Below are 115,343 nucleotides of genomic sequence, written 5' to 3' on the forward strand. Positions count from 1 at the left end.
TACGTTAAACTTGTCCATGGTCTCCTCCTGCTTCTGTCGATAGAGAACGAATTGTTCACCCTCTATTCAGGCACATTGCGATGCCGCTGGGAAGAGGAGGAGACCATCTCATCATCCATGGAGGCTCCACGACAGCATCCCTGCTGTCGAGGGTCTTGAAAGCAAGCCCCCGAAGCCAAACCTAACATAGTGCCGGCTGCACGACGCTTAGCTTAGGTGGTAATTAGGTAGGTCGTTGGACGCTTGAAATGCAACAGAAGTCGAATATCTCGGCTCCAAACCAACCGCTCCGCCTTGCCGAAACAGCAACTCCCTCTCGGCACCACGGCGACTTCCTCAAATCCACTCCTGACTGGCAGTGCTGATCGCAATGGCCTTAATGCGGTCAAGGCGACGCACCAAAGCGCCGAACTCCCTGGCCATTGCCTTGCGCTTTTCGAGCATTTCCGGGCCGCCAGCAGCGGTTAATTGGCGCTGCTCCATTAAGGTAAATGCGTTACTGAACAGGAGCTTGCCAATGGAAGCCTTGCTGCTGATCCAGCGCTGTAAGTAGGCCTGGTGACCGTGCTTGAGGGCCATCTCTATGCAGGCCTTTTGTTCCAGTGACTCAGCGGCCGGCAGTTTGGTAAGCATGCTGGCAACCACGCTATAGGCTTCAACGTAGTTCAGCAAGGTGGCGTGCGCCAGAACGGGTTGCATGCTCTTCAGCAGCGCCAATATAGCGTCTGGCCCGCGCGTCAGCTGTGTCTCCCAGCTCGGCTCGAACTGCGCCAACTCGTCCATAATCTCCTGTTTGAACTCGCCACTGGGCGGGTAGAAAAATTCAAACTTGAACAGGTCGCGCAAGGCTTCAACTTCCTGCCAGAATACCTCAGTGGCATCCCCGTTGCGCAGATCACTGGCCTTGAGCAGAGCCAGCTCGATAATAGCCTTGTTAAGAAAAAAATGAATGATGGTGTTGCGATAATAGCTGGCCACCGGATGTTGCTCCGGGGCTATCCCGTACAAGACGTCATAGCCCTCGTCGAAGCGGCTGACAACACCCTCGGCAATCATGTTTTCCAGCAGGCTGTCTATGTCCTCGACGTAATTGCGGTCAAAGTCTGGCGATATTCTCAACTCACGCCGCTCGGCATAGCCCAGCAGCACTTGCAGGCCTTGAACCAACTGCTGTTGAGTGAGGGCACGAGGGGCCGCGCCCAGCAGGCAGGTTGTCACCAGGGAAGGAAACGTAATCGGCGTAACACGGTTCGCTTCTACCGCCACCTGAAAGGCTATTTTTGCCAGCGCCAGCTTGTCATTCGGTTCGGGTGCGGTGCCCAGCACTACCGGCTCACCAATATCCATGTACACCTTACCCATGGGTTTGGCCAGGCTGCGGATATAGCCGATAAACCAGCTCAGGGACTCCGGACTTTTCTGGCGCCCGGTTTGCTCACCTGCGTATTCTTCTACGTCGCGGATCAAATCGTAGGAGATGGTCAGCGGTACGATGTGTATATTGCGCGCGTCGCTGGCATAGCAGGCTTCCAGCACGTACTTAAGTAGCCCGTATCGAGGTGGCATCAGCTTGCCCAGCCGCGAGCGAGTACCCTCAAACGACCAATTCAGGGGAAAGCCTTTCTCCATCAGCAAGCCGATATAATGGCGCAAGGTGAGCTTGTACAGCTCATTGTCCTGGAAACTGCGCCGAATAAAAATACCGCCCGCGCGCCGCAACAGGAAACCCAGCCCGGCAAAACTCATATTGGCACCGCCAAACATGTGCGGCGCAGGAAAGTCATTGTCGTACATGACCTTGGGCACCACCGCGCCGTCCAGATAGGTTTTATGGGTCCACAGCAATAGGGTCGGATTATCCCGTACGACGGTTCGCAGCGCTTCAATGGCCTTGGGATCTACCACCACTTGGTCTTCATAACCAAGCCTCAGTACGAAGGCGTTAAGCTTGGCGTACAGGTCCAGCCAAAAGGTACTTGGCAGGCTGATCATTTCTTGCATGTAGTCATCGGCTTCTTCGAGCAACTGCTGCTTGGGCTTGCCGCTGTGCCGGGACAGTTGCTCCACGTCTTGCAGAAATGCCGGGCTATTGCGCAGTATCGCCGCAACATGGCGGGGCACCTTGTAGCGACTGCCTTGCAAGTGGCGTTCGGCATTGCCCAAAACCAGTGCCGCCTGGCGGGCGATAAAGGCCGCCAGCGCCGGTTCAGCGGCATTTTGTGGCTGTATATGTTGCGCCAGAAATCGGGCACGCAACTCTGCCAGCGTCGCGGAGCGTCCCACCAGCAAGTGCACGCGGTCCGGCTCGGTGGCTAGCAGGCGACGCGCCTTGCGCGGTCTGGGCCTGCGCGGGTCACCCATCAGTAAATCACGCAGCCGGGGCCCGGACTCGAGGGCTTCCGCCGCAGGCCGCCATGCCACCCGCAGTGGCACAAGCCTTGTTTCCCCGGGGAGATTCAGGACATCGAGCAGGGCGCTGGCGTCTATAGCCCGCCTGCTATTGCTCAACTTGAGATAAACCATGGGCGCTGGAGGTCGCATTTGCGGCTGGTAGTGATTCACCCACCCGCTCAATAGTTCCCGCTCAACCCTATTCCTCGCGTCGAGAATAAACACGCACTCTTGCCCAGTAGCCTGCGGCCACGGCGATGCCCGTTGAAACAATTTGCTATTCATGGACCCGTCCGCTGGTCTCTGTGGTTTATTCCAGCCTCGACGGCTGCCTGGGTACGGACTGCAGAAAGACGCCCGATACTACGCCAACTGCATTGGCTCAAAGCAATACAACAGGCAGCAGCAAGCTGCCAGAGTGCGTTACAACAGTTCGTTACAACAGTTCGTTACAACAGTGAACCAAGAGGTGCCCTCGCCGCCCTGGCCAATATTATTTTTTCAACTCGGCCTTTATTTTCTTGCGCTGCTCTACCGCTGCCTCAAAAGCTGCAAACGCCTCCTTGCGATTGGCAAATTCAAATATATCGCTGATGTAGCAGCTCTCTTCCCGGGTAATCACCTTATCCATTCTCTTGCCACAGAGCTCGGAGGACGCGCTCTTAAATATTGCTTGCATCGACAGCTCCAGGTCGTTGCACCGGGGCACCACGGTCGCGAGATAATAGCGGCGCCCCGCATCAATACTGATCACATCATCATCCAGAATGCCGTAACCATTGATTTGACTCTGTCGAATGCAAGCGCGCCCGGATTGCCCGGTTGATTCACTGAGTAGTTTTGGAACGCTTGGGATCGGCCTGTCCGTTGATGCACAGGACGACAGAATAGCAGCAAACCCAACAACCCATACGCGCCTCAATAAATATCTCATAAGTCTCTTCTCTTTCCCTGCCAGGTTTTTGACTTCCTATTTACTTTACTCCAGCCAGAGGCGAAAACTCCAGCCCCGGCGCCGCAATATCGCCCTTGCGCTCAAATTATATTTCCATTAATCTCGACATATGGAATTAAAAACAGCAGTTACAGCACTGGCCGCCCTGGCACAAGAAACCCGGCTCACGGCCTTCCGGCTACTTATACGCCATGGCAGCGTCGGCTTGCCTGCGGGCGACATCGCCAGGGCACTGCAGACACCGCACAACACCATGTCCTCGCACCTGTCGATACTCAGCAACGCGGGGCTTATCAGTTCGCAGCGCTCTGGCCGATCGATCATCTACAAGGCCGACCAGGAGGGTATTCGCAACCTGGTGTCGTTTTTGGTGGAAGATTGCTGCCAAGGGCAAGCGGAGCTGTGCGCACCGCTACTCGACTCGCTGCTGCCCGCCTGCTGTGAGCCGGCAGACCAGCACTGATCACGGACCGATACTGAAGGATTACTGCCATGCCTGCACAACCACACACCTACAACGTGCTATTCCTGTGCACGGGGAATTCCGCCCGCAGCATTCTCGCCGAGTGCCTGCTCAACCGCCTCGGTACCGGCAAATTCAAAGCCTACAGCGCGGGCAGCTTCCCCAAGGGTGAAGTGCACCCGCTGGCCCTGCACGAACTGAGCGTCAACGGCTATCCGGTGGCAGGCTTGCGCAGCAAGAGTTGGGAGGAATTCAGCGGCAGCGACGCGCCGAGGATGGATTTTGTCTTCACCGTCTGTGACAACGCTGCCAACGAGGTTTGCCCGATTTGGCCCGGCCAACCCATGACCGCTCACTGGGGCATCGCCGACCCGGCAGCGGTCGAAGGCGAGGAAATCCGCAGAAAGACTGCGTTCGCCACCGCCTTTCGTGAACTGCAGAGTCGCATCTCCATTTTCGCCAACCTGCCGATAGCGTCGTTGGACTCACTCAAGTTGCAGCAGGAACTGGACAGGATTGGCAGCTCCACAGCGCAACTGCCCGCCTCCGAAAAGGCCTCGTCCTGACATGGGCCTGTTCGAACGCTACCTCAGTGTCTGGGTCGCCCTGGGTATTGTCGGCGGGATAATACTCGGCCAGGCAGTTACGGGCTTTTTGCAAATACCTGCCTGTTCAAATCTAAACTACAGCGTAGGCACCAAGGCAGCGCCACGGTTGTTAAGGATTAACAGTTGTGTCTTTTGCAGAAGCTATCAAATTCTTTCTCGGCTTCTTCTTTCGATTTTCCATAGAGACTTTGCACCTTGCCGGCGAATTTCGCTCGCTGACCCGCGATCTTATCAAAATCATCATCCGTTAATTTGCCCCACTGCTTTTGGGCTTCGCCTTTCAATTGCTTCCATTTACCTTCGACAATATCCTTGTTCATTTTGAGCTCCAGAATTGTGAATGCTATGCGATAGCCACCATAAAGCAGCCACAGGGTGATGGTGCAAACATTCAGGAAAAGTTGGCGTATTACTAATCACCCTGGCAACGACTATAGAGTCAAATAGACAGCGTGTCTGTGCGCTACGAAACATTGGACAACGCAAAAAAGGTAACCAGAGCAGGTCGAAGCCTCTGCCGAGCTGTAACTCTAATAGCAGTTACGATTCCCCAGCAGGCGAAGGCTAAATCCCTTGGTTGTCGCTTGCGCTGGCGCCACCACGCAGCGAGCTCTGTACACCTTGATAAAACTACCAATCCATGGTGCTGGAAACTTCAGAGATATTTTTATGCGCCCTGGAAAGACGTTCACCCACTGCACCAACTTTCTGTGCATCCAGTATTTGGCCGAGCCGAGTACACTCTCGCAAATCAGCATTAATATCCCTACTGAGTGCCGTCACAATCTCCACGGAGATGGACACCACATCCACCAGCGACCGATGCTCACCCTGGTAGTCACCGTTATCGTAATTTGACATCACATCCGCCAGCGCTGCCGGCAGGCGCCATTTATGCGCTAAAAACCCGCCTATATCGGTAATACCGATACCGAGCTCCTGCTTGCACAGGGCGTTTAGTGTCAGCTCACTATCACTGCTCATGCGCAGTACGCGGCTGGTTTGTGCGGGCAATAAATCGACCAGGAAAAGCAGGCCCAGGTTGTGCAGCAGCCCCGCCGTCCGCGCTGTCGGCAGGTCGATTCTCGCCGAGCCATCGAGTAGCGGTGCCAATACTGCCGCGCTCTCCGCCACCAACAGGGAGCCAGACCAGAAGTGCTCCGGGGAAAATGCCTGGCACTCTGAGGTATCGAATGAGCCCGAAACGGCCAGCGCTGTGCTGACACTTTTCACTACATTCACGCCGAGGCGCGAGCAGGCTGCCTCAAGGGAAGTGATTGGGTTGATTGGGGCAGACCAGGCCGAGTTGACCAGGGCGATCAGCTTGGCAGCAATACCGGGGAAGCGCTCGAGGATTAAGGTGAGATCGCGCCAGGTTTGATTGTCGGCGGCGAGGGCGCTCACCAGACTCAGCGAACCGGGTGCCAACACCGGTATGCGACAATCTTCGATCGACGCAAAGAACTGCTCTTTGGAAGTGATTTTCGTTCCTGGCGCTACTTGATGCACGGCCAAACCTTTCCCATATCTTGCCTCTGTCCTGCTTTATCTTTGCCTGTACCTGCGCCAATACCTGCATAGGCTTAGGGGCAGGCTAGCCACCCGTCAGCACTTTCTCCTTGTCGAACTCCAAAAAGTTTTTCCGCGCCAGCGCCGGGATAGATTCCGCTAACACAGGACGGCTGAAGAAATAGCCCTGAATCATATCGCAATCGATGCCATCGAGCACGGTTACCTGGTCGTATTCTTCAACCCCTTCCGCCACCACGCTGTAACCCAGCGCGTGCGCGATGCCGACGATACCGCCGAGCAATATGGAAGATGGATGATCGGACAGCATATCGACAATAAACACCCGGTCTATCTTCAGGCAATCGATGGGTAATTTTTTCAGCGACCCCAGCGACGAATAGCCAGTGCCAAAATCGTCGATGGATATTTTGATGCCGAGACTGCGCAGGGCGTCAAAAACCGGCAGGTTATCGCCAGCGGTCTGCATCACACTTTCAGTGACCTCAAGCTCAAGCTCAGCCGCCGGCAGGCCAGTGCTGTGCAGCACCTCCACCACGCTGTCCACCAGCCCCGGGTCACTGAAGTGCAGGGGAGAGATATTGACCGCCACGTGGAAGTCCGGCAGCCCCATTTTTTTCCAGGCCATGGCCTGTTCGCAGGCCATTTGCAACACCTGGTTGCCCAGCTGCTTGATCAGCCCGATTCTCTCTGCCACCGCAATAAACTGGTCCGGGAACACCAGGCCTTTTTCCGGGTGATTCCACCGCACCAGGGCTTCAACGCCGTTCATGCGGCCGGTTTTCAAATCGATTTTGGGCTGGTATTGCAGCACCAGCTGCTGAAACTCCAGCGCCAGGCGCAGATCGCGCTCCACTTGCAAGCGAAGCTCCGCCTGGCGGGTAAACTCAGCCTGGTAAAATGAATAGCGGTGCCGGCCAGCATCCTTGGCAGCGTACATTGCGCTATCCGCCGCCTTCAGCAGTGTCGGAACATCATTGCCATCGTCTGGAAAAATTGAGATGCCTATACTGCAGCGCGGGCGGATCTGTTGCAGCCCAAGGTCGACCGGCATATTGATGCTGTTCAGGCAGCGACTGGCGGTTTCGGCGGCATCGAGCCTGTCGACCAGGTTCTCCATAACGATACAAAATTCGTCGCCACTCAAACGGGCGACAAAGTCGGTTTCCCTGATCACACTTTCCAGACGCTCGGCGACCACTTTTAACAACCGGTCTCCCTGGTCGTGGCCAAGGGTATCGTTTACATCCTTAAAGCCGTCCAGATCCAGGTACAGCAGCGAAAAGGCTTCTTTACGTCGTGTCGAAGATTTAATGATCTCGTCAACGTGCTTGTAAAAGTATGCCCGGCTGGCCATACCGGTAAGCGCGTCGGTGTAGGCAAGCTGGCGAATCCGCTGATCCGCGGATCTCTGCTCCGTCACGTCCTGGACAGTGCCAATAATGACAAACTCGTCCTCCGGGAGCCGGCCAATATCCTGGCGCACGATCACATTGCGCTCCCGGGAAACCTGCAGACGATAATCCACGGATTGGGCATCTTCACCTCGAGCAACAACCTGGATACTTTCATAAACAAACTGTCGATCTTCCGGGTGCACATAATGCAAAAAGTCGTCCAGGGTTTGCACCGTCAGACCAGTCTTCTCCCCCAACATATCGGAGAGCTGGTCTGAGATAGCAAGCCGGTCGGCTCTCGCATCCCAACGCCAATAACCGAGACCGGCGATGCGCTGCACACTCAATAGGCGAGCCCGATTCTCGTGCAGCTCCCTCTCGCTGGAGGAGCAGCGAATCTGGAAACGAATGCGATGATACAAGTCAGGGAAATTGATCGGCTTGGTGGTAAAGCTGGACGCGCCACAATCAAACGCTTTATTGATGCTATCCTGGTCGTCCAGTCCGGTGACCATAATGACCGGGATATTTTGGGTCTTGGCATTTTTCTTGATGCGCCGGCACAGATCGAAGCCGTCCATTCCTGGCATCAAACCGTCCACCAGGATCAAATCCGGAACACTGTCCTCGAGTATTTGCAGGGCTTGCCGGCCGCCGTTTGCCTGCACCACGGTAAAGCCACCGCCCTGCAGGGAGTCCCGCATGATATCCAGGTACTTGTCATCATCATCGACCACCAGCAGGGTATATTGCTGGTCCGGCTTGCTCCAGACAATGTCATTTGCCTGCCGGGTAACATCACTGCCTGTATCGCTGTCATTGAGTACCCGGGACAATTCCGCAATAACGCCGGGAAGTGCCGCGGACAGCAAGCGCAAGTTTCGTTCAATACTCCCTGCGTCTTGCTCCAGCGAGGCCTTCTCTATTGCAGCCGCGTAGCCTGATAATTCAAACGCCCCGATGCTGGCACTGGCGGATTTAATACGGTGGGAGACAAAGTGGATGGTCTCATAATTACCGGCGCGCAACGCGCCCGGAAGCGACTCCACCGCGGCAGGCGTATCGTCCATATAGTAGGCCAGGGTCTTGCCGAGAATATCCTTGCCCGTGGCGGCAGACAATTCCCTCAGTTCGGCAATGACCGCCAGATCCAGGCTGCCGCCATTCTTGCCGTCGCCCCCCGCCCCATCATTGGCGGCATCGAGTTCTGCACTGAGCCCAAAGCGTCCTTCGGGTAACCATTTTTGCAGGGCGTCCGTCAACCTGTCGAGGTTAAACGGCTTGCTCAAGTAATCGTCCATACCGGCCGCCTTGCAGCGCTCGACAATTCCCTTTTGCACATCCGCAGTCAATGCGACTACGGGCAGGCGTGCCCGCTTGTGTTCAGTTTCGTATTGCCTCAGCGCCGTTGCCGCGGAGAAGCCATCCATTACCGGCATATGGCAATCCATGAGGATCAGGTCATAGCTACCTGCGACGGCCATTTCCAGCGCTTGTTTTCCGTCTTCGGCAAGATCCACCTTGCAACCTAGTTTCATCAGCAAGCCCGTCGCCACTTCCTGGTTCACCGGATGATCTTCGGCAAGCAATATGTGTGCATTACACTGCAGGGATTGCGCAACCGAAGTGGTGGATGGATCCGACACACAGTTGATCGCATCACAGAGGCTATCGAGTAAATTTTTCTGCCGGATGGGCTTGGTTAAATGACGGAATATCCTGGCACCGGAATTACGCTCCTGGTCGTCGGCACCGGTTGAGCTGAGCATAATCATCTTCGGGGTAAGAATCGATCGGTCGGCCTCTATAGCCCGAGCCAATTGCATGCCATCCATCTTCGGCATGTGCCAATCGAGCAGAACCAGTTGAAACGGATCGCCCTCTGCCGTGGCCAGGCGCAACCTTATCAGTGCATCCTCGCCACTGTAGGCCTCGCTGTCGCGCATACCCCAGACTGACACCTGGTTGTGAACAATCTCACGGTTTACCTGGTGATCATCGACAATCAGTACCCTGACGTCTTGCAGGGCGTCCAATTGCCTGACTGACGCCTCACCATCTTCAGCCAGCTCGAAATCCACCGCAAACGAAAAGCACGAACCCTCATTGAGCTGGCTTTGCAACTCTATATCGCCGCCCATAAGCTCGACCAGGCTTTTTGAAATCGCCAGGCCCAGGCCTGTGCCGCCGTATTTCCTTGTGGTGGTACCGTCCGCCTGGCTAAAGGCGCTGAAGATGCGACGCTGCTCCTGCTCTGAAATACCGATGCCGGTATCCGCAACGGCGAAATGCAAGCTCACCCTGTCGCCGACCCTGTAATCGACGTTGACAGACAACATGACTTCGCCGTCTTCAGTAAACTTGACCGCATTGCCCATCAGGTTAACCAGCACCTGCCGCAGGCGAATAGAGTCGCCCTTGACCTTTGCCGGCAGTGTTGGCGAAAAGTCAGGTATCAGCTCAAGTTTTTTGCGATGCGCCTGGCTGGCCACCAGCTCCATCGCATCCTCCAACACCAGGCGCAAGTCAAATTCATCGTCAGCCAGCTTTAAACGACCCGCTTCAATTTTGGAAAAATCGAGAATGTCATTGATGATATCCAGCAGTGATTCTGCCGAGCGGTAAGCGGTTCTGGCCAAACGCTCGGCCCGTATGTCAAGACCGGTATCGAGCAGCAATTCCGTCATTCCGAGCACGCCATTCATCGGTGTCCGGATCTCATGGCTCATTGTCGCCAGAAATTCACTCTTCGCCTTGCTCGCCGCTTCCGCGGCCTCCTTGGCCTCTTGCAAACTGGCGGTGCGCTCCTCTACCTTGCGCTCCAGATCGTTGCGATAGTCTTGCAGCTTATTGTCGCGCTCCTCAATCTGACTGAGCATGCCGTTAAAGCGCTGGGTCAGCACGCCAATTTCATCGTCTTCAACAACCGACAAGCGGAGGGAGAAATTTTTCTGGTCAGAAACCTGCTGCATTGCGTCGACCAGATTGCGGATGGGGCCGGTAAAACGCCGCTGCAACACATTGGCGATAAAGTACACAAGCACCAAAATGCCAAGCATCAATACCACGGCAATCAGTGCATAGTTTAATATTTTCGCGTACAGCTCAGACAGGCCAACCTCGACATAGAAGTAGCCAAGATCCTGGTCATTGAGGGTTATCTTCTTGAGCAAAACCAGCTCGTTAAGTTCAAACCTGTAACCGTAGCTGGCAGCGCTGCTAATGTGCGTCTGCAACTGAGAAAAGTTGTCGACCGCTGGTGTACCGTAAGCCGAGAAGATGGCACCACTATTCTGCAGCAGCGCAGCACTGCGAATGGAGCTCTCGGCGTTTAAGGCCTGCAACAGCTTGGCCGCGGTCGCTTTATCGCCAAATGTCAGGGACGCGCTGGAATTGGTAGCGACAAAATCCGATAGAACGACAATGCGGTGTAAAAGTGCATCCCGATAGGAAAAATATTCCAGCGTGACAAAGCCAATGGAAGCTACACACAAAGTCACTGCGCAAATCTGCAACATCACGCTGCGAAGCTTCCTGGCAATATTGCCCTGCTTTATGCCTGCCATGCGCTAGCCCCCCGAATGGCCAATTACATTAGCCATCTGTAGTAACGGCGCGGCAATCGTCAGCCCGGTGCGCCGGGCCTGCTCCAGGTTGATACTGAACCCTATGGAGTCTTTCTCCTGCCTGAATTCGATCATCCCGCCCTGGCTGGCAAAATCGTTGATATCACTGATGGTTAGCACCGCTGTGCCCGCTACGCTATTGAGAATGTCTTTGAGAAACGCCCGCTTGGATTGACTGATAAACAGGAGATTGCAAGTCTGGCTGACTTCGTTGGATTGCAGGTAATAATCTACCTTGATGGCCATGCCTTTTAGTCGGCGCCCCCGCAGCGGCTCGAGTATATCGCCGAACACGTTTTCCCCCAGCACACAAATACCAAACTCTTTGGTGGTGGTAGCCGGAGAACTTTCTGGCCACTCCACAAAGTGCGTCAACTTGTAGAGCAGCGCGGCCTTTACCTTGTATTCTGACGCCACGGCATCCGCTGCACCACTACTTTGGGTGCACATCAGATTACCCAGTAACATAAAGACGAGCGGCCACAACCTGCGCAATACCGGGCCGCAGGCCGGTTGCCAATAGCTCTGTATTGAAACAGCCAGGTTCATCGGGTGACCAGTCACAGGTCAGTCGTTGGCATATGCATCTAGAATGTCAACCGAACCTGGCCATAGATGGAGCGTTCCACCTCGGTGTGAGTGATGTAGGTTTCGCCGACAAACTCCGGATGCCGACCATCAGTCAAATTGTGCCCGACCACGGAGAACTCCAGTGCCTCAGTGGGCCTCCAGTTAAGCCGTAAATTGAGGCTGGTGTAATCACTGATTGAGCCGGTATTAGACAGCGAGGTCACCTTCAGCTCATCGTAATAGTGAACCCATAGGTCAAAAGAAAACCGCTCCGAAAAATCATAGATCGAGCGGATGGTCACTTGATGCTCCGGCGAAGAATTCTCCGCCACAGCATCGGCAAAATTATCGCTGCTACTGCTGTCTTTATCCGCATCAATGGACAACCAGGAATAGGATGACTGCAGGCGCCAGCCTTTTTGCACATACCAGTCAAAGACCAGCTCGACCCCCTGGCTGGTGGCGTCCATTTTATTGTCGAAGTTCAGCTTCGTGGGTACCAATAACGGCGCCCCAAATGGGTCGGCGGGGTTGGGAAAGCTGATTAAATCCACTATTTCGTAGGTTGCCACGTTGCTGTACTGGTTGCTGAACAGGGCAATATCGAGGGAGGTAGCTTCGCTGGGCTGGACCCGGTAACCCACTTCAAACGCGGTCAGGTCCTCTGACTCAAAACCGTCGTTGCCGTTCACCGTCACCTGCAGCGGAATAGTGGGAATAATGGCCGTGGTAATAACCCCGCGGCGCTCCATGGTGGAAGGGGTGCGCGCTGCACGAGAGATCGAAGCCCACAGCGTCGTGCCCGGTTTTGGCAACCACAACATCTTGATATTGGGCTGAAACTCGGTCTCGGAGTAAGCGGTGCGCTCCAGTTTTGCCCCCAAAGTGAGGCGTAACTTGTTCTCCAGCAAGGCGATCTCGTCCTGCAGGAACAGATTGTACAGCTCGCTATCCTGGTCCGGAATAGCGCCGGATGGTGTGCCGCGGTAACTTTCGTCCAGGCTGCGATAACCGGCGCCCCATATGATCTGGTGACCGGCAATACCTGTATAAGCGTGCTGAATATCGAGGTCCACGGTATTCTGCTTTTGCCCCAACAAAAATTCGTCGCGCTCCGTGTGGTCCAGATAGAGCTGGGTGGTCAGTACCGACCGGGCGGACAGGTTCGTCTCCCAGCGCCCCAACAGATTGTGCCCCTCGCTGTCGACGCGGTCAGGGATGTTGAGGTCGACGTAGGGCGACAGGGGGTTGGGCGGGTTATTGGCCGGGTCAAACGGATCCAGGAACTGATTTCGAATTATCTGATTCTTGTCATTGTCGTAAATATCACCTTGTAACGTCCAGTTGCCCGTACCGAGCTTGCCGTCGATACGAAAGCCGGCCTGCATGGTTTTCCAGTCATCGCCGGCGCCCCCTCCCAGCTCGGTTCCATAACTGGAGCCGCGCTCGGCAAACGACAGATAGCCGCGGGCAGCGATGGAGCCTGTCAGCCGTCCGCCATAACGCAAGTCAACCATCGCCTCGTCTTCATTACCTGCGGTAATCTGGGCGTAGCTGCCCTGGGTTTGGGCGGCTGACTTGGTGATGATATTGATAACGCCATTGACCGCATTGGCCCCCCACAGGGCCGCTCCCGGCCCGCGGATTACCTCGATCCGGTCGATATCCTGCATAACCGTGTGCTGGCTCTCCCAGTAGACACCGGAAAACGAGGGCGTGTAAATGCTGCGCCCGTCCATCAGCACCAGTAGTTTATTGGCAAACTGGCCGTTGAAACCACGGCTGGAGACCGCCCATTTATTGCTATCCATCTTGGCGACCTGCACCCCTGGCGCGATCCGCAGCGCCTCGGCAATGCTGGTGGCGCCAATGCGCTGGATGTCCTCGCTGGTAATGACAAAAATAGCCGCTGCGGATTCATCCAGTCGCTGCTGCTTTTTCGAGACCGAGGTGACCTTCATGGAAAGCAGTTCTTCCATATTCAGGTCGAGAAACTGGTCCAGGTCATCATCCCCCATGACCGGCAGCGGCGCGCCGGCCAGCAGCGCCAGTAACAGCACGGGAAGTTGGAATCTTTTTGTCATAACAAGCCCTTGGGGAACATATATTGCACCAATACACGTTCAAGTTTAGATCCAATCGGGCATTTGTACAGAAGGGCCACTAAATTCCCCCGGCACAGCAGCAAAGCCGGGTGTCGGGCCGCTGGCATTGGGGTTGGCCTGGCTTCGGGGGCTCGATTCCGAGACCGGGGGGGGGGTTGGGCGATACGCGGCGGGGGCCAAGGTGCTATTGAGCGTGTTGTTGCAGTTGCGGGGCTGAAGGGCTGTAGCCAAAATTCATCAGCTCAAGCTCTGGCAAAATTAAAAAAACCGGGCTGCTGACGCTCAAAAAGAAGCCCCGGAAAACGGCAAGCCGGTGACCAGTCGATCTGCGGTCACGTCGATCAAAAAGGGGCCCTCACTGGCCACCGCTGTGCCCAGCGCGGTCTCCAGCTGCTCCAGACTATCAGCGCGAGTCGCCTGGCAGCCACAGGCCTGGGCCAGCTTAACGTAATCCGGCGTATGGATATTGACACCCACCGGCGCGATGCCGGCGGCGTCCATATAGCGGCGTATTTCACCGTGACCACTGTTATTCCACACCAGGAAAATAACTTTTAAATGGGCTTCCACCGCACTGGACAACTCGTTCAGGGTGAACTGGCCGCCGCCGTCGCCGATCAGGCACAGCACCTCATTGTCCGGCTTTGCCAGCCTGGCGCCCTGGGCCGCCGGAATGGCGTAGCCGAGGGTGCCAAAGCCGGTGGCGGAGTGAAAATACTGGCGCGGCGCTTGCCGTTCCAGATACATCTGGGCGTAGTAGGTGAGCTGGCACGAATCACCCACCATCAGGCAATCGGGCAGAACCCGGTCGATCACCGCAAATACCGCCCGATACTCGGCCGGGCAGCTGCGCTCCCGCTCAGCGCGCAAGGCGGCGGCGCGGTCACAACCCAGCTGGTACCGCTGTGGCTGGTCACTGACACCGCTCTGCTTGATGAGAGCCAGCAGCTGCTGGGCACACTGCGCCGCGTCTGCGAGGATCGGAACCTCAGGCTTGACTGCCCGGTATAACTGCTGCGCATCGATATCGACCCGAATCAGCTTGCCCTGGATGTTTATATCGCCATAGCCAAAGAAGTCATAGTCCGTCTCCCCCAGCTCCGTGCCCAGCGCCAGGACCACATCGGCGTTCTGCTCAATTTCATTTTTTAACCAGCCGCAGCTGGGCGAGCCGCCAACAGCCAGCGGGTGCGAAGGCGGCACGACCCCCTTGCCGTTGGTGGTGTTCAGTACTGGCATGCCGACCAGCTCCGCCAGTTGCACAAGAGGCTCCCCTGCCGCCACGGCCCCGCCGCCAACAATCAGCAGCGGGCGTTGCGCTTGCCGCAGCAGCCGGTCGGCCTGGTCAAGCGCGGCTGGCGCGGCCATCGGCTTTACCAGCGCCGGCCAGGCAGCCAGATCGATGCCGGAGGCATCCGCGCGCAACAGGTCGACGGGAATCTCGATGTGCACCGGCCCGGGACGCTGGCCGCTGAATACGGCAAAGGCGCGGGCCAATACCCGGGGCAAATTCTGCACATCCAGCAGGGTATGGCTGAATACCGATACCCCGCTCAGCAGCGCCCGCTGGTCCGGCAGCTCGTGCAGGCGACCTTCGCCCATGCCCAAGTGGGCGCGCTGACTCACCGACGAAATCACCAGCATGGGCACCGAATCCTGCAGCGCCTGCCCCATGGCCGTGGCAATATTGGTCATGCCCGGGCCGGTGATAATAAAACACACCCCGGGCTTGCCGCAGGCGCGGGCGTAGCCATCGGCCATAAAGCCGGCGCCCTGTTCGTGACGGGGGGTGATGTGACGTATGCTGCTGGCGGACAGTCCACGGTAGAGCTCAATGCTGTGCACCCCGGGAATACCCATGACGGTATCGACGCCGTAGCTTTCCAGCAGCTTTACAATGGCCTGGCCACAGGTCAATGCTGGCATAGATCCTCTTGCTTGAAGCGCTTGATCAGGGATCGTTACTCAAACCGATTGTACCGGTGGCAAACTCAGGCCGTCCAGCTTGGGCAGCCAACCCTCATCACAGTAGAAAACACTGTCAATGCCGTGCTTTACACACAAAGCCTCCAGGTCCGACAGCGAACGCACCTCGCCACTGAGCATTTTATTGCGATAGTTCCAGGGGTTTTCATCAATGAAAAACAGAACCTTACAGGCAGCGTCGGATTCCAGCGCTTGCGCCAGTTGATATTCCTGGTACCCAACTCCTAACACGGCGGCCTTCTTGCAGCGCCCGAAGGAAAACAGGCGCCGCAGCAGATTTTTCGATGACATACTTCATTTACGCCCAGAAGGGCCTGATCAAGTGGTTCGGCAATCGCGCCCGGTGGCGCCAGCTGTGACGGCTAAATAGCCGATCACTGGTAGGGCGCGTACTCGCTCGGAATAAACGGCTTTAACTGGTACTGGGCCTGCAGGAAGGTGACCAAGTCGGCCAGTTGTGTCACCGTCATGACATCATTGTAGACCCTCATTTTGGAACGGCCAGCTACCGCCACCATGGTTTCCGGGTACCCTTTAGCGAGCTTGTGCGAGGGATTGATGATGGAGGTTACCAGCTTGCCATAGGTCTGGATGGTGCTGACCTGGCCTCCCAGGGCGATGGTCATCTGCGGGTTTTGCGGTTGTGTAATCGCCTTGTTGCCGCTGATACTGTGGCAAGCGGTGCATTCGAGAGCGACAAAGGTTTTGGCGCCGGCCTCGGCATCGCCTTGCGGCAGAGTAAAGCCGTAACCTGACTTCGGGCCCCGATCGCAACCGCCCAGTAATAATACAATAGACAGTGCAGCCAGCACTCCGCTGGCCAACCTCCGGGTCGGCAATAGCTTAAACAATTTCATAATACACCTCGCGTCATTGATTTTGTTGTTGCCGCAGCCAGGCGCAGCCCAATCCGACCAGCGTATTCACCCTCTTGCTTCAATGGCCGGCAACCAACTTGCTGCTACTGCCCGCCATTTTTTCAATTAAGCCACTGTGAGCGCTATTTGTTATTGACCCGTATCAAGCACAATCCGCAGATCAGGCGGTAATTCGGCCTTTTTGTGCCACCTGCCAAATCGAGGCACAGGACAAGGTTGTTTTGTGGAAAAGACCCACTTATGGTAGCGGCTGTATTCTCAACCCGGTAGCCACTATGCAAACAACCCATCAATTGATCGACCTCGCCACCCCGACCGGCACCATGCAGACCCAGGTCTTCCGCCCCAACGCCGGCGGGCAGTTTCCGGCGATTATTTTCTACTCCGAAATTTTCCAGATCACGGCCCCCATCGCCCGCAGTGCCAATATTCTCGCCGGGCTCGGCTTCGTGGTACTGGTACCGGAGGTGTTCCACGAATTGAATCCGCTCGGCACGGTGCTCGGTTACGATGACGAGGGCAAGGACAAGGGCAACAGCGACAAGGCCAACAAACCCCTGGAACAGCACGACAGCGACACCCGGGCGCTGGTGGAATTCTGCCAGCAAGCCGAATACTGCAACGGCCACGTGGGCGCCATGGGCGTCTGCATCGGCGGCCACCTGGCCTTTCGCGCGGCCCTGAACCCGGCCATCCAAAGTGCCTTCTGCCTCTACGCCACCGATATTCACAGCAACACCCTGCCCTGCCAACCGGGCAACGACAGCCTCAGTCGCTGCGGCGATATCCGCGGCGAGGTGTTTATGGTGTTCGGCAAACAGGATCCGCACGTGCCGGCGGAAGGCCGACTGCAGTTGTACCAGCAGTTCCAGGCCTCCGGCCTGAACTACAACTGGCTGGAAGTGAACGCCGTGCACGCGTTTATGCGCGACGAAGGCGACCGCTACGACTCGGCCCTGGCGCTGGAGATGTACGAGCGGGCGCGGCAGTTTTTTGTGCGCACCCTGCGTTAGGGCAGCCAGTTAAAAGGGCAGGGATAGCGAAGAAGGTAAGCCAGGCGCGTCAACTAAGAGTGCTGGCCAGCAACTTTCATCGCGGCTAAGACCTCGGTTATCTGGGCGCTGGAGGACGCCGACAAAACGTCCGCCGCCAGCGCCTGTAATTGCGCCAGGGTTAGCTGGCGCAACCGTTGTTTCACCGCCGCGCCCAGTTTCGGGCTCATGCTCAGGCGTCGCACCCCCATGCCCACGAACAATCCCGCCAGTTGCGGCTGGCTGGCGGCCTCGCCACAAATGGAAACCGGCTTGGCTTTACGGTTGGCCGCCACAATCACCGCATTAATCGCGCGCAAGACACTGGGGTGCAGCACCGAGTAATCCTCCGCCGTGGTCTGGGCGTTGCGATCCGCAGCCAGCATAAACTGGGTCAGGTCATTGCTGCCGATGCCGACAAAATCGATGTGATCGAGAATGTCGTCAATCATCAGCACTGCAGCCGGGGTCTCAATCAAGGCGCCCACCGGCGGCAGCGACTGCAACTCCATAGCCTCCGCCATTTCCAGTACCATGGCTTTCGCCGTGCGCACATCATCCACGCCAACCACCATAGGAAACATAATGGCGATGGAGTGCTCGGCAGCAACACGCAGTATGGCGCGCACCTGATTGCGAAACAGCGACTCCCCGGCCGTCAGGGAGAAGCGCAAGCCGCGCACCCCCAAATTGGGATTGGACTCCAGGTCCCGCTCCAAAAACAGGGGGAACTTGTCACCGCCCAGGTCCAGGGTCCGGATCACGGTGGTCCCGTGGCAGCGGGCAGCAATATCCCCGTAAACCCTGGCCTGCAAGTCCTCGGACGGGGGTTCACCGTGTTCGAGAAAAAGAAACTCTGTACGCAATAAGCCGACCCCGTCCAGGCTGGCCAGCGCCAGCAACTCCTCCTCGCTGGGCCGCCCCAGGTTGGCCAGCAGGCTAATCGCCGTGCCATCCGCCAACTGGCAAGGCAGTTGAGCATCGACCCGAGCTGCTTGCTCCCGCGCCCGTCGCCGTGACTGCTGTTGACGGAACCCCTGGATCGAACTGAAGCTGGGCTCGACCACCACTGCACCGCTATCGCCATCCAGCAACAGGTACTGCCCACTGCTCACCAGCGCCGGTAAATGCGCGATGCCACTGACGGCGGGAATGCCCAGGGCGCGAGCCAGGATTGCGATGTGACTGGTGGCACCGCAGTGCTCCACTACAAACCCGGACAGGCAGCGGTAGTCGAGCTCGACCAGGTCCGAGGGCATCAGCTCAGTGGCGACAATAATGCTATTGGCTGCAAGGGTAGAAAGGCGGGCGGAGGAGTAGCCACCCGCATGGCGCAGCAGGCGCTGGCCGATATCGCGAATATCCTGCTCCCGCTCGCGCAAATAGGGGTCGTCGAGCTCACTCAGGCGCCGGGTAAATTCATCCACGGACTGGGCGATGGCCGCCTCGACATTGATGCGGTCGCGCTTGATACGCTGGACGATATCCTCGATCAGGTAGGGGTCATCGAGCATGCTGTAATGGGTGGCAAAAATCTCGGCTTCACCACTGCCGAATTCACCGTGCAGGCGTTTCTGCAAGGCCTGCAAGTCACTCTTGGCACCTTTCAGGGCACGGGTCAGGCGCACAACTTCCCGGTCGACATTGTCAACGGGATAAGTTTCAACCGGAACCTCTTGTGCATTGACGACGACTGCGTGACCTGCTGCGAGCCCGGCTGAAATTGGGCTGCCAATTATTCTTCTCATCATATGGCGCTGGCTTATTGTATGGGTTGGTGGTGCCGTCCCTGGCGCCACTGTTCGATGCTCGCTGCAGACCGGCTGCCAAGCCCTTTCTGGCAACGGGCGCCAGCGAATTATTTCCCGGCGCACTCTAGCGCGACGAAATGGCGATGCGCCTCACCTCTTCCTGCTCGCCCTCGAAACGCGGGATTTGCAGGGTCAACACACCGTCCTTGAGGTTGGCCTTGATCGCATCGGCGTTGGCATCCGCCGGCAGCGACAGGGTGCGCTGGAAGGCACCATAGCTGCGCTCGACGCGGTAAAAGTGCTTGTCCTTGTGTTCGTTCTTCTCCTCCTTCTGGCCGTTGATCATCAACACATCACCCTTCACTTCGATCGACAGGTCGTCTTCGCCAAGGCCCGGTACATCCAGCGTAATTTCATACTGTCTGTCGTCCCCGGAGACATCGATTTGGGGGCGGTAGCTGCCGACCAGACCGGTACCAGACCAGGGCTGGCGTGCCACCGACGCCCCCAGTGATGGCATACCAAAAGCGTTGCAAACGTCCTCAAACAGTCGATCAAATTGTTGATGCAATTGCTGTACAGGAAGCTGGTCACCCTGCCACAGGGAGGGCATGGCACGCGTGGCTTCTTCACGCCGCACCGGTATCTGGGCGCTTTGTTCCACCGCCCTGTCCTCGTGCTTGAACCAGTTCCACGGATTTAACTTTTTCAGGTTCATAACATAGCCTCCAATTAATACATTTTTGCAAACTGATTGTTGCTAATACATCGTTGCCAAGTTAAATAACAACCACGAATTAATGTACTTAACCAGATCGGTCAATGACCCGAAACACTACTTTTACACCCGCTTTCCGGGCCACGCTGGCAAGCTATGCTGCCAAAATCAGGTACCGGTACACGCCCTGGCAGGCGCTTCCCGGTACCCAATTAGATTGGTTTTTCCCTGTTTTTTTCAAGCTGGGTATAAAAATATTTATTTATAAAAAAGCCGCTTTTTAAAAATAGTACGATCAGGATTTCCCCTCACCTTCGCCAGCCTCGTCGGTCGCCGGCCGCTCCGTTACTTCGTCCGCCCCGGTTGCCTGCAGGGTTTTGTCCAGCCAGTTGTCGGCACTGGTGGGGAAATCGAAGCTGTTCAGGGGCAGGGCATAGACCTCGGTATCGGCGGCCCTGCGGCCGTGCACTTTTTTGAAACCCGGCGAAGTGCCGAGATACAAGTCCACCACCAGCTGCCCATCCCGAAACAACCGAATGCGGCGCTGATGGGTATCTTCACTGACTTCAAAGCGCTGGTGACTGCTGGCGCTGGTGGCCACCGGCCAACCGCTTTGCAGCCCGTGCAATTGTTCGAGCAGGGGCTGCAGCTTGCCGCTATCCACCGGCAGGTCACTCTGCCCCGGCAGCCGCCACTGCCCGTCCTGGCGCTGCAGAGTGACCTCCTCCTCCCCGGCGCCGATAACAACCTTGTCGATTTGCGCTTGCTCGAACCCCAGTAATGGCTGGCCGATCGCCTCCGACTGGCCGGCGCCGTCGCCCCAAAACAGGCCCGCGGCCAGCACCAGTTGCAGCGCCAGCAGACCACCCAGCCAGCTCGTTAATTTATTCATTGCAGACCTCCTTATTGAGCGAAGAGTTCGAAGTAACGACGCTGCCTGACTCGGCGCCGGCGGCGCTCCCACAGGGCAATGGCCGCCAGTGCAACGATGGCAAGGCCGTAGTTGAGGTATTCCCAGAACAGCTGGCGACCGTGCTCCAGTGGCGGCAGGGTGCGATTGAAGTGGCCGCGGGAGCGAATGCTGAGCAGCCCCGCATCCTCCAGCGACCAGTCCACGGCATTGGCCGCCAGTTGCAGGGTGTTGAGGTATTCGCTCTGCTGGGCACTGCCCGCCAGTCGAATCACCTGATCGCGGAGGAAGTCGTTGGAGCTGAACAGGATAATGCGGGCCGAATCCGGCGACCGCTCTATCACCCGGTCGAGCTGCAGCCCAGCCGCACTCTCCCCGTCTGCGCCGGCATCCGCTTCACTGTTGTTCCCGGCGCTGCTGTCAGCGCCAGCGTCCGCCGCGGCGGCCACCAGCGGCGATGACTGGCCGGCAAAATACGAGTCGAAGCGCCCCTGGCTGATCACCCCCAGCAGGTGCGCGCCGCGCTCCCCCTCGGGCTCAAAGGCACTGACGCCCTGGGGCGTTACCCTGGGCATAATATCCAGTGACGAGGACAGCCAGGCCCCGGCGGAGCTGCGCAACAACTCGGTCACCTGGCGCGACGCCTGCTGGTCGGCATCGACGCTGATGGGTGACGCCCAGGCCAGGGTCGCCTGGGGCAGCTCCGAGGTCACCAGGTTGTCGCGGTTCAGCCCGGCGCCACGGATATCGACAAAATAGGGGTAGTCCAGCATGCGCATTTCCTGCAGCTGGAAACCGCCTACATTGCGGCTCACCGGAATCGGGAAAGCCGCGTTCTGCGGGTCGAGCACCAGCTGCTCGTCGATGGCGAGGCCGTGATGCTGCAACCATTTTTCCAGGCCGCTGCTGTGGCGTTGCAGACTCAAACTGCGGCTGGACAGGTCGGCGCGGTAGGGCGAGGTGGCGGCGATAACGGTGCCCCCTTGCATCAGGAACTGGTCGACAGCAAACAACTGCTTGTCATCCAGGTTCTCGGGCGCGGCCAATAGCAGAATGTCGGCCTCACCGGAGACGCTGCCATCGCTCAAGTCCTCGCGGCTGATATTCAGCTCGGCGCCGAGGAAGGCTTCCAGCTGGCTGAACGAGGGGCCCGACTGGGCGTAGGGGCCATAGGGCGACGGGCCCGCAACCGGGGTGACCAGGGCCACGGTCTTGGTAAAACCGCTGGCAAAGCGCTTAATGCCCGCTTCCAGGTTGCGCTTGAAAGCATCCGCGCTGGCATCGTCCAGCGGTATCTGCACCAGTTGCTCGCCGTTATCCAGGGTCATGTAGAAGTAGAACTGCTGCTCGCTGAACAGGCTGGTGGCCATGGGCATAAAGCCGTACTCCGCGGCAATGCGTTGCGCCACTTCGCCGTTACCACTGGCAGGATCCACCAGGTTGATTTTGAAACGCCCGCCAGCCTGGTCTGCAGTCTCTTGCAACAGGGGCTGCAGCTCCTGTTTGAAGGCCAGCAGTTGCTCCGGCAGTAAGTCGTCGGCGGAGACATAGGCGTTAAACACCAGCTCGCCTTTGACGGTATCGAACAGGTTGCCCCCGGCCTGGTAGGTATGCAGCACCTTCTTGATGGCCCGGGTCAGGTCGTGCTCGGGATTGCGCAACTGCACGTCGATATCCCCCTCGTTGCGCGCCTGGATTTCAATCAGGTCGCGAAAACCCAGCACCTGGTATTCGTCACCGTACTGCACCAGCACATTGAAGTAGGAGCTGACGATGGACGACTGGTAGCGATCCGCCACCTGGAACGGCACCGGCTGGATGGCGTATTTGCGGTTCGCCTCCTCCTCCAACTCCGGCTCTGTGGGCGGGTCGACAAACTCAACCCGCACCTTGCCGCGGCCGGCGATTTCGTACTCCTTGATCAGGTCGCGCAGTTGCGGCACCAGCGGCGCCAGCAAGGGGTGGGTTTTACTGCTGAAATAGCCGCGCAGCAGCAGTGGCTCCTGCAGTTGCTGCAGATAGCCGCGGGTGGCGGCGGAGATGGAGTACTGGTTGCCCGCGGTGACATCGGCGCGCAGGCTGCTGAGCTGGCCCAGCCACAGGTTGGCGCCCAGGGCATTGGCGATCACCAGCGCCGTCAGTGCCTGCCATTGGCGGTGCCGGGGTCGGCCCCCGCCGGCCCAGCGCTCCTTCTCCAGCACCAGGGTATTCAGGCTTAAGAAGACCAGCACCATACTCAGGTAGTAGTACAGGTCGCGGAAATCGATGACACCGCGAGTGATGGACTCAAAGCGCGAACCGGTACCCAGCAGCCGCAGCCACTCCCCGGCCCGGTTGCCAAAGAAGTCGGTGATGGTGGTGGTACCCAACAGGTAGAACAGCGCGCACAGGAGACTGGCGCTGATCAGGCTGACGATCTGGTTGTCGCTGCGCGCCGACACGAACAAACCGATACTGAGGTAGGTGGCGCCCAGCAGGATTGCCGCCAGGTAGCCCGCGGCGACGGGCCCCCAGTCGAGATCGCCGATGATGGCGACGGTGATGGGCAACGGCAGGGTGATGGCCAGCGCCAGCGCCAGCAGGAACATGCAGGCCAGGAATTTGCCCAGTACAAACTGCCACAGGGGCACCGCCTGGGTGTGCACATATTCCAGCGTACCGCTGCGACGCTCTTCGCTCCACAGGCGCATGGTCAGGGTGGCGCTTAAAAAGATCAGCAGCACCGGCATCCATTCGAACAGCGGGCGGACGTCGGCAATATTACGGGCAAAGAAGGCCTCACCCCAGAAGAAGACGAACAGGGTGACCGCCGCAAAGGTGCCGAGAAACAGGTAGGCGACCGGCGAGGCGAAGAACAGGGTGACCTCCTTGCGCGCCACCCGGCCGACAACGCCTTGCCGGGCGAACGGATTGACAGGGTAATCAGGCTGCATGGTTCAGGCCCTCCTCGGCATCACTTTCCTCAGCATCACCATCCTCAACTACCTCCCGGAACAGGGTTTCCAGATCGCGATACTCCGGTTGCAGCAGGTAGAGTGCATAGCCCGCCTTGACCAGGTGTTCTGCCAGTGCGGCGCAGACCTCTCGCTGCTGCGCCTCCGCCGCCAGTTCGATGCGGTAGCTGTGGCCGGTCGGTGGATTGGTTGAGGTATTGGTTGAGGTATTGGTTGAGACACTGGTTGCGGCATTGCTCGCGTCATTCAGGCTACTCACCCTGGCGATGCCGGCGATGCTGTGCAAATCCCCCGCTTTGGCCGGCGGCATGGCAGTCTCCAGGCGCAAGTGATTGGTGCGGCGCACCTCCTCCAGCCGGGCGTCCACCACCAGTTGCCCGGCCCGCAGGATCAGCACCCGGGAGCAGAGCGCGTCCACTTCCTGCATGATGTGGGTGGACAGGATCACCGTGGCGTCCTTGGCGATCTCCCGGATCAACTGGCGCATATGCCGGGTCTGCTCCGGGTCGAGGCCGTTGGTGGGTTCGTCCAGGATCAGCAACTTGGGGGCACCGAGAATGGCCTGGGCCACACCGACACGCTGCTTGTAACCCCGCGACAGGGTAGAGATGGGAGCCAGCAACTTGGCGGCCAGGTCCGTGGCGACAATCACCCGCTTGATCTCTGCCTGCTTGGTGGCACCAGTGAGCCCCTTCAGGTCAGCGGCGTAATCCAGGTAGTCGGCGACGCTCATTTCCGGGTACACCGGCAGGTTTTCCGGCAGGTAGCCCAACAGCCGCTGCACCCGCAGCGGTTCCTGCGCCAGGTTGAGACCGGCCACTTGTACCGTTCCCCGGTTGGGCTCAAGGTAACCGCAGAGCATTTTCATAATGGTGGTCTTGCCGGCGCCGTTGTGGCCGAGCAGGCCGACGATCTCACCCTTGTCGATGGTGAAACTGACGTTATTGACGGCGGTATAACTGTCATACTGGCGCGTCAGCTGGTTCACTTCCAGCATGCTGTCCTCCTGTTAGAATTGACGTTTGAATCAAGCAGGCACAGCCCTTCGCCGCCGGGGCAAAAGGCTGGGAAAAGAAACTGGGGAGCCCCCTCAGGGAGGCGGGCGGGCGGCCAGGCAGTTGCTATAAATAAAAAAGCGGCTACTGGCAGTTAAGGCGTTTATGTCTATAGAGCAGCGCATCTTCACGGTCTCCCCGGTGTGCGGGAATACCCCCAAACAAAAAAGACGCTGCTATAGATGGGGACGGTGGGGAAAAGTTCAAGGCCTCGATGAGGCCGGCGCAATAGCGGGCAGTAGCGCCTTCGCGCCACTGGCATCAGCCTTGCCTGTCTTTTAAACCTGATGTCATATAGCGGCACAATGTCGCGCAGGGAAGCTGGTAGAAAGGTTGAAAACTGAAGATCAGCGAGCGGGGCTTGAAGGGCGCTGAATAAATAGAGTTTAGATGCTGCAGCCGTCTTCACTGCACTGGCCGCCCGGAGTTTGAGGCGTTGCAGCGGGTTCCGTCCCCGAGGGGGACGACGGTGATAGCGAAGCGGGCTCCATCAGCAACTGGCCAATCATGTTCCCCACCTGCAGGTCACTCAAACGGCCAAAATGATGGGTTCGAATAAAGCCCTGCTTATCGATCAGCAACAGGGACGGCGTGCCTTCCAGATCCAGTTTTTGCATGGTGTGCGGAATGGCAGAACTGGCCGAGGGTCGGTCCACGGCGATGGGAAAGCGCAGGCGGTATTCGTGCACAAACGCCTGCAGGGCGTCGAGGGTCATCACCGAGTGATGCTCAAATACGGTGTGCAAGCCGATTACCTGCACCTCGTCCACGGGATACAACTGGTGAATCGCCGCCGCTTGGGGCAGGCCGTGGGAGACGCAGCCTGGGCACAGCATTTGGAACGCGTGCAACACTACCACCTTGCCCCGCAGTCCGGCGAGGGTGAGCGGCTGGGTTGTATTGAGCCAGCTCACCACGTCCAATTCTGGCGCTTTGACACCCTTGCCCGACATATCCGCCTCCCGCAAACCGCTGCAGCGGTTTGCTTATCCTTTCCTGATTATCACTAAAGCTAAGCGTCGTCCAGCTGGCACTATGGTAGGTCTGGCTCCTGGAGCCAGGCCGGGAGAAAAGCTGATGCCCCAAGGTTTACGAGGTATATGTCTGCTATCGCCGAGTTCTGGCCTATTCATAGAGGTAATTAGGTATCTTTTTACCAGTACTATACAACCAGAATAAAAGTTTCGCGACGGGGGCTGCAGGGTCAGGCTACGGGGTTGGCCAGCGTGATCAGCCCCTGCTGGTCACGGTTGTTTCTGCATAAAAATAGTGACCTCAGCCATCACCAGGCCGAATTTGCGGATATAGGAACGATTGATCAGGGTGTCGCTGTCAAACGCCCACATCCAGTCGTCGAAGCTGACCCGGTAGGTGCCGCTGTCCAGCACCAGGTCCATCTCATATTGCCACTGCAATGCATTGCCGTACAACGCGCCCTGCGCCGCACCGGCGATATCGTCCGCGACGCCACTCAGCGAACCGTTGGCGCCCTCCTCGATCCGCCACTGTCGCTGTCGAACCCCATCCCCGAGGCTGTAGCTGAAGGTTTCATCCAGGATCAGGGTGGTCCCTGCCACGCTGCCCACTATATCCACCTGAAAGCGTTGCACCAGATTTCCGGAGCGGTCCTGGACGATGCCCCAGGCCTTGACCTCGCCGGTAAAAAAATTGCGCAGATCAAACGCCGGCTGCAGCGCTTGATAGCGGGCACCGTCGATGGATACCGAGCAGGCCGCCAGCCACAAGACCAGCGGCAGCAGTAATAGATACCTCATAAGCCATTCTCCCCTTACGTCTCCTCCTGAGTACGCAGCGGGCGGCGTTACAGATTGAATTATTGCTGCCAGACAGGCAGCTAAACACCGGTATAAGCTGCTAACGCGGGAGGCATTCTGCTCATGAGGTCGCCCGCCGTTGCGGACGGGTTTCCAGCGCCGTGTCCTATTTTAGATGGCAGGATCGTCAGCGCCGGGTGCTGAGCTCATTGATCCTGCGGGCTATTCACCTGGGCATAGACTGCGCTGCTGCCGTCGGCGTTTAACAGCAGTACCTTGTAGGGAGAGAACCGGTCGCCAACTTCCATACCCGGGCTGCCCACTGGCATGCCGGGCACCGCCAGGCCGATGGCGCCGGCGGGCGGGTTTTGCAAAAACTGCTGTACATAGCGGGCGGGAACATGGCCTTCAAACACATAGCCGTCTTTGGATACGGCGGTGTGGCAGGACTGATAGCGCGGCGCGATACCGTGGCCGGCCTTCACCTGATTCAAGTCGGCCGGATGATGCACCGGCGCGGAAAACCCCGCCTGCTCGATGTGCTCGACCCAGGCTCCGCAGCAGCCGCAAGTTTCGCTCTTGTACACTTCCAGCACCGTGGCCACAGGTGCAGCGACCAAACTGGCGCCGCCGTCCTTTGCCTCCTCTGCGCAGGCAACCGGCCCCAACAGCATCAGGCCCAACAGGATACCTCTGCCAAGTCGAATAAATGAGCTCATACCTACTCCCGCTGAATGATAAGTCTGCCGGCATGGTAACCAATGCCGATGAATCTTGTAAATTAACCACCGCGCTGGGGCCCACTCGGGGACGAAGACTGACGGACATTCGGTCAATCCTGCCAAACCCAGGCTGCTTTCCAGTACATTCTGCGGTCTGCCACCATTTCCGTTTGAGTGCGGTTGCAACTTGGGTCGAACGCCGGCATCCTCTGCAATGTTCGAGCGCAACTGTATGCAACTGTACGCCGTTACTGGATAAACAGACCTTATGATCCGCACCTGGTTGACCTGTATTTTGGTAGCCCTGATTGCCCTGCAGTCAGCACTGGCCAGTGCGGACATACACGAGCCCCATCAAACCGGCACCGAACACCAGGTCTTTAACCACGACCACGCCGCGCAGGCTGAAAGTGACAATAGCGCCACGATCGACCCGCACAGCACAACGGCCGGCTCGGCCTTCGATTGTCACCACTGTTGCCACTGCCACGGCATAGCCCAGTTATACCTGAACCCGAAGCACCACTGGCTCGACCTCGCAACCACCTTCAGCAAGGTGCAAGAGCGGCGGCTGAGCTTTATCTCCTATCAATTCCCGCCCGACATTCGTCCTCCAATCGCCTGAATCAAAGCTGATTTTGCGGTGCTATTGACGGCCAAGCGGCTGTGCACCCCGATAATTTGATTTTGATAAAAAGGACGATTTTAAATGCAATCCATGCTTACCGTTGTCGGCTGCCTGCTGCTGGCGACCTGCTGCTGGGCGAGCGCTAATCCGCCGCCTATCTCTTCCCCGGAAAGCTCTTCCCTGGATAACTTTTCCTCGGAAAACTACCCGCCGCTTGAAACAAGAGTAAAGCCGCTGACCCTGGAGGGCGCCATAACCCAGACCCTGGCCAACCATCCGCAGCTGCACCAATACCGGTTGCGCCAACAAGGCCAGGCAGCGTTGCGCAGTGCCAGTTCACTGCCGCCGGCCCTGACGATTGGGCTGGAGGTAGAAAACTTCGCCGGCAGCGACGCTTTCCGCGGCCTGGACGGTGCCGAGACCACCCTGGCCCTGTCTTCGGTTATTGAGCTGGGTGACAAGGCTCGCTCCAGGGTTGCGGTGGTGGATGCCAAAACCGAGCGACTGCAGTTGCAGCGCCAGGTCGAAACCCTCGACCTGCTGGGCGAGCTTACCGCACACTACATTCGCGCCCTGGCGACACAACAAAGTATCCTGCTGGCCGAGGAAGCCCTGTCACTGTCCCGGCAAATGCTGGTCACAGTGGAGCGAAGGGCCAAACAGGGTGCCGCACCGGAAGCCGAGGTGATGCGAGCCAGGGCCGGGTTGAGTCGCGCCAGCATTACACTCGATGCCCTGCGCAGTCGCTTTGAACGCCAAAAAGTCCTGCTGAGTACCTTCTGGAACGAGACCAGTCCCGGCTTTGAAAAGCTCAGTGGCAACTTGTCCCGCTTCGACCAGGCCGATGGTTTTACCCAGCTGTACCGGCGCGCCCAGCGCTCACCGGCCATCGCTCTGCTGGCCAGCGAAGCGCGCCTGCAAGACGCCGGCATCAAACTGGCCGAGGCCCAGGGCAAAATGGACATTGGCTGGCAGGTGGGCATCCGGCATTTTGCCGAGTCCGACGCCACCGCCCTCACCGCCGGCATTTCCCTGCCCCTGTTCAGCGACAAGCGCAACCGCGGTGCCGTGGCCGCGGCGCTAGCGCAGCGCAATGAAGTGGACTTTCAGCGGGCCGCGGCCACGCTGGATCTATACCAGCGCCTGTATGCCGCCTTCTCCCTGCGCCAGCAAAACATCGCCGCCTATGAGCAGATCACTACCGAGGTGTTGCCGGCGCTGGAAAACGCCTTGCAATTGACCCGCCAGGCCTATGAGAACGGCCGCTATCGTTACCAGGACTGGCTTGCGGCCCAGGCAGAGCTGCTGGCGGCGAAACAACAGCAGATCGAAGTCGCCACGGCAGCGCAACTGAACCAGGCCCTGATCGAACAACTGGCGGCAGAGCCCCTGCCGCTGGCGCTTCAGTAACCGCGTGATAAGCGTGCAATTCGGATTCAAGAGAAGCCCGGAATGAAGAAAAGCCACGGCTGCCCGACGGCTACCGCTCTCAACAAGACACAGCCCTTGACCGGCAAAACACCGGCAAGCGCCAACAGGATTGAATGATGAAAATACCACTACCCACTCTGTTATTGACACTCGCGATCGCTAACCCTGTTTACGCCCAGACCGGGCACGAGCATCACCACGATCACGCCGATTCCTCCAGCACAGCCGATTCATCCAGCACAGCCCATACCCAGCTTGAGGATGGCGATGCGCATGAGCAACACGATCACGATCAGCACGATGACCACGACCGTGAGGGCGAGCACGAGAGCAATCACGACCACGGCAATGAACACGACGGTGAACACGACGGTAAACACCAAGATGAACACGGCCACAGTGATGCTGACCACGGTGAAGACGAACATCATCACGACGAGGCGGAAAACAGCAGCCGTATCGACCGCGACCTGGCCGCCCAGGTGGGCATCGGCACCGCCCTGGCCGCACCGCAAACACTGCTGCAGACCATCACCAGCTACGGTGTACTGAGCACCGGACCGGAGCAACTCAGCCATATGCGGGCGCGCTTTTCCGGCTTGATTTCCAGTGTCAAGGCGACCATCGGCGACCAGGTCAAGGCGGGGGATTTGCTGGCCGAAGTGGAGTCCGATGAGAGCCTGAAAACATACAGCGTGCGCGCGCCCATCTCCGGCGTTATCGTCCAGCGCCACGCCAACACCGGTGAAGTGACCCAGGACCAGGTGCTGTTTTCCATCGCCAACTTCGACCAACTGTGGGCCGAGTTCCGTGTCTATCCCGCCCAGCGCCGCAACGTCAAAGCCGGGCAGAGCGTACATATCGGCTCGGCAGCGGAGTCGATCAGTGGCCGCATCAGCCATATCATTCCGGCGCTGGACAAGCCCTACCAGCTGGCGCGAGTGCCACTGGACAACACCCGTCTCGGGCTGGCTCCCGGCATGCTGGTGGAAGGCCGCATTGTCACCGCTGAGTTCAGGACTGCCCTGGCCGTGGAAAAAAACAGCGTGCAACAACTGGGCGGGCGCAGCGGTGTGTTCCTGCAGGACGGTGAGACCTATCGCTTCACCCCGCTGTTGCTGGGGCGCAGTGACGATCACTATATTGAAGTGCTGCGCGGGCTCGAACCGGGTCAGCGCTACGTCAATAAAAACAGCTTTTTAATCAAGGCTGACATCGAAAAGTCTGAAGCCGAACACCAACACTAAGGGGCGTACCGTGATTGATTCAATACTGCGCCTGGCCATCGAGCGGCGCTATTTATTTCTCAGTTTTATCCTGGTTATTGTCGGCATTGGGGTCTGGAGTTACCAAAAGCTGCCCATTGATGCAGTGCCAGACATTACCAACGTCCAGGTACAAATCAATACCGCGGCCCCGGGTTACTCGCCGCTGGAAGCCGAACAGCGCATTACCTATCCGGTGGAAAACGCCCTCTATGGTTTGCCCCGGCTGTCCTATACCCGCTCCCTGTCGCGCTACGGGCTGTCCCAGGTCACCGCGGTGTTCGAGGAGGGCACGGACATCTACTTTGCCCGCAACCTGATCAATACCCGGCTGGGTGCCATCAAAAGTGTGTTACCCCCGGCAATCGAGCCGGAGATGGGCCCCATCTCCACCGGCCTTGGCGAGATTTTTATGTACACCGTACAGGCCGCACCCGGCGCCACTATGGCCAACGGCCAGGCCTACGACACCACGGCGCTGCGCGAGATCCAGGACTGGATCATCAAACCCCAACTGGCACAGGTCAAAGGGGTGATCGAAATCAACAGCATCGGCGGTTTCAACAAGCAGTACCACGTCACCCCGGACCCGAAAAAGCTGCTCTACTACCGCATCGGCGTCGAGGACCTGGTCGCCGCCCTGCAAGCCAACAACGCCAACCGCGGTGCGGGTTATATCGAGCGCAACGGCCAACAGCTACTGGTGCGTTCACCGGGGCAACTGGCCAGCATCGAGGACATTGGCAAGGTCATCATTACCGAGCACGGCAGTGTGCCAATCATGATCGAGGACGTGGCCAGCATTGCCATTGGCAAGGAGCTGCGCTCCGGTGCCGCCACCCGGGACGGCCGGGAGACCGTGCTGGGCACCGCCATGATGCTGATCGGCGAAAACTCCCGCAGCGTCGCCCGGGATGTGGCCGCCAAACTGCAGGCGATACAGGCCTCGCTGCCCGACGGCGTCAGCGCCGAGGCGGTCTACGACCGCACCAGCCTGGTGGATAAAGCCATCGCCACGGTGGCGAAAAACCTGCTCGAAGGTGCCCTGCTGGTGATCGTGGTGCTGTTTGCCCTGCTCGGTAACTTGCGCGCGGCGCTGATTACCGCGGCGGTGATTCCGCTGTCCATGCTCGCGACCATGACCGGCATGGTGCGCACCGGAGTCTCGGCGAATTTGATGAGCCTGGGGGCGCTGGATTTCGGCCTGATTGTGGACGGCGCGGTCATTATCGTCGAGAACTCCGTGCGCCGCCTGGCGCAGGCCCAGCACAACGGCCAGTTGCCCGACTTGCGGGAACGACTCAACACGGTATTTGAGGCCACTGCGGAAGTGATTCGCCCGAGCCTGTTCGGCGTGGCCATTATCACCGTGGTGTACATCCCGATATTTTCCCTCACCGGTGTCGAGGGCAAGATGTTTCACCCCATGGCGGCGACCGTGGTGATGGCGCTGCTGGCGGCCATGGTGTTGTCCCTGACCATCGTCCCCGCCGCTGTCGCGGTCTTTTTGCGCGGCAAGATCAGCGAACAGGAAAGCGTTGTTATCAGCGCCACCAAAACCCTGTACCGGCCCCTGCTAATGCTGGCGATCAGGTTGCGCTGGGCACTGCTCAGCCTGGCCAGCCTGCTGGTGGTGGGCTCTGTCTGGCTGGCCACCACCCTCGGCTCCGAGTTTATCCCGCAATTAAACGAAGGCGACATCGCCCTGCACGCGATGCGCATACCCGGCACCGGCCTGGAACAGGCGGTTGGCATGCAGGAAATTCTCGAGCAGCGCATCAAAACCTTTGCCGAAGTGGATAAGGTCTTCGCCCGCATCGGCACCGCCGAGGTGGCGACGGACCCCATGCCACCCAACGTTGCCGACAATTTCGTGATTCTCAAGCCCCGCAGTGAATGGCCGGACCCAAGCAAAACCAAGGCCGCGCTGGTGGCCGAAATGGAGGCTTCGCTGCAACAGTTGCCGGGCAACAACTACGAGTTCACCCAGCCAATCCAGATGCGCTTTAACGAGTTGATCTCGGGGGTGCGCGCCGACCTGGGCATCAAGCTGTTCGGCGATGACCTGGAGCAACTGGTGCTCACCGCCAACGACATTCTCAGGGCGGTCAACCAGGTGCCCGGAGCAGCGGATGCGCGGGTCGAGCAGGTCACCGGTTTGCCGACCCTGTCGGTGATTCCCCGGCGCACCGCACTGGGCCGCTATGGACTCAACGTGGCCGATCTGCAGGAGTGGGTAGCGGCCGCTCTAGGCGGAGAAAGCGCCGGCCTGATCTACGAGGGCGACCGCCGCTTCGAACTGGTCGTGCGCCTGCCCGAGACCCTGCGCCTGGACATCGACCGGCTGGCCTACCTGCCGGTCCCTCTCGCCAACGGCGACTATATTCCGCTGGAGGAAGTGGCTGAGCTGGATATTTCACCCGGGCCGGCCCAGATCAGTCGCGAAAACGGCAAGCGTCGGGTGGTGGTCACCGCCAATGTGCGCGGCCGCGACCTGGGCAGTTTTGTCAGCGAGGTAAAAACCCGCATCGCCAGTGAGGTGGACATCCCCGCCGGTTACTGGCTGGATTACGGCGGCACCTTCGAGCAACTGGAATCTGCTAGCAAGCGGCTTGCCATCGTGGTGCCGCTCACCCTGTTGATCATTATCGGCCTGCTGGTCATGGCCTTCGGTTCACTCAAGGACGCGCTGATTATATTTACCGGTGTGCCCCTGGCCCTGACCGGTGGCGTACTGGCCCTGTGGCTGCGCGATATGCCCCTGTCCATTTCGGCGGGGGTGGGATTTATCGCCCTCTCCGGGGTGGCGGTTTTGAACGGGCTGGTGATGCTGGCCTTTATCCGCGACCTCTGGCACCAAACCGGTGAGTTGCTGCACGCGGTTATCGAGGGCGCCCTGATCCGCCTGCGCCCGGTGCTAATGACCGCGCTGGTGGCCAGCCTCGGTTTCGTGCCCATGGCGCTGAATACCGGCACCGGTGCCGAAGTGCAGCGACCGCTGGCAACGGTGGTGATCGGCGGCATCATCTCCTCCACCCTGCTCACCTTGCTGGTGTTGCCGGTGCTGTATCACTGGCTGCATCGCCACACGACGCTAAAGGTCCCCTCCCAATAAGGTCCCCTCCCAATAAGAGCCCCGCCCCAATAATCGCCACGCCGGGCGCTGCCAGTCCACCAAGTGGTGCCCGGCATTCAAACCGGGCCGCAATCCAGTTCAAATCGCCCTTGCAAATGATAATAGTTATCATTAGTATTTGTTGCGGGTCGCTCGCCAGCCCCTCTAACTCAGCCTGGTTGGCTGCGGCACTAGCCGTTTAATGACAGCTAACGCCTTTCTGCGCGCGCCCCCAAAACAGCGGTATCACCAACAGCGATGAGGTCACCCGTCTATGAATTTTCTTTGCAGTAAACACCGGCTCTGGCTCAGCAACCAGCCACTAATCGCCAAACAGCTGTGGCACAGGTCCATGCTGAGCGCACGAGACGCCGTGCGTGCCGAGGATTGGCAGTTGGCCGTCAAGCACTACGGCAGCGCCTTTGAGCTCGCCAACTTGCTCCTCGACAGCGATGATTTCGCCACCCAGGCGCAAAAGCGCTACGCCCATACCGCGGTGGAACTGGCTTACACCCTGGCCGCCAACAATGGTGATTTCACCTGGCTGCTGCGCTCGGTGCGACAGCGCCTTGAGTATTGCCTGTTTTGCGCACCGGCCGCAGACTTGCTGGCCATGTTGTTTAAACTGAGACAGAGCCCGGCTCCCGCGCAGCCCCCGCAACAGAATCCCGTACAGACTCACAGGCAGAATGTGGCATGGCCAAACCTGGCCAGCCCCCGATTAACCTCGCTGCACTCCAGTCAACTGCATTGATGCCGTTACCCACCCGGTTGCACTGGCGCCGCCGTGTCACCGGGTCGATTGAAGTGCAGCCATCCATGCATGCAAACCATTGCCACTGGCCAGGCGAGACGCAACCGAGGCTGATACAAGCCACACTGTTCTGGCTGCAGGTATCGGCCCTCCCCGCTCTTGTGCTGGCCGCGATGCTCTACTACCCCAGCCTGGCGGGTGCGCTGGGAAGCTAATGCCGGCGGAACTCAGCCACTAGCCTTCGCCGGGAAGGAGTTATTCGATAAGGAACTTCGCGACCGGCTCTTGCAAATACCCATGCAGAACTATTTGCAGAGGGCGCTACAGCTACCGCTGGACGGATAGCGGTTGGAGAGGGAAAAGTGTGTCTGTATTAATTACCCAGCGCCCAGGAATCCATACATTTCAATGAAGTAATGGATCCCCGCCTGCGCGGATGACAAAAAACAACCTAATTACGCCTATGAATAAGCCAGTTATCGGCGATAGTAAACATATACCCTGTAGCCCTTGGGACAGCAGCTTTGCTCCCGGCCTGGCTCCAGGGGCTTGCTTTCAAGACTCGCCGTGCCCAAAGCACTCGCTGCGCTCGCGGGGCAGGCTCAGGTTCCATCCATGCACCCAAAGCACTCGCTCCGCTCGCGGGGCGGGCTCGAGGCTCCACGACAGCATCCCTGCTGTCGAGGGTCTTGAAAGCAAGCCCCCGAAGCCAGACCTAACATAGTGCCGGCTGCACGAAAGCTTAGCTTAGGTGGTAATTAGGAAAAACAATGTTACAAAACAGACGCCAGGCAAGTACGGGATCACTGCACTAATATTGTCAGATCGCGCTTATAGCGGATGAGAGTAACTAATAATCACCTGCTGCAGGTCATCGCCCTGGCTGGAATAGTTGTAGTTCAGGCTGACATGACCGCTGCCCAGGTCCAGCGTACCGCCCAGGTTAGCCGTCCAAAAGTTTTTATCGCCAATCTGGTAGGCCGGCAAGGTGTGCATGGTAAAACCAAGGCTGTTGTTGGTCACCTCCAGGCTGTGCAATGAGTCCCGGCGCTCCTTGGCGCCGAACACTTCGGCGTGCAGGGAAAACGTCTCCGACAGCTTGGCGCTGCCGACCACACCAAAGCGCCACTGCTGGCTCTTCATGGCCTGCTTGCCCCAAGTGTTATTCAGGATTTGAGCACCGCTCTCCTCGTAGTCGTCCACTTTTGCATTCACCGCCTGGTAGCCGAACGCGGGGGCCAGCTTGAATTGGGCTGAGTCGGACAGCAGGTCATAACCCACCAGTGCATCCAGCCCCCAGCCGCGACCATCGGTATCGCCAGTGGCGGTGTACATCTGGCCGCCAAACATCACATCCCGATCGAGGTCATCGTAGTCCAGCCGGGTCAGGCTGGCGACCATATCCAGAAAAAGTGGCCCACTGCGGTAGCCGAGCAGCCCGGTAACACCGAAAGTGTCCGCCTCGAACTCCGACGCTCCCACCTCCAGCTCGCTGCTGCCAAAACTCAGCACCACACCCACCAACAGGTTATCAGAAACCTTGTGGGTATAGCCGACGCTGAGGGTCTCGCGCTCATCCTCGGCGCCATCGCGGGAGCGAAAGCCAGGGATATATTCCACTTCCGTAATATCGCCCGCCAGGAGCCAGCCTGACTCGAGGCTTCCCCAGCGTGAACGACGCAGCTCTGCTGTTGCCACCAGGCTCTGGCTGCGCAGGGCGTCCATACCCATCAACGGCAACAAGCCAATCTTCTGGGGCGCGGTTACGATATCGAACACCAGCTCGGCGCTGGTGGCCCCTGCCGGCGTGCCGCTGGGAGTAAAGCCAGCGTCAAAAATCTGGAACATGGGAGTAACGGGCTCGCCCCCACCGAGCCAGTCGAACGACACGGAAAAACCCGACAGGGCAGTGTCGAGCTCTATGGGAGCATAATCCGGGTCGCTATCAATGGTGGAGGTACCGGCAAATAATTCATGGTCAAGGCCGGGCGTGGGGAAGCTGATAAAGGAATCGCGCCAGCCTGCCGGCGCCATATCAAGGGACACCCCACTGTGGGTCATCTCGCCATAGACCACGTTGAAAAACTCGACTCCGGCCGGGGTATCATTATTAAACACCGTGTAATCATGCCGGAATCGATTGCCACCCAGGGCCGTCTCTTCATAGACAATCATCACCGCACTGGCCGTAGCCGGTTGCAATAGCGCCGCCGTAACGGCTATCAGTTTAGGTACCTGAGACCTGAACAGCTTCATGACATTCCTCCTACACTTTGTCAGCCGGTTACTTCCTGCAATTTTTATCTTTTTTCTCTAGCCATATCTGCTTGAGCCATAACCGCTGGCTATTATTGCCAGCGATCACTTTCTGGCTATCGATTCCTGACCACCGTCATCATCACCCAAGGCAAGTGGCTCAACGTAATAACTCAACTGAAATCAATAGCAACTTTTTTCATAAACTGAATGATTTATAAGACTCGAAGTAATAAATTTTGCCACGTCAAACACCTGTTGCGTCAACTTGCCAGAGAGTGGTCGGTGCTGGACACCGTTAAAAATAGAAACAGTTAAAAGCAGCAACGGTTAAAAGCAGTGTCTGTTAGCAGCAATAGTAGTAAGTATTATTTGGTAACTGCGATTTCTTCTAAACACAGCAAGGGGGAAGTGAGGCCCCGCTTCCAGCGTCAGGCTCGGCACATATCTCAACAAGTCACTAGCCAGAATAAACACCCTTTTTCTATCAGGCAAGCATTATTCTCCGCCGCGTAACCGCATATTGATACCATTTCGACCGGCCCCAGCAGCAGCCTTTGAACGGTTTGGGCTCAAGCATCCTGCCAGACGGCACCCACACTGATATAGTAGTATCAACAGTAGCGCAGACGACTGTTTACAGGAGGCGACTTTGGGCACGGTGACCAGTATCAACAGGGCTAAATTTGCCGTCGGAGACCTTGTTCACCACCGGTTGTTCGACTATCGCGGCGTGGTGGTCGACATCGACCCCGGTTTTCAGGCCTCCGAGGAGTGGTATCAGGCAGTCGCCAAATCACGCCCACCCAGGGATCAGCCCTGGTATCACGTGCTGGTGCACGGGGCGGTTCACACCACCTATGTAGCCGAGCGCAACCTGGAGCACGATACCCTGGGCGAACCGATCACTCACCCGCTGCTCGCGCAGTTCTTTTCCCGCTTCGAGAATGGTCACTATGTCCGCGAGGGACGGATAAACTGATAACACCTGCGCTTCGAGCCGCGCCGGCAGCGCAGCAACACCCGTCCAGGCGGCTCGGCTCCTGCAGTAATTATGCCCTCCTGACAGCTGTTGCCCTCCTGCCGCTGGCACGCAGTTCCCCTGCCTGATAACCTCTGTTAGACTAAAAACCGCCAGCACTCGAGCCGGTACAGACCCGCTCGACGGCGGACATCCGCCACGAACGCTCGATATCGCCGGCCATATTTTCTTTCCACTGCTCTCATTCTGTGCTGACCGGCTCACCGGGAGCCTATGGCGATAGAAGCGGCAGCAATGGCTTAATACTGCAGCTCTTTTGACTGACTTATTACCGGCTCTTAGCTGTGGCCGCCCCTGGAGAACGGCGTGAAGCCAATAACATTCCTGTATATGGAAAACACCATTCGACGGCGACGCAAAAGTGTGCAGCAGCAACTGACCTTTTTTATGTCGGTTGAAAATGTCGGCTACCACAAGGCGGTGGATGTGCTATGGGCCGGGGAAGACAACCAGTGGCGCACCCTGGGAGCAACCCATCACAGTGCACACGGACAGCAGCACGAATACTGGAGCGCCGGCGTCAGCATCAAACTCAGCAGTAAACAAGCACTGCCGGGCAATATCCGCTTCAGCCTGCGCTACCGGGTTGGCGAGCACGATCACTGGGACAACAATCACGGCAAGGACTACCACTCCGACGCCGACTCCGGCATCCTCCTCGGCCACTCCGCCGTGCAAAATATACTCTGCGATACACACTTTGCTGAGGGCGCCAAATACGTGCCCGTCAAGGTCGCGGTGGACAGCCGCCAGGGCGCCGACCGGGTGGTGCTGCACTGGACCACCGATGACTGGACCACCCGCCGCACTACCGACTGCAGCGCACGGCTTAACTTGTGGGACAAACTGCACGCGAGCAACGCCCGCAACCCCAACCAGTACGGCGTGCAAGTCTGGGCCGGTATTATCCGCTGCCGGGACGCGTTTCGACTGCAGTACAGTATCTGCTACCACCGCGGCGAGCAGACCTACTGGGACAATAACGCCGGCCAGAATTATATCCTGCAGCGCGATCCGCTGCGGGTCATGATTTTAAACCTGCACTGCTATCAGGAGAAAAACCAGGCCGCCAAACTGCGGCAAATTGCCCGCGCCATTGCCGAGCTTGACGTCGACATCGCCTGCCTGCAGGAAGTGGCTGAAAACTGGAACGACGGCCACGGCGACTGGCAGTCCAACGCCGCCCGCATTATCAACGAACACTTGCCGCAGCCCTATTACCTGCACACAGACTGGTCGCACCTGGGCTTTGAGCGCTACCGAGAGGGAATCGCGATTCTCAGTCGCTACCCGTTCCTGGAGCAACAGTCGCGCTACGTATCGGACGACCAGGATATTTACAGCATCCACGCCCGTAAAGTGGTCATGGGCGCCATTAAAGCGCCTTACATTGGCCTCGTTAACGTCTACTCGGCCCATTTAAGCTGGCTGCAAGACGGCTTTGAAGAACAGTTCAACCGGCTTCACGACTGGGCCGCAGGCAATCACGGCAAAGACGTCCAGGCCACCCTGCTGTGCGGGGACTTCAATGTCACCGTAGATTCCGCCGGCTACCAACTGGTGGTCAATAGCAAACAGTACGACGATCAATTTATGGACGTCAATCAACACGGCTTGTTTGAAAAAATCTTTCGGGCTGAGGATCCCTACTGGCAAGACCTGTCCAGGGAAGAGTATCGTATTGACTATATTTTTATGAATCGCGGCGGAAAACTTCGGGCCACTTCCGCCGAGGTGATTTTTACCGAAGCAGATTACGGACGCGTTTCCGATCATTGTGGTTATGTCATGACCTTTGAGCCACAGCCCTAAATCCCCGTAAAAAACGGAGGTATATAACATGATATTTGCAGAGCACTATGCCACTCCCACCAGCGGCAACCTGGGCGGGTCCTTTGCCAGGGTGAACGATTTCAAACACGTGTTTTTTGTGCGCTGGGGCAAGATTAGTTTTGCCATGCATCACGGCGTCACCGCCAACCTCAAGGTGGTACTGAAGATCTTCAGCGACGATGGTGTTTGCGATACGTTCCTGGTTGATACAGATGCCTGGAATATTGCCTGGAATCGCCACACCCGCAGCACCCGGGACTTCTATATCCAGCCCTATTCGAAAATTACCGGGCAGGTCAATTGCATCAAGTTCTCCTTTATCGTGCACCTCAACGGCCGCTCCATCCCCTCGGAAAAAGACTATATTTTTATGGACTGGCCGCAATTGCAGGGCAACCCGGACCAGCCCCAGGAACGGCAAATCACTGCCGAGCACTCAACCCTGAACCACTATCGCACCTATGAAGTCAATGCCCATACCCTGCAGGCGGATGTGGACTGGATCAATCATCACTATGAATCCCTGCAACTGGTGCCAAAGTTCACCAAGGGCCACCCGACCCACCCCTACCACCCGAAAAGCTATATTCACCACCTGATCGACAAGGTTATCCGCACCAAGGCGGAACAGCCACAGCGGCTCTGTACCATCAAGGTCAGCGTCGACTGCATCGACGACAGCAACTTTATCACCCACCTGATCCACGCCCACGAACAGGGCGTGCTGGTGCAATGCATCGTCGACTGGCGCAAGATGACCCTGACCAACAGCAACAATTACGCCCGCCTGAAGCGATCTGGAGCAGAATTGATCGGCGTGGTCTGCAGCCCCGACCACCACCTCATCGAAGTGGAACCGGATATGCACACCAAGTTTGTGATTTTCAACGATGAAGACTGCATCCTCGGCTCGTTCAATATCACCTTCGATCGCTGGTGGGCAAACTGGGAGTCGGGCATGACCTTTCACTCCAAGGGCGTGTGCCGCCTGCTCGACAATATTTTTCAAAGCCAGCGGGGCGGCGTGATCCAGCAGTACGGCATCAACCCGCACAGCCATTTCAACCTGTTGTACACCTTTGGCGGACACCTGATGGAGGGGGGCAAGGCCTACTTGCCCCACCATGCGATTTTTGCCGAGATTAACCGGGCCCGGCACTCCATTAAGGTGTCACTGTTTTTGATCGGCGATCTGCTCGGCGAACACCATGACAGCGTGGTAAACGCCCTGATCAACGCCAAGAATCGCGGCGTACACGTGCACATTCTGTTTAACGGTCACCTCGCTCGCCAGGGCGACGTAGGCGCCGAGCGCTCAATGGCAGAAGAGCTGAGCCGCCCGCTGCTGCCTGCGGTGCAGCGCCTGCGCGACAACGGGGTCAAGGTCGGCCTGGTGTACGGGCAGCACGACCACCCGGTACCCTACTCGCCCATCCACTCCAAGTACTGTGTCATCGACGAGCGGGTGGTGATTGACGGCAGCTTTAACTGGTACAACACCTCGGTGTTCTCCCACGACCTGATCGTGGTTGCCGCCAATCATGAAACCGCCAAACCCTACCTGTACGAATTCGAGGAGATGCAACGGGTGTTCAGGGTTTTCTAGGAGCCTGTCGGACTTAGGTGCCCGTAGCGAGAGAAAGTCCGATTTGAGTCAGTTTTTAACCATTTTTGAGGCGAATAGTGGTTCTATTTAACGAGAAAATGGTTAAAAAATGGCCAAACTCGGCTTTTTCGCAGCAGGGCAACCCTAAGTCCGACAGGCTCCTAGAGCCTTCGCGCGGCAACCAACTTGTTTGGCAGCTTGCACAATCTGACAGCAAAACAGCGGGCGTTACTTGCTGACGTGCTTGAGAAACCTGATTGAGGAAATTGACAGAATAGCCTGGCAGGAAAAACAGGCGCGCAATCAGCAGAAAACAAAAATGGCCGCTACATCCCTGTAGCGGCCATTTTTTTAAAACTACCTGGCTACGCCAGCCTAACTGACCGGCTTGACCACAAACAGCAGATCGCCGGTGTTGACCTGGGCACCGTTGGCCTGGTTCACCCGCACCACCTCGTAGCTCTTGTCAGACTCGAACAACTCCCCTGCACCCGGTACGCTGGACAGCGAGATATGGGTAAACAGCTTCATCGCTTCGATCTGGCAGAGCGTGTGACTGAGGTTGGCGGTACTGCCCACCGAGACGAAATCCGGCTCGTTGGGTGACGGCGTGGCATAAAACACACCGGTCATGGGCGAGATCACCTTGAGCTCATCGGTACCATCAATACGCAGGGTACTCAGATCACCGTCGGTTTTGTCGACGCCGGTATAAGCCATATCTTCAACCAGCTGGTCCTTGTCGATGCTGTTGAGGAAGGTGGGCAAATAGTTGGTGTCGTAGTTACCGTCGACAAAGGTCTTGTCCTTCAATATACGCTTCAGCAGCGGCATGTTGGTACAAACACCCTTGATGCTGGTCTGGTCCAGCACTTCCAGCAGTTTGCTGATGGCGTCGTTGCGGTCCTTACCGAAGACAATCAACTGGGCAATCATGCTGTCGTAGAAAGGCGAAATGGTCTTGCCTTCAGTAACAGCAGCAATCAACTCCACATCGTCGCGCTCTGGGAACTTGCACTCGGTCACCAGGCCGGGCGTCGGCAGGAAGTCGATGACGCCACCACTCAGGCGCGCCTTCTCAGCGGTAATACGCGCTTCGATAGAAAAGCCTTCCTTGCGCGGCTTGAGATGCTTGATGGATTTACCGGCGGCAATATTGAACTGCTCGCTGACGATGGAGATACCCGAGGTCCATTCGGTCACCGGGTGCTCTACCTGCAGGCGAGTATTCATTTCCATAAAGTAGATGGCGTTGGACTTAAGGTCGTAGATAAACTCAACCGTACCGGCGCCAAAGTAGTCCACCGCATTAGCCAGTCGTTCAGCCGCTGCGTAGGCCTGCTTCTCCAGGTTTTCCGGCAGCATGGTCGAGGCGGACTCTTCCAGCACCTTCTGGTTATTGCGCTGTACAGTACAGTCACGCAGCCCCAGGATCTTGGTGTTGCCTTCCTTGTCGCGCAGGATCTGCACTTCAATGTGGCGCATGGATTCGACAAACTTCTCCAGGTAGAGATCGCCGTTACCAAACGCCGAGCGGGCTTCGCTGTATACGTTGTTAAACGCGCTGCGAATCTCGCCGGAGTTGCGTACCACCTTGATGCCCTTGCCGCCACCACCGTGCACCGCTTTCAGCATCACCGGATAACCGATGGCATCGGCAACCGCTGCTGTGGCCTCGACACTGGTGAGAATGCCGTGGCTGCCCGGTACTACCGGAACGTCGTTGGCCATGGCCGTATGGATAGCATTGGACTTGTTGCCCATGGTGTCCATACTGTCGGCACGTGGACCGATAAAGTTGAGGTTATTGCCGCGACAGACGCGGGCAAATGAGGAGTTCTCGGACAGGAAGCCGATACCCGGGTGCAATGCGTCGGCACCGCGATTGTTGGCAATGGTTACCACGGACTGGGCATTGAGGTAGCTCTCGTCCGGGGTCTGGCCACCGAGACACACCACTTCATCACATTCGCGCAGCATATCAACGGCGACCGAATCCATATCCGGGTCGGATTGCACCAGCAGTACGTTGATGTCCAGCGACTGGGCGATGCGAATCAGTTTCACCGCCGTACAGCCACGAGCGTGGATCAGCACCTTGTTGATGGGACGCATGCTGTCCACCGCACGGTAGACCACTTTTTCCGGCAACTGCTGCTCCAGAGCTGCAGATCCCGTCAACACCTTGGCAACCACACTTTGGATAGTTTCCCTGGGCACGGTAATGCGCGGGTCAACCTGGCGCAGCTTCTCATCCAGGTCCTTGGCAAACGGGTGCTTGACCAGGCCTTGCATGGCCCCGGGGGTATTGGCCAGGTAGTTGGCCACCGTTGCAACCGACGGCAGGAAGGAAGGTACGACCACCCGACCGGCGAAGGGCATGTCGGTACCACTCAGGTAATAAGTGCGCACCAGTGGGTGGGTCACAAAACTGGCCTGTGAACCACCGGTACAGTCACCGAAGCCAAACACGATCACTGGCAGGTTGGTCTCGGCGATAAAGCGGGTGATGCGGTCATTGACAATGGCCATCGAGAAGAGGGAGTTGGGCCCCTCTTTGGTCTGCATACCGCCGGAGGAAATAAAGCACACTACCGGCAGGTGCTGGGTGGCACAATCCTGCAGCAGGTCACAGACCTTTTCCGCACCGGCCATATCAAAGGCGCCGGCCTGGAAGGCAATGTTAGAGATAACCACACCCACGCGCGGCTTTTCCTCGCTGTCTTCCAGCTTGAAGCGGCCGAGGCCGGTGACGATACCGCAGGGCGGCACGCCGTTTTTCAAGGCCTTTTCGATGGACTGGCGGAAGCCCGGGAAGGACACCGGGTTGGCCGTCATCTTGTCGGCATTGGTTTCCTCGAAGTCTTCAATAAAGGTATCGCGAAACGCCGCCACAGTACTCAGCTTTTGCCGCTTCACACCGTCGAGAACCCGCTGCACCAGCAGATCCTGATAGGCGATATTGAGCTGGTTCCAGAAGTCCTTGCGCTTGCCAATACGGCCCGGGTTAATCTGCCCGGAGTAGGTCTTGCCGTGCAGCTGCGACTCCATAAATTCCGGCACCAGATTCTCGAAGAAATAGGTGATCAGAACCAGCAGGGACTCGGACAAGCGCGGGAAGATAACTCGCTTCCACTCTTCGACACCCTTGAGGAACTCGCCGCGCTTGCTGTATTTGACAAAATGACTCAACCACTGGGCAAAATCAGCCGTGGTTTTGCCAACACTGATTTCCGCAAAAGCCGTCTCCTCGGCGTTTTCGTCTTTCAGGTCGCGGCTGATTTTGCTGGTGGCCTTGTCGATGGAGTTATCGAGGATCTTGCGCAGGGTAGATTCAGACAAAGTCTGGAACGCTTTCGACTCCTCGGCAATCTCACCAAAATTGTTGACGATGCTGTCATACAGCGCATCGAACACCAGCACATTCAGGAATTCCTGGCGCAGGGTCTTGTTCAGCGCCGGGGCGTAGAGGACGTCCAGCAGGGTTATGTCCTGGTCACCGATGGCCGGCACTGGCTCGGCTTTGGCTTCCTTGGCACGCTGTGCCAGGAGTCGGCCCATTTCAATAAAATTGAATGTGGAGTCAGACTTCCAGCGGTTGTAAAGGTACAGGCAAATTCCGAAACAGAGGTTTTTCTCCGCCTCCTGGAAGTTCTTCTGCGGGTCGCCGAGAATCAGGCTGGTGATGCGGTTACGGCCGGCGTCCAGCTCGCTGCGCTTTTGCTTGTACGTTGACCAAAGCTTGGCCAGACGCTCGTTGTAGACCAGTTTTTCCGGGTCTGACATCCAGCGCTGGAAAGACGCCTCGCGAATCTGGCGCTGGCGCTCGTTCAAATCACCCTTCGGAATCTCTTCTTCCGCCAGACGCCCGTAGGCATTGGTGGTGGAGGAGCGAATACGTGCGCGCAGGGACAGGGAGCGCAAGTACATCAGCGCGTGCCCGTAGAGGTTGGGGTACTCGGACAGCGGCCCGTGCAGCTGGAAATCGGCGGCTTTTTGCAGCGCCTTGAAATCCGGATCATCCAGGTTATTGGCATTGACCTGGTTGATATAATCCTGGGTCACTGCCGGGTTGGCGATCACTTCGGCCTGGGCGGCCTTTTCAATCTGTTCGATGCCGGTAAAGAGGGTGGCCGCCAGGGTGTCGACACTCTTGTTGCTGGTGGCCGGCGCCCAATCAATAACACCATCAATGGCGCCACGGGAATAAAGCTCACACGGCGATACCCCCACATAGCGGGCGCTCTCCTGCCAGGACAGGTTGTACTGGCGGGCAATATTGGCCAGGCCCTTGGGCTGGATGGTATTAAACACCGCGTTGCGCACCGCAAAAATCAGGTTGCTGGTTGCCAGCGGAATAGCGCCGCCGGAATAACCCAGGCCAAAGATCACCCCGATGTTGGGCGTCTTGACATTGGCCATGACCGCAATCAACCGCGAAATGGAGTGGGCCTGGTTATTGGCGTTGGCTTCGGTGCCAGCGTCGGCCCCGGGGGTGTCCATAAACGTAATAATGGGCAGCGAGCGACTGGCGTAATCCTTGACCAGGCGACAGGCTTCCAGGTGATGCTCTGGTGACCAGACACCATTTTTGATTTTGCGATTCTGGGCGATGATACCCACGCGCCGGGAACGGCCGGCGTATTCCAGGTTCATCTCTACCGCGTACAGCGGGCCCAACTCAAATTCAGCGTAAATCTTGCCGCGCAATTGCTGCACCGCAGCTTTGGCACTGGGTCGACTGGCGGCTTCGGCGGGATCCAAAACCCGGGAGATGTAGTCATCTACACTCAGGCTTTTCAGGGTTTTTAATTCGGCCTTGATAGCCTTGCCACTCAGCAGTCCCTCTACCTGCTGGTGCCATTCAAACGGGTGGACCACACCATTGAGGGTGAAATCCTTGGCCCGGTGCTCAATTTCTGAAAGCAGCAATAAGCTGCCGGTAGTTTCTTTAGTTGGCATATTTTTTTGTCTCCGCTGTAACACTGGATTTATTCGTCCATCATCAGAACGTGGCTAACTACCGTGGCACCCGTTCCGCCAATGTTTTGAATTAGAGCTACCTTGGGGTTATCAATTTGATTGGCCCCCGCAGTGCCCGTAAGTTGCTGGTAGGCCTCAACCAGCTGGTATACCCCGGTGGCGCCGACGGGATGGCCGCGTGATTTCAAGCCCCCCATGACCGAAATCGGCAACTTGCCGCCCAGGGCGATCTCGCCGTCTTTGCCAAAGTGCACACCCTGGCCCTTCTCCGCAAATCCTGCAGCCTCCAGGCTCAGGGAAGAGATAATAGTGTAGGCGTCGTGAAGTTCAAAGAAGTCCACGTCATTTTTACTAATTCCTGCTTGTTTGAACGCTCGCTGGGTAGAAAGCGCTACCCCGGACAGCTCGAGCTTGTCGACACGGTTGGCCAGAGCCAGCGAATCGGTGCCAATGGCAGAACCGCCAATACGTACCAGCGGCAGGCCTGCACGCGCCGCTTCACGAGCGACCTCTTCATTACCTATGATAATGGCCGCAGCGCCGTCACACACCGGCGGCGCGTCAAACAGCTTGACCGGGTCTACTAGCATACGGGAATTCATATAGGTGTCTATATCCACCTTCTTTTGCAGGAACGCATTTGGATTATTGAGGCCATTTTCGTGGGCATTGATGGAAAAATGAGCAAAGTCTTCTGCGGTTACCTTGTAGGTATCCATATAAAGACGCATCAGCTTGGCATTGAGCGAAATAAATGACTCGCCGTGGCAGCCTTCCAGCTCCCAGTCGGCGGCAGTAGCCAGTGCCGATGTAGTTTCATCGCGACCGGCATGGGTCATACGCTCGCTGCCACAGACGATAACCGCGTCGTGAAAACCGCCGGCCACACTCATAAAACCCCAGCGCGCCGCCGAGGCACCCGACGAACAAGCCGACTCTACTGTTGCCGCTTCGATACCGCGCAGACCTGCCACATCGGCGTGCAGTGCACCGAGTTGCTGTTGGTTGGAGAGTATGCCGGACATCATATTGCCGTTGACCAGCATGCCGATTCGGCTTGGGTCCAGGCCCGAACTGGTCAGCGCCTTGGTAATGGCTTCCTTGGCCAGATAGCGACCGCGTGTGCCCTCACTTTTGCAGACCTTGGTTTGGCCTACCCCGATAATATATACGTTATTCATATTGCATTCCCTTCTGCTGGTGTGAGGGCGAAGCGCCACTGCTGGTGATATACCAATGACTCAGCCGGGCGCTGCAAACACCTGCAATGCGAGAGGAGGAAGTGCACACTCGAAAGAATCATTAGTTGTATTTGCAACCAATACTAGAGTTATTCTGACTAAATATCAATCACCTATCCGGTTTAAAGCCAGAAATCATTAAATATTTCGTTTCATTTTCAACTAAATTAGGGCCGGGCATGCACTGTAACGATGTAATAATTATTTTGACGACAAATAGGTGCAGCGAAAGCCGCAAGGAAAATACTGCTATTTCGGTTCCACGCCCCACCGCGCCTCAAGCCGGGACCAGCAATAAGCCGAGGCCAACAGCAAGTCAGGGCCAACCGTAAGTCAGGGGTTGGCGGCAATAACCGTCAAAAAGGCCTCGCCGTATTGCTCCAACTTGGTGGCACCGACGCCCTGGATAAATCCCAGCGCCTGTAAAGTGCGGGGCCGCTCTTCCATCATCTGCATCAGGGTGGCATCGTGGAAGATCATATAGGGCGGGATATCCCGCTCCTGGGCCAGCTGCTTGCGCCGTTCGCGCAGTGCTTCCCAAAGCTGCCGGTCAGCGTCGGAGACACCGGCTTTTGCCGACCGGGCCTGGCGCTCCGGCGCGACGGCCAGCTGCTCCCGGCAAGTGAACGTCGCCTCGCCGCGCAGCAACGAGCGACTCAACTCGGTCAGTTTCAGCGCCCCGTAATGCTCAAAGTCATTAAACAGGTAACCCTGTACCAGCAATTGCCGGGCAATCGCCTGCCACGCCTGCGCCCCCAACTCCTTACCGATGCCAAAGGTGCTGAGCTGCTCATGGCCGTGCTGCTTCACCTTATCACTGGCCTGGCCGCGGAGTATATCGATAACGTGGGCAGCACCGAATCGCTGGCCGCTGCGATACACCGCCGATAAAAACTTTTGTGCGTCTTCGCTGGCATCGCGAGTTTGTGGCGGTGCCAGGCAGTTGTCGCAATTGCCGCAATTTCCCGGCGCAGCCTCTTCAAAGTAACCCAGCAGCGCCTGGCGCCGACAATCGGTAACCTCACACCAGCCCAGCAGGGCATTGAGCTTGTGTCGCTCCACCTGCTTTTGCTGGTCACTCATGGGTGAATCGCCCAGCATCTGGTTGAGCCGCACCACGTCCTGCAAGCCGTACACCATATGCGCCACTGCCGGCTCGCCGTCGCGCCCCGCCCGCCCGGTCTCCTGGTAATAGGCCTCGATACTTTTGGGCAAGTCCATATGAAAGACAAAGCGCACATCCGGCTTGTCGATACCCATGCCAAAGGCAATGGTGGCGACGATAACTACCTTGTCCTCACGCAGAAAACGCTGCTGGTGATGTTGGCGCAGCTGCGCACTGAGGCCGGCGTGATAGGGCAGTGCATCGATACCCCGGTCTACCAGCCAGGCCGCCGTGGACTCGACTTTCTTGCGCGACAGACAGTAGATAATGCCACTGTCTTCTTTGTGCTGGGCCAGGAAGCGGATCAACTGCTTGCGGGCATCAGAGCGAATACTGACATGGTACTGGATATTGGGGCGATCAAAGCTGCTGGTCAAGCGCAGCGGATCAAGCAGGTTGAGACGATACTCGATTTCCCGTTGGGTGCGCTCGTCGGCGGTGGCGGTGAGCGCCATCAGCGGCGTATCGGGAAAGTGGGTTTTGAGCACGTGCAGGCCGAGGTAATCCTGGCGGAAGTCGTGCCCCCACTGGGACACGCAGTGGGCTTCATCAATGGCGATCAGGGCGATCTCGGCACTGGCCAGGTACTCCAGCGTGCGCGGCTGCAGCAGACGCTCCGGAGCGATATAAAGCAACTGCAACTCGCCAGCGGCAAAGCGGCGCGTCACCTCCCGCTGTTGCTCGACAGACAGGCTGGAGTTCAGGTAGGCGGCCTCGATACCCAGCTCAGTCAGGGCACTGACCTGGTCCTGCATCAGGGCGATCAGCGGCGAAATCACAATCGCCGTACCGCGACGCAACTGGGCCGGAATCTGGAAACACAGGGATTTACCGCCGCCGGTGGGCATCAATACCAGTGCGTCGCGCCCCGCCAGCGCCGCCTCTATGGCGGCCGCCTGTTGACCGCGAAACTGCTCGTAGCCGTAGGTGGTGCGCAATAGGTCGAGGGCGGCGTCAAGCGTCATAGGGGCAGAAGCGGGATAGGTAACGAGCGACGATTGTAACAGAAATGGCGGCCCGGGCGAGGCGCCTGTAACCGCCTTTAATCGATTCATTACTGATGATTCATACTTTTGACCCGGTTTTTCTCCGATCACCCCGGTGACCCCGGCAAAACCCTTAACCGTTGAAAGTGCACCATCACATCGGTCTGCCGTCGTTCAAGCTTGCAGCAACCGGCTCACCGGTAAAGTCTTGCAACTGCCGGATAACTCGCGTCTTACTCGAATGGCGCTAGTAGCGAACAGCCATTGGTACTTTTACACATTTATTTCGCTTCTTTTTTGACATTTTTTTCCTCTCCCGTGCGCTAGTCTAACCTTGCCAAACCAGCTTTCTGGCACCAAGAAACCAGGCACAGGAGTGACTGTCATGGATAACCGGGACAAATACCTCAACCAGCATATGCGCAAGCGCATGGCACTGGCCCAGGACTTACCCGTCAGGACGCAGCAGCGCTGGGCAGAAAAGTGCGTACATTTGGCCAGCCTGCAGCACCGCACGGCCTTCTTTATGATGGCGAGCCTGTGGCGCTCGAGACTGGACGCCTGCGGCCAATTACCGGGCGGTCAGTGGCAAGTCTCCGAGCTCGAGCTGCACGATTGCCGGTCCTCGACGCTAGTGTAACGCCTCCCAGCTGTTCCCGGGGCCAATCAGTGCGCCAGGGGGATGATAAACATCTGCCCGCCAACCCTTATCAACGCCACATGCGATCCACGGTACTGCACATAGGTGAGCGCTTCTACTTTTTCTATCGCCGTTGCCGGAATTGGAAAGTTGACGTCCCGCGGCGGCACCCGCCTGCCCTGCGCATCCAGAACAATCGGGGTGCCGGTCCGATCAAAACGGATTGAAAAAGGCAGGTAATCGCCCTCTTGCGGATCCGGTTTCGGCTTGGGTCGGTACTCGGCGCAGGCGCTCAAGGTAAACGCGCACAACAATGGCAGCAGTGCGCGGCGGAAGGCTTTTTTGTGCTGGCTCATGGCTTTGTTCTCCGTCATTTTGATGCTAATGAAAATGTAATTGCAATCGTGCGTAGGCAAATCGGCCGGGATAAAAACGCAAAAACTCTGCCGTTTCATCTACGATTTCGACTTCCCGGTCAAACAGGTTTTTCACTCCAAGTTCGAAGACCCCTCGCCGTCCGGGCAGCTTCGACTCCAGGGTAAAGTCAAACAGCCAGGTTTCCTCGCGCTGGTCCCGAGCCATGGGCAAAAAGGTAGTCAGATCCAGCAACGCCAGGGTGTTTGTTTGATTTACATAGCGAGAAACCAGCTGCCAGGAGAAATATCGACCTCGGCTCTGGCGCAGGCTCAGGGGAACAATATGCGTGGTCGAGCGGCTAACTTCATTGATTCCACCCAACTCTTGCACATAGTCGAAATCGCCCTGCTGATATTCGTAGGACAGCGTCAACGACGTACTTTCGTTAAACAAATGGGTCAGGTAGAGAGTCCCGAACTCCTCGCTGTAGTCCAGCGTAACTGTTTCAGGTTGGCCCATAGTGTCCAGTTGCGTGCCCGGAAACTCCACCTCTCGGCGCAAAAAATCCAGCCCCGCGTACAGCGACGTGCTCAGCGAATAGTCAAATGCCATAGCGTAATTGCGGCTGTCGGTATTGTTCGAATCAGAAAAAATCTGGTTGAAGCCGGCCACATAGGATTTTTCGATGGTTTGACTGGCGGCCAGGTCGCGCTTGAAGCTTCTGAATACACTGCCGCGCCAGCGCCAGCCCTCGCCCTGCCAGGCAAGGCCAAATTTCGGCGAAACCTGGGAAATATCTTTTGCTGCTTCCAGTTCCAGCCTGTCATAAGACAGACCCGCATCTAACAACAGTGCGCGGGTGATATTCGTCTCCAGGTATGCGTAGTAATTGCGATGGGTTTTTCGCTGTTCGCTAACGCTAACAATTTGCTCACCTGGAAAAAACGGGCTGGGAAAAACGGACTCCGTTGTCTGGTCGGCAGAGTATTGACCCGCACCTGCTTGAATTTTAAGCCCCTTGAATTGCCCCAAATATTTTAATTCAACGATCCACGGATCCTGCTGCAGTGCAGTGGACAGCTGAATAGCATCCACCGTGACAGTGTCATCCAGCTGCTGGGAAATCGCCGACAATAGCAAGCCATGCGCGGGGGTGATTTGCAGATAGCTGCCAAGCCGCCAGGTTTTCAGGCGCCGCGATAACTCCTCGCCCTGGGCGATGATACTCAAACCCTGATCGCCCCGCTCCAGGGTCAAATCCCGGTACTCCAGTTCGACACTGGCCTGCGGTGTCACTTGCCACTGCAGAAAACCGCTGTAAATGTCCTGATCCTGATAGGCATCGTCGCGAAAGCCGTCGCTCTCGTAGTGATACTGGCCGAGACTCAGGGCGACCGGCCCCTGCAGGCGCGACAGCACAATCTCGTCAGCCAGGGTGCCGTCCCCTCCCACCAGACCGCTGCTGGAGAGACTCCACTGGTTCTGGTTAAACAGGGCATGGTACTCGTTCAGACCGGGCCGCGACGGCCCCAGCCCTTCCACCAGGCCAAGGTCTGTTTCTGACAACTGCAGCTGCAGCGGGTAAGAGGAGACCGGCTGTAACAGTTGTGCCTGCTGCAGTTCCGATACCCGGGCCGCCTCATAGCGGCGCTCACCCCGGTAAGTATCCGCCAGCAGCCGATGCCCCTCGGCGCTGGCCGGGTCCTTTGCCAGGGCCTCCCACGCCGCCAGACGCACCCCTTGTTGGTAGCCGGCGTCACTGTAGGCTCGCGCCAGGGTCGCGCTGCGGCTGGCGGCATCACTTTGCAACAGCGTCTCGGCACGGTAGAGGGCGCGCTGGTCATTGAGTTTGCGCGACACTTGCAGCTCGGTTATTGCCCCCAGTGGATTGTTGGCAAACAGTTTGCGCACTCCTTCGTAGAACCAGGGCGTCGGATCCAGCGGATCAAACTCCTTGGCCAGTTGCCACTGCACCGCCGCTTCGGCATCCCGCAATTCTTCAAAGTAGGCGCGGCCGAGATAGCTGCGCAAAACGCTGCGCGCGGGGTCGAGACTGGTGGCGATTTCCAGCTGCCGGCGCCCCGCCTCCAGTTCACCCTGGCGCAACAGGGCCAGCCCCAAACCCAGGTGGGCCTGGGGGTTTTCCGAGTGCAGCTCAATCGCTTGCCGGAACTGTTCTGCGGCGCGCTCCAGCTGCAAATTGAAAAGATTGAGAAAGGCCTGTTGGGTCAGTGCCCGCGAGTCGGCGGGGGCCAGCGCCAGTGCCCGAGCAACCGCCACTTCGGCGCGCTGGCTGGCGCCCGCGATCAATTCCAATTCACTCAGCCTGGACCAGGCCAGGGCGCTATCCGGATCGCTGGCGGTGGCGCTCCGCGCGGCCGCCAGCGCCGCCGGGAGCTGCAGTTGCGCCTGGTGGGCATAGGACAGGGCCACCAGTGCGGCCACCGACCGGGCATCCAGTGCCAGCGCCTGCTCGGCCAACAACACTGCCTGCTCGGCCCGGTTAGTAGCACTGTGAATTATACTCTGCAAGGCCAGCGATGGTGCCGACTGCAGCGCCTGCAGCATTGCCGAGGCCTGTTGTACTTGCCCCACCGACAGCAGGACGGCAGCCCTGGCTGCGATCACAGCAGGACTTGCCTGGCGGGCGGCATCGAGCTCCGCCAGTGCCAGGTCCGGGCGCCCTTGCCGCAATTGCAGCGCCGCCGCATCCAGCCAGCGCTGTTGGCCGCTGTCTTGCAGCTGGCCCAGGGTAAACAAGGGCGGGTAGTAGATTGCCCAGTCCACTGTTTCAGTCTTGTCGATCGGTACAATCTGGAAGGACGATGATGCCTGGAGCGACGATGAAGCGGCCGCAGCCAACAATTTTTGCCCGGCTAGCACCGCCTTGTCGCCAGTGGCCCGGCCGTGGAATGCCGTTACCTCACCCTCTATAACACTGATACTGCTGCCGTCCGCGCCCGCCTCCACCAGGAATTCGGTGCCCTCGACCGCAGCATTGACAAAGGGAGTCGCCACCTCAAAGCGGCGCGTTATACGGCTGATCAGATGACTGACACCCTGCTGCAAGCGAATCAGGAAGCTGTCCGTTTGAGTCTGCCGGGGCAAAATCAAAATGGAATTTTGCGCCAGGCGGAGATAAGTGTTGTTGCTCAGGTAGAGCGCCGCCCGGCTGTTGGCCCCCGTCATAAGCCTTTGGCCGGGGCAAACCAGGGTGTCGATCGCAACCGGCTGCAGGCCACTGGTCGCGGCCGCCGCTGCGCTGGCTGCGGAACCGGCAGGGTTAACGCCAGCGGCCGCCGTCGGGTCATAGGTATCCATAACCACCAGGCCATTGACGGCAACAACGCGAGCGGCCCAGGGATCGCACGCCAGCACGTCGAGAGGACGCAGCGCGCAATATAGTAGAAGCCCTATGATCCACAGACGCAAGGTCGCCTCCTGGCGGTGACGATGCGGCCCAACGACCGCACCGCTACTTCGATAACATCAATAACTTTCTACTGCTCTTTATCAGGCCCCCATATCTGTTGCTTTCGATCGGAGCCTGAATAAAAGTCGGATTTTCCCGGGACCGTTTCGATACTGCTTAAGTACCGGTTCGGTACGGTTTCGAACCTGCGCCTGCACTGCCTGGCAGTTCCCACGCACTGCGGCAAACGCTGGCGATGCCTGAGCCAGTCTACTGAATCAGTGCGGCTTTGCAAACCGGCAGTGGCGTGAAAAACTGATTGCGAGACTGTGAGCAAAGAGCGCGCCGCCTGGGCCTCGGGCTGAAAATCATAAACTGCTCAGTTCTTGTTGAGTTCGACGACAACTCTGCCGCCTTCGCAGCATGTAAAACGCCATTCTTTTGAGTCACCGTAGCGCAGGTAAAAATCGCACACCGGGTCTCCGGTTTCCCGCCGCAGATCCGCCAGCTCGGATCTTGCCGCCGCAGTCAAACCGGCGCCCAGTTGCTCCAGGGCCTGTTCAAACCGACGCTGCAGCGCCCCGCTCCAGGGCGCCGCCAGCAGCGTCATCAGACCCAGCGGCTGCTGTTTACCCTGCAGCAAAAACTCGCCCAAATAACGCAAATCATGCCCCGCCGGGGCGGTGCAGACTGTGCTCACCAGCACCGACACACCGAGGGATTTACAGGCGTTTTCAATCCGCGACGTGGTATTGACCAGGTCGCCAATAGCGCGATACTCAAAGTGATCCGAGGCTCCAAAGTTACCCAACACCACGTCGCCGGCGTGGACTCCGACGCGCGTGGGCAGCTGGCTGTCGGGGTGCTGCCGGTTAAACCCGTCAACGGAGGCCTGCAGTGACTGCAGCACTGGCCCAATAGTCGCCCAGACACTGTGCACCGGAACATCCGACCAGATGGCAATGACCCCGTCCCCGGCCACATCGGAGATAATCCCGCCCTGGGCGCGAATGGGTGGAATAACCGCGGCATAGTATTGTTCCATGATGTCGCTCAAGCGCAGTGACCCCACTCGCTCGGCCATCCGCGTGTAACCCTGGGCGTCAGTGACCAGGCAGACACCAAACAGCGCCTGCCGCTGGGCAAAGCGCTCTGGCTGGCTGGCCAGACGTCGAATTTCTGCGGCCGGCAAATAATGGCCAAAGGCAGTTTCCAGGCGCTGCTTTTGTTCCGCCACCACCTGCAGCCGGTGCCAGGCACTGAGCAACACCGCCATTGGCGTCAACAGCAGCAGCGGCGCCAGTAGCGGCAACCAGTAGAAGGTATGGGTAAACAGCCACAGCACAAGAGCGCCATAGCCCACTGCCAACAGCAGCATCAGCGCCAGCCCATAAGCGAACGGCAAGCGCAGACCCGCCAGTAGCAGACAGCCACCATACAGCAGCGTCACCAGCAGCCAAACTCCCCGGTGATGGCGGATTCGGGAGCCTTCCCTGAGGTTGGCAAAGGCGGTTGCTGCCAATTCAACACCGCTGATATCCAATCCGGAGGCGGCCGTAAACGGCGTGTAAAATCCATCCTTCTGGCCCGGTTGATGGCGGGCCGAGTAGCCGACAAAAACCACAGCATCGCTCAACAAATGGCGAAACTGCTGCGGATTCGCAAGCACCTCTTCCAGCCCCAGGGTGGTAATAGTGCGCGGCGGACCGTAGTAGTTATAGACCTGGGCATTGTTCAACGCCGCAAGCCCGGCCTCTGCCGCCGCCGGATTCGCAGCTTGATGCAGCAGTGCCGCGGCGGGCAGGGTCCAGCGCGGCGGATGGCCGGCCCAGCGAATCCAGTAACGGGTGACCTTGGAGGAGACCTTGGGCAATAGAAAAGGGGCGGTGGCCAGCGCCGACTGCTGCAGTGGCGCCAGCGGTTCGGCAATGCGATCCACCAGCACTTGCTGATCGCCGAGCTCATGCACCTCGCGCCCGGTAAAGGCGAACAGAATAACGTTCTGCGCCTGCTTCATAGCCGTGGCAAACTGCTTGTCCGGGCTCTGCTCACCACGGGTTTTGAAAAACACATCAAAGACAATCAGCTTGACTTGCAGTGAGCTGAGCCGCTCCACCAGCTCTGCGTATACAGAGCGGGGCCAGTTTACCAGCTGCGCCGGCAACCCCAATGCCGCCGCTGTATTCTCGTTGATCGCGACGATGGCAACCCCCGGGGGCGGCTCCCGTTCACCGCGCAGGTAAAACAATGTATCCAGGCCAACCCCCTCCTCCAGCGCCTGCCCCCAGGGCAATATCACCCACAGGCACAAAGCCGATAACAGGGCGAGCGCTACTGGCCACGGGCGGGGCTGGCGGTGGCCGGATGTTTTCCTCAACACAGTTTTTACTTTATCCGCAGCTAGTGATGGACTACTGTTAACCAATCCAGAGGCACCGAAGACCAGCGAGCGGCGTCAACAGCAGCCAGCGACAGCGGCCAAACTGCGCGCAGCCTATACCCGCTTTGACTGGTGATGATATCGAAACAGGGGATTTCACCATGAGCTACCTGGCACGACTGCCACTTTTCTCCGACCTTTCTGCGCAACAATTGCGGGAGTTGGAACAACACACCCTGTTGCGCAGCTACCCCAAGAATACCATCGTTATCACCGAGGGCGACAACAGTGATTCGCTCTATATCATTGTCTCCGGGCGGATGCGGGTCTACTGCAGTGACGACGAGGGTCGCGAAATTACCCTCAACGATTTATCCAGCGGCGACTACTTCGGCGAACTGGCCCTGCTGGACAACCAGCAGCGCTCCGCCTCAGTCATCACCACCGAGGCCTGTCGCCTGCTGCAATTAAACAAGGCTTCGTTGCTGGAAGCCTTTCGCCAGACCCCGGACATCGCCTACCACCTGCTCGTCAATCTGACCCAACGGGTACGCGCCCTGACCAGCAATGTAAAAAACCTGGCGCTGATGGACGTCTATGGACGGGTAGCGAAAACCCTGCTGGAACTGAGCGAAAAAGAGGGTGAGACACTGGCGACGACCATTCCCTTGACCCAACAGGATATCGCCAACCGGGTGGGGGCCAGCCGGGAAATGGTGTCGCGCATTATGAAAGACCTGGTCACCGGCGGCTACATTACGGTCGAGAAAAAGAAGATTGTCATCAATGACCATCTCCCGGCCCATTACTGAAGCCCACCTGCCCTGCAAAGACAAGCTCTGTAACCACCTGCACTACAACACTGTGAGCGTAAAACAGATGCTCCACTGAACAGCCGAACAAAGTTCGACGCTGGTAGCAGCGACCAGCGCCATTGATTTATTAGCCAGCTTTATCCAGTTCTGTCAACTGCTCTACCCGCGTCTGCACAGTTTGGTAATTGGCTTCGATTTGCTCGCTCATCCCCGGCAGTTCCGCCAGTGATTTGAGACTGCGCTCATACTCCAGCAACAACTTGGACTCGTTTTTTAACAGTGCGTCCACCAAACCCGCATCGCGGAATACTTGCGTAACCGCTACCCGCAGGCGATTGGTCAGCGCAGACAGGTCGGGCTTGCTCCTCGGCGTACCGCCGTAACTTTCAATCAACTTGCCCAGCGCAGCAATTTCATCGCGATTCTCATCGCGCCAGCGCTGGATATTTTCTTTTAACTCATCACTGCGCGCTTTTTCCTCAGCACTGTTATAGCCCTCGATAACATCCAGGTGCCACTGCAGCAAATCATTGAGGTCATCTATTAAAAAGCTATAATCAATTTTTTCGTCAGAAACAAACATTATAAAAGCCTCCGCCAGTTTTCGTACAAAACGACAGTACGCCTATTAATATACTGCGCTTATTCAGCTTTCGGATCAATCCATTCGGATCATCGGCCCACTTCATCCATACGCGCAGTGGGAATTTTGTTGTCGTGCGTATATATTTTAGCAATAAGCTGCGGTAGCGGCTGAGAAATAAGCCGAGGGGTAGTCCGAGAAATCGGCCGAAGGCAACGCCGAGGTGCTGGCCTATAGACAGACTCAGGAACTGGTGCCGCTCGCAATTGCCGAACCTAGATTTCCTGCGGCGAATCCCGCCGCAATAAATTGTCTGCCTCCGCGGAATCCTCGAGTTCATTGACTTTTTCTTCGATGGTCAGGTCTACCGCCACATCCCTGGCGTCTGCTAATTGCCCGGCATTCAAACCCGCTGCCGGCACCGCAGATACCTTTTCCGCTTGCATTGGCTGCGTCGTGTCGGCCGGCTGGTGCAGGTTTATATTGTAAATGGGCTCCGGCATAGCTATGGCGGCACTGTCGTAGGCTTGCTTGATCTGGCGAATCGCTTCGCTGCGCACCTTGACGAAACTGTAGCGCTGCTGGTTCACCCAGGCATAGACGCGCAACAGGACGTTGGAATCACCCAGTTGCTGTACCACCACGGAAGGCTTGGGGTCTGCCAGCACTCCCTCCATCTGCGCCAGGGTTTGCAATGCCAGCGCCTGGGCGGCGAGTATATCGCTATTGCAATCGATACCCACATCAAACTCGAAGCGCCGCTCCGGGTGACGGCTAAAGTTGATAATAACCGCCTTGAAAACCCGGGCATTGGTAATCCGGACATGATTACCGTCCGGTGAAATAAGGATGGTCGCGCGCGACGTCAGCTTGGCGACATTGCCTTCATAACCGTCAACATTTACAAAGTCATTGATCTCAAAAGGATTGCGAACGCTCAATAAAATACTGGCGATATAGTTCTCCACCGTATCCCTGACGGCAAAGCCAATAGCCAGCCCGATCAAACCGGCAGCCCCCAACAGAGTACCGATCAGTGCCTGGGCGTCCAGCAGCACCAGCGCCAGGATAGCGCCGATAACAATCAATGCAACGTGCACAATCTGGCCCAACAGTTCGGCAATAAAACCGTTGCGGCTAAGGCGCAGATACAAGGATTGGCAACTACCCAGCCAGCGCCCCAGCAGCCAGAACAACAGGAAAATTCCCAGCCCGAGTATAAACAGCGGCAGGGAATAAATGACCCGCTCGCCCAATGCCGCCACTTGCCACCAGGTATCGAGGGTGCGCTGTTGTACTGCACGACTGATGGAGAGTTGATTTTCCACTTCCACCGCACCCTGCACCTGGGAGGCGAGACGCAAGGCTTTGGCCTCCGCGGCAACAGAATCGACTTCACCCTGCAGGGTAACCACGCCGCTGACTACTTCCACTTTGATATCAGCCAGCGCGTCAATCTCGGCAAAAATATTCTGCAGACGCTGCTGCACCCGGCGATCGGTATCGGCATTGCTGTCGGTGCTAATCAGCTGCTCAGTGACCACCGGGTCCGGCGACCCATCGCCACTGAACAAGTCAGTGAGGTCCTGCGCCCAAAGGGTACTGGATGCCAGCACAAAGGCAAAGCCAACAAGCCATAAAACCGGTTGCGTCCGCAGGATTTTGCCGCGCCCTAACTGCGCCCTGCTGTGACAAAATAAATTCATTGTGTTGCCCGCTCAGAAAAAATAAAGAGAACTAACGCGTTTACACGGAAGTCATGATAAAGCGATTGTCGCTTGCACAAAAAACGACTGTAGCTTGCGCAAAAAACGATGGGCCGGCCCGGCTTTCTTCCGCAGCCTACAAGATGTTCCAGCCGCTGGCCCGGGCAATGGCTTCCAGCGCCGCCGCGCCGGTATGGGAGTTGCCACTGGCATTCAGGCGCGGCGACCAAACCGCGATGGTTGCCACACCGGGAACCACCACCACGATGCCACCGCCAACACCGCTCTTGCCCGGCAGGCCAACCCTGAAAGCAAAACTGCCGGAGGCATCGTAGTGCCCACACAGCATCATAATGGAATTGATACGGCGGGCCCGCTGTTCACTTACAATCCGGGCTCCGGTCAGTGGATCAACCCCCTGATTGGCCAGAAACAGCAGCGAGCGTGCAATTTGCTCGCAGCTCATGGCGATGGCGCAGTGGCGACAATACACCTGCAAGACATCACTCACCTCATGCTCCAGGTTATTGAAGCTTTTCATAAAGCTGGCGAGGCTGGCATTGCGATGGGCGGTGTCCAGCTCCGATTGGGCCACCTCTTCGTCAATGGCGATACTGCCATCGTCCGCCACCAGGTGCAGGAAGTCCATCAGGGCGGCGACACAGGACTGTGGGCTCTGGCCCTGCAACAGCACGTCGCTGACCACCAGCGCACCGGCATTGATAAACGGGTTGCGGGGAATGCCTCGCTCCAGCTCCAACTGGACGATGGAATTGAAGGCATTGCCCGAGGGTTCGTGCTGCACCCGTTGCCAGAGCCCATCGCCGATTCGGTTGAGCGCCTGGGTCAAGGCAAAAACCTTGGAAATACTCTGGATTGAAAAAGTTTCGCGGGCATCTCCAAAGGTGGCCGTGGCACCATCGACAGTGACAATGGCGGCACCAAATTTATTGGCATCGATGCGGGCCAGCGCGGGAATGTAGCTCGCTACCTTACCAGTGGCCAGTTCGCCGCGCACAGATTCACAGGCGTCAAACAGTAGTCTATTGAGTTCTATTGTCATAATCCGGCTATTCGTGGCTACCAGGGATGTAAAACTCGACCCCGCTTACACTGTGAGCAAGCGCCGCAACCAGCCTTCGCTGTGCCGTTCCTGATCCCGCAGCGCCTGCAGCCCCACCAGCATGGTCTCAATCTGGCGGGCGGTTTTGCCGCGGATCGATTGCAGTTGGCGCTTGGTCAGCTTTTTACCGGCGTACGGCGCCATATCAATTGGGTCACCCAATTGAAAATAGCAGCGTTGCGGTTTTGGCAACAGGGTGCAGAGACTGCCGCGGGGCAGCGGAGGAACAACGTCGGTGCGGGTTTTTTCGGTGATTATACCCAGTCGGCGCAGCAGGTCGGCAAAACGCGAATGCAGAATATCTTCCCCTTCGATGATATGGTCATAAAATTCCTCCGGCCCCACCAGCGCCATAGGCATAATGGTATAACCGTACTCCGCCGCCATTTTGACAAAGCCGTAACGCTCTTTCCACTGCAGGGTGTACTGCTGGGATTTCGGTTTCAGGGCTTCGTGCGCGCCGCCGGGAAACACCAGGATATCCTTGCCCGCCGCCATCAGCGCGCTGCACACCTCCGGGTGACCCAACACTGCCCCGCTCGCCAACAGCAGGCTTTCGGTCTTTGCGGTCCACAGGAAACGGTCCCCGAGCGAACGCACAAACAGCCCCAGCTCCGACAACAGCATTGGCAGCAAGACCACGCCGTCGAGGGCAAACAGGGAGTGATTGGCAACAAACAGGCAGGGGCGCGGCGGAATTTTATCCGCATCGATAAATTGCGGCTGAAAAATCGATTTGACCAGGCGGCTGAACAATTCAACTTTCAGCCCCCTCGGCGCCTCTACCGCCAGCGCCTCTTCGATATGCCTGGCGAGGCTGGCCTGGTCAAATGGCTGACCACCTTTTTCGAATACACTCAAAAGAATTCACCCGCAAATCTGGGCCGCAATTGGCCTCAACATAGATGCGCCCATGTTAACACCAGTAGTCGCACGAAGCTGCAGTTGAGTGAGCCTAAATGGGGTGAGTTTCGTGCCGGGTTTGAAGCTTCGGGCCAAGGCCGGGAAACACTCGAGCGCGACTTCCCTGCCCTCCCCGGGACCGACGATAAATAGCCCAGCTCAGAATTCCAGCCTGACCCCCACACTTATCTTGTCGTTGTCGTGAGCGCTGTAACCCAGCAGGCTTTCATAGCTGATAAAGGATTGCAGTCCGTCCGCAAACACCGCTACCAGGCCAACCAGCACATGCCCGTAATCGCGATCGGTTACATCGTTGTGATAGCGGAACACGGTGTTGCCCTGATCTTCCAGAAAGGAGAAGGAAATAGCACGCTGATCGTCCTGGAATTCATGCACGTAATCCAGGTAAAGCTGGGGCAGCAATACCCCGTAGTCCCAGTTCACCGCTCTCGACAGCTGCACCCCCAAATGGGAGGTGAGGGATTTTTCCGTCTGCCCGCGCACGAGCAATGCCAGTGGTGCAATGGCGCTGGTGGGGTTGTTACTTCTCACCGTTTCGGCGTAGCCATCTATATCGGTCTTTTTGTAGCGAATCGCGAATCGCGGGCCGACACTCACGACACCCATCATCTTGTCGTAGCCAATTTCAACCGCGGCGATGACTTCATCCGCTTCGGTGTCACTTTCCAGCACACCGTTGGCGACATTATTGCCCATAGTGACTCTGGAATAACGCTGCGTTTCGAACTCGTGATCGCTGTAGCCCAGCGACCAGCTGGCGAAGGCGTTTGCGGCGAAGGTATAGTCGCCAAAAACCAGCAGGCCATAACTGCTGTTGTCAAAGCCGCCGCTGGCCTGGCCGTCGATTTGGCCATCAAAATCACCGTCGACCTTGGCGTAGCTGAGCGCCATGCCCAGGTTGTAATTGTCACTCAACTGATAGTCCACTCCGGCAAGCACGGCACTGCGGTCCGACTCAAAGCCCCGGCCTTCAAATTCAGTGGCGTCTTTCTCATGCCGCTCAAAATCCAGTGTAATAAACACGCTGAACGGACCCAGCTGCACTCGCGCCAATTCATCTTCGGCCTGGTCGCCCGTTTGGCCGGGGCCGGCTTTTACCTCCTTGTCCAGCGCGCCGATGCTGGTCTGCGAGGTGATGGTACCGCCCGTATTGGAGCCGGCTGCACCACCATCGTTACAAAAGGTTTCCAGGTTGCTGGCGGCGACGGGAGTCAAACCTGGGCAGCCATCCTGCACGGCATTCCTGACTGCCGTATCCAGGCTTTGGGCCGCATAAGTCACTGGCGCCAGCAATAGCGGCAAGAATAGCGGCAAGCTGCACAAGATCAGCTGCAGGGGAGTCTTGCTGGCACACAGTGCCTTGTGTGATTTAAAAAACACTGGAGACGACAGGCGGACCGCGTCAGCAGGTTCTGGTTGGAGATGGGAACTTGAGTTAACGACACGTCTAATGACACGCATAATAGTTTCTTCCTTCCCTTGTGAAACCCTATGTGCTCTTTCCCGCTGCTCTCCGCAATGAGGTACAACAGGCAAAGCAATTATTATGATTGGCAAGCTGCAAAATAGTGCTTGTGTAACTGTAACGGCCGTATAGAGTGGATATCGTATGCACACAAAAACACGTTATTAGCCACAGCGAACCAATACTATAGAGAATTGATACTGACCGATAATAATGAATACAACAATTCAGATCAGCTTGTTATAAGCACTTTGTATATAGCCGTCAGTTACTGCGTGCTACCGACAATGGATTGTCGCTCCAGTCGCACCAGCAACTGCCACCCAAGCGTATGAGGTCTGCATGTTTTCTCAAATTTTGAGCGCCATTGTCGAGCGCCGCTGGCAACGGTTTTTTTTACTTTTTATCACAACTATTGTTGCCAGCTTGAGCAGCGTCGATAAGAACGGCAACTGGGGCTCTGCGTTGCCCCGCGCCGAGGCCAATAGCGCCGATGATTTTTCGGTGGTCGACTGCCTGCTGCCGGGGCAGATTCGCCGCCTGGGCGGAATGACTTATGTGGGCAAACGCAAACCGCTTAAGACCACGGTCAATGAGTGCCAGGTGCGCGGTGGCGAATACGTACTGGATGCACCGGCCAGCTATAAATCAGCACTGCGCATCTGGCAGGATTCCGCCGAGCAAGGCGACCCTGAGGCCCAGTATTACACCGGGGAAATTTATGAGAAAGGCCTGGCTGGCGGCCAGCCCGATTACCTGTTGGCCGCCGCCTGGTATCGAAAAGCCGCCCAGCAAGGTTACAAACGAGCCGCCGTCAATCTCGCCCGCCTCTACGAGCAGGGCCTTGGAGTCGCCCGGGACCCCGCCGAAGCCCTGCGCCTCTATCAGCAGGCTGCGGGGCTGGACCCAAACAACCTGGCCTTCCTGATCGACCAGGACTCCTCCACGCGCATCCAGCAACTGACTGGCACCCTGCAGCAACGAGACCGGGAAATCGAGCAGCTGCAGCGGCAACTGCAACAACTGCAAACCGAAATATCGAACCTGCAACAGCAGCTGCAGGAGTCGCGCAGTAATGTTGAACAGTTGCGCGCCACTCGCGATGACACGCGCCTGCAAGTGGAGCTGCGACGCTTGCAGCTAAAGGCACTGGACAGTGAAAACGCCAGGCGGGAACTGGAAAACAAATTGCAACAGCAGGAGCAGGCACTGGCGCAGTCGAACGCCAACATCGCCCGGCTGCAAAACCAGCTGGCGACCCTCTACAGTGAGTCCGCCAACAAGCAAAAGGAAATCAGCCAACTCAACCAGGCCATAGCCACAGGCAATACCCAGCTGAGCGAACAACTGCAGCAGCGGCAACAGCAAATCGCCCGGTTGCAACAACAGCTGCAGGCAACCACCAGCGAACTTGCGACGGCACAGCAAACACTGCAAGCAAAACAGCAACTGACCGAAATCTATCGCGGCCGGGTCGATGAGCTAAAGCAGCTGCAGGCCAAACCGGATCAGCAGGCCGAGCTGCAGCGCTACCGCCAGGAATTGACCAACTCCGAAGCCCGCCTGGTGCAACAGAACGCCAAACTGCAGCAACGCAGCCAGCAAATAGCCGATCTGCAACAGCGCATCGCCCAACTGCAAGCGGACAGCGAGGCGCAACAGCAACAGTTGCGCGCGGGTCTCGATGCCAGCGATTCCGGCAGTTCAGCCCTCGGCCCACCGCTCATCGACCTGATAGATCCACCGCTGACCGTCAGTGGCGGCGTTATTCGCCTGTCCTTACCGGAAGCTGAGCGGCAACAGATTTCCGGGCGGGTCATTGCCCCGGCCGGGTTAAAATCACTCACCATTAATGGACAGCCGGTAGCCACCTCAGCAGACGGTCGCTTTAAAACCCAACTGCCCAAGTATCGCAGCCGCGCCACCGATATTACGGTGCAGATTGCCGCCATCGACAACCGCAACCAGCAGGCCATGCTGCAAATAATCGTCACCACCGGAGCGGGACTGGCGCGGGGGCCGCTGACGGTTAGCCAGCCGAGTATCGATAAGGAGTTCGGCCGCTACTACGCGCTGGTAATCGGCAACGACAAATACCGCTACTGGCAACCGCTGGACAACGCGGTCAACGATGCCCGCGCAGTAGCGCGCCTGTTAAGGGATAACTACGACTATGAGGTCACAGAGCGCTACAACGCCGAGCGGGCCACGATTCTGTCCACCATCAACGACCTGCGCAAGCAGCTGACTGAAAAGGACAACCTGCTGATCTATTACGCCGGCCACGGCCACCTGGTAAAGGAGCTGGACGAAGGCTACTGGATACCGGTCGACGCCAAACAAGATGACGACACTGAGTGGATCTCGACCCGCAACATCACCGGGCAATTGAAAATCATGTCGGCCAAACACGTGTTGGTGGTGGCCGACTCCTGCTACGCCGGCACACTCACCCGCGGCTCGCTGTCGCGACTCAAACCCGGCATTTCCGACAGCAAGCGCATGCAACTGCTGCAGGCCTTCGCCAGCTCCCGGGTGCGGACCGCACTGACCTCCGGCGGGGTACAGCCGGTGCTGGACTCCGGCGGCAGCGGCCATTCTGTGTTCACCAAGGCCTTTCTCGATGTGCTGCAGGAGAATGGCTTGATCCTGGAAACCGAGCGCCTGTTCCTGGCCATCCGCGAGCGGGTCTCAAGTACTGCCTTCGATTTGAACGTGCGGCAGATACCCACCTATGAACCGATCCACATGGCCGGTCACGAGGCGGGTGACTTTGTCTTTGTCCCCCGCTGACCGGTTGGCGCTGGCCGCTATCCGGTTCCACCTCTGCCGTCATCCTGCACTCCCTTTAAGGAAGGGATCTCTTAAGGAAGGGGGCTCTGCTGCTTTAGCAGGGCCGCGGTGGCGGCCGCATCCCCATTGCCAGGATCCATTTTCAGCACTCTGTCCACCAACGCCTGCGCCTGGTCGAACTGCCCCAGCTGGAGGTGGATCCGGGCCAGGGTATCCATCACCATGGTGTTCCGGGGCTCCAGTTGCTGCGCCAGTTGCGCCAGTGGCAGGGCCAATCCGGACTCCCCCTGCTGCAGGTAAACCCAGGCCATCTGGTTTAGCGGGCTGACCGCCTGTTGCTCGACCAGCGTCGGCATGGTCAGGGCAAGGCGGTAGGCCTCCAGCGCCAGCGCCGGATCGTTTTGCGTCTCTTTCTGCAAACCGGCCTGCAGTAATTGAGCACTGGCCGCGGCCGCGGCCTGCCGCAACCGGGAGTGGTCGGGGTTGGCCAGGTCAGCCCCATCGCCGCCGCGCAGGCGCAAACGATTGCCCGCCTCCGGCTGCCCCGCAACTGCTGCTCCACGACCGAGGTCATCAATCACCAGCTCCGGGCTGCCCTGCACCACCATCACCGAGATTAACACCGCTCCAAACAGGGCAAAGCTGGTGCCCGGAGCCGCATTCTTGACCGACAGCTTAAACCCGCCCCCTTCCAGCGCAGTATCGGATTTCTCCGCCGCGGCCAGGCCCTGCAGGAACAGCCGATAGCCGAGTACAATGATCAGCACCCCGGCGGCAATCACCGCGAGGCGAAACAGGGTGGCGTATATCAGAAAGCTGGTCGGCAAGTCCATTGGCGGGTCCTGTTATTTGGCGGGTCCTGTTATATGGCGGGTCCTGTTCCAGTGCAGCTGTAACAGAAGGCTTCAACCCATGGCGACAGCCATCAAGCGCGACAGCAATTACCGGTCGCTACAGACAATGACGATACTCTTTTTTTCGCTATTCGGCAGCTACCGCGTGGCGGCTCAAAATCAGGCACGGAGCTGCTGCAGACATCAGGGCGATATCCAGGGGCAGCACAGCCATTGGGAGCGAGCGCAGTGAGGGTGGGGCTATGGTATATAAAGAAGGGACTATGTGGGGAGGCGCTAATGGGTGGCAAATATATAGCGCAGGAGCGCTACGATGCCGGGGACTTATGTATTACCAAAGGGCTCATGTATTACCAGAGAGTTTATGCATTACCAAGGAGCTGGGTATGGCCGGGGAGCTGGGTATTCTCAGGAAGCCCTGCCCTGCGGTGATCAAGCCTTGTCCATGACTTTCAAACGCTCGTTCAGCTTTTCCAGCAGGAACAGTAAATCCCGGTATTCAGCAACTTCCAGCCCCTCGATCAGCTGCTTCTCCCAGTCCAGCACGCTGGGGGCGATCTGGCGGTAGATCTCCCAGCCATAATCGCTCAAGGCCAGGCGCTGGCGGCGGTTGTCCTCATCGTCCACCTCGCGCCGAACCATGCCGTCCGCCTCCATACTGGACAGTGCCCGGGAGATCTTGCTCTTCTCCATGGAGGTGTTTTCAACGATTTGGGCGGCGTGCAGTGACTGATGCTCAGCCAATTGCAAAAGAATTCGCCACTCCGTTATGGTTAACTGATATTCTTCCGTATAGGTCTTCGCCAGCCTGGTACTGATGCCTTCTGCCAGGTTGCGAATAAGGGACGGCAGGAAGCTACCCAAGTGTATACGAGTACGCTGGCTGCCACTACCAGAGTGGCTAGCGCCGGAATTACTGCTTATATACTGGTTACTGTTCATACCGCAATAATAGCAGATTAGTTGCAAACAATACTAATAGGGAGAAAATAAATTCATTCAAATGGGGCTACCCCCTTGATTTAAGCTCAATAATTGTTCAGTATTAGTTGCATATTCAACTTTTACCCACTCTGGGGCGAACTCTCGTCCCAGCCCAGCAATGACAATAAGGAAGCTATAAAATGAGTCGAATTGCACTTGTAACCGGCGGCACCCGTGGTATTGGCGAAGCGATCAGCATTCACCTCAAGGAAGCGGGCTATACTGTAGTCGCCAACTACGGCGGTAATGACGAGCGAGCTCGTGAGTTCAGTGAGCGCACCGGTATCGCCACCTACAAATTTGATGTCGGTAACTTCGAAGACTGCCAAAAGACCATCGCCACTATTGAAAAAGAAGTTGGTCCTATTGAAGTACTGATCAATAATGCCGGCATTACCCGCGATGGCACCATGCACAAGATGACCTACGAGCAGTGGTACGATGTGGTGCGCACCAACCTGGGCGGCTGCTTTTACGTCAGTCGCGCGGTTATCGAAGGCATGCGCGCGCGCAACTTCGGTCGCATCGTCAATATTGGCTCCATCAATGGCCAGGCCGGCCAGTACGGCCAGGTTAACTACGCGGCCGCGAAAAGTGGTATCCACGGCTTTACCAAGGCATTGGCCCAGGAGTGTGCCAGCAAAGGCATTACCGTCAACGCGATTGCCCCGGGCTACGTGCGCACCGACATGGTGATGGCGGTTCCCGCCCCCGTGCTGGAGAAAATTGTCGCCAAGATTCCGGTTGGCCGTCTCGGTGAAGCCAGCGACATTGCTCGCGGGGTAGAATTCCTGGTCAGCGATAACGCTGACTTTATCACTGGTTCGACGCTCTCCATCAACGGCGGCCAGCACATGTACTAAGGACGAAACGTATGTTTCAAACCAAGACCATTGAGTTTCTGGACGAAGCTCAAAGCGAGGGCCTGGATCGCGAATTTCGCGCGATCCTGGCTCGCGTCAGCAAGGGTATGTCTCCGGTCGACCTGGCCTTGGCCACTATCGACTGGGCCACGCACCTGGCCATATCGCCGGGCAAGCAAGTACAGTTGCTGCAAAGTTTTTTCAACAAGCTCGCCGACCTCGGCGTGTACGGTGTTGAGTCGCTGGTAAACAAGGACGCAGTTACCCCGGTGACCGCAATCGAGCGCCGCATGAGCGGTGAAGCCTGGCAGAAGTGGCCGTTCAAGCTGTTCGCCCAGGCCCACCAGACCGGTCGCGATTTGCTCGAGCAGGCGACCATTGGCATCGAGGGCGTCAAGACCGAGCACGAGATCATCGTCCATGCAGCCGCCGAACAGATTCTGGAGAAGCTGTCGCCGGCCAACTTTCCCCTCACCAACCCCGAAGTACTGGAAGCCACCGTCAAAGAGCGGGGCAAGAACCTGGCCCGTGGTTTGCGCTTTGCCGTGGAAGACCAGTTCCGTCGCGTCACCAACAAGGAAGCGACCCCGGATACCGGCTTCAAGGTCGGTGAAAATGTCGCCGTTACCCCCGGCAAGGTGGTATTCCAGAACGACCTGGTCGAGCTGATCCAGTACCAGCCAGCGACCGAGAAAGTCGGCGCCGAGCCCGTTTTGATCTCCCCCGCCTGGATCATGAAGTATTACATCCTGGACTTGTCACCGCACAACTCCCTGGTCAAATACCTCACCGAGCAGGGTAAAACCGTCTTTATCATTTCCTGGAAGAACCCCGAGAAAGAAGACCAGACAGTCAGCTTCGAGGATTACATCAAGATCGGCTTGATGGAAGCGATTAACGCGGTCAGCGCCATCTGCCCGAAACGCAAGATTCACGCGGTAGGCTACTGCATTGGCGGCACCCTGCTCTCCATTACCGCCGCCGCCATGGCGCGCGATAATGACGATCGTCTGGCCAGTATCTCGCTGTTTGCCGCCCAGACCGACTTCAGTGAAGCCGGCGAAGTCAGTCGCTACATCAGCCACAGCCAGCTGTCTTTCCTGGAAAAGGTTATGTGGAAGCGCGGCTACCTGACCAGCGAACAGATGGGCGGCACCTTCAGCTCACTGCGCGCCAGCGACCTGGTCTACGCCAGCATGGTGGATCGCTACCTGCTCGGCAAGGAGATGTCCTGGAACGACCTGATGTCCTGGAACGCCGATGGCACCCGCATGCCACACCTCATGCACAGCCAGTACCTGCAGCAGCTGTATTTGGAAAATCGCCTGGCCACCAATCGCTTTCACGTCGACGGCAGACTGGTGTCCATGGCCGATGTGCGCGTGCCGCTGTACCTGCTCGGCACCGAGACCGACCACGTCGCCCCCTGGCATTCCGTCTACAAACTCCACTACCTGACCCCGAGCGAACTGACCTTCGTGCTCACCAGCGGCGGCCACAACGCCGGTGTAGTCAGCGGCCCGCAGCATCCCCGTCGGCGCTATCGCGCTCATACACGTATGCCCGGTGACAAGTTTATGGACCCGGATACCTGGTTCAGCAGCATGGAGGTGCAAGCCGGATCCTGGTGGCCGCACTGGAGCCAGTGGCTCGATCAACGCATGTCTGAGCAGGTTGATCCACCGGCCATGGGCGCCCCCAAGCAAGGCTACAAGCCCTTGCGTGATGCCCCAGGGGAATACGTGCTCGGCTAACCCTTGCTCGAACCATCAATCCAACTGAGTGGAGAATAATGAAAGACGTTTACCTGATTGGAATAGGTCAAACAAAAATCAACAAATCAGCAGGTATTCGAGGCCGCTACCTGGCGGCCCAGGCCATCGAACAAGCGCTATCGTCTGCCGGTATCGACAAGCAGCAAGTCGGCATGCTGGTCACCGGTAATATGATGTCGGGAATGCTCAGCCAGCAGCAGCAGCTGGGCGCCCTGATCGCCGATACTGTCGGCCTGCGAGGGATAGAGGCCAGCACCGTGGAAGCCGCGTGCTCCTCTGGCGCCGCGGCAACCCGCTGGGGTTATATGAGTGTGGCCGGGGGCTTTCACGATGTGGTGGCCGTCTGTGGTGTGGAGCGCATGACCCACTCCAGCCGCGAGGATACCACCGCTGCGCTGGCCACCGCCGCCGACTGGGAACTGGAAGGCTGCAACGGCGATTCGTTTATCTCACTCAATGCCCGCCTGATGAAGCTGTATATGCAAACCTACGGGGTAACTGCCGAGGATTTTGGCCACTTCGCCATCAATGCCCACGAAAACGGTTTTACCAACCCCAATGCGTTCCTGCAAAAACAGATCGATATGGACACCTACCTGGGTTCACGCATGCTGGTGGACCCGGTCAAACTGTTCGATGCCCCGCCGGTTTGTGATGGCTCCGCCGCGGTCATTCTCGCCAGCGAGGAGGTCGCGCGCAGCGCCGCGCGCTCCGGACTGCCGCTGGTAAAAATATCCGGTTCGGCCATTGGTACAGATTCGCTGGCGCTCAACTCCCGCGCCAACAAACTGGAGCTCAGCGGTGCCGCCCTGTCGACCCAGCGCGCCATGCAGCAAGCCGGCGTCAAGCACGCCGATATCGATATCTTTGAGCTGCACGACGCCTACACCATTATCACGGCCCTGAGCCTGGAAGCCGCCGGTTTTGCCGCCAAGGGCGAAGGGGTTCATTTCGGCAAGAACGGTGAGATCAGCCGCACTGGCAAACTGCCAATTTCCACCATGGGCGGTCTTAAATCCCGCGGCCATCCGGTCGGTGCTACCGGTCTCTACCAGTTGGCCGAGACCTATATGCAATTGACCGGCACTGCCGGTGTCAACCAGGTTGCGGATGCCGAAGTGGCCCTGGTGCAGAATATCGGCGGCACCGGTGCCACCGTGGTCAGTCATATCCTGCAGCGCGCCTGATGCCAACCCTGGCCTAAGCGCAACTCACACCAGGCCTCAACTCCGCGGCAGCCATCAGCACTTTGTGCAGACGGTTGCCGCTATCTTCGCCCTCTGCTTTCCTGGCTGAAAACGATTGACTTTCAATGCCCCCAGCGCGCCCTTGAACCGCGCACATCGACGTGCACAAAGGGGCCATGATAGGCGTTTTTATCGTATTGCCCGACTCCCCCTTCCAACTCGCGACGCCCCTTGCGCTTGACCAGGCTATCGGCCAGCTGGTAGAGATAGACCGCATCATTGATGTCGGTTTTGCCGTCACGGTTGATGTCGTCCATATAATTGTTGACCGGGTTCACATCCACAAACACGTCTGCGGCCCCCCCATAGATATGGCGACTGTGGGCCACATTGCCAATGGCGCGGTTGTAGTAGGGGGTGCGATAGCCGCTCATCACCACCAGCGAATTGGCGCGAATTCCATGGGCGTTGATGTCCTCCAGCAGCAACTCCAGTTTTTCCAGCAAGCGATGTTTTAACACCACGTACTTCGGAAACACCCCGGCCTGCTTGCAGAGGAATTGGCCGAGGGTGAAATGGGGCGACACCCTGACGTTGACCAGCTCCTCGGTCACTTCGATAAAGCCCTCGGGGGCGCGGTAGGAGGCCAGTCCGCGCAAGGGCGGCGGGTAAGCGTTGATCCGATAGCCGTTCAAGCGCCCGTTTTTCACCTCGCTGGCGGGCTGCATGACGAACACGGCCAGCTGCACGCTCTCCCCATCGCCACTGCGAGTAATGCGGATGGGGTAATAACCCGGAGTTTGCGGCGCCCGCCAGCTCACCTGCCCGGCCTTGACCGGCAGCGCGCGCCCGCTTTCCGTCACACGGTAGTCAGTGGTCTTACTGGGTGCCAAACTGATCTCCAGAATATGCCCGGGCAACAATGCCCTGAATGCGATTCGATAGTCGACTTTTTCCCCACCTACTTGCAGCTGCAGCGGTGTTTTTTCCGGGTTGTAACCGGTGCTCCCCAGCGCTGGCAGGGTGACCAGGGCGAGTAAGATCAAACAAACAGAAACCAGCGACAGGCCCTGGCGGGCGGATCTTGGCGGCATACTGGTGAGGCTCCTGCTCAATGCAAGTTTAGGGCGGCATTTGGTGCGGCAGCGGTTACGGCGGCTAACGGCGTTTGCGGCGCGATCCGGGGTGCCTGCAAGGCCTGCCAGAGCGAGTCATCGCGCCGGTAGATGTCTTCGCGAAAGTGCATGACGCCCTCGCTGTTAACCCATGCGGTCCAGTATTCCAGATGCACCGGCATTGGCTTCTTCAAATACACCGTCTCCAGCTTGCCGGTTGCTATGACCGCGTCGATTTTGTTTCGATCCCAGCCGTTTTCCCGCAGCAGGTAAGTCGCCAGCGCCAGCGGATCTTCAACCCGAATGCAACCGGAACTGAATGCGCGCCGGGATTGCGCAAACAACTCTCGCGACGGCGTATCGTGCAGATACACATCATAGGGGTTGGGAAACATAAATTTTACCTGGCCCAGGGCATTTTGCGGGCCGGGCGCCTGCACCAAACGAAACGGGAAGTTTTTGCGGCCGTATTTTGACCAGTCGATGGTGGCGGGGTCGATAGCAATATTACTGCCGCCCGGGTACACCGTGAAGCCCAGGCGCTGCAAATAGTTACTATCGCGGCGAATCTCCGGCAGCTTGTCATTGATCGCCAGTCTCGGCGGCACCGTCCAGGTGGGGTTGAAAACCAGGTAGCGGATGTTATCGCTGAATACTGGCGACTTGCGCTGGTCGCGGCCGACAATAACCCGTTTATTCATCACGTTGACATTATTTTCATACACCTTTAACTCGAAGGCCGCCAGGTTGACCACGATATAGCGGCTGCCCAGGTCTTCTGGCAACCAGCGCCAGCGCTCCAGGTTCAGCGCCAGTTGTTGCTGGCGCTGGCGCGGTGACATGTTCAATGCCATTACCGTTTGCGCGCCTATTACGCCATCCTGATCCAGCCCATGACGCAACTGAAAGCGCCGTACCGCCTGCTGCAACTCCGCCCCGTACACGTCCGTGGCGGGGTCTGTGGTCAGGTCTCCCCAGACACGCAAGCGCCGGGCAATTTCTTCGAGTCGGGGGTCGCTGGCACCGGGCTTCAGCAACGGCGCTGCCCCTAACGCCGGCCAGGGCAGGTCAACCAATGGCTGCAGCGCCACCATAGTCTGCTTCATCCGGTGGTAGCGCGCCTGGCGGGGCAGTAACCCGGCCAATACCCTCGCCGGCTCGTCACTGGCCAACAGTTGCGCCAGCAGCGCCATGGCGTCCACCTTGCCGCGATTGGCCTTCCATTCGTGGGTCAGGCTTTCCGGATCAATCTTGCCGGTCACCAGGTGGTCCGCCAGCGATATAAACGCATCGGTCAGGAGCAAGTCATACTGGGCCAGGTCATCGAGCTTGTCACCCCGCTGTTGTTGCCGCTGTTGTTGCTGTTGCTCGCCCCGCTGCAACGAGCGCAACTGCGGCCAGTGGTAATCGGCCGGCAACAGGCCGTCTTCGGAGATGTTAGCGATACGCGCCAGCACGGCGCCACCGGCGAGTCCCAGTGCCGCCTCTTCAGTCCGCCCTGGCGCAGCAGTGAACCACAGCAGCGAGTAGTTGCGCTGCTCATAGATCTCCCGCAAGCGATCACCATTAAACAGGCCAACTCCGTGGGACTCGGCGGGGTAGCCTGTCGACCAGGTTTCCATGCGCTGGCGAACCTGGTCATTCCCGAGGGCACTGGCGACCCAGCAACACAACAGGGTCACACCGACCCAAACACGAACTGTCATTGATCACTCCTGCTCGCAGCTTCCTGCAGCACTTTGTTCATTGGATACAAAATCCGGATAAACCAATTGGATGCACCAGCCGGTTAATTGCCCCGCGGCGAAAATCCTCGCCTCGGCCCTGACAACCCCGAATACACGGTTATAAGCATAGGCACAAGTTGCCGCTACTGCAGCAATTTCCGCGGCCGGCGTAATGCTGCTGCGCCCGGCAATGCAGAGTGCGCCGGCGCGGTCACAACAAAGCCCGCGCGAGCTGGCAACGGCGATTTCTTGCTAACAGTTGGTTCCGGTGAAAAATAGGGTTTATACTGGCCCCACACAAGGACAACAAGATTATGGCTATAGCAATCGCGCTCGCCATTATTGCGGTTGCCTCGGTGCTATTTCACTTCTGGAGCCCCTGGCAAGCAACCCCGCTGGCATCCAACTGGAGCGCCATCGATCTCACCCTGACCATAACCCTTTTGGTCACAGGTTTCTTTTTTGTCGCAATTACAGGGTTCATGGCCTACGCCGTGTACCGCTTCCGTCACCACGCCGGCAACCGCGCCCACTACGAACCGGAAAACAAAAAACTCGAGTGGTGGCTTATCGGCCTGACTTCCATCGGCATTGCCGCCATGCTGGCGCCCGGGCTGGTGGTGTACGATAAATTTGTCCATGTACCCGAAGACGCTTACGAGCTGGAGGTGGTGGGCCAGCAGTGGCTCTGGCGCTACCGCTTTCCCGGCGCCGACGGCGTGCTCGGCACCGCCGATGTACGTCATATCAACAGCGACAACCCCCTCGGCATCAACCCCGATGACCCCAATGGCCAGGACGACATCCTGATTGAAAGCAACGATGTGCACCTGCCCATCGATCGAGCGGTGAAGTTTCTGCTCCGCTCGCGGGATGTGCTGCACGATTTTTACGTACCCCACTTTCGCGCCAAGATGGACATGGTGCCGGGCCTGGTGTCCTATTTCTGGGCCACCCCCACCCGGCTCGGCACCTTTGAAATACTCTGCGCCGAACTGTGCGGCGTCGGCCACTACAATATGCGCGGCAACGTCATCGTCGACACTGAAGCCGACTTCAATGACTGGCTGCAACAACAACCCACCTTCGCCCAAACCCTGGCGCGTAAAAGCAGCGGCGGTCTGGTGGAACAGGGGCGGCAACTGGCACAGGGCAACGGCTGCCTGGCCTGCCACAGCGTTGACGGCAGCCGCGGCCTGGCCCCCACCTGGCTCGACCTGTTCGGCAAAACCGAAACGATCAAGGACGGCAGCCAGGTGATCGTGGATGCGGCCTACCTGAAGGAATCCATCGTGGCACCGGCGGCCAGTATCGTACAAGGTTACCCACCGGTGATGGTGGCCTACAATTTCAGCCCTGAGCAACTTGACGCGCTGGTGGCCTACATTCAATCACTGCGCAGCGATGTGCCGCCCGCCAGTCACCCCGATCAAGCGGGCGCCAGCAGCGACCGGTCCCCGCCCGCAGCGGAGTCGACCGACACGAGCAAGACCAGCACTGCCGCTGCCAGCGCCGCTGCCGACCCCGTCGCCGAAGGTCGCGCCATCGCCACCGCCCAGGGCTGCCTCGCCTGTCACAGCCTGGACGGCAGCCGCGGCGTGGGGCCCAGCTGGAAGGGCTTGTACGGGGCTACCGAAACCCTCAGCGACGGCAGCCAGGTGACAGTGGATACCGCCTACCTGAAAGAGTCCATCACCCACCCCAATGCCAAAGTGGTCGAGGGTTACGCCGCGATCATGCCCGCCTATGCGCTCAGCGACGCGCAACTGGAGGCGTTGATTGCCTTTACCCGCTCGCTGGGTGAGGCGACCCAGTGAACAGGCGATAGATAAGGGTCGGGTGACCTGAGGCAGCTCAGGTCAACGACTGTCCCGTTACCTGAATGCACCCCGCGTGCTGCATTCAGGTGTGAGTGAAGCAGAGTTTCCCGATGCCAAGAGGTGTACCGTATGGCCTACGCCGAAGATGCCGAACATCAAGCACTGCACGAGCCCCGCAGTTACTGGACTCGCTATATCTGGAGCCAGGACCACAAGGTTATCGCCATCCAATACTCGTTGACCGCCATCGTCGCCGGCCTGGTGGCGCTGGTACTGTCGGCCCTGATGCGCATGCAAATCGGCTTTCCCGGCAGTCTCGAATTTGTCGACGCCGAGGCCTACTACCAGTTTATGACCATGCACGGCATGATCATGGTGATCTACTTGCTCACCGCCCTCTTTCTCGGCGGCTTTGGTAATTACCTGATCCCGCTGATGGTGGGCGCCCGGGATATGGTGTTTCCCTACGTCAATATGCTCAGCTACTGGACCTACCTGCTCAGCGTCATCATCCTGCTGGCCAGCTTTTTCGTGCCGGGGGGGCCCACCGGTGCCGGCTGGACTCTCTATCCGCCCCAGGCCATCAGCCAGGGTACGCCGGGTACCGACTGGGGCATCGTGCTGATGCTGGTGTCGCTGCTGGTGTTTATCGTCGCCGCCACCATGGGTGGCCTCAACTACGTCACCACGGTTTTGCAGGCCCGCACCCACGGCATGACCCTGCTGCGCATGCCGCTGACAGTGTGGGGTATTTTTTCCGCCACCATCCTGGCCCTGCTGGCGTTTCCCGCGCTCTTTGTCAGCGGCATTATGATGCTGTTCGACAAGGTGTTGGGCACCAGCTTCTTTATGCCGGCCATGATCTCCATGGGCCAGCAACTGGACCATGAGGGCGGCAGCCCGATTTTGTTCCAGCACCTGTTCTGGTTTTTTGGTCACCCGGAGGTCTATATCGTCGCCCTGCCGGCCTTTGGCCTGGTGTCCGACATTATCAGCGTGCATGCGCGCAAGAATATCTTCGGCTATCGCATGATGGTGTGGGCCATCATCGCCATCGCCGTGCTCAGCTTTGTGGTCTGGGCGCACCATATGTACGTCAGTGGCATGAACCCCTACTTCGGTTTCTTCTTCGCCACCTCCACCCTGATCATCGCCGTGCCCACCGCCCTCAAAGTCTACAACTGGGTGCTCACCCTGTGGCGCGGCGACGTGCACCTGACCGTGCCCATGCTGTTTGCGCTGGCGTTTATCCTGACCTTTGTCACCGGCGGCCTGACCGGGTTGTTCCTCGGCAATGTGATTGTCGACATTCCCCTCTCCGACACCTACTTCGTGGTGGCCCACTTCCATATGGTGATGGGGGTTGCGCCGATCCTGGTGGTGTTTGGGGCCATCTACCACTGGTACCCGAAGATCACCGGCCGCATGCTCAATGACACCATCGGCAAACTGCACTTCTGGATCACCTTTATCGGCACCTACCTGATCTACTTCCCCATGCATTACCTCGGCTTTCTCGGCATGCCGCGGCGCTACTACGATTACGAGGGCATCGCGTTTATCCCCCAATCCGCCCACGACCTCAACGCCTTTATTACGGTTATGGCCCTGACCGTGGGCCTGGCGCAACTGCTGTTTGTGTTCAACATGTTCTACAGTGCCTTCAAGGGGCGGCCCGCCGAGGCCAACCCTTGGCACGCCACCTCGCTGGAATGGCTGACACCGCAGACGCCGCCGGCCCACGGCAACTGGGGGCCCTCACTACCGGTGGTGCACCGCTGGGCCTACGACTACAGTGTGCCCGGCTGGGAGCAGGATTATGTTCCCCAGACCGAACCGCTGCGCCCCGGTGAGACAGAACACACCGGCATCGCCAGCGACAGCAGCCCGCTCGATAGCACTGACAGCAGCATTGCGGAGGGCAAACCATGAGCACCGCTACTCCCCGGCCAGCGCCGGAATTGAACCCGTTTGACAGGCCGCCACTCGCGTCTCGCTCCGCTGCGGCCGAATCCGCCAGCATCGGCAAAACCGGTCTGCGCTTTTTACTGGCTGTGGTCACCTCACTGTTTATGCTGCTGATCGTCGCCATGCTGATTCGCTCCCAGTACGCGGATTGGGAATCCCTCACCGAACCCTGGCAGCCGCTGGCACACCCCTGGTCACTGTGGGTGAACAGCGCCCTGTTGCTGTTGGCCAGCGTGGCACTGCAGTGGGCCAGGAGCGCCGCGCGGCGCCAGGACCAGGCGGCCATGGTCAACCGCCTGGCGCTGGGCGGAGTGCTTTCCTGCGGCTTTGTCGCCGGCCAATTGTGGGTCTGGCAACTGCTCCACGGACAGGGGTTTGGGGTAGCGGGCAACCCGGCCAACAGTTTCTTTTACCTGCTCACCGGTTTGCACGGCTTGCACATTGTCGGCGGCCTGCTCGCCTGGGCCAAAGTCCTGCTGGCGGCGCGTTATCTCAACACCGCGCAACTGGCGGCGCGGGTAGAACTGTGCGCCACTTACTGGCACTACTTACTGGGGGTCTGGCTGGTACTGTTTGCCCTGCTCACCAGCTCTCCACAAACTTTTCGCAGCTTCGCCAGCCTGTGCGGCTTTTAAGCGGCTGCGGTTATCAACCTTGAGGTAGCTCCCGATGGCTACACCCACAGCAAGCTCGACCGTTACCCCGACCGGCAACACATCGCTCACTGTGCGCGCCTGGCGCGAACTGAACAGCGACTGGGGCTCCGACAAAGAGGCCTTTAAAAATGTGCCCTGGGGCAAGGCGATGATGTGGATCTTCCTGCTCAGCGACACCTTTATTTTCAGCTGTTTCCTGATCGGCTATATGACAGTACGCATGACCAGCACCGACCCGTGGCCGCTGACCAGCGATGTGTTTGCGCTGGAGATCGCCGGCCAGCACATCCCCCTGATCCTGATCGCCATCATGACCTTTATTCTCATTACCAGCAGCGGCACCATGGCCATGGCGGTCAATTACGGCTACCGCGGCGACCGCAAAAAAACCGCCGCCCTGATGCTGACAACAGCAATACTGGGCGCCTCCTTTGTCGGCATGCAGGCGTTTGAATGGACCAAATTGATCGAGGAGGGCGTGCGCCCCTGGGGCAACCCCATGGGGGCGGCACAGTTCGGTGCCTGCTTCTTTATGATCACCGGTTTTCACGGCCTGCACGTCTCCATCGGCGTGCTTTACCTGAGCATTGTCGCTTTCAAAGTCTGGCGCGGGGACTATGAATCAAAAAGCATGGAATCAAAAGGAATGGAATCAAAAAGCGCGGCGCCGACGGACGGGCGCAACTACCAGATCGTCGAAATCACCGGCCTTTACTGGCACTTCGTCGACCTGGTGTGGGTGTTTATCTTTGCCTTTTTCTATCTCTGGTGACTGCTATCTTTGGTGACTGCTATGCAACCTTCTCACACAACCCCGGCCGACAACACCCAGGCACACGGCCAACAGCACCCCATCGGCCTGTACCTGAAAATCTGGGGGCTGCTATTTGTGCTCAGTACCCTGTCCTACATGGTCGATTACTTTCACCTGCAGGGTTACTTGCGCTGGTTCCTGATCATCACCTTTATGCTGCTCAAAGCGGGCCTGATTGTCGCGGTGTTTATGCATATGCTGTGGGAGCGACTGGCGATCATCTACGCCATCCTGCTGCCACCACTGTGCCTGCTGGTGTTTATCGGCTTGATGGCGGCCGAGGCCGACTACACGTTTCTCAGCCGGGTGGTGTTTTTTGGCCGGGGGCCGCAGTAGCCAGGCATGAATTGACGCACCGCTTGTTAACCAGGGCAAAATAAACGGTAATAATCCCAATGCGCCACGCGTTATACTGGTAGAAAGGCTTGAGTCAGGGTCCGCAATGGTTGTAACAGCTCGATTCAGCGCCTTGGTAGTCGTCAACCGAGTGAGTAAGGGGTTATGGAAAACGGTTCGCAAGCAGGGGCACCCCGGGGTAAAGCCGAAGGCTTCGATATTGCCAGGGAGCGAGAGATTTACCATCGCATCCAAAACGACTTGCAGGGCCTGGTGACGCTGTTACACGGCAATATCCTTCAGCACCCCGAGTCTGCGCGCTTTCTACAGACACCGTTAAACCACTTGATGAGCGTTGCCCTGATCTACCGGCTGCGCAGCTTCAAGCGCAATATGCGCGTCAACATACTGGCTCTGCTGGAGGCCACTCGCGAACGCCTGCTGCCGGAGACAACCCTGCAACGCCTCGAAGACAGCAGCGTGGAGCCGCCGCTAATCGCTGAAAACAAGGAAGTGGTACTCGCCCTGATTCTGCACCAGCTGCTCTCAAATGCGATCAAGCTGAGCCTGCAACAAGCGCCCCCAGGGCAACCACCAGAGATTGAAGACAAGAACACCTTAATCAGTCTGCAGCTCGCGCAGCAAAACGAGTTCATCCATTATGAAATTCGCAACCGCGCTACTGCCCTGCCACCCGGGTTCGATTTCAAGCGCGGCCTAGGGCTGGGTGACGATCTTGAGCTGGTTCGCTCTATACTGCCGCACGACGGCGCTGAGCTGGATATTTACCAGTCTGGCGACGAGGTGGTCACCGAATTGAAACTCAGCCCGCCGGTGCTCGAAGCGCCCTGAATTGCGCCGCGCCCACAACGCCCCTTCAGAAGCCCCATTGCTTCGGGAAGCAACTACACAAATACAAGAGACCGTGCGCTGATGCAGCGACGGCCCCGTTTAATCTGCCCGCTCTTTCTCGCTCAAGGCATGGTTTTGACGAACTTGCGAAACCGGTTTTGCCAATGAATCACCCAGCGAGGCCGCGATTCGCCACTGCCGGCTGACTTCAGCGGATGATTGCGAACAATCCTGTGTAAAGTCGATTCCTGCTCACCCTCTATGTCCACGAACAGCACATGACGGCCTTCTTTTAACTCCTTCTCGAAGCGTTTGAACTGGTAGTTCGGCTCCTGTATACCCAGAAAGCCCCCTTCCCAAGTGCAAAAGCCCAGTATCACCACCGCCAGGAAGATAAATGGTACCCACCCTGCTGCGGTTTGCGTGAGACCGCTAAAGTAAGCAATGGCCAGAATTGCTGCGGCGGCGCACACGCCGACCAGAGCGCCGATCTCCATGGAGTGAACCACATCTTTCTTTAATACGGCTTCAACTTCGTTGAGATGGTGGTTCTCAACTTCATTGTCGCGCTCACTGAGCACATGAATTTGCGGTTTGGTGATCCCGCTGCCGATTAATTCGCTTTCAACCGCTTCCAGATCATCAAGATTATCACTGAGGTAATAGAATCTTTTCATACCACACCCTCTCCTGTATTTCGGAATGTTTAAGGTGGATTCAAGCCTTAGACCGCTAATTACCGGAAAAACTTCAACGTCAACTTCCGTGGTATGACAACTCCCTTCCTCACTGTACAGCAACAAATCACTGTGATGCTGTTGCTGGCGTGCTTGCTCGCCGGTAAACCACGCTCACAACGCCCTGGTACTTCTGTCGCTGTTCGACGTGCAGCTTCGACTTGTAACCAATAACACAAGCTCGAACCGTGATGCCAATAAGAAGCGATACTTAGGCATTGTGCAGTTATTTCTTTTTAGTCTATCGCTCCCTATGGAACCTGAATTTGCATTCAGATTTCATTGGCATGCTGGTATTCCTTATTCCTGCACTACCAAAGTTTCACAGCACTAGGCTCTTCATGTATTACTACGCACCTCTGCAGAGTTTGTATCACTGCTCTCGTGGAAAGATTCACTGCAACTGTGTTAAGGGCACCTCTAATAATTGATATTTTCCCGATGCAGCGTTGCGACTGCTTTTGTTGTCGGCACGGGTTGCCCATCAAAATAACGCGGCGCCTGCCTTAATCAGGAGCCACTGCGTCTGCGACCAAAGCCTCATCGATAATTTCAATCCAGTGCTGCACCGGAATCCCTGCTGCACTGCCCAAATGCAATTGGCAGCCGACATTGGCGGTCACAATTCGGTGCGGATTATCCACCCTCAGCGCTGCGACCTTGTTGGCCAGTAATTGCTGGCTCAGGGCTGGCTGCAGGATCGAGTAAGTACCCGCTGAACCACAGCACAAATGTGAGTCGCGGGTTTGTGCCAGCGGAAAACCCAGGCTAGCAAGAATGTTGTTCACCGTATCGGGCAACTGCTGGCCGTGCTGCAGGCTACAGGGGCAGTGCACCGCGATTTTTTGATCCCTGTGTTGCAGTTGCAACACCGACAAATCCTCTGCGGCGACAACTTCACTCAGGTCCAGTGTCAGCGCACTGACGGCTTTGGCTTTTTCCCCATAGACCGGATCGGCCGCCAGCAACCGGCCGTACTCCTTGACCATGACGCCACAACCGGACGCCGTAACCACCACCGCCTCGGCCCCCTGCTCGACCAGCGGCCACCAGCTGTCGATGTTACGGCGGGCAAAGTCCAGCCCCTCATCGGACTGCGACAAGTGGTAACTGAGTGCGCCGCAGCAACCGGCCCCGGAAGGCTCCAGCAGGGTAATACCCAGCTTATCCAGCACCCGTGCAGCGGCGATGTTGGTATTCGGTGTGGCGCCGGGCTGGACACAACCGGCCAGCGCCAGCATAACTCGAGCATGACGCTGCTGCGGTCGGCGCGCAGGAATTTGCCGGGCTGGTATTTTGTTGGCCACTGCTGCCGGTAGCAGTGGTCGCAATAAGTGTCCGATGCGCAACAGCGGTGTAAAGCGAGGGGCATAGGGCAGTACCTGCCGCATTCCCCAGCGCACCAGTCGTTGCCGCCAGGGACGCCGCTGCTGCTGTTCCATTATCTCGCGACCGATGTCCGCCAGCCGTCCGTATTGCACGCCGGAAGGGCAGGTGGTTTCACAGGCACGGCAGGTTAAACAGCGATCCAGGTGGGTGCGGGTCTTTTCCGTCGCCGAACCCTCCTCCAACAACTGCTTGATCAGGTAGATGCGACCGCGGGGACCGTCGCGCTCGTCACCCAGCAGTTGGTAGGTCGGGCAGGTGGCGGTGCAGAAACCGCAGTGGACGCAACTGCGCACAATGGCCTCGGCCTCCTCGCCCTGAGCCGTGCCGAGAAACAGCGGGTGTAAATCGATCTTCATGTTTTTTCTCCGCCTATAACCAGGCGTACATACGACCGGGGTTAAACAGCCGGGCCGGATCAAAGGCCGCTTTCAGGCGCTGGTGCAGCGCTTGCAGCGGCGCCGCCATCGGCGGAAAAACCTCGCCACTGCGGTCGCCGTGACGAAAGCCACAGACCTCGCCGCGCCCGGCAGGCACCAGCTCATTTAACGACTGCAGGCTATGATCTGCACTGCGCAACCAGCGCTGGGCCCCACCCCAGTCGATCAGCCAGTCGGCCCCGGGCAACAGGTGGCTAAGGCTGCTACCCACAGAGAAACGCCACAGGGGTGAGTCGCCGCTAAAAAACTCCAGCTGCTGTTCGCGCAACTGGCTCCAAAAGCGATTGTCAGCAGGCAGACTCGAGGTACCGGGGTAGTCTCGGCAAATCCCGGTAGCCGCGCTCTCCACCGCCGCTGCTGCCCCGGCAAAACGCAAATACAGTTTGCCCTGCAGCCAGCAAGCACCAGTTAACGGCAGCGACCGGCAAGACAGCCGGTTTATAATCTCGATCCCGCGCTGGGCACTGTCACACTCGCTCACCAGGCTCAGGCTGGCGGCCGGCCGCGGCATTACCTTGATGGAAACCTCGGTGATGATGCCGAGACAACCCATAGCTCCGGCCTGCAAGCGGGACACATCGTAACCGGCGACATTCTTCATCACCTGACCACCAAAGCGCAGCTGTTCGCCGTTGCCATTAATCAGCCGCAAACCCAGCACCATGTCTCGTACCGAACCACGCCAGGGCCGCGACGGTCCCGACTGGTTGCAGGCCAGGGTGCCACCGATACTGGCGTCAGCGCCAAACCCCGGCGGCTCGAACGACAGCATCTGGCCCTGTTCCTGCAACACCGCATTGATCTCCGCCAATGAAGTACCAGCCCGGGCGGTTAGCACCAACTCTTGCGGCTGGTAGCTGACGATTCCCTGGTGTGCGGCGACGGCAATAGCCTCGCCCCGGGCATGGCGCCCATCAGCATGGCGCCCATAAAAAGCTTTGCTGCCGCGGCCGACAATGTTGAGCGACTTGCCCTCGGTACGGGCAGTATTGACCTGTTCGACCAGCTGCGCAGTAATATCCGCCATCACTGCGATGCCTTAGCGGTGGCGGACGGCGGAGTTGCCGGTCGGCCGATCGTTGGGCTCAGTACCGTGGCCCAGCGCACGATACTCCTGGCAATGCTTCAGCAGGGGTACGCCCTTGCCGGGGTTGAGGGTGCCGGCCGGGTCAAAAGCAGCCTTGATGGCGTGGAATTGGGCCAGCTCGAGATCGCTGAACTGCACCGCCATTTGCCGTATTTTTTCCACCCCCACCCCGTGCTCACCGGTGATGCAGCCCCCGACTTTGACGCACAGCGCCAGGATTTCGGCGCCAAACTGTTCGGTCCGGGTAAACTCGCCAGGCACACTGGCATCGAACAGGATCAGCGGGTGCAGGTTACCATCGCCGGCGTGAAACACATTGGCCACCCGCAAACCGTAGGATTGCGACATTTTTTCCATCTCCTCCAGCACATAGGCCAGTTGCCCGCGGGGAATGGTGCCGTCCATGCAATAGTAATCGGGCGAGATTCGACCCACCGCCGGAAAAGCGGATTTACGTCCTTTCCACAGCAGCGCCCGCTCCGCCTCATCGCGGGAAACACGAACAGAAGTGGCGCCCTGTTGCTGGAAAATTTGCTCCACCAGCAGCGCGTATTCCGCCACTTCCTCGGCCGAGCCGTCCAGTTCGCACAACAGCAGGGCGTTGGCGTCGGTTGGGTAACCAGCCTGGCAGAATGCCTCTGCCGCAACAATGGCGTGGCGGTCCATCATCTCCAGCCCGGCGGGAATAATACCCTGCGCAATCACCGCACCCACTGCATTGCCAGCCGCCTGCACCGTGTCGAACGCCGCCATCACCAGCCGCGCCTGGGCGGGTGCGGGCAGGAGCTTGACGGTAATTTCCGTCACCACTCCCAACAGGCCCTCAGAGCCGTTAACCAGTGCCAACAGGTCAAAACCGGCGCTGTCGAGCGCCTCACCGCCGAGCCGGATACTCTCTCCCGCCACCGTGAGCAACTCCACGCCCAGCACATTGTGTACGGTCAATCCGTATTTCAGGCAGTGCACACCGCCGGAGTTTTCCGCCACATTGCCGGCAATGGTGCAGGCGATTTGGGACGAGGGATCGGGCGCGTAATAGAGACCGAAGGGCGCGGCCGCCTCACTGATACTGAGGTTGCGCACCCCCGGTTGCAGCCGCGCCGTGCGCGCCTCGGGGTCAATTTCCAGAATGCGATTGAGCCTGGCCAACGACAACAACACCCCGTCCGGGTGAGGCATGGCGCCGGCACTCAAGCCGGTGCCGGCGCCCCGGGCCACCACCGGAATATGCCGCTGGTGACAAATATGCAATACCCGCTGCACCTGTGCTGCGGTCTCCGGCAACACCACCAGCAACGGTTGCTGGCAGTACATGGAGAGGCCGTCGCACTCGTAGGGGCGCTGGGTTTCAGGGTCCGCAATCACAAAGGCGGGGTCGATAAACTCGCTGAATATCGCTGCCAGTTCAGCGCGGCCGGGCGCGCCTGTTGGGCTGGTAGTGCTGCTGGAGCCGTCTGTATGCATGGCGACTGGCCTATGGTAAATGGCTTAGGCAGTAACAAAAAACTTTGCGGGGCAAGTGCATCAGGACAACTACAACCGGACAGCTATAACCGGACGATTGCAACAGGACAGTTGCGGCAGGGCAGGCGCCGTCGAGCAAGTACACACATACGACGCCGGGGCAAATTGGTCGGAGAGACAGGATTTGAACCTGCGACCCCTGCCTCCCGAAGGCAGTGCTCTACCATGCTGAGCTACTCTCCGTTAATGGTTCCGGACCGCTATTGAATCCGGAGCGGCGCTGGTGACAGCGCGGCCGCCATTTTACTCTGTTCGGCCACCCTTGATGCAATGATTTTTTGGTTTATATTTTTGCTCCGACGCTCTGCCACCCTGTCTGGCAAAGTGCCGCACAACTGTAGCACTCGAGCAGACCGGCCTGCAATTATTGCAGCTCACCAGCACTGTCATCGCAGCATCAAAATTCTTCCTCAATGGGATCGCACCGGGCAGAGTCCGCCTCCCTGCCACGGCATTCCCGCTCCAGGTCGTAACCGTGGTTGCGGATAATGGCCCGGGCTTGCTCGCCTTGCAGATACTGCAGAAAGGCGCTGGCTGCGGCATTGCTCGAGCCCCGCGTTAGTAACACCGCGTCCTGGCGGATGGGGGCGTGGAGTGTTTCCGGCACTACCCAGTGCGAACCGCGCTCACTGCCCTGTACCTGTGACCGGGCGACCAAGCCGAGGCGGGCGTTACCGCTGTCGACAAACTGCCAGGTCTGGGCAATATTTTCCCCCTGCACCAGCTGACCGCGCAGGCTCTCATAGACCCCCAGCGCCTGCATTGCCTGCTGGGCCGCGAGCCCGTAGGGCGCGATTTTGGGGTTGGCGATGGCCAGCTTGCCCACTGCCGCGGCATTGCGCAGGATGCTGGCTTGCGCATCCACCAGCGCCGGGTCCGGACTGAACAGTACCAACCTGCCCCTGGCGTAGGTGAAGCGCGAGCCCGCCAGCGCCAGCCCCTGCTGTTCGAGCAGCAGGGGCCGCTGCTGGTCGGCGGCAAGCAAGACCTCGAAAGGAGCACCGTGGACGATTTGCGCGTACAGCTTGCCCGTGGAGCCGGCACTCAACACCAGTTTATGACCGCTGCTGTGCTCAAATGCCGCGGCAAGCTCCCGCGCGGCGGGCAGGAAATTGGCGGCCACCGCGACCAGGGCCTCCGCCGCCAACACGCGGTTACTGCCGCACAATAACAGCAGACAGAGCGGCACGGGTAGCAGCAGCCGTGCGCCAACCGCGAGCACTCTCGCAAGCACTGTCGCAAGTATTCTCGCAAGCACTGTCCCGTGCACGGTCTCATCTACCCTCACAGGCACACCTGCACACGCCTTTTCAACCACCACTGTGACCAGCGCCTTTTGCCGGTGCGTCCATCGACCGCAGGCCAATAGCAACATCTCCTGACTCCTCTGTATTTTCCGCTGTTCCGGTGGCCAACGAACGGCTTCTGCCCGGCCCGCAACGGTTGAACTATGGCCACCAAAACCTATCTATATAGCAACAACCTGCCACTGCGTGACCCCCTGGCTATTACTCTTGACTAGTTTCTCTGGCGCACATTTTGCACATTAACAGCCGGCCTGAATAGCGGCCGCAACCTGAAATGGAGAACCCGCCGGCTTTAAAGGGAGCCTGGCGAACCCGGGTTGCAGGAGGGGGCGCATTGACTGCAGGAGGGGATAGCTAAAATGCAAAATGCCGACGACTTTTACGATTTTTCTCCGCGCCCCCCCAATGCCTGCCCGCCGCCACCGGTACTGCGCGATCTCGCCGCACAAGCCGGCATCCGCTTTAACGGCGCCGCACTCTGGGACATCCAGGTGCACGACCCTCGTGTCTATCGCCGCATCCTGACCCATGGCTCACTGGGCTTCGGCGAAGCCTATATGGATGGTCTCTGGGATTGCCCTGCACTCGACCAGCTGTTTACCCGGCTGCTGGCCGCGAATGTCGACACTCGCCTGCCCGGCCTGGCCAGGTTGCGGCTGCTGCTGGAAGTATTGCGCCAGCAACTGTTCAACTTGCAGAACCTGCACCGCGCCTTCCAGGTCGGCGAGGAGCACTACGACCTCGGCAACGATATATTTGAGGCTATGCTCGACCCCAGCATGACCTATTCCTGCGGCTATTGGGCCCGGGCCGACGACTTGCACCAGGCGCAACAACACAAGCTGGATATGATCTGTCGCAAACTGGAGCTGCAGCCCGGCGAGAGCCTGCTGGATATCGGCTGTGGCTGGGGCGGCATGGCACACCACGCCGCGCGCCACTACGGTGTCGATGTGGTGGGCATTACCGTCTCCCGGGAGCAGCAAGCACTGGCCCGGGAACGCTGCCGCGGGCTGCCGGTCAGGATTGAACTCAGCGATTATCGCGAACTGCAAGGTCAGTTCGACAAAATTGTCTCGGTGGGCATGTTTGAACACGTCGGCGAGAAAAACTATGGGCACTATTTCGACAGTGTCCAGCGCCTGCTCAAAGCCGACGGCCTGTTTCTGCTGCACACCATCGGCAGCTACAAGACCCTGCGCTACGCCGACCCCTGGATCGACAAGTATATTTTCCCCAACGGCAAGATTCCCTCGGCTGAATCCCTGTGCAGAGAGCTCGACAATCGATTCCTGATCGAGGATTGGCACAACTTTGGCCAGGATTACGATCGCACCCTGATGGCCTGGTGGCACAAATTCGACGCCGCCTGGGATGATCTGAAAAACAATTTACGCAGCCACTACCCCGAGCGTTTCTACCGCATGTGGAAATACTATCTGCTGAGTTGCGCCGGTTTTTTCCGCTCGCGCCAGGGCCAGTTGTGGCAGCTGGTGCTGAGCAAGCGCAGCCGCACCCAGGTCTACCGCTCTGTGCGCTGACTGACTGTTCAAAGCTGAGGAGCAACCCCATGACCGCCACAGATAATAACAGCGGTGCCACCCACGAGGTCTTCAACCAAACCCCGGAGCTGCGGGAATACAACCCCTTGCAGCGCGATCACGCCTTGCAGGTGGCGATACGCCTGGGCGGCGCCCAGTGGGCCACAGACCAGCTGCACGAATACAGCCTGTTGGTGGGCAGCAGCCTGCAGGCCGCCGGTGCGCTCGCCAACGACAACCTACCGATTCTGCACAGCCATGACCGCTGTGGAAACCGCATTGAGGAAGTGCGCTTTCACCCCGCCTATCACCAACTGATGGCGGCAGCGGTGAGCAGTGGCTGGCCCACCCTGCCCTGGCAACAGCCCCAGGCCGGTGCCCACAGCGCCCGGGCCGCCATGGAGTACCTGCACCACCAGGCCGACTCGGGCAGCGGTTGCCCATTGACCATGACCTTCGCCGCGCTGCCGGTTATCCGTGCCAACCCCGCCCTGGCCGCCCAGTGGGAGCCGGGCCTGCTGAGCCGCCAGTACGACCCGCGCAACTTGCCCTACCAGCAGAAATCCGGTTTGACCATCGGTATGGGCATGACCGAAAAACAGGGCGGCACCGATGTCCGCGCCAATACCACCCGCGCCACCCCGGCCGGCACCTCCGACCTCGCCCCTGCCTACCTGTTGACCGGCCACAAATGGTTTATGTCAGCCCCCATGTGCGACGCTTTCCTGGTGCTGGCGCAGACCGAGGCCGGGCTCGGCTGTTTTTTGCTGCCCCGCTGGCGCCCGGACGGCAGCCTCAACCAGCTCTATTTCCAGCGCCTCAAGAACAAGCTGGGCAACCGCTCCAACGCCTCCACCGAAGTGGAGTTTCGCGGCGCTTTTGCCTGGCTGCTGGGGGACGAAGGCCGCGGCATCAACACCATTATGGAGATGGTGGCGCTGACCCGCTTCGACTGCATGGTCGGCTCAGCCGCCCTGATGCGCCAGGCCCTGGTACAGGCCATGCACCACTGCCGCCACCGCCAGGTCGGCGGCAAAATTCTGCTGCAACAGCCACTGATGCAAAACGTCCTCACCGACCTCGCCATCGACAGTGAAGCGGCCCTGCACCTGTCCATGCGGGTAGCCCGGGCGCTGGACCAAAGCGATGGCGACCCGGTCCAGCGGGCCTTCCTGCGCCTCGCCACCGCCATCGGCAAGTACTGGCTGTGCAAGCGGGCACCGGGCTTTATTTACGAGGCGATGGAGTGCCTGGGAGGCAATGGCTACGTGGAGGACGGTATCCTGCCGCGGCTCTACCGCGAGGCGCCGGTCAACGCCATCTGGGAGGGCAGTGGCAACGTCCAATGCCTGGATGTGTTGCGCACCATGCAGCGCGAACCCGCCAGCCTGGCAGCCCTGAGCGCCGACATTGACAGTGCGGGTGGCATGGACCCGCATTTTGACCAATACTGGCACCACTTGCAGCGGCAATTAGCCCACAGCGAAACGGACGAATTCCTGGCCAGGATACGGGTTGAACAACTGGCGCTTGCCCTGCAGGCGAGCCTGCTGCTGCGCCACGGCCACCAGGCCAGCGCCGAGGTGTTTTGTCGCAACCGCCTGGGTGAGCGTCACTACGCCTATGGCACCCTCAGCAGCGTCGGCCAGCGGCAAAAAATTCTGGATTACGCATGGACCTGAGCCGCGATCACGACTCCGCCACTGCCTCGCTGCAGCAGCGGCTGTTTACCGCCATCCCCCTGCCGCAAACCGTGCAACAGCAGTTGTTGCCCCTGGCGCCGTCACCACAGCGCAAAGTCCGACCGGTTGGTGCCGCCCAAATGCACCTGACCCTGAGTTTTATCGGCCAGGCCCGGGTCGACGAAGTCGATCAGTTGCTGCGCGCGGCGCTACGCCAGTGCCAACTGCCACAGCCCTTCGAACTGCAGGCCAACAGGCTGGGCAAATTCGGCTCCAATCGCCGCGGCACGCTGCTGTGGGCAGGTTTGGCGGAACAGCCGGCCCTGCTGCAACTGCAGGCGCAACTGGCCACTGCCCTGCAGCCGTGCCTCAAGTCGGAACGGCGCCCCTACCGCCCGCACATCACCCTGGCCCGCTGCAAACCCCATGTGGCTGCAGCGGTGCTGGAAAACTTCCTGCAGCAGCCGGTACCGACTGACCTTCGTTTCACCGCTGACAGTTTCGGCCTCTATTCCAGCGTTACCGCCAGCGGCGGTTCGATCTATCACTGCGAGCACAGTTACCCGCTGGGCCAGCCATTGTGCTGAGGGCCATTTAGTGCGGTGCGCGCTGGCTTTAATGCTCCCCCGAGTGCTCCCCCGCTGCGCCTGCCACCGACGCGCAGGGCGCAGTACCCAGCTGGCCTAGGAGCCTGTCGGACTTAGGGTTGCCCTGCTGCGAAAAAGCCGAGTTTGGCCATTTTTTAACCATTTTCTCGTTAAATAGAACCACTATTCGCCTCAAAAATGGTTAAAAACTGACTCAAATCGGACTTTCTCTCGCTACGGGCACCTAAGTCCGACAGGCTCCTAGAAGTTTTGCCCCAGGGTGATATACCAGCTGCTCTGCCGGTTGTCCGACCAACCGTAGGCAATCAGGGCCGTGCCGAGCACGGTATCGGCCCCCCAGAAGACACTGGCAGAGCCGATCCAGCCCCAGGGGTCCAGCATCAGCGGGTCATCTATGCGGCCCAAATTCAGCGCCGCGCCGGTGTACAGACCCTGCCCCAATTGCGACGGCAAGGTCGAGTAGCGACGGTAGTAGCTCAGCGACGCCAGGTTGTAACGGCTGCCGGTGAACTGGTCGATAAAGTGGCCCGCCAGGCGCTGGGGGCCACCCAGCTTGAAGCGGTTGTAGACCGGCAAGGGCTCTTCGGTGCCGAGGTTTTCGCCCCACTCCAGCTTTGCCGCCAGGGTGTGGCGACCATAGCTTTTGGCCCCGTGGAGGAGCAGCTGGGTGCGAATAAACTCGTTCTCGGATTGCCACTTGCGGCTGGCCGCCTTGATCTCCAGCCTGCCCAGCAGGCCGCGGCTGGGGAAGGCGTAACTGTCCAGCTGGTCGTAGATGCTGCTGAACTTGAGGCCGGCCTGGTAGAGTTCCTCTTCATCCACCTGCTCGGTAAAAAAGCCAAAATCCGGCTCACTCTCCATATATTCCATAAATGGGCCAAAACGCATTTCCCCCAACAAGCCCTTGGCGCCGACCGTAAACTCCAGATCCAGCCCTTTGATCAGGACTTCGCCGATGCGACTTTGCCCGGCATAGAGCTGCACCGGATAGCGCCGCAACGCACCGGCGAGTGACAAAAAGGCACCGTCGCCGATTTGCAGCGGCTGGATAAATTCCCCGCCCAGAACGCTCTCATAACCCAGTTGCAGATCACCGCGCCACTCGCCACCGAGGGAGTTCACCCAGGTGCGCCGGTAGCTGGCGGCCAGGTTCAAATGGGTGGGGCTGCTGAAATCCGTCGCCGCACCCAGGCCAAACTTCAGGTAACCCGGCCCCCAGGGCTTGCGGCTGGCATCAATCAGTACCGTCGCCACCTCGCCGTCAGGTACCACCGAGTAATCGATGTAGGAATAGTCGCCGCGCCCATAGGCGCTGATGATATTGTCGTGCAGTTGTTTAAGGTCAAACTGCTCGTCCAGGCCGGTGTGGATATCACGCATTATGACTCGACTCACCATCCGGTCATCGGTATTGGCCGCAATCGAAGTAATCCGCAAGGGGGCTGCCTTTTTCACCTCCCGCGCGGCCAGCCAATGGCGGTGCTGCTCCGGCGCCAGCGCCAGTTGCTCCAGTGCCGCCCGGCTGGCCATGGCGGCCTCATAACCGCGCTCAATTATTTCAAATTGGCCGGCAAAGGCGGCGACATGGAACTCTTCCAGGTCCGGTTCCAGTAGCACATCGTCGTCCGACAGCTCGGCGATTGAGCGATTGATATTTTGAATGGTCAACAGGGTGATGGCCTGGCGTGCCACCGCCAGCGAGCCGCGGATCTGCTCGCGGGTCTTGGCGGGGGTGGCAATATTCACCGCGATAACCACATCACCGCAGAGCTCTCTGCCCACATCCACCGGCAGGTTGCGCACCAGACCGCCGTCGATATAGACCCGGCCATCAATTTCCACCGGTTCGACAATGGCCGGCAGGGACATGCTGGCGCGCATCACCCGGGACAAGCTGCCGCTCTCAAACACCTGCATAGCGCCGGATTCCAGATCCGTAGCCACCGCCCGATAGGGGGTCGGCAAACGGTCGAAATCCAGCTTTACCTGGGCCTGACCAATGCCAATGGCCTGCTTGATAAACAGTTCGAATTTGTATCCAGAGGCGGCACCGCTGGGCATCTCTACTTTGCGCTTCTTGTAGCCGACGGCAAAATCGAACAGTGGCCGGTAGTCGTCTTTTTTCAGCAATTGGGGCCGCTGTTCACGCGGCGGCCGATCATCAAACAGCCGCGAAATATCGGTCTCGGCCAATACCGTTTCCATCTGCACAGGCGCCATGCCGGCGGCATAAATACCGCCGACCATGGCCCCCATACTGGTGCCCACCACGCAGTCCACCGGTACCCGCAATTCTTCCAGCGCCTTGAGGACGCCGATATGGGCCAGCCCCAGGGCGCCACCGCCGGACAGGACCAGGGCAACTCTGGGACGCTCAGCGGGATGGGTTGCTGCGCTCAATGCGGAACAGGAGGCGAACAGGAGAAGGCCGCTGAACAGAACAGCTCGAATGATAACTGGCGTCATGTTGGATCTGGATGCGACCTGCTGCGGGTCTCGGTTGGTGGTCTCGGAGGGCCACAATAGCACGGCCGCAGCAGTGATCCCACCAGCGCCGGGGAGGAACCGCTAATTGCGGTAAAGAAACGCTAACTGCTGCACAGCGGAGGTACCACTACAAAGCAGCCACCGCACAGGAACGGCGGCGCCTTGACGATCAGGGTGCTGCACAACAGCGGCCGCGGATGGCGTAGCGGTAACGCTGCGCCAAGGCGACCTGCGAGTTAAAAGCTGTAGCTGACGCCAGCTGAGTAGTAAGCGCCGTTAAAGCCAAACGGGGCGGAGCGGCGGGAGTAGCGAAACACCGTGTCGCTGGCCATATCGCGGGCGCCGGGAACGGATTCAAACAGCCCGCCTCGCCCACCCGCTACATTTACATTGGTGGCTTCATCGGGAGTGACATCAAATATATTATTGCCTGCCAGAAACACGCTCAGGCCGTCAGTAAACTGCCAGGCTAAGCGCAGATCAGTGAGAATCTCGGCGCCGTACGTCTGCGAACGCAAATCTGGATCTGAATGATCGTCCAACACGGTGTATTTACCGTAGCGATTGAGTGCCATATTGACTGTCAGGCGGTCGAGGATATAGACAGCACTGAAACTGATGCGATCCTGGGGCTGCCACTCTTCGACGATGGAGATGTCCTGCGCGCTGAACACCACTTCCGGATTGACCCCGGACAGGGCGCCAGCAGTGGGAACAAATATATCGGTCACGTTGGTGTTGGTAAAATTGGCCGCCAGGGTCACATCCACATACCCCGCGCCGAGCTCAATACCCGAGTAAGTGGTGACAATATCGACACCGCGGGTTTCAGTATTTCCACCGTTGAGAAAGAACTGGGCCCTGCCCACCGCCGCCGATGCCAGCGCCGAGGCCAGCGGCCCGGTAACCGGACTGACCGGATCATCAATGGCTTCGAGCTGGTCGCTGATGCCGATGCGATCATCGATATCGATGCTGTAGCCGTCTACGGTCAGGGTCCAGGCGTCGGTAATATTCCAGATAAAGCCCAGGCTCAGGTTGTCAGACTCTTCTTCCTTCAGCGGTGGTACGCCAAGCGCTTGCACCGCCGGGCTGTCATTGCGGAACGTACCCACGGTCACCGCACCAGTGCTGCGAATCTGAGTGCTGATGTTGTTGAAGTACAACTGCTGCATGGAGGGTGCGCGGAAACCCGTACTGGCTGCGCCGCGGATGCGGAAGCTGTCGGTTACGGCGTAGGTAGTGGCGAGTTTGAAGTTGACGGTATCGCCAAAGCCGTCGTAGTCGTCGTAGCGAGCCGCCGCCGCCACCAGCCAATCGTCCGTGATTTGATATTCACCGTCGACGTAAAACGAGATCACATCCCGGGATTCATCCACTTCCGACTCCGGCGCCAGGCCATTAAAACCCTGGATGCCGCCGCCGGCATTCTGCGGGTAGAGTGGAGTGCCGTTTACGGTGTCGTAATCAAAATAGGAGTACTGGTCGCCGGCGTTCACCATATAGGTGTCGGTACGCAACTGGACACCAAACGCCAGCGCCAAATCGCCATAAATCTGGGTGACGTCGAGATCGATGGTCTCCAGCTCCAACTCCAGACCGTAGGCGTAGGCGTCGCGAATCATGCCGGCGCGGACATCGGCGTCGCTTAAGCCCTGGCCAAAGCGCAAAAAGTTGGCATAGGAATAGTTGCCGCTGTTTTCGGTGGTGTAGTCGATGGTGTTTTTACCGTGGGTGTAGGACACATCCACGGTGGTGTCATTGCCAAATTCAGCGCGATAACCGATATTGGTGGAAAAATCCTTGATGTCCGACTGGATAATAGGCAAGAAGCCATCCGGGTCTACCGGGTTGCTGCCATCGCTCAAGGCCGCGCCACTGCCAGCCGGGTTGCGATAAAAGGCGCCGGACTGATTGTCGCGCTTGGAGTAGGTAATAAAACCGTACAATTCGCCCTCGCCCAAAGCGACGCCTGCGTTCAATATCAGGGCCACCTGTTGTGAATCTGCGTCACCAATGCGGAAACCGTCGCGCCCGGGGCCGTTGACTTCGCGGTCTTCATTGCCCGGGGCTGGCTCAAAAAAGCCGTTATTGTCAGTATCCACACAACCGCCGTAGAGACAGCCACCCTGGGGGTCGGCGCGGTTGGTGCGGCCGCGGTCGCGAAAATTAACCGTGGCATTGAGGTAGCCATCATTACCCAGGGCGAAGCCCTTGTTGAGATCGAGATTAAAGGTTTCGCCATCGCTCTCGCTGTACTCGCCGTAGGAGGCGGAGACACTGCCCTCCTCAGCATCGTCCTTGAGAATGATATTGATCACCCCGGCGATGGCGTCAGAGCCGTACTGGGCAGCGGCACCATCGCGCAGCACTTCCACCCGCTTGATTGAGGCTCCGGGAATGGCATTCATATCGGTGCCGGCCGTACCCCGGCCCACCGAGGTATTAATGTGAATCAGCGACGCCTGGTGGCGGCGCTTGCCGTTGATCAGCACCAGGGTCTGGTCGGGGCCGAGCCCCCGCAGTGTGGCGGGGCGCAGGGCATCGGTGCCGTCGCTGATGGAGGAGCTGGAAAAGTTAAAGGAGGGGGCTGTTTGCTGCAGCATGCGCCCCAACTCGGTCTGCCCGGTCTGCTTGAGGGCATCCGCAGTCAACACATCCACCGGCACCGGCACCTCCTCAGCGCTGCGACCTTTCGAGCGGGTACCTATGGTGACCACTTCCTCGATGATTTCATCTTGCGCTGCCGCATTGGCGGCACTGCCCGTTGCCGCGGCAATTGCCAGTGCCAGCGGCAAAATAGCGCTGACCAGATGCCTGCTGAATGACCGCAGTTGCCAGTCTGTCGCTTGCCTGGAGATTGCTTGTCTGATGGTTGTTGGTTCAAAGAATGCTGCCCATTGCGGGCGAGACTGTGACGCTGATGCCTTCGACATGGTGTACTCTCCGGTCAAGCTGTTAGTGACTTGGTTATTATTGGCGCGCTTTATCTTGTTGTTATGTCGAACCCGTTATTGCATTGCTGGAGATAAATTAATAGCTGGACGCTTTCCCTCGGCCACATTCGTGGCCAACTATGCTAACTATAGCGGATTTAGACAGCGCCTATTCTTCCAATTATTAATATTAAAATTCACTGACATAGCTAATCGAAACTAAAAACCACGGTGTCGCTTGCCAAGGAACACTCAACCCGGAAGCCTGTGACAACGATTACAATTGTTGCAGGAAATTGATCACCGCATCATGAAAGGCATTGTTTTCATCACCGGCCACCATATGGCCCGCGCCTTCAACTTGAACATACTGGGCGTGAGGCATCAGCTCGCGAAAGTGCTCGACTCCCTCATCGTCGACGACATCACTCTTGCTGCCGCGCACCAGCAAGGTCGGCGCCTCGATTTTTTTAGCGCGTTCCACCAGCTGCTCGAACATATCATCGGGCCGCTTCATTTGTAAAAAAGCCGGGTCCCAGTGCCAGTAGTAACGACCGTTATCGCGCAGGCGCAGGTTTTTTTGCAGCCCGTCGAGATTTTTCGGGCGCTCGCGGTGAGGAATATAGGCGGCGATAGCATCGGCGGCCTCCTCCAGATTGCCAAAGCCGTCAGGAGCACTGCGCATAAAGGCCTGGATTCCGGCGGCTCCTTCCGTATTGATCTTCGGCACTACGTCCACCAGTACCAGCGCGCGTACCAGCTCGGGATGAAGGCCGGCCAGGTACATTGCGGACAAACCGCCGTAGGACGCCCCCACCAGAATAGCAGGCCGATCCAGGTGACTGACAATGCAGGCAATATCTGCCGCCGATGTCGCAATCGAGTACTGGCCAGATGCCACCCAGTCGCTGTCCCCGTGACCACGCAAGTCTGCAGAGATAGCGAAATAACCGTCGTCGGCCAGCATGCTCGCGGAGTCCCGCCAGGCATGGCGGGTCTGGCCACCACCGTGCAGCAACAACACCGGCTGGCAAGAAGAGTGGCCGACGATATCGGCGGTCAGGATATTATTTTCCGCACCTTTGAATTTGAACATTTAGGGTCCCGTAGCAGACGAGTGAATTGATCCTGAACACGCCACAATATTACAAGCCGTTAACAGCGTTACTTGTCGCCCCATTGGCAGCAGGAATGATTGATCTGGCTGAGGAAGTAGACACCATTGGAAGCCAGCCATTTACGGCAAACTTTTCCACCGGCCACTGAGTATATATGGTACAACTGGGGTGCCACCGTCCGTTTACAATTTTTAACCCGCGCCCTTAAGCACAACCCATTAAGCACAGACCAGCAACTATGCCGAAGTACCCTTTTGTTTCAGCTTCTGTAAAAATCCCCTCCCTCTTGCTGCTGTTTATTACGGTCGCCGCTTGCGCCACACTCGGCGCCCAGGAGCTCAACGAACACTATGGCAAAGCGCAGGTGCAGGCGCGCCTGCACAAGGCTGACAGTGCCGCCGGTGAATTTTTTTTCGATCAGGTGAAGCCCATCCTCGACAGCCGCTGCATCAGCTGCCATGCCTGCTATGATGCCCCCTGCCAGTTAAAGCTGAATTCCAGCGCCGGTATCGATCGCGGTATCACCGATGTACCGGTATACAGCGGCAAGCGCCTTATAGCCGCCCAGCCCACCCGCCTGTTTACCGACCAGCAAACCACAGAGCAGTGGCGCGCCCAAGGCTTTTACCCGGTATTGAACGAGCGCCAGCAAACCCCCGAGGCCAACAGAAGCGCCAGCCTGCTCTATCAGGTATTGCAGCTAAAACAGCAACACCCGCTGCCACAGCGAGCTGTTCTAAACCCCGCCAAATTCGATTTCTCACTCAAGCGCGAAAACCACTGCCCGGCAGTGGAGAACTTTGCCGATTACGCCAGCGATAACCCCATGGCCGGTATGCCCTACGGACTGCCAGGCTTAAGCGCCGAAGAAATGCAGACTATGACACGCTGGATCGAAGACGGCGCTCCGCTGGGCGATCTGCCGCCACTGTCTGCCGGGCACCAGCAGCAGATCGACAACTGGGAGGCGTTCCTCAATCAGGATTCCGCCAAAGCGCAACTGGTGGCACGCTATATTTACGAGCACCTGTTCCTCGCCAACCTCTATTTTAACGACCTGGCCGACACCCCGGACAGCAGGGTGTATTTCAAACTGGTGCGCTCCGCCACGCCCCCCGGCCAGCCCATTGAGGTGATCGCCACCCGCCGCCCCGGCGATAACCCCGGGGTCAAGCAGCCCTACTACCGCCTCCAGCGTCACAGCGCCACTATCGTCACCAAGACCCACCTGCCCTATGCCCTCGGCAAGGAGCGCATGACCTGGCTGCAACAACTGTTCTTTGAACCGGACTACAGCGTTGCCCGGCTGCCGGGTTACGAGCCGGAAAACCTCAATCCGTTCAAGACCTTCCGCGATATTCCAGCCGCCTCCCGCTACCGCTTCCTGCTGGAGGAGTCCCACTACTTTATCGCCGGCTTTATCAAGGGGCCGGTGTGTCGCGGCCCGGTGGCCGTGGACGTGATCAACGATCACTTCTGGGTATTTTTTGTCAACCCCGACGCCACGGTCCTGCCCATGCTGGACGGTTTTCTGGAACAGCAAACCAAAAACCTGCGCCTGCCGGGCATAGAGGGCAGCAACGCCGGTGTGCTGTCCTACTGGACCACTTACTCCAAGCTGCACCGCCAGTACCTGCTGGCCAAGGCCGACGGCCTGAAACAGGTGTTCAAGGACAACCCCATCGACCTGGACCTGATATGGGATGGCGACAGCCACAACCCCAACGCCGCCCTGACCGTGTTTCGCAACTACGATGATGCAGCCGTGGTGAAAGGCCTGGTGGGCAACGCCCCCAAAACCGCCTGGGTGATCGACTACCCGTTGCTGGAGCGCATTCACTATTTGCTGACCGCCGACTTCGATGTCTACGGCAATGTCGGGCACCAACTCAACACACGCCTGTACATGGATTTTCTGCGCATCGAGGGGGAGTACAATTTTCTCAAGTTGTTGCCGCCCAAAGAGCGCGTCAGACTGCGGGATTTCTGGTATCGGGATGCCAGCTCGCGCCTGCACGACCAGTTGTACAGCTACAAAATAGACGAGATTGGCAAACCCGATATTCCCTACTCCAGCGCTAACCCCAAGGAGGAATTGTACAAGTGGCTCCGTTATCGGCTGCGCGCCGTGCTGGACCAAAACTATACCCTGGACAACCCGGCGGTAACCGAGCCCCAGCGCAAGGCGCTGCAGCGCCTGCAGGAGGTACAAGGCACCCCGGCCAGTTTGCTGTCGGAATCGACCATCCTGCTGGTGGAGGGCGACAATGGTGCCGACAAACTCTATACCGTGCTCGCCAACCGCGCCCACCTCAATATCACCAGCTTGCTGTTCGAACAGGACAACCGCCTGCCCCAGGAAGATTCCATCGCGGTCACCTACGGCATATCTGTGGATTATCCCAACACTTTTCTGCGAGTGCGGGAGCAGCAGCTGCCGGAGCTGGTTGCGGCGATTGCCGAGCTGCAAACGGAAAAGGATTATCGCCGCCTGCTCGACCGGTTTGGCGTGCGCCGCAGCAATCCGGATTTCTGGCAGCACAGCGATCGGGTGCAAGCCCTGTATCGCCGGCAGCAGCCGTACCTGGCGGGCTGGATGGATTACAATCGCCTGGAAAACCGCTGAGAGTGCAGCGCCGGCAACAAACTTCGCTGGCTGTATTTCAGTGGTAGTGGGAGTTGTAGCGGGAATTGTGGCGGGTAGGTAGTGTTGAAGGCAGGAAACAGGTGCAGGCGAGAAAACCTGCACCGGGATGATACGCGCTGTGGCAAGTCCCTATACCACAGGCTAACAACTAGATGCGCAAGGCGCCATCGACGGCAATCACCCGGCCGCTGAGATAATCGTTGCAGAGGATAAACTCTACGGTCTTGGCGATCTCATCGGGCATACCCAGCCGACCCAGGGGAATCATCTTTTCCACTTTTTGCAGTGCTTCCGGCTTCATGTCCTGCAGCATGCCCGTATCGGTAAAGCCCGGCGCAATCGCCGCGGCACGGATTTTATAGCGCGCCAGTTCTTTTGCCCAGGTCACTGCCAATGCCTCTACGCCGGCCTTGGCGGCCGAGTAATTGCTCTGCCCCATATTGCCGGCGGCGCTGATGCTGGAAATATTGATAATGCAGCCCGGCTGCCCGGTTTCAATCATCAGTGCCGCGGCTTCCCGGCCACACAGAAACGTGCCTGCCAGGTTGACGTTTACCACGGCCTGGAATGTCGCCATGGACATCTTGTTGACTTGCTTTCCGTCCCGGTACTTGACCAGGTTGCCGTCCCGAATAATTCCGGCGCTGTTTAACAGGCCGTTGAGCTGGCCGAAGTCAGTGCCAATTTTCTTGAAGGTCGCCTCGACCGAATCCTCATTGCTGATATCCACCGCGTAACCCACGGTTTCAATATCGGCCTCGCGCAGCTGCGCTTCCGCTGCCGCCAGTGCGTCTCCACCCAGGTCCAGCAATGCAATTTTAGCGCCCGCCTGGCCGAGTCTCCTGGCTGTCGCCATACCCAATCCGCCTGCGCCCCCGGTTATGGCAATTACCGCTCTGTTTAGCTCCATCAGTATCGTACCTCTACTTGTGGTGTCGTCACTCTTCGTGTCGTCGTTGGTTGGTAGTTTAATAGGCCGGTTTTGCTCCGACTCGCTTTGTTATTCCGCTTGCTTTTTATTCCAGCTCGCTGCTGGAAAGCTCATTTAAAAAGATCTGCAGGGCCGCAATTGCCTGGGGCTCATCCAGCATCGGCGCGTGTCCCACCCGCGGCACCTCCAGGTACTGCATGTCCGGCACCAGGCTCTGCATTTTGGCTACAGTCGCCGCCGTCAAAATGTCCGATAACTCGCCTCGCACCAGCAGCAGAGGCTGTGCCGCCAGCTGTGCGAACAGTGGCCAGAGATCCGGCGGCACAGCGCTGCCGGCATCGCTGGCGATAGGTCGGGCAATGGCGGCATCGTACAGACGCAGCAACTTGCCACTACTATCCAGGCCAAACGTTCGCCGGGCAAACCGCATCCAGTCTGCGTCAGTATAGTCCGGAAACGCCGCCCCATTGAGGCGCCGGGCCTCGGCCGCCGCCGCCTCCCAACTTTTTACCGCTCGATCCTTGCCGACATAGCTCTTGATACGCTCGAGCCCGGCCGGGTTCACTTCCGGGCCGATGTCGTTTAATACCACTGCCTTGAAAAAACCCGGCTTGAGAGCGTTCAGTATCATAGCCATCAAACCGCCCATGGAGGTGCCAATCAACACCACCTGCTCCAGTTGCAGTTGTTCGATCAGGCCCAACATATCGGCGGCATACTGCGCCGGCTGGTAGTGGCTGCTGTCGGGGTCATAGGCGGAGCGACCGCGACCACGCTGGTCTGGCACCACCAGCCGGTAATCCCGCCGCAGCGCCTCGCACAGGCCTTCGAAATCTGCCGAGTTGCGGGTCAAACCGTGCATGCAGAGCAGGGTGACCCGGCTCTGCGCCTGCCGCTCGTTTGCCCGGCGCCCAATTACTGGCGAATAATCCCGCGCGTAGAGGCGCAAACCATCGGCGCTCACGTACCAGACATCGCGGTAGTGCTTGTTCACATTACATCCCATCTAGCTGTATTGTCGCTCGGCATACTGTTTACGCAGTTCCCGCTTGAGGACCTTGCCATTGGGGTTGCGCGGCAACGCGTCCACCACAATCACATCCGCCAGGCGCTGCTGCTTGCCCACCCGCTGGTTGCACCAGGCCTTGATCAGGTCCGGCTTCTCCTCGACGCCCGCTTCCAGCACCACCAGCGCAATGGGGGTCTCGCCCCAGCGCTGGCTGCCGGCGGCAATGACCGCCACATCATTGACCGCGCTGTGCTCAATCAACACCGCCTCTATATCCTGCGGGTAGATGTTCTGGCCACCGGATAAAATCATGTCTTTCTTGCGATCGACAATATACAGGTAACCCTGTTCATCGAGGCGACCGATATCCCCCGAGCGCAGCCAGGCTCGGCCCAATTCATCCCGCCAGCAGGCCTCTTCGTTGGCCTCGGGGCGATTGTAGTAACCGGGCATACTGATGCGGCCACGGGCGGCAATTTCGCCCGCCTGCCCCGCCGGCAGCGGCCGGTCATCGGCCCCCAATATGACAATATCGGTGCCCAGCAGCGGTTTGCCCACCGAGGCCCAGCGACCCTCGGCTTCTTCCGGGTCAAGGGTGGTGATGATGCCCTCGGTGAGGCCGTACAACTCAATGATTCCGCCGTTGAAACGCTGGTAAATCTCCTGCTTCAGGGATTCGTGCAGGGGCGAGCCGCAGCACATCATCGCTTGCATGGACGAGACATCGGCATCGGGCCGCTGGCGCAGGCGCTCCGCCAACCGCTGGTACTGAATTGGCACCATGGCAGTGTGGGTGATCCTGTCCCGCTCCACACTGGCAATAAAATGATCGGCGTCAAAACTCTCGTGCACAAACAGGGTACCGCCGGCGAGCAGGGTAGTGAGCATCGCCACCCAGGAGATATTGGAGTAGAGACCAATGGTCAACAGGGTCCTGGCGGCACTGTGATAACGCAGGGCGATACCCAGGTCGTAAGCCCAGTCGCGCCGGCCCCGATGGGTGTGGGCTATGCCCTTGGGCAGCCCCGTAGTACCGGAGCTGTAAATGATATTGAGCAGATCGTCCGGCTCGATAGTGACCGCCGGCGTCGCCGCCGAACTGGAGCCGAGAAAGTCGCGCCAGCCGATAAAGTCCTGGTTGCCGGTGCCGGTCGTGACCAGCAGTTTCACTTTTTCCGGCAATGACGCGCGCAGGGCCTCAATCCGGGCCTCCTGAGGCGGGGTCACAACAATCGCGCTGGCGCCTGAATCCTCGATCATGCCGGCAATGGCGGCGTCGCTGACCGACAGGTTGATCGGTACACTCACCGCCCCCGCCGCCATGATCCCGAACATGGCCTGCACCATCTCAATGCCGTTGTTCATCAGCACTACCACGTGGTCGCGCTGGCCCACGCCGTGCCGGTCGAGGGCATTGGCAACCCGGTTCAGGGAGTCACTGAAGTCACGCCAGCTGAGCCACTGCCCGGCGCACACCAGCGCCGGCTTGTCACCCTTCCACTTGCCGTGCAGCGCCAGGATCTCCGGCAGCAAGGGCGCCGGGGAAGCAAATACAGTCATTGCTGTTGTCTCCTCAATGGCCCGCAGGCCGCTTGTGCCAGCCCGCTCACAAATGCGACTCAACTGCGGCGGTAACAGTGCCCGGCGGGTCGCAAAATACGCTGGTATTATCCTCCCGCCCCAGAAAAGAAGGGCAACCGCCAGAGCCACAGCCCGCGGATGACACACCCTCGACTATCAGGTTCTTGCCCACGCCTTCAACGCTTGTTGAGCGCACACTATTCAACAGACGTTGAATAGTCAAGGTTTTTTTACTCCAGCTCAACCACTCGGGGCGAGCGCTGCGGCCACAGCAGACCGGCAACGCCCAGCACCAGCGCCGCGGCAATCGCCAGAGTGGCCGAAACCGCCGGGTTGGCGACCCCCATAAACAGGTTCAGGCACAAATGCCCGAACAGTCCCACCGCGGCGCAGCAGAACATCAGCTGCGGGCTCAGCGGGCGCTGCACAAACACCCCAAAGAGGATGGGCACCACCGACGCCGCCGCCAGGGCATAGACCCCTTTCTGGGCAAACAGCCCCACCAGTTGCGGTGGATTCCAGGCCAACAGCGCGGCGATACAACCGACACCCACCAACACCACCCTGGACAAGTGCAGACCACCGGCACTGCCCGTCTTGCCGCTCAGGGGCAGGTAAATATCGTTCACCACCATCGACGACAGCGACACCAGAATCCCGTCCAGGGTGCTCATGCCAGCCGCCAGCAGGGTCACAAAAATAAACGCCAGCAGCAACTGCCCCGCCTCGCTATTGCCGTATTCAAACAGCAAATAATTCACCACCACCGCGTCCTGGACCGGACTCTCCACCCCCGCCAAACGAGCGTAAAAACCCAGCAACAGCATCTGCGAAAAGACAAACCCCACCAGGGTGGCGGTAACGATAAAGCGGGTGGTGTCCGCCTCACTCTTCAGGTACAGGGTTTTGGTGAGTATGTGAGGCTGCAGCATCAGTGCAAAGGTCACCACGAAGCCGCTGACAAACACCGACAGGTAGGTGCCGTAGAGCTCGGAGTCCGGATTGACCAGGGCCGCGTAATTCGCCCCGACACTGCGCAGGCTCTGCAGCACATCTCCGTCGAAGTGGTACCAGCCATCGAACGCCAGGAAGGCAGCTATGGCCAGCATCATTATGCCCTGCAGGGTGTTGGTGTAGGCGTGGGCGTAGGTGCCACCCATCAGCACATAACTGAACACGAACAGCAACACCAGCACCAGCGCCAGCTCCCGCGACAGGGGAAACATATTGCTCACCAGCAGGCTGCAACCCACCAGAATCAGCACCACAAAGGCGATGGACAACAAGTTGATAAAGGCAAAGAACAGGCTCAGGCCGCGGTGCTGGTAGCGGTGGTAGATCCAGTCGGGAATGGTGATGGCGCCACTGCGGGCGCCAATGCGGGCAAAGCCCCGGGTGAGGGTAATAAACGCCACCAGGATACCGGCCGAGGCCGCCACCCCGAAGTGCAAATAGGCGGCGACGCCGTGGGTGTAGACAAAGCCCGGATTGATCACAAAGGTAGCGGTGGAGGCGATGGATGCCGCCAGGGTCACCCCCACCAAATAGGGGCTCATATCCTTGTTGCCGATAGAGAAGCCTTTTAAATCGGCGGTTTTACGCATGCCGATATAGGACAGCCACAGGGTTGCCAGGGCGTAGAAGGCCACCAGCAGGTATTTGAACAGGGTTGCAGTCATGATCGTTCTTATTGGTAGTCAGCGGGACCCCAGTTAAATTCAACAGCTGTTGAAAATCAAGTAAATTGTTTCGCCCCAACCTCATTCAGCCCTTGCGCCGCCCCGGATTTCACGCCAAACTTCCGAATAACCTATTGATAAGAAAGTAGTTTCTGAAGCCATGCCAGACAGCGAACAGAGTCCATCAAAAAAAGAACGAATACTCGATGCCGCCGAAGAATTGTTCGCTTTGCACGGCTATGACGGCGTTACCCTGCGCCAGATTGCCCAGCAGGCGGAAGTGGACGTGGCCCTGGCCAGTTACCATTTCGGCAAGAAAAGAGACGTGTTTGAGGCGACATTCCTGCGCCGCGCCCAGATCATCAACGACTTGCGGCTGAAATCCCTGCAGCAAATGCAGGCGACGCAGGGCGACAGCCTCAGCGTCGAGGACATAGTGACCGCCTTCCTCAAGCCGATCCAGGCCCTGCAGATGAACGCCAACCCCGGCTGGCAAAATTACTGCGCACTGGTGGCCTATATCAACAGCAGTGCGGTGTGGGGCAAGGAGTTGATGCACCGCAACTTCGACCCGCTGGTCAACCGCTATATGACGGCGTTGCGCCAGGCGCTGCCCAACGCCACGCCGGAAAAGCTGCACTGGTGTTATCACTACCTGTCCGGCGCCTTGACCCTGACCATGGCCAATACCGGCCGTATCGACCGCCTCTCGGAGGGCCGCTGTCACTCAGATGATTTCCAGACCGCCTACGACCTGATGATCCCCTTCGTCACCCAGGGCATGCTGGCGGTGTGCGGGGATTAGTGGAAGGGGATTAGTGGGAAGGGAATTAACGATAGGGTGGTTAACAGGCGTCGTTGCCTGGTTGTTACATGGCACTATCGGTCTTTGCGGGCTATCTTGGTAGAGTAAGTTTGCAATCGAGGCCGGTCAAAGCGCTCACAACTAAACATCCAACAAACGCAACCCGCTGGGCAGCGACTCACCGAAGACCCGCTTCGCCTCTTTTTCGCTCAACTCCTGCACCTCGGTCATCATCGCCACCCAGGATTCCGGCGCCTTGATGTCGCGCAGATGGGCGACCATCCTGGCCTGCACCGCGGCATCGATATCGCGACTGCGATCGCCGCACACCCGGCCCAGCATCACCGCCGCAAATGGAATGCTGTTGCTGCGCCGCCAGTTGTGGGCGAGCAGTATTTCCAGCCACTCTTCCACCACTGCCGCCGGCACCACCTTGTGGACGCTGCCGTGAAACGGCTGGCGCGAGCCGATACGGCCCAGCGCCCACCAGGAGGTTTCCGTTTCCGAGGCTTTTTCCAGGCGCCGCAACAACCAATCGCCGATACGGTTCTTGGTTGCGACGCTCAACTGCTCCAGCGCACCGCTTAAGCGCACCATATCCTCATAGGATTGCAGCTTGGCCTGGGCCTGCAACTTGCGGCTGTTGTTGCTGGCCGGGTCGATAAACTTCTCGAGGTCGGCAAAAATCCGCTGCTGTTGCTCCGCGCCGAGACCGCCGGCGACGCGCCGCCAAAAGGTCCACCAGTCAATCCAGCTCTGGGTCTCACGGGGGTAGTGCAAGCCGTCCTGGTACAGCCCCCAGACCTGTTCCATGCGCCAACCGTCGGCGGGGTCGCCAAAGCCGGGACGCAGGGCAAAGCCGGCCAGGTTGAGCCAGACCCGCTCGTGAACCTGGCTGCGCTTGCGCTGCGGGGCACCGGCCAGCAATTGATCAAACATGGCGCGCAGCAAATTGATATCCCAGCTGTCGCGCTTGCCGAGCATTTTTTCCAGGTCGGCGCGCAGGGATTTCACCAGTTTCGGGTCGACCTTGCGCTTGCTGGTACCAAAGAACAGGTCAATTTTTTCCTTTGCCGCCGGCCAGTTTGACGGCAGCGCACCAGTGTCCGTCGCTGGCAGCTCTCCGTCCTGGTTCTGGCGCACCTGGAATTCCACGTGCCAGCGGCGCCCCGCAAACGGAGGCTCCAGCGCCAGGCAATCGAGCTGCAGGGTGCCGACCTCGGTCAGCTGTGCCAGCAGGTTTACTTTAGCGCTGTTATTGGCACTGCTGTCGCCGGCGGCGAGCGCCGCCACCAGCGGCGGCAACAGGCTAAAGCTGTCGTCCACCGTCACCAGTTCGCCGGCTTTATAGGTATGATCCTGATGGGTGGCATACACCAGAAAGCGCACCGGCTGGTCCAGGGTCAACAGGAACTGACGTCCCTCCAGCAACACCTCCTGGCTCTCCTCGCTGCCCCGCGGCAGCAGACAGATCGCCCGGGCCGGCTCGTCCTCTGGCTGTTCCAGCGCCAGGAAATAGGAGCGCGCCGAGCCGCCGCCAATTTTCGGCTGGGCCCCGTGCCGCGCCATGCTGTAAACCACTGCGCCGCAAGCCACCGCCAGGTCCGGGCGGGTATTGTCGAGGCAGGTGAGGCGGTCGTCCTGGCGCCAGCCGCGCAGCAGGTCTTGCACCCGCTGCTGCAGTTGCGGGCTGTTGAACACCCCGCCGTTGAGCAACAGGCCATCGGGCATTGCCAGCGTCGAGGACTCGGGATCGAGACCCAGAGCCTGGCAACAGGCCGTGCGATGGGCCTGGACAAAGGCGGCCAGGTGCTTGCTGATGGCCGGCTCGCTGGCATAGGGCAAACCAAACTCGACCACCGCACTGCGCTTGCGCGTCGGCAACTGCTCCGGCCCGGTCAGGGGCAAAAAGCCATCGAGGGCGATGTGTTCGATATCGGCCCGGGTGAGCTGGCATTTTTTGGCCCCGCCGATGAGGCGCGAGCCGCTGCCCAACAGGGTCACCGTCGCCGTTTCCAACGGCTCTGCGGCCAGCAAGCGCTCCTTGGCGCTGCGGGTCTGCTGGATCAACTGCGACAGCTGGGCGGCGCTCAGCTTCTTGCCCAGCTGCAGGCGTTCTTCGACAATGTGGGCGAGGGCCAAATCAATGTTGTCGCCACCCAGCATCAGGTGGTCACCCACCCCGACCCGGGTCAGCTGCAGCGGCTGATCCGGGCTGGCGGCAACATGGATCAAACTCAGGTCGGTGGTGCCCCCGCCCACGTCGCAGACCAGCAACAGCTTGCTGTCCCCAAGCTGCGCCGCGGTGGAGTGGCCCTGGCCGGCAAACCAGTCGTAACAAACCGCCTGCGGCTCCTCCAGCAAACTGATGTGCGGCAGTCCGGCGAGGCGAGCCGCCTCTACCGTCAACACCCGGGCCACCTCATCAAACGAGGCCGGCACCGTGATCACGATCTCCTGTTGTTGCAGCGGCGCCTCGGGGTGGGCGTGATTCCAGGCCGCACGGATATAAGCCAGATAGCTGGCACTGGCCAGCAGCGGTGACACCTTGGCCACCCCCTCGGCCGCCGCCCAGGGCAGAATCGGCGCGCGCCGATCCACCTGGGCGTTGGACAGCCAGCTCTTGGCGCTGACCACCTGGCGACCATCCACCTTGGCGCCCAACTCCCGCGCCCACTCGCCAATGACCACCCCTTCCACCTCGCCGGGCAGTTGCGCAGCCTGGCGGTCCCAGGGCAACTGGCAGTCACTGGCGGCCAGTTCGCCGGCCAGCGGGTGATAGCGAAAGCAGGGTAACAACGGTCGCCTGGCCACCTCACCGGGCGCCACCAACTGCTCGACTTCAAACAACTGTATGGCGCTCGCGTCCAACCCTTGCCGACGGTCGGCAAAGGCCACCACCGTGTGGGTGGTGCCGAGATCGATGCCCACCAAATACTGTGCACTAATTGCTGACGCGGGTTGCTGCTCCGGTTTCACCATATTGACGATATCAACTTCAATGTTTTCTCACTGTGACAAAGCTTGCTCTTGAGACCGGAAGCACACGACAAGTACATCTGGCAACTGCACCGTGCCGGCACCGGGGTGCACCCACCCAGCGCTATTCAATGGCGCTGGGCCTGAGGCCCGGGTCGAGCAGTGCAGTGCCTTTGGGGTTACTCTGCCGTGCTGGCGGCGCCGGTGTTGCGCACATCCAGCTCCACCTTCCAGGTGCGCGCCTCAGCGCCGCCGTCGACGGCCACCGCCTCCAGTGCCAGGGTGCCCACTTCGGTAACCCGGGCCACCAGCCGCACCATGACCACCTCGCCGGCGCGGGGCTCCTCGGCCGGCAGGGTCACCTGGATTTCCGGCAACTCCACCAGCTCGTCGTCCGACCAGCTCTCCAGTCGCGCCCCCACCGCATCCTGGCGCCGGGTGCTGGAACTGAAGAAGCGGAAGTGTACCGGCTCGCCCACTACCAGGCCAAACTCACCGCTTTCCGGCGCTGCCTCGGTGCCCTCTTCCATACCAAACGGAGCGATACAGAGGGCTTCCAGCGGCGGCTCCATACCGGGCACCGCCGGCATGGAGCTTTCAATACCCACATAGTAGGCGTGGGCCAGGCCGCCGCGGATGCGCACCCCCTTGCCCTGGCGCACATGGCCAAAATAGCTGGCGCCGCGGGCCACCGCCAGGTCCAGGTCGATGCCGCTGAGCAGTTTCGCCGGCGCGGCGTCGGCCTCGGTCAACCAGTGATTGATTACCGCCTGCAACCGCTCTACCACCCGCGGCGCTTTCAGCACGCCGCCGTTGAGCAGGATCGCCGTAGGCTTGATAAAGCTGTGCGCGGCAGCGCCAGCCAGTGGGTCGGCCGCCGCGAGCGGGTCAAAGTCCTCCGCGCCGGCGTCGCTGTTGGCGCCCTGCTGGCGGCTGAGGAATGCCGCCAGGTGGCGGGTTACGGCCGGGTCCTGGGCGTAAGGCAGGCCCCGCTGGGTCAGGGCGCTGCGGCGAGTCTGGCGCGGCAGCTCGTCCACCGCCACCGAGGCAAAAAAGCCTTCCACCAGGGTTTCACTCACTTCCTGCCGGGTCAACTCGGCGCGCAGGGTGCCACCCAACAGCTTCGACCCCCGGCTCGGCACCACAATGGGCACGGCCTCGGTGTCATTGTCCGACAGCAGGGCTTCCTTGGCGTCGCGACAGGCCTGGGTAATGGCCTGAATCTGCCAACCGGCCAGCTCCTTGCCCTCCGCCGCCAGCTTGGCCTTGACCCGATAAGCCAGCGCCAGGTCCATATTGTCGCCTCCGAGCAGGATGTGCTCGCCCACCGCGATCCGATTCAACACCAGGCTGCCGTCTTCTTCGGCCACCGCCACCAGCGACAAATCCGTAGTGCCGCCGCCGATGTCCACCACCAGGATAACGTCGCCGACCGCCACCTGGGAACGCCACTCTTCGCCGTTGCTCTGTACCCAGCTGTACACCGCCGCCATGGGCTCTTCCAGCAGGTTGAGGTTTTCGATGCCGGCCATGCCCGCTGCTTCAGCGGTCAATTCCCGCGCCACCGGATCAAACGAGGCCGGAATAGTGACGGTAATGGCCTGGCTGGCAAAGGGGTGTTCCGGCTGCGCCTGGTTCCAGGCGTCGCGCAGATGGCACAGGTACTGGTAGGTCGCCTGCAGCGGCGACGTCTTGCTCACCTCTTCCGGGCTGCCGATGGGCAAAAACGCGGCGTGGCGATCGACGCCGCCGTGGCAGAGCCAGCTCTTGGCGCTGGCCACCAGTCGCATGGGGGTTTTCTGGCCGAGCTGGCGGGCGATGGTGCCGACAATGGCCGCCGGCTGATTGGTCCAGGGCAAGACCAGGTCGCCCTCGTTCAACTCCGCCTCGTGGGCGATGTACTGAAAGGAGGGCAACTGCGGCAGGTCTTCCACCGAGCCCGGCGCCACCAGTTGCGGTATGGGCAGGATGTGCACCGCCGGCGCCTCACCGGGCAGCAGGTCGGGCTGCTGTAAATCCACGTAGGACAGCACCGAATTGGTGGTGCCGAGGTCGATGCCTATGGCGTAACGGGGCCCCTCGACAGGGCTACTGCCCTCTGTTGCAGTCATAATGTCGCTCATAGCTCCACCTCCGCCGGGGCAATGATGGCGGTGTTATGGCCGTCGGCGATGCGCGGCAATTTCACCGCCTGCGCCTCCCAGCCGCGATGAATCAGGGTGCCGGTAAACGGCGCCTGGCCGACTACATTGCCGGTCAGGCGCACGGTGGCCGGGTCAAAACCCGCGGCGACGGTGATGGTGCTCTCTTCGCTCTCGCCGCGCAGCGGCGCAATGGTGAAATAGTCGTGCAGGACTTTTTTGCTGCCCTCGTGCACGACCCGGGCCACGGCGCCGATCTCGGCATCGGCAAAACCGGCCAGGTCCTCGTGAATAAAGTCCACAAAGCGCGCCTCGTGCTGCAGCAGTGCCAGCAGCTGCAAGGCGGAATCGGGTTTGGCGGTCTGCAGCGGGGCCGGGGCCGGTGCTGCTGCCGGGGCGACAGGTGCCGGCTTGGGCGCCTGTTCAGCCGCTGCGGCAGCGCTGGACAAAACTTGCATTTTCGCCCGCGCCACGAGCCACAAGACGGCGAAAATCACAACCAGTCCCGCCAGCAGGAAGTGCAGCAGATCTACTACCAGCGGTGACTGGGAAAAAGTATTAAAATCGAGTTCCATGGTATATCCATTCAATTGGGTCAATTAATTCGATGGCTTGAATTTTGGGGGTACAGAGACAAAAGCGTGGTGTGATTTGTGATTGGTATTGCGTGCCACTGAGACCTCACACCTGCTCAGCGACTATAAATTGGGGACTAAATGCGGATTATAAAGGCAAAAGCAAGATTTTTACCTCTGCAATGGTAAAACGCATTCGTATTCAAGCCCGATGGAGCAGACTGGCGAACACTTACAGGCATAAATACTGACCTGAAGCGCCATTATTACGCCCAAATCATTACGCCCAAATCACGCCCTGTAGCGGTATACCTACCCTCGGTGGCATACCTTTCCGTGGCGGCAACCAGTGGCGGCGCGCAAGGGCGTCAATTCTAGGCGATGACCGCGACCTTAACAATGATCTTTCAAAACCACCTTGCCTGAACCCACCACCGGGGTCGTATTGGGCCTGGTGGGGTTGACCGCGACCGGGCTGTCAACATCCCCAGGCTCGATTGACAACGGCGACACCAACCCTGCAAATAAACCCTCAATAGTTGGCCCAGGACAGCAGCCCTTAACGGGCCCCAAGGCTGTGCTGGTACCGCAGCGCCAGTGGTTTTAAGATACAAGACCCTCTTGCCTGCGAGCAACCCATGCCTGATATGCGTGTAATACGGATTGCAACCACCTGCAGAGCCTGCAGCCGGGGCTTTTCCAGCCGGCTGTTCTCCAGGCTGTTACCCACCTGCCTGATAATTCTTGGCCTCGCGTTATCGGCCCAGGGCAGCCGGCCCGCACACGCCACTACAGCGGCAGAGGCCACCGATCCCATTGCGCAAGCGGCAAGCAAGATCGAGTCGCAACTCATCCTCTGGCGGCGCGATATTCACCAGCACCCGGAGCTGGGGTTTCAGGAGCATCGCACCGCCGCACTGGTCGCCAATCACCTGCGCAACCTGCAGTTCGACGAAGTGCTAACCGGAATCGGCGAAACCGGGGTGGTGGGAATTCTGCACGGCAAGCTGCCAGGCCCGGTCGTGGCGTTGCGCGCCGATATGGACGCACTGCCCGTGCTGGAGCAGACCGGCCTGGAGTTTGCCTCCACTGCCACTGCCAATTGGCAAGGCCAGCAGGTGCCGGTCATGCACGCCTGCGGCCACGATGCCCACGTCGCCATTCTAATGGGCGCGGCCAGTGTCCTGAGCCAGCGCCGCGACACTCTGGCGGGAACGGTGATGTTTATTTTTCAGCCCGCGGAAGAAGGTTCTGACCACGGCGGTGGCGCCGAGGCCATGCTTGCCGACGGCTTATTCGACCAACATAAGCCCGGCGCTATTTTCGCCCTGCACGTAGTCCCGGCCGAACGCGGCAGCCTGCACTATCGCTCCGGCCCCACCGCCGCCAGCGCCGATACATTCCGGGTGGACATGCAGGGCCAGGGCACTCACGGCGCCATGCCCTGGGGCGGCAGCGACAGTCTTTCGGCGGCGGCCCAGGCGGTATTAGGGATTCAATCCATCATTAGCCGCCGCATCGATATCACCCGTGCACCGGCGATCATTTCCGTGGGCAGCTTTCACGCCGGCAACCGCCACAACATAGTACCGTCAAACGCAACCCTGACCGGCACCATCCGCACCTTTGATGCCGAAGTTCGCAGCCGCATACACCAATTAATTGAAGACGTCGCCTCGGGTGCCGCCAGCAGTTATGGCGTGACCGCCACAACCACTATTGAACGCGGCTATCCGGTGCTGGTTAACGACCCGTCGCTGGGCCAGAAGATGCTGCCAACACTGCAGCGGCTGGCAGGCGCACAGCTGCACGAAGCGGACCGGATGACCGGCGCAGAAGACTTCGCTTTTTACGCCCAGCAGGTACCCGGCATGTATATCGGCCTCGGCGCCATGCCGCCGGGCAAACTGCTCTTTAACCACGCCCCTGACTTTACCATCGACGAAAGCAGCCTCAAGGTTGGCGTTGTAGTATTGAGCCAGCTGGCGCTGGATTTTCTCGCCCTGCCAGGACAATAGCCAATCCGTCGCAAGAGCAAGTAGCACATTACACCTGTTGCGACCGCGCTGCAGAAAACCTGGCGATTATCAGTAGCGCCCTTGATCCAGATCTATCTTTTTACGCCACATTGCTGCCAGTATGGGCAGGCTGAGAGGGAGTATGCGGCGCATTCGCAGGTCCCAATCAGGGTATATTTTATCCGGATCAAACAGGCGACTATTGGCAGCTATACGCTGCCCAATGCACAGACAATAGCCGGCAATCCGGATCCAGACATCGGGGCCTCAGGCAATGGAAAACATTCACATTTTAATGGCGGGCCTTACCGCGATTATCCTGTTTATTTTCGGACTGGAGAATTTTTCCCGGGAGATCGAGCGGATCTCCGGTGAACGATTCCGCAAGTCCCTGGCCCGCGCTACCAGAGTCCCGCTGGCCGGGGTACTGATCGGCGCGGTAGTAACCGCATTTATTCAATCCAGCTCGGCCACCTCGGTCATTACGATCAGCCTGGTAAATGCCGGGGTGCTCTCGTTTAAAAGCAGTATCGGCATTATCTTTGGTTCCAATATTGGCACCACAGTTACCGCGCAGCTGGTGGCCTTTAAGCTCACCGCCTACGCCCCGCTTATTATCATCATCGGCTTTGCCCTATCACTGACCCGCAATCGCTACTCTATTTTTGGCCGCACCATATTCTATTTCGGCTTTGTGTTTTTCAGCCTCAACCTGATATCCGCCTCGCTGCAACCGCTGCAGAATAACGATGCCCTGATCCAACTCCTGACCCAGCCACAAAACCCGCTCTTTGCCATTTTATTCGGCTGCCTGTTTACCGCCGTGGTGCAATCGAGCTCAGTCACCACCGGCCTGGCAATCATTTTTACCCAGCAGGGAATTCTCAGCCTGGAAAATGCCGTACCGCTGATCATGGGCGCCAATATTGGCACCACTGCCACCGCCCTGCTGGCCGTGTTCAGCATGGATATTGCCGCCAAGAAGACCGCACTTGCGCACTTCTTTTTTAATGTGGGCGGCGTACTGATCTTCACCCCGGTGCTGCTTGTTTTTGGCGACCGCTTGCGTGAAGTCACTATGGACCCCGCCATCGCCCTGGCCAATATCCACCTGATTTTCAATGTGGTCACCAGTCTGATCTTTATCGTCCTGATTTCCCCCTTTGGCAAGGCCGTCGACGCCCTGCTGGGTGAAGGCAAAATGGACTTTGAACGGCTGCCGCTACCGGTCTACGACAAGGACCAA

79 protein-coding genes and 1 tRNA gene (1 of these 80 running past the window's edge) are annotated in these 115,343 nt (G+C 58.7%); 30 read left to right on the forward strand and 50 right to left on the reverse strand.

The annotated features are described in order from the left end of the window. Positions 1–336: 336 nt before the first annotated feature. Positions 337–2,676, reverse strand: coding sequence for a glycerol-3-phosphate 1-O-acyltransferase (locus tag G8764_RS13910; protein ID WP_166165270.1), 2,340 nt, complete (start codon positions 2,674–2,676; stop codon positions 337–339). Between the two features lie 208 nt (positions 2,677–2,884). Then, on the reverse strand, positions 2,885–3,325 hold the full coding sequence (locus tag G8764_RS13915; protein WP_166165271.1) for a DUF6491 family protein: 441 nt from the start codon (positions 3,323–3,325) through the stop codon (positions 2,885–2,887). Between the two features lie 130 nt (positions 3,326–3,455). Between G8764_RS13915 and G8764_RS13920 the strand changes: the two genes are divergently transcribed. Both G8764_RS13920 and G8764_RS13925 read left to right on the forward strand, forming a co-directional pair. Beyond that, on the forward strand, positions 3,456–3,809 hold the full coding sequence (locus tag G8764_RS13920) for an ArsR/SmtB family transcription factor (protein ID WP_166165272.1): 354 nt from the start codon (positions 3,456–3,458) through the stop codon (positions 3,807–3,809). A 29-nt stretch (positions 3,810–3,838) separates the two neighbouring features. Then, entirely contained in the window at positions 3,839–4,375 is a 537-nt protein-coding gene (locus tag G8764_RS13925) for an arsenate reductase ArsC (protein WP_166165273.1), read from the forward strand. A gap of 158 nt (positions 4,376–4,533) precedes the next feature. On the opposite strand, the gene G8764_RS13930 is transcribed toward G8764_RS13925, so the two are convergent. From G8764_RS13930 to G8764_RS13965, 8 genes are all read right to left on the reverse strand, one after another. Further along, on the reverse strand, positions 4,534–4,737 hold the full coding sequence (locus G8764_RS13930; RefSeq protein WP_166165274.1) for a CsbD family protein: 204 nt from the start codon (positions 4,735–4,737) through the stop codon (positions 4,534–4,536). A 310-nt stretch (positions 4,738–5,047) separates the two neighbouring features. Then, a complete protein-coding gene (locus G8764_RS13935; RefSeq protein WP_166165275.1) occupies positions 5,048–5,926 on the reverse strand; it encodes an HDOD domain-containing protein in 879 nt (292 codons plus the stop codon). A gap of 85 nt (positions 5,927–6,011) precedes the next feature. Continuing rightward, positions 6,012–10,910, reverse strand: coding sequence for a response regulator (locus G8764_RS13940; RefSeq protein WP_166165276.1), 4,899 nt, complete (start codon positions 10,908–10,910; stop codon positions 6,012–6,014). Between the two features lie 3 nt (positions 10,911–10,913). Further along, positions 10,914–11,420, reverse strand: coding sequence for a YfiR family protein (locus tag G8764_RS13945; protein WP_166165277.1), 507 nt, complete (start codon positions 11,418–11,420; stop codon positions 10,914–10,916). A 137-nt stretch (positions 11,421–11,557) separates the two neighbouring features. Beyond that, on the reverse strand, positions 11,558–13,624 hold the full coding sequence (locus tag G8764_RS13950) for a TonB-dependent receptor plug domain-containing protein (protein WP_166165278.1): 2,067 nt from the start codon (positions 13,622–13,624) through the stop codon (positions 11,558–11,560). A gap of 303 nt (positions 13,625–13,927) precedes the next feature. After that, positions 13,928–15,571: a 5-guanidino-2-oxopentanoate decarboxylase gene (locus G8764_RS13955; protein ID WP_166165279.1), complete on the reverse strand. Its 1,644-nt coding sequence runs from the start codon at positions 15,569–15,571 to the stop codon at positions 13,928–13,930. Between the two features lie 39 nt (positions 15,572–15,610). Beyond that, positions 15,611–15,922 carry a nucleoside-diphosphate sugar epimerase/dehydratase gene (locus G8764_RS13960; protein ID WP_166165280.1) on the reverse strand — a complete coding sequence of 104 codons (312 nt, stop codon included), beginning with the start codon at positions 15,920–15,922 and terminating at the stop codon, positions 15,611–15,613. An 83-nt stretch (positions 15,923–16,005) separates the two neighbouring features. Beyond that, entirely contained in the window at positions 16,006–16,488 is a 483-nt protein-coding gene (locus tag G8764_RS13965) for a c-type cytochrome (RefSeq protein WP_166165281.1), read from the reverse strand. 296 nt (positions 16,489–16,784) lie between these two features. Here G8764_RS13965 and G8764_RS13970 point away from each other — a divergent pair, with 296 nt between their 5' ends. After that, on the forward strand, positions 16,785–17,522 hold the full coding sequence (locus G8764_RS13970; protein WP_166165282.1) for a dienelactone hydrolase family protein: 738 nt from the start codon (positions 16,785–16,787) through the stop codon (positions 17,520–17,522). A gap of 53 nt (positions 17,523–17,575) precedes the next feature. On the opposite strand, the gene ptsP is transcribed toward G8764_RS13970, so the two are convergent. The 8 genes from ptsP to G8764_RS14010 all read right to left on the reverse strand — a co-directional run bounded on the left by ptsP (position 17,576) and on the right by G8764_RS14010 (position 27,422). Next, positions 17,576–19,291, reverse strand: a complete 1,716-nt coding sequence (gene ptsP / locus G8764_RS13975; RefSeq protein WP_166165283.1) for a phosphoenolpyruvate--protein phosphotransferase — start codon at positions 19,289–19,291, stop codon at positions 17,576–17,578. A 124-nt stretch (positions 19,292–19,415) separates the two neighbouring features. Further along, positions 19,416–20,009, reverse strand: coding sequence for an Hsp20/alpha crystallin family protein (locus G8764_RS13980; RefSeq protein ID WP_166165284.1), 594 nt, complete (start codon positions 20,007–20,009; stop codon positions 19,416–19,418). A gap of 295 nt (positions 20,010–20,304) precedes the next feature. Beyond that, positions 20,305–20,901: a DUF4340 domain-containing protein gene (locus G8764_RS13985; RefSeq protein WP_166165285.1), complete on the reverse strand. Its 597-nt coding sequence runs from the start codon at positions 20,899–20,901 to the stop codon at positions 20,305–20,307. An 11-nt stretch (positions 20,902–20,912) separates the two neighbouring features. Beyond that, entirely contained in the window at positions 20,913–23,852 is a 2,940-nt protein-coding gene (locus G8764_RS13990; RefSeq protein WP_166165286.1) for a Gldg family protein, read from the reverse strand. Continuing rightward, positions 23,842–24,870, reverse strand: a complete 1,029-nt coding sequence (locus tag G8764_RS13995; protein ID WP_166165287.1) for an ABC transporter ATP-binding protein — start codon at positions 24,868–24,870, stop codon at positions 23,842–23,844. The genes G8764_RS13990 and G8764_RS13995 overlap by 11 nt, the downstream gene beginning before the upstream one ends. 444 nt (positions 24,871–25,314) lie before the next feature. Beyond that, the gene (locus G8764_RS14000) at positions 25,315–25,881 is read right to left on the reverse strand and encodes a redoxin domain-containing protein (protein ID WP_166165288.1); all 567 of its coding nucleotides are present in this window, start codon (positions 25,879–25,881) and stop codon (positions 25,315–25,317) included. A 291-nt stretch (positions 25,882–26,172) separates the two neighbouring features. Beyond that, the gene (locus G8764_RS14005) at positions 26,173–26,703 is read right to left on the reverse strand and encodes a DUF3833 domain-containing protein (protein ID WP_166165289.1); all 531 of its coding nucleotides are present in this window, start codon (positions 26,701–26,703) and stop codon (positions 26,173–26,175) included. Positions 26,704–26,909: 206 nt separating this feature from the next. Beyond that, positions 26,910–27,422 carry a DUF411 domain-containing protein gene (locus G8764_RS14010; protein WP_243748812.1) on the reverse strand — a complete coding sequence of 171 codons (513 nt, stop codon included), beginning with the start codon at positions 27,420–27,422 and terminating at the stop codon, positions 26,910–26,912. Between the two features lie 271 nt (positions 27,423–27,693). Between G8764_RS14010 and G8764_RS14015 the strand changes: the two genes are divergently transcribed. The 5 genes from G8764_RS14015 to G8764_RS14035 all read left to right on the forward strand — a co-directional run bounded on the left by G8764_RS14015 (position 27,694) and on the right by G8764_RS14035 (position 34,618). Next, positions 27,694–28,050, forward strand: coding sequence for a hypothetical protein (locus G8764_RS14015; RefSeq protein ID WP_166165290.1), 357 nt, complete (start codon positions 27,694–27,696; stop codon positions 28,048–28,050). An 84-nt stretch (positions 28,051–28,134) separates the two neighbouring features. Continuing rightward, entirely contained in the window at positions 28,135–29,463 is a 1,329-nt protein-coding gene (locus G8764_RS14020) for a TolC family protein (protein WP_243748813.1), read from the forward strand. Between the two features lie 137 nt (positions 29,464–29,600). Further along, positions 29,601–30,731, forward strand: coding sequence for an efflux RND transporter periplasmic adaptor subunit (locus G8764_RS14025; RefSeq protein WP_166165291.1), 1,131 nt, complete (start codon positions 29,601–29,603; stop codon positions 30,729–30,731). A gap of 10 nt (positions 30,732–30,741) precedes the next feature. Next, positions 30,742–33,864 (forward strand): CusA/CzcA family heavy metal efflux RND transporter, encoded by a 3,123-nt coding sequence (locus G8764_RS14030; RefSeq protein ID WP_166165292.1) that lies wholly within the window; start codon positions 30,742–30,744, stop codon positions 33,862–33,864. 352 nt (positions 33,865–34,216) lie between these two features. Next, a complete protein-coding gene (locus tag G8764_RS14035; RefSeq protein ID WP_166165293.1) occupies positions 34,217–34,618 on the forward strand; it encodes a hypothetical protein in 402 nt (133 codons plus the stop codon). Between the two features lie 831 nt (positions 34,619–35,449). On the opposite strand, the gene G8764_RS14040 is transcribed toward G8764_RS14035, so the two are convergent. Further along, entirely contained in the window at positions 35,450–36,874 is a 1,425-nt protein-coding gene (locus tag G8764_RS14040) for an autotransporter outer membrane beta-barrel domain-containing protein (RefSeq protein WP_166165294.1), read from the reverse strand. A 661-nt stretch (positions 36,875–37,535) separates the two neighbouring features. Between G8764_RS14040 and hspQ the strand changes: the two genes are divergently transcribed. The 3 genes from hspQ to G8764_RS14055 all read left to right on the forward strand — a co-directional run bounded on the left by hspQ (position 37,536) and on the right by G8764_RS14055 (position 41,355). Continuing rightward, positions 37,536–37,856: a heat shock protein HspQ gene (hspQ, locus tag G8764_RS14045; RefSeq protein WP_341806402.1), complete on the forward strand. Its 321-nt coding sequence runs from the start codon at positions 37,536–37,538 to the stop codon at positions 37,854–37,856. A 366-nt stretch (positions 37,857–38,222) separates the two neighbouring features. Then, positions 38,223–39,728, forward strand: coding sequence for an endonuclease/exonuclease/phosphatase family protein (locus G8764_RS14050; protein ID WP_207951895.1), 1,506 nt, complete (start codon positions 38,223–38,225; stop codon positions 39,726–39,728). A 28-nt stretch (positions 39,729–39,756) separates the two neighbouring features. Beyond that, entirely contained in the window at positions 39,757–41,355 is a 1,599-nt protein-coding gene (locus G8764_RS14055) for a phospholipase D-like domain-containing protein (RefSeq protein ID WP_166165296.1), read from the forward strand. Between the two features lie 375 nt (positions 41,356–41,730). On the opposite strand, the gene G8764_RS14060 is transcribed toward G8764_RS14055, so the two are convergent. The 3 genes from G8764_RS14060 to recQ form a co-directional block, all read right to left on the reverse strand. Beyond that, positions 41,731–46,317: an ATP-binding protein gene (locus tag G8764_RS14060; RefSeq protein WP_166165297.1), complete on the reverse strand. Its 4,587-nt coding sequence runs from the start codon at positions 46,315–46,317 to the stop codon at positions 41,731–41,733. 29 nt (positions 46,318–46,346) lie between these two features. Beyond that, the gene (locus tag G8764_RS14065) at positions 46,347–47,519 is read right to left on the reverse strand and encodes a thiolase C-terminal domain-containing protein (RefSeq protein WP_166165298.1); all 1,173 of its coding nucleotides are present in this window, start codon (positions 47,517–47,519) and stop codon (positions 46,347–46,349) included. A gap of 393 nt (positions 47,520–47,912) precedes the next feature. Further along, positions 47,913–49,709 (reverse strand): DNA helicase RecQ, encoded by a 1,797-nt coding sequence (gene recQ / locus G8764_RS14070; RefSeq protein WP_166165299.1) that lies wholly within the window; start codon positions 49,707–49,709, stop codon positions 47,913–47,915. A 406-nt stretch (positions 49,710–50,115) separates the two neighbouring features. Between recQ and G8764_RS14075 the strand changes: the two genes are divergently transcribed. Further along, complete coding sequence (locus tag G8764_RS14075) at positions 50,116–50,370, forward strand: hypothetical protein (RefSeq protein WP_166165300.1); 255 nt, start codon at positions 50,116–50,118, stop codon at positions 50,368–50,370. Positions 50,371–50,396: 26 nt separating this feature from the next. On the opposite strand, the gene G8764_RS14080 is transcribed toward G8764_RS14075, so the two are convergent. From G8764_RS14080 to G8764_RS14090, 3 genes are all read right to left on the reverse strand, one after another. After that, complete coding sequence (locus tag G8764_RS14080) at positions 50,397–50,726, reverse strand: hypothetical protein (protein ID WP_166165301.1); 330 nt, start codon at positions 50,724–50,726, stop codon at positions 50,397–50,399. A gap of 25 nt (positions 50,727–50,751) precedes the next feature. Next, the gene (locus tag G8764_RS14085) at positions 50,752–54,159 is read right to left on the reverse strand and encodes a FecR domain-containing protein (RefSeq protein ID WP_166165302.1); all 3,408 of its coding nucleotides are present in this window, start codon (positions 54,157–54,159) and stop codon (positions 50,752–50,754) included. A 359-nt stretch (positions 54,160–54,518) separates the two neighbouring features. Then, the gene (locus tag G8764_RS14090) at positions 54,519–56,519 is read right to left on the reverse strand and encodes a CHASE2 domain-containing protein (RefSeq protein ID WP_166165303.1); all 2,001 of its coding nucleotides are present in this window, start codon (positions 56,517–56,519) and stop codon (positions 54,519–54,521) included. A 161-nt stretch (positions 56,520–56,680) separates the two neighbouring features. Between G8764_RS14090 and G8764_RS14095 the strand changes: the two genes are divergently transcribed. Then, the gene (locus tag G8764_RS14095) at positions 56,681–57,331 is read left to right on the forward strand and encodes a Crp/Fnr family transcriptional regulator (RefSeq protein ID WP_166165304.1); all 651 of its coding nucleotides are present in this window, start codon (positions 56,681–56,683) and stop codon (positions 57,329–57,331) included. Positions 57,332–57,461: 130 nt separating this feature from the next. Here the strand turns inward: G8764_RS14095 and G8764_RS14100 are convergent, their stop codons facing one another. The 5 genes from G8764_RS14100 to G8764_RS14120 all read right to left on the reverse strand — a co-directional run bounded on the left by G8764_RS14100 (position 57,462) and on the right by G8764_RS14120 (position 63,050). Beyond that, on the reverse strand, positions 57,462–57,917 hold the full coding sequence (locus G8764_RS14100) for a DUF892 family protein (protein ID WP_166165305.1): 456 nt from the start codon (positions 57,915–57,917) through the stop codon (positions 57,462–57,464). A 275-nt stretch (positions 57,918–58,192) separates the two neighbouring features. After that, entirely contained in the window at positions 58,193–59,623 is a 1,431-nt protein-coding gene (locus G8764_RS14105; protein WP_166165306.1) for a mechanosensitive ion channel family protein, read from the reverse strand. 136 nt (positions 59,624–59,759) lie between these two features. Beyond that, positions 59,760–60,686, reverse strand: coding sequence for a glutaminase (locus G8764_RS14110; protein WP_166165307.1), 927 nt, complete (start codon positions 60,684–60,686; stop codon positions 59,760–59,762). A 45-nt stretch (positions 60,687–60,731) separates the two neighbouring features. Continuing rightward, positions 60,732–61,607, reverse strand: a complete 876-nt coding sequence (locus G8764_RS14115) for a lysophospholipid acyltransferase family protein (RefSeq protein WP_166165308.1) — start codon at positions 61,605–61,607, stop codon at positions 60,732–60,734. A gap of 201 nt (positions 61,608–61,808) precedes the next feature. Continuing rightward, complete coding sequence (locus G8764_RS14120) at positions 61,809–63,050, reverse strand: autotransporter domain-containing protein (RefSeq protein ID WP_166165309.1); 1,242 nt, start codon at positions 63,048–63,050, stop codon at positions 61,809–61,811. Between the two features lie 427 nt (positions 63,051–63,477). Here G8764_RS14120 and G8764_RS14125 point away from each other — a divergent pair, with 427 nt between their 5' ends. Then, positions 63,478–65,928, forward strand: a complete 2,451-nt coding sequence (locus G8764_RS14125) for a caspase family protein (RefSeq protein WP_166165310.1) — start codon at positions 63,478–63,480, stop codon at positions 65,926–65,928. A gap of 71 nt (positions 65,929–65,999) precedes the next feature. On the opposite strand, the gene G8764_RS14130 is transcribed toward G8764_RS14125, so the two are convergent. Both G8764_RS14130 and G8764_RS14135 read right to left on the reverse strand, forming a co-directional pair. Then, complete coding sequence (locus tag G8764_RS14130) at positions 66,000–66,761, reverse strand: tetratricopeptide repeat protein (RefSeq protein WP_166165311.1); 762 nt, start codon at positions 66,759–66,761, stop codon at positions 66,000–66,002. A 453-nt stretch (positions 66,762–67,214) separates the two neighbouring features. Then, positions 67,215–67,724 carry a MarR family winged helix-turn-helix transcriptional regulator gene (locus G8764_RS14135; protein ID WP_166165312.1) on the reverse strand — a complete coding sequence of 170 codons (510 nt, stop codon included), beginning with the start codon at positions 67,722–67,724 and terminating at the stop codon, positions 67,215–67,217. A 182-nt stretch (positions 67,725–67,906) separates the two neighbouring features. Here G8764_RS14135 and phbB point away from each other — a divergent pair, with 182 nt between their 5' ends. From phbB to G8764_RS14150, 3 genes are read left to right on the forward strand one after another with little or no spacing between them, the layout of a single operon-like run. Continuing rightward, positions 67,907–68,629, forward strand: coding sequence for an acetoacetyl-CoA reductase (gene phbB / locus G8764_RS14140; protein ID WP_166165313.1), 723 nt, complete (start codon positions 67,907–67,909; stop codon positions 68,627–68,629). Positions 68,630–68,640: 11 nt separating this feature from the next. Next, positions 68,641–70,383, forward strand: a complete 1,743-nt coding sequence (locus tag G8764_RS14145) for a PHA/PHB synthase family protein (protein WP_207951896.1) — start codon at positions 68,641–68,643, stop codon at positions 70,381–70,383. 38 nt (positions 70,384–70,421) lie between these two features. Then, positions 70,422–71,591 (forward strand): thiolase C-terminal domain-containing protein, encoded by a 1,170-nt coding sequence (locus tag G8764_RS14150; protein ID WP_166165314.1) that lies wholly within the window; start codon positions 70,422–70,424, stop codon positions 71,589–71,591. A gap of 122 nt (positions 71,592–71,713) precedes the next feature. Here the strand turns inward: G8764_RS14150 and G8764_RS14155 are convergent, their stop codons facing one another. Beyond that, positions 71,714–72,685 carry a D-Ala-D-Ala carboxypeptidase family metallohydrolase gene (locus tag G8764_RS14155; protein ID WP_166165315.1) on the reverse strand — a complete coding sequence of 324 codons (972 nt, stop codon included), beginning with the start codon at positions 72,683–72,685 and terminating at the stop codon, positions 71,714–71,716. A gap of 17 nt (positions 72,686–72,702) precedes the next feature. After that, complete coding sequence (locus tag G8764_RS14160; protein WP_166165316.1) at positions 72,703–74,412, reverse strand: L,D-transpeptidase family protein; 1,710 nt, start codon at positions 74,410–74,412, stop codon at positions 72,703–72,705. Positions 74,413–74,747: 335 nt separating this feature from the next. On the opposite strand from G8764_RS14160, the gene G8764_RS14165 reads away from it, so the two are divergent. The 6 genes from G8764_RS14165 to G8764_RS14190 all read left to right on the forward strand — a co-directional run bounded on the left by G8764_RS14165 (position 74,748) and on the right by G8764_RS14190 (position 80,879). After that, positions 74,748–76,250, forward strand: a complete 1,503-nt coding sequence (locus G8764_RS14165; RefSeq protein ID WP_166165317.1) for a cytochrome c oxidase subunit II — start codon at positions 74,748–74,750, stop codon at positions 76,248–76,250. A 132-nt stretch (positions 76,251–76,382) separates the two neighbouring features. Beyond that, the gene (gene ctaD, locus G8764_RS14170) at positions 76,383–78,185 is read left to right on the forward strand and encodes a cytochrome c oxidase subunit I (RefSeq protein ID WP_166165318.1); all 1,803 of its coding nucleotides are present in this window, start codon (positions 76,383–76,385) and stop codon (positions 78,183–78,185) included. Next, a complete protein-coding gene (locus tag G8764_RS14175) occupies positions 78,182–78,856 on the forward strand; it encodes a cytochrome c oxidase subunit 3 (RefSeq protein WP_166165319.1) in 675 nt (224 codons plus the stop codon). Before ctaD ends, G8764_RS14175 begins: the two co-directional genes overlap by 4 nt. Before the next feature lie 34 nt (positions 78,857–78,890). Then, positions 78,891–79,649 carry a heme-copper oxidase subunit III family protein gene (locus tag G8764_RS14180; protein ID WP_166165320.1) on the forward strand — a complete coding sequence of 253 codons (759 nt, stop codon included), beginning with the start codon at positions 78,891–78,893 and terminating at the stop codon, positions 79,647–79,649. Positions 79,650–79,670: 21 nt separating this feature from the next. Then, a complete protein-coding gene (locus G8764_RS14185) occupies positions 79,671–80,027 on the forward strand; it encodes a cytochrome C oxidase subunit IV family protein (protein WP_166165321.1) in 357 nt (118 codons plus the stop codon). 165 nt (positions 80,028–80,192) lie between these two features. Next, positions 80,193–80,879: a sensor histidine kinase gene (locus G8764_RS14190; RefSeq protein WP_166165322.1), complete on the forward strand. Its 687-nt coding sequence runs from the start codon at positions 80,193–80,195 to the stop codon at positions 80,877–80,879. Between the two features lie 122 nt (positions 80,880–81,001). Here the strand turns inward: G8764_RS14190 and G8764_RS14195 are convergent, their stop codons facing one another. From G8764_RS14195 to modA, 6 genes are all read right to left on the reverse strand, one after another. After that, on the reverse strand, positions 81,002–81,556 hold the full coding sequence (locus G8764_RS14195) for an NAD/FAD-utilizing enzyme (protein WP_166165323.1): 555 nt from the start codon (positions 81,554–81,556) through the stop codon (positions 81,002–81,004). A gap of 566 nt (positions 81,557–82,122) precedes the next feature. Then, entirely contained in the window at positions 82,123–83,361 is a 1,239-nt protein-coding gene (gene glcF / locus G8764_RS14200) for a glycolate oxidase subunit GlcF (protein WP_166165324.1), read from the reverse strand. A gap of 13 nt (positions 83,362–83,374) precedes the next feature. After that, on the reverse strand, positions 83,375–84,469 hold the full coding sequence (gene glcE, locus G8764_RS14205) for a glycolate oxidase subunit GlcE (protein ID WP_166165325.1): 1,095 nt from the start codon (positions 84,467–84,469) through the stop codon (positions 83,375–83,377). A 12-nt stretch (positions 84,470–84,481) separates the two neighbouring features. Continuing rightward, positions 84,482–85,993, reverse strand: a complete 1,512-nt coding sequence (locus G8764_RS14210) for an FAD-linked oxidase C-terminal domain-containing protein (RefSeq protein WP_166165326.1) — start codon at positions 85,991–85,993, stop codon at positions 84,482–84,484. Positions 85,994–86,159: 166 nt separating this feature from the next. Beyond that, a tRNA-Pro gene (locus tag G8764_RS14215) sits at positions 86,160–86,236 on the reverse strand. A 214-nt stretch (positions 86,237–86,450) separates the two neighbouring features. Further along, positions 86,451–87,275 carry a molybdate ABC transporter substrate-binding protein gene (gene modA / locus G8764_RS14220; protein ID WP_341806397.1) on the reverse strand — a complete coding sequence of 275 codons (825 nt, stop codon included), beginning with the start codon at positions 87,273–87,275 and terminating at the stop codon, positions 86,451–86,453. A 444-nt stretch (positions 87,276–87,719) separates the two neighbouring features. Here modA and cfa point away from each other — a divergent pair, with 444 nt between their 5' ends. From cfa to thpR, 3 genes are read left to right on the forward strand one after another with little or no spacing between them, the layout of a single operon-like run. Next, positions 87,720–88,901 carry a cyclopropane fatty acyl phospholipid synthase gene (gene cfa, locus G8764_RS14225; RefSeq protein ID WP_166165328.1) on the forward strand — a complete coding sequence of 394 codons (1,182 nt, stop codon included), beginning with the start codon at positions 87,720–87,722 and terminating at the stop codon, positions 88,899–88,901. 29 nt (positions 88,902–88,930) lie between these two features. Continuing rightward, positions 88,931–90,583: an acyl-CoA dehydrogenase family protein gene (locus G8764_RS14230; protein ID WP_166165329.1), complete on the forward strand. Its 1,653-nt coding sequence runs from the start codon at positions 88,931–88,933 to the stop codon at positions 90,581–90,583. Further along, on the forward strand, positions 90,574–91,170 hold the full coding sequence (gene thpR, locus G8764_RS14235; protein ID WP_166165330.1) for an RNA 2',3'-cyclic phosphodiesterase: 597 nt from the start codon (positions 90,574–90,576) through the stop codon (positions 91,168–91,170). The genes G8764_RS14230 and thpR overlap by 10 nt, the downstream gene beginning before the upstream one ends. A 261-nt stretch (positions 91,171–91,431) precedes the next feature. Here the strand turns inward: thpR and G8764_RS14240 are convergent, their stop codons facing one another. From G8764_RS14240 to G8764_RS14250, 3 genes are all read right to left on the reverse strand, one after another. Continuing rightward, positions 91,432–93,657: a patatin-like phospholipase family protein gene (locus G8764_RS14240; RefSeq protein WP_166165331.1), complete on the reverse strand. Its 2,226-nt coding sequence runs from the start codon at positions 93,655–93,657 to the stop codon at positions 91,432–91,434. Between the two features lie 257 nt (positions 93,658–93,914). Continuing rightward, positions 93,915–96,614, reverse strand: coding sequence for a TonB-dependent receptor plug domain-containing protein (locus G8764_RS14245; protein ID WP_166165332.1), 2,700 nt, complete (start codon positions 96,612–96,614; stop codon positions 93,915–93,917). Between the two features lie 277 nt (positions 96,615–96,891). Continuing rightward, positions 96,892–97,710, reverse strand: a complete 819-nt coding sequence (locus tag G8764_RS14250) for an alpha/beta fold hydrolase (RefSeq protein ID WP_166165333.1) — start codon at positions 97,708–97,710, stop codon at positions 96,892–96,894. A gap of 260 nt (positions 97,711–97,970) precedes the next feature. Between G8764_RS14250 and G8764_RS14255 the strand changes: the two genes are divergently transcribed. Further along, positions 97,971–100,358: a fatty acid cis/trans isomerase gene (locus G8764_RS14255; RefSeq protein WP_166165334.1), complete on the forward strand. Its 2,388-nt coding sequence runs from the start codon at positions 97,971–97,973 to the stop codon at positions 100,356–100,358. Positions 100,359–100,527: 169 nt separating this feature from the next. On the opposite strand, the gene G8764_RS14260 is transcribed toward G8764_RS14255, so the two are convergent. The 4 genes from G8764_RS14260 to G8764_RS14275 form a co-directional block, all read right to left on the reverse strand. Next, positions 100,528–101,289, reverse strand: a complete 762-nt coding sequence (locus G8764_RS14260) for an SDR family oxidoreductase (RefSeq protein WP_166165335.1) — start codon at positions 101,287–101,289, stop codon at positions 100,528–100,530. A gap of 106 nt (positions 101,290–101,395) precedes the next feature. Beyond that, entirely contained in the window at positions 101,396–102,304 is a 909-nt protein-coding gene (locus G8764_RS14265; RefSeq protein ID WP_341806398.1) for an alpha/beta fold hydrolase, read from the reverse strand. A gap of 12 nt (positions 102,305–102,316) precedes the next feature. After that, positions 102,317–103,879 carry a class I adenylate-forming enzyme family protein gene (locus G8764_RS14270; RefSeq protein ID WP_166165337.1) on the reverse strand — a complete coding sequence of 521 codons (1,563 nt, stop codon included), beginning with the start codon at positions 103,877–103,879 and terminating at the stop codon, positions 102,317–102,319. A 251-nt stretch (positions 103,880–104,130) separates the two neighbouring features. Then, the gene (locus G8764_RS14275) at positions 104,131–105,579 is read right to left on the reverse strand and encodes a sodium:solute symporter family transporter (protein WP_243748816.1); all 1,449 of its coding nucleotides are present in this window, start codon (positions 105,577–105,579) and stop codon (positions 104,131–104,133) included. Between the two features lie 160 nt (positions 105,580–105,739). Between G8764_RS14275 and G8764_RS14280 the strand changes: the two genes are divergently transcribed. Beyond that, on the forward strand, positions 105,740–106,384 hold the full coding sequence (locus G8764_RS14280; RefSeq protein ID WP_166165338.1) for a TetR/AcrR family transcriptional regulator: 645 nt from the start codon (positions 105,740–105,742) through the stop codon (positions 106,382–106,384). Between the two features lie 141 nt (positions 106,385–106,525). Here G8764_RS14280 and G8764_RS14285 read toward each other — a convergent pair whose 3' ends face one another. The 3 genes from G8764_RS14285 to G8764_RS14295 all read right to left on the reverse strand — a co-directional run bounded on the left by G8764_RS14285 (position 106,526) and on the right by G8764_RS14295 (position 112,079). After that, positions 106,526–109,366, reverse strand: coding sequence for an Hsp70 family protein (locus tag G8764_RS14285; protein ID WP_166165339.1), 2,841 nt, complete (start codon positions 109,364–109,366; stop codon positions 106,526–106,528). Between the two features lie 176 nt (positions 109,367–109,542). Then, positions 109,543–111,486, reverse strand: a complete 1,944-nt coding sequence (locus G8764_RS14290; protein WP_207951897.1) for an Hsp70 family protein — start codon at positions 111,484–111,486, stop codon at positions 109,543–109,545. Further along, on the reverse strand, positions 111,483–112,079 hold the full coding sequence (locus G8764_RS14295) for a DUF2760 domain-containing protein (protein ID WP_166165340.1): 597 nt from the start codon (positions 112,077–112,079) through the stop codon (positions 111,483–111,485). Before G8764_RS14295 ends, G8764_RS14290 begins: the two co-directional genes overlap by 4 nt. Positions 112,080–112,717: 638 nt before the next feature. Here G8764_RS14295 and G8764_RS14300 point away from each other — a divergent pair. Both G8764_RS14300 and G8764_RS14305 read left to right on the forward strand, forming a co-directional pair. Then, complete coding sequence (locus G8764_RS14300; protein ID WP_243748817.1) at positions 112,718–114,097, forward strand: M20 metallopeptidase family protein; 1,380 nt, start codon at positions 112,718–112,720, stop codon at positions 114,095–114,097. 274 nt (positions 114,098–114,371) lie between these two features. Then, positions 114,372–115,343, forward strand: the 5' portion of a protein-coding gene (locus G8764_RS14305; protein ID WP_166165341.1) for a Na/Pi cotransporter family protein. Its footprint extends 678 nt past the window's final position; the window shows 972 of its 1,650 coding nt (coding positions 1–972); the start codon lies at positions 114,372–114,374; the stop codon falls past the right edge of the window.

Origin of the sequence: Pseudomaricurvus alcaniphilus (assembly GCF_011440395.1) — a bacterium.
Lineage (GTDB): Bacteria > Pseudomonadota > Gammaproteobacteria > Pseudomonadales > Cellvibrionaceae > Pseudomaricurvus > Pseudomaricurvus alcaniphilus.

Excerpts from the sequence above, each read along its gene's own strand:
- G8764_RS14180 (WP_166165320.1), top strand. The coding sequence starts at position 78,891 with ATGGCTACACCCACAGCAAGCTCGACCGTTACCCCGACCGGCAACACA.
- G8764_RS14300 (WP_243748817.1), top strand. The coding sequence starts at position 112,718 with ATGCCTGATATGCGTGTAATACGGATTGCAACCACCTGCAGAGCCTGC.
- G8764_RS14015 (WP_166165290.1), top strand. The coding sequence starts at position 27,694 with ATGATCCGCACCTGGTTGACCTGTATTTTGGTAGCCCTGATTGCCCTG.
- G8764_RS14295 (WP_166165340.1), bottom strand. The coding sequence starts at position 112,079 with ATGGAACTCGATTTTAATACTTTTTCCCAGTCACCGCTGGTAGTAGAT.
- G8764_RS14195 (WP_166165323.1), bottom strand. The coding sequence starts at position 81,556 with ATGAAAAGATTCTATTACCTCAGTGATAATCTTGATGATCTGGAAGCG.
- G8764_RS14080 (WP_166165301.1), bottom strand. The coding sequence starts at position 50,726 with ATGAGCCAGCACAAAAAAGCCTTCCGCCGCGCACTGCTGCCATTGTTG.
- G8764_RS14290 (WP_207951897.1), bottom strand. The coding sequence starts at position 111,486 with ATGAGCGACATTATGACTGCAACAGAGGGCAGTAGCCCTGTCGAGGGG.
- G8764_RS13950 (WP_166165278.1), bottom strand. The coding sequence starts at position 13,624 with ATGACAAAAAGATTCCAACTTCCCGTGCTGTTACTGGCGCTGCTGGCC.
- G8764_RS14250 (WP_166165333.1), bottom strand. The coding sequence starts at position 97,710 with ATGTTCAAATTCAAAGGTGCGGAAAATAATATCCTGACCGCCGATATC.
- G8764_RS13945 (WP_166165277.1), bottom strand. The coding sequence starts at position 11,420 with ATGTGCACCCAAAGTAGTGGTGCAGCGGATGCCGTGGCGTCAGAATAC.
- ctaD (WP_166165318.1), top strand. The coding sequence starts at position 76,383 with ATGGCCTACGCCGAAGATGCCGAACATCAAGCACTGCACGAGCCCCGC.
- G8764_RS14005 (WP_166165289.1), bottom strand. The coding sequence starts at position 26,703 with ATGAGGTATCTATTACTGCTGCCGCTGGTCTTGTGGCTGGCGGCCTGC.
- cfa (WP_166165328.1), top strand. The coding sequence starts at position 87,720 with ATGCAAAATGCCGACGACTTTTACGATTTTTCTCCGCGCCCCCCCAAT.
- ptsP (WP_166165283.1), bottom strand. The coding sequence starts at position 19,291 with ATGATGAGAAGAATAATTGGCAGCCCAATTTCAGCCGGGCTCGCAGCA.
- G8764_RS14040 (WP_166165294.1), bottom strand. The coding sequence starts at position 36,874 with ATGAAGCTGTTCAGGTCTCAGGTACCTAAACTGATAGCCGTTACGGCG.
- G8764_RS13985 (WP_166165285.1), bottom strand. The coding sequence starts at position 20,901 with ATGAATAAATTAACGAGCTGGCTGGGTGGTCTGCTGGCGCTGCAACTG.
- G8764_RS14105 (WP_166165306.1), bottom strand. The coding sequence starts at position 59,623 with ATGAATTTATTTTGTCACAGCAGGGCGCAGTTAGGGCGCGGCAAAATC.
- G8764_RS13910 (WP_166165270.1), bottom strand. The coding sequence starts at position 2,676 with ATGAATAGCAAATTGTTTCAACGGGCATCGCCGTGGCCGCAGGCTACT.
- G8764_RS13940 (WP_166165276.1), bottom strand. The coding sequence starts at position 10,910 with ATGGCAGGCATAAAGCAGGGCAATATTGCCAGGAAGCTTCGCAGCGTG.
- G8764_RS14270 (WP_166165337.1), bottom strand. The coding sequence starts at position 103,879 with ATGACTGTATTTGCTTCCCCGGCGCCCTTGCTGCCGGAGATCCTGGCG.
- G8764_RS14095 (WP_166165304.1), top strand. The coding sequence starts at position 56,681 with ATGAGCTACCTGGCACGACTGCCACTTTTCTCCGACCTTTCTGCGCAA.
- G8764_RS14175 (WP_166165319.1), top strand. The coding sequence starts at position 78,182 with ATGAGCACCGCTACTCCCCGGCCAGCGCCGGAATTGAACCCGTTTGAC.
- G8764_RS13990 (WP_166165286.1), bottom strand. The coding sequence starts at position 23,852 with ATGCAGCCTGATTACCCTGTCAATCCGTTCGCCCGGCAAGGCGTTGTC.
- G8764_RS14275 (WP_243748816.1), bottom strand. The coding sequence starts at position 105,579 with ATGACTGCAACCCTGTTCAAATACCTGCTGGTGGCCTTCTACGCCCTG.
- thpR (WP_166165330.1), top strand. The coding sequence starts at position 90,574 with ATGGACCTGAGCCGCGATCACGACTCCGCCACTGCCTCGCTGCAGCAG.
- G8764_RS14075 (WP_166165300.1), top strand. The coding sequence starts at position 50,116 with ATGGATAACCGGGACAAATACCTCAACCAGCATATGCGCAAGCGCATG.
- G8764_RS14020 (WP_243748813.1), top strand. The coding sequence starts at position 28,135 with ATGCAATCCATGCTTACCGTTGTCGGCTGCCTGCTGCTGGCGACCTGC.
- G8764_RS13930 (WP_166165274.1), bottom strand. The coding sequence starts at position 4,737 with ATGAACAAGGATATTGTCGAAGGTAAATGGAAGCAATTGAAAGGCGAA.
- G8764_RS13980 (WP_166165284.1), bottom strand. The coding sequence starts at position 20,009 with ATGAACCTGAAAAAGTTAAATCCGTGGAACTGGTTCAAGCACGAGGAC.
- G8764_RS14035 (WP_166165293.1), top strand. The coding sequence starts at position 34,217 with ATGCTGAGCGCACGAGACGCCGTGCGTGCCGAGGATTGGCAGTTGGCC.
- G8764_RS14100 (WP_166165305.1), bottom strand. The coding sequence starts at position 57,917 with ATGTTTGTTTCTGACGAAAAAATTGATTATAGCTTTTTAATAGATGAC.
- G8764_RS13995 (WP_166165287.1), bottom strand. The coding sequence starts at position 24,870 with ATGCTGGAAGTGAACCAGCTGACGCGCCAGTATGACAGTTATACCGCC.
- G8764_RS14255 (WP_166165334.1), top strand. The coding sequence starts at position 97,971 with ATGCCGAAGTACCCTTTTGTTTCAGCTTCTGTAAAAATCCCCTCCCTC.
- G8764_RS14285 (WP_166165339.1), bottom strand. The coding sequence starts at position 109,366 with ATGGTGAAACCGGAGCAGCAACCCGCGTCAGCAATTAGTGCACAGTAT.
- G8764_RS14135 (WP_166165312.1), bottom strand. The coding sequence starts at position 67,724 with ATGAACAGTAACCAGTATATAAGCAGTAATTCCGGCGCTAGCCACTCT.
- G8764_RS14190 (WP_166165322.1), top strand. The coding sequence starts at position 80,193 with ATGGAAAACGGTTCGCAAGCAGGGGCACCCCGGGGTAAAGCCGAAGGC.
- G8764_RS14160 (WP_166165316.1), bottom strand. The coding sequence starts at position 74,412 with ATGACAGTTCGTGTTTGGGTCGGTGTGACCCTGTTGTGTTGCTGGGTC.
- G8764_RS13920 (WP_166165272.1), top strand. The coding sequence starts at position 3,456 with ATGGAATTAAAAACAGCAGTTACAGCACTGGCCGCCCTGGCACAAGAA.
- G8764_RS14010 (WP_243748812.1), bottom strand. The coding sequence starts at position 27,422 with ATGAGCTCATTTATTCGACTTGGCAGAGGTATCCTGTTGGGCCTGATG.
- G8764_RS14130 (WP_166165311.1), bottom strand. The coding sequence starts at position 66,761 with ATGGACTTGCCGACCAGCTTTCTGATATACGCCACCCTGTTTCGCCTC.
- G8764_RS14150 (WP_166165314.1), top strand. The coding sequence starts at position 70,422 with ATGAAAGACGTTTACCTGATTGGAATAGGTCAAACAAAAATCAACAAA.
- G8764_RS14000 (WP_166165288.1), bottom strand. The coding sequence starts at position 25,881 with ATGTCGGGCAAGGGTGTCAAAGCGCCAGAATTGGACGTGGTGAGCTGG.
- G8764_RS13970 (WP_166165282.1), top strand. The coding sequence starts at position 16,785 with ATGCAAACAACCCATCAATTGATCGACCTCGCCACCCCGACCGGCACC.
- G8764_RS14240 (WP_166165331.1), bottom strand. The coding sequence starts at position 93,657 with ATGACGCCAGTTATCATTCGAGCTGTTCTGTTCAGCGGCCTTCTCCTG.
- G8764_RS14055 (WP_166165296.1), top strand. The coding sequence starts at position 39,757 with ATGATATTTGCAGAGCACTATGCCACTCCCACCAGCGGCAACCTGGGC.
- G8764_RS14110 (WP_166165307.1), bottom strand. The coding sequence starts at position 60,686 with ATGACAATAGAACTCAATAGACTACTGTTTGACGCCTGTGAATCTGTG.
- G8764_RS14260 (WP_166165335.1), bottom strand. The coding sequence starts at position 101,289 with ATGGAGCTAAACAGAGCGGTAATTGCCATAACCGGGGGCGCAGGCGGA.
- glcF (WP_166165324.1), bottom strand. The coding sequence starts at position 83,361 with ATGAAGATCGATTTACACCCGCTGTTTCTCGGCACGGCTCAGGGCGAG.
- G8764_RS14155 (WP_166165315.1), bottom strand. The coding sequence starts at position 72,685 with ATGCCGCCAAGATCCGCCCGCCAGGGCCTGTCGCTGGTTTCTGTTTGT.
- G8764_RS13960 (WP_166165280.1), bottom strand. The coding sequence starts at position 15,922 with ATGTCATCGAAAAATCTGCTGCGGCGCCTGTTTTCCTTCGGGCGCTGC.
- G8764_RS14165 (WP_166165317.1), top strand. The coding sequence starts at position 74,748 with ATGGCTATAGCAATCGCGCTCGCCATTATTGCGGTTGCCTCGGTGCTA.
- G8764_RS14230 (WP_166165329.1), top strand. The coding sequence starts at position 88,931 with ATGACCGCCACAGATAATAACAGCGGTGCCACCCACGAGGTCTTCAAC.
- G8764_RS14280 (WP_166165338.1), top strand. The coding sequence starts at position 105,740 with ATGCCAGACAGCGAACAGAGTCCATCAAAAAAAGAACGAATACTCGAT.
- G8764_RS14145 (WP_207951896.1), top strand. The coding sequence starts at position 68,641 with ATGTTTCAAACCAAGACCATTGAGTTTCTGGACGAAGCTCAAAGCGAG.
- G8764_RS13965 (WP_166165281.1), bottom strand. The coding sequence starts at position 16,488 with ATGAAATTGTTTAAGCTATTGCCGACCCGGAGGTTGGCCAGCGGAGTG.
- G8764_RS13925 (WP_166165273.1), top strand. The coding sequence starts at position 3,839 with ATGCCTGCACAACCACACACCTACAACGTGCTATTCCTGTGCACGGGG.
- G8764_RS14245 (WP_166165332.1), bottom strand. The coding sequence starts at position 96,614 with ATGTCGAAGGCATCAGCGTCACAGTCTCGCCCGCAATGGGCAGCATTC.
- G8764_RS14025 (WP_166165291.1), top strand. The coding sequence starts at position 29,601 with ATGAAAATACCACTACCCACTCTGTTATTGACACTCGCGATCGCTAAC.
- G8764_RS14065 (WP_166165298.1), bottom strand. The coding sequence starts at position 47,519 with ATGAATAACGTATATATTATCGGGGTAGGCCAAACCAAGGTCTGCAAA.
- G8764_RS14185 (WP_166165321.1), top strand. The coding sequence starts at position 79,671 with ATGCAACCTTCTCACACAACCCCGGCCGACAACACCCAGGCACACGGC.
- G8764_RS14060 (WP_166165297.1), bottom strand. The coding sequence starts at position 46,317 with ATGCCAACTAAAGAAACTACCGGCAGCTTATTGCTGCTTTCAGAAATT.
- G8764_RS13955 (WP_166165279.1), bottom strand. The coding sequence starts at position 15,571 with ATGCCAGCATTGACCTGTGGCCAGGCCATTGTAAAGCTGCTGGAAAGC.
- glcE (WP_166165325.1), bottom strand. The coding sequence starts at position 84,469 with ATGGCGGATATTACTGCGCAGCTGGTCGAACAGGTCAATACTGCCCGT.
- phbB (WP_166165313.1), top strand. The coding sequence starts at position 67,907 with ATGAGTCGAATTGCACTTGTAACCGGCGGCACCCGTGGTATTGGCGAA.
- G8764_RS13915 (WP_166165271.1), bottom strand. The coding sequence starts at position 3,325 with ATGAGATATTTATTGAGGCGCGTATGGGTTGTTGGGTTTGCTGCTATT.
- G8764_RS14210 (WP_166165326.1), bottom strand. The coding sequence starts at position 85,993 with ATGCATACAGACGGCTCCAGCAGCACTACCAGCCCAACAGGCGCGCCC.
- recQ (WP_166165299.1), bottom strand. The coding sequence starts at position 49,709 with ATGACGCTTGACGCCGCCCTCGACCTATTGCGCACCACCTACGGCTAC.
- G8764_RS14125 (WP_166165310.1), top strand. The coding sequence starts at position 63,478 with ATGTTTTCTCAAATTTTGAGCGCCATTGTCGAGCGCCGCTGGCAACGG.